The organism is Vibrio tubiashii (genome assembly GCF_028551255.1).
Lineage (GTDB): Bacteria > Pseudomonadota > Gammaproteobacteria > Enterobacterales > Vibrionaceae > Vibrio > Vibrio tubiashii_B.
On record NZ_CP117029.1, the window covers coordinates 865,074 to 980,416 of the forward strand.

At 46.0% G+C, this 115,343-nt stretch carries 108 protein-coding genes (2 of these 108 cut by a window edge); 76 read left to right on the forward strand and 32 right to left on the reverse strand.

All coding sequences use genetic code 11. The features are described from left to right. From sdhA to sucD, 6 genes are all read left to right on the forward strand, one after another. Positions 1-1,121, forward strand: the 3' portion of a protein-coding gene (gene sdhA / locus LYZ37_RS03930) for a succinate dehydrogenase flavoprotein subunit (protein ID WP_171322376.1). The gene continues 646 nt to the left of window position 1, outside the view; the window shows 1,121 of its 1,767 coding nt (coding positions 647-1,767); its start codon lies off the left edge, out of view; its stop codon occupies positions 1,119-1,121. A gap of 18 nt (positions 1,122-1,139) precedes the next feature. Then, positions 1,140-1,850, forward strand: coding sequence for a succinate dehydrogenase iron-sulfur subunit (locus LYZ37_RS03935; protein WP_004744514.1), 711 nt, complete (start codon positions 1,140-1,142; stop codon positions 1,848-1,850). Between the two features lie 92 nt (positions 1,851-1,942). Continuing rightward, a complete protein-coding gene (sucA, locus tag LYZ37_RS03940) occupies positions 1,943-4,768 on the forward strand; it encodes a 2-oxoglutarate dehydrogenase E1 component (protein WP_272786588.1) in 2,826 nt (941 codons plus the stop codon). 28 nt (positions 4,769-4,796) lie between these two features. Then, a complete protein-coding gene (gene odhB, locus LYZ37_RS03945) occupies positions 4,797-6,005 on the forward strand; it encodes a 2-oxoglutarate dehydrogenase complex dihydrolipoyllysine-residue succinyltransferase (RefSeq protein WP_004744516.1) in 1,209 nt (402 codons plus the stop codon). A gap of 207 nt (positions 6,006-6,212) precedes the next feature. Then, positions 6,213-7,379 carry an ADP-forming succinate--CoA ligase subunit beta gene (gene sucC / locus LYZ37_RS03950; protein ID WP_004744517.1) on the forward strand — a complete coding sequence of 389 codons (1,167 nt, stop codon included), beginning with the start codon at positions 6,213-6,215 and terminating at the stop codon, positions 7,377-7,379. Next, the gene (gene sucD, locus LYZ37_RS03955; RefSeq protein WP_005476019.1) at positions 7,379-8,251 is read left to right on the forward strand and encodes a succinate--CoA ligase subunit alpha; all 873 of its coding nucleotides are present in this window, start codon (positions 7,379-7,381) and stop codon (positions 8,249-8,251) included. The genes sucC and sucD overlap by 1 nt, the downstream gene beginning before the upstream one ends. Before the next feature lie 335 nt (positions 8,252-8,586). Here the strand turns inward: sucD and LYZ37_RS03960 are convergent, their stop codons facing one another. Continuing rightward, a complete protein-coding gene (locus LYZ37_RS03960) occupies positions 8,587-8,874 on the reverse strand; it encodes a hypothetical protein (RefSeq protein WP_272786592.1) in 288 nt (95 codons plus the stop codon). A 787-nt stretch (positions 8,875-9,661) separates the two neighbouring features. Between LYZ37_RS03960 and LYZ37_RS03965 the strand changes: the two genes are divergently transcribed. Continuing rightward, positions 9,662-10,180: a GNAT family N-acetyltransferase gene (locus tag LYZ37_RS03965; protein WP_004744521.1), complete on the forward strand. Its 519-nt coding sequence runs from the start codon at positions 9,662-9,664 to the stop codon at positions 10,178-10,180. On the opposite strand, the gene LYZ37_RS03970 is transcribed toward LYZ37_RS03965, so the two are convergent. Both LYZ37_RS03970 and LYZ37_RS03975 read right to left on the reverse strand, forming a co-directional pair. Beyond that, positions 10,128-10,427, reverse strand: a complete 300-nt coding sequence (locus LYZ37_RS03970; protein ID WP_069665742.1) for a DUF3301 domain-containing protein — start codon at positions 10,425-10,427, stop codon at positions 10,128-10,130. The two genes, LYZ37_RS03965 and LYZ37_RS03970, sit on opposite strands and share 53 nt — an antisense overlap. Positions 10,428-10,429: 2 nt before the next feature. Next, a complete protein-coding gene (locus LYZ37_RS03975) occupies positions 10,430-11,467 on the reverse strand; it encodes a DUF3549 family protein (RefSeq protein WP_272786594.1) in 1,038 nt (345 codons plus the stop codon). Between the two features lie 76 nt (positions 11,468-11,543). On the opposite strand from LYZ37_RS03975, the gene LYZ37_RS03980 reads away from it, so the two are divergent. Further along, positions 11,544-11,858 (forward strand): YqcC family protein, encoded by a 315-nt coding sequence (locus LYZ37_RS03980; protein ID WP_272786595.1) that lies wholly within the window; start codon positions 11,544-11,546, stop codon positions 11,856-11,858. Then, complete coding sequence (gene truC, locus LYZ37_RS03985; protein WP_272786596.1) at positions 11,858-12,583, forward strand: tRNA pseudouridine(65) synthase TruC; 726 nt, start codon at positions 11,858-11,860, stop codon at positions 12,581-12,583. The genes LYZ37_RS03980 and truC overlap by 1 nt, the downstream gene beginning before the upstream one ends. A 49-nt stretch (positions 12,584-12,632) precedes the next feature. Here truC and LYZ37_RS03990 read toward each other — a convergent pair whose 3' ends face one another. The 4 genes from LYZ37_RS03990 to xseB all read right to left on the reverse strand — a co-directional run bounded on the left by LYZ37_RS03990 (position 12,633) and on the right by xseB (position 16,196). Then, a complete protein-coding gene (locus LYZ37_RS03990) occupies positions 12,633-12,923 on the reverse strand; it encodes a Bor family protein (protein WP_004744526.1) in 291 nt (96 codons plus the stop codon). 235 nt (positions 12,924-13,158) lie between these two features. Further along, positions 13,159-15,024: a 1-deoxy-D-xylulose-5-phosphate synthase gene (dxs, locus tag LYZ37_RS03995; RefSeq protein WP_272786597.1), complete on the reverse strand. Its 1,866-nt coding sequence runs from the start codon at positions 15,022-15,024 to the stop codon at positions 13,159-13,161. 22 nt (positions 15,025-15,046) lie between these two features. Further along, positions 15,047-15,931 (reverse strand): (2E,6E)-farnesyl diphosphate synthase, encoded by an 885-nt coding sequence (gene ispA, locus LYZ37_RS04000; RefSeq protein ID WP_272786598.1) that lies wholly within the window; start codon positions 15,929-15,931, stop codon positions 15,047-15,049. A gap of 19 nt (positions 15,932-15,950) precedes the next feature. Continuing rightward, complete coding sequence (xseB, locus tag LYZ37_RS04005) at positions 15,951-16,196, reverse strand: exodeoxyribonuclease VII small subunit (protein WP_004744529.1); 246 nt, start codon at positions 16,194-16,196, stop codon at positions 15,951-15,953. A gap of 261 nt (positions 16,197-16,457) precedes the next feature. Between xseB and pomA the strand changes: the two genes are divergently transcribed. From pomA to rlmM, 7 genes are all read left to right on the forward strand, one after another. Further along, positions 16,458-17,222, forward strand: coding sequence for a flagellar motor protein PomA (gene pomA / locus LYZ37_RS04010; RefSeq protein WP_171322386.1), 765 nt, complete (start codon positions 16,458-16,460; stop codon positions 17,220-17,222). Between the two features lie 10 nt (positions 17,223-17,232). Continuing rightward, positions 17,233-18,174, forward strand: a complete 942-nt coding sequence (locus LYZ37_RS04015; protein WP_004744531.1) for a flagellar motor protein MotB — start codon at positions 17,233-17,235, stop codon at positions 18,172-18,174. 141 nt (positions 18,175-18,315) lie between these two features. Further along, positions 18,316-19,764 (forward strand): tRNA uracil 4-sulfurtransferase ThiI, encoded by a 1,449-nt coding sequence (thiI, locus tag LYZ37_RS04020; RefSeq protein WP_239826319.1) that lies wholly within the window; start codon positions 18,316-18,318, stop codon positions 19,762-19,764. Between the two features lie 376 nt (positions 19,765-20,140). Further along, the gene (locus LYZ37_RS04025) at positions 20,141-21,049 is read left to right on the forward strand and encodes a transcriptional regulator GcvA (RefSeq protein WP_004744533.1); all 909 of its coding nucleotides are present in this window, start codon (positions 20,141-20,143) and stop codon (positions 21,047-21,049) included. Then, positions 21,042-21,668, forward strand: coding sequence for an alpha/beta fold hydrolase (locus LYZ37_RS04030; RefSeq protein WP_272786600.1), 627 nt, complete (start codon positions 21,042-21,044; stop codon positions 21,666-21,668). Before LYZ37_RS04025 ends, LYZ37_RS04030 begins: the two co-directional genes overlap by 8 nt. Continuing rightward, positions 21,658-22,056: a DUF423 domain-containing protein gene (locus LYZ37_RS04035; RefSeq protein ID WP_004744535.1), complete on the forward strand. Its 399-nt coding sequence runs from the start codon at positions 21,658-21,660 to the stop codon at positions 22,054-22,056. Before LYZ37_RS04030 ends, LYZ37_RS04035 begins: the two co-directional genes overlap by 11 nt. Then, complete coding sequence (gene rlmM, locus LYZ37_RS04040; RefSeq protein ID WP_004744536.1) at positions 22,053-23,144, forward strand: 23S rRNA (cytidine(2498)-2'-O)-methyltransferase RlmM; 1,092 nt, start codon at positions 22,053-22,055, stop codon at positions 23,142-23,144. The genes LYZ37_RS04035 and rlmM overlap by 4 nt, the downstream gene beginning before the upstream one ends. A 36-nt stretch (positions 23,145-23,180) precedes the next feature. Here the strand turns inward: rlmM and LYZ37_RS04045 are convergent, their stop codons facing one another. From LYZ37_RS04045 to queF, 6 genes are all read right to left on the reverse strand, one after another. Beyond that, positions 23,181-23,930, reverse strand: coding sequence for a DNA/RNA non-specific endonuclease (locus tag LYZ37_RS04045; RefSeq protein ID WP_272786601.1), 750 nt, complete (start codon positions 23,928-23,930; stop codon positions 23,181-23,183). A 185-nt stretch (positions 23,931-24,115) separates the two neighbouring features. Then, the gene (gene xni, locus LYZ37_RS04050; protein WP_272786603.1) at positions 24,116-24,901 is read right to left on the reverse strand and encodes a flap endonuclease Xni; all 786 of its coding nucleotides are present in this window, start codon (positions 24,899-24,901) and stop codon (positions 24,116-24,118) included. 80 nt (positions 24,902-24,981) lie between these two features. After that, positions 24,982-26,346: a nucleotide 5'-monophosphate nucleosidase PpnN gene (gene ppnN / locus LYZ37_RS04055; protein WP_272786604.1), complete on the reverse strand. Its 1,365-nt coding sequence runs from the start codon at positions 26,344-26,346 to the stop codon at positions 24,982-24,984. A gap of 200 nt (positions 26,347-26,546) precedes the next feature. Further along, positions 26,547-28,112, reverse strand: coding sequence for a GGDEF domain-containing protein (locus LYZ37_RS04060; RefSeq protein WP_272786605.1), 1,566 nt, complete (start codon positions 28,110-28,112; stop codon positions 26,547-26,549). Positions 28,113-28,212: 100 nt separating this feature from the next. Further along, complete coding sequence (locus LYZ37_RS04065; protein ID WP_272786606.1) at positions 28,213-30,483, reverse strand: tetratricopeptide repeat protein; 2,271 nt, start codon at positions 30,481-30,483, stop codon at positions 28,213-28,215. Positions 30,484-30,496: 13 nt separating this feature from the next. Beyond that, entirely contained in the window at positions 30,497-31,342 is an 846-nt protein-coding gene (gene queF / locus LYZ37_RS04070) for an NADPH-dependent 7-cyano-7-deazaguanine reductase QueF (RefSeq protein ID WP_272786607.1), read from the reverse strand. A gap of 82 nt (positions 31,343-31,424) precedes the next feature. On the opposite strand from queF, the gene syd reads away from it, so the two are divergent. Both syd and LYZ37_RS04080 read left to right on the forward strand, forming a co-directional pair. After that, on the forward strand, positions 31,425-31,970 hold the full coding sequence (syd, locus tag LYZ37_RS04075) for a SecY-interacting protein (protein WP_272786608.1): 546 nt from the start codon (positions 31,425-31,427) through the stop codon (positions 31,968-31,970). Between the two features lie 2 nt (positions 31,971-31,972). Continuing rightward, positions 31,973-32,749, forward strand: a complete 777-nt coding sequence (locus LYZ37_RS04080; RefSeq protein ID WP_004744544.1) for a Zn-ribbon-containing protein — start codon at positions 31,973-31,975, stop codon at positions 32,747-32,749. A 26-nt stretch (positions 32,750-32,775) separates the two neighbouring features. On the opposite strand, the gene LYZ37_RS04085 is transcribed toward LYZ37_RS04080, so the two are convergent. The 4 genes from LYZ37_RS04085 to LYZ37_RS04100 are packed head-to-tail and all read right to left on the reverse strand — an operon-like array spanning position 32,776 to position 35,140. Further along, positions 32,776-32,952 (reverse strand): DUF2897 family protein, encoded by a 177-nt coding sequence (locus tag LYZ37_RS04085; RefSeq protein WP_004744545.1) that lies wholly within the window; start codon positions 32,950-32,952, stop codon positions 32,776-32,778. Between the two features lie 8 nt (positions 32,953-32,960). Then, positions 32,961-33,635, reverse strand: a complete 675-nt coding sequence (locus LYZ37_RS04090; RefSeq protein ID WP_272787140.1) for a M15 family metallopeptidase — start codon at positions 33,633-33,635, stop codon at positions 32,961-32,963. Between the two features lie 2 nt (positions 33,636-33,637). After that, on the reverse strand, positions 33,638-34,771 hold the full coding sequence (dapE, locus tag LYZ37_RS04095) for a succinyl-diaminopimelate desuccinylase (RefSeq protein ID WP_272786610.1): 1,134 nt from the start codon (positions 34,769-34,771) through the stop codon (positions 33,638-33,640). Between the two features lie 21 nt (positions 34,772-34,792). Then, positions 34,793-35,140, reverse strand: coding sequence for an ArsC family reductase (locus tag LYZ37_RS04100; protein ID WP_272786612.1), 348 nt, complete (start codon positions 35,138-35,140; stop codon positions 34,793-34,795). 225 nt (positions 35,141-35,365) lie between these two features. Here LYZ37_RS04100 and LYZ37_RS04105 point away from each other — a divergent pair, with 225 nt between their 5' ends. Next, the gene (locus LYZ37_RS04105) at positions 35,366-35,647 is read left to right on the forward strand and encodes a winged helix-turn-helix domain-containing protein (RefSeq protein ID WP_004744549.1); all 282 of its coding nucleotides are present in this window, start codon (positions 35,366-35,368) and stop codon (positions 35,645-35,647) included. A gap of 53 nt (positions 35,648-35,700) precedes the next feature. Here the strand turns inward: LYZ37_RS04105 and LYZ37_RS04110 are convergent, their stop codons facing one another. Together LYZ37_RS04110 and LYZ37_RS04115 are read right to left on the reverse strand one after the other, a co-directional pair. After that, positions 35,701-36,054, reverse strand: coding sequence for a DUF4156 domain-containing protein (locus LYZ37_RS04110; protein WP_272786615.1), 354 nt, complete (start codon positions 36,052-36,054; stop codon positions 35,701-35,703). Then, on the reverse strand, positions 36,038-36,382 hold the full coding sequence (locus tag LYZ37_RS04115; RefSeq protein WP_272786616.1) for a DUF2956 domain-containing protein: 345 nt from the start codon (positions 36,380-36,382) through the stop codon (positions 36,038-36,040). The genes LYZ37_RS04110 and LYZ37_RS04115 overlap by 17 nt, the downstream gene beginning before the upstream one ends. An 84-nt stretch (positions 36,383-36,466) precedes the next feature. On the opposite strand from LYZ37_RS04115, the gene LYZ37_RS04120 reads away from it, so the two are divergent. Continuing rightward, entirely contained in the window at positions 36,467-37,003 is a 537-nt protein-coding gene (locus LYZ37_RS04120) for a TPR domain-containing protein (protein ID WP_272786617.1), read from the forward strand. Positions 37,004-37,035: 32 nt separating this feature from the next. Next, entirely contained in the window at positions 37,036-37,701 is a 666-nt protein-coding gene (locus LYZ37_RS04125; protein ID WP_272786618.1) for an SDR family NAD(P)-dependent oxidoreductase, read from the forward strand. A 91-nt stretch (positions 37,702-37,792) separates the two neighbouring features. On the opposite strand, the gene nrfA is transcribed toward LYZ37_RS04125, so the two are convergent. Continuing rightward, positions 37,793-39,226 (reverse strand): ammonia-forming nitrite reductase cytochrome c552 subunit, encoded by a 1,434-nt coding sequence (gene nrfA, locus LYZ37_RS04130; RefSeq protein WP_272786619.1) that lies wholly within the window; start codon positions 39,224-39,226, stop codon positions 37,793-37,795. Between the two features lie 476 nt (positions 39,227-39,702). On the opposite strand from nrfA, the gene nrfB reads away from it, so the two are divergent. The 33 genes from nrfB to flhB all read left to right on the forward strand — a co-directional run bounded on the left by nrfB (position 39,703) and on the right by flhB (position 71,776). Beyond that, positions 39,703-40,296: a cytochrome c nitrite reductase pentaheme subunit gene (nrfB, locus tag LYZ37_RS04135; protein ID WP_272786620.1), complete on the forward strand. Its 594-nt coding sequence runs from the start codon at positions 39,703-39,705 to the stop codon at positions 40,294-40,296. 1 nt (position 40,297) lies between these two features. Next, positions 40,298-40,984, forward strand: a complete 687-nt coding sequence (gene nrfC, locus LYZ37_RS04140; protein ID WP_049846642.1) for a cytochrome c nitrite reductase Fe-S protein — start codon at positions 40,298-40,300, stop codon at positions 40,982-40,984. A gap of 2 nt (positions 40,985-40,986) precedes the next feature. Beyond that, positions 40,987-41,958, forward strand: a complete 972-nt coding sequence (gene nrfD, locus LYZ37_RS04145) for a cytochrome c nitrite reductase subunit NrfD (protein WP_272786622.1) — start codon at positions 40,987-40,989, stop codon at positions 41,956-41,958. A gap of 2 nt (positions 41,959-41,960) precedes the next feature. After that, positions 41,961-43,856 carry a heme lyase CcmF/NrfE family subunit gene (locus LYZ37_RS04150; protein ID WP_272786624.1) on the forward strand — a complete coding sequence of 632 codons (1,896 nt, stop codon included), beginning with the start codon at positions 41,961-41,963 and terminating at the stop codon, positions 43,854-43,856. Continuing rightward, positions 43,834-44,373, forward strand: coding sequence for a DsbE family thiol:disulfide interchange protein (locus LYZ37_RS04155; protein WP_272786625.1), 540 nt, complete (start codon positions 43,834-43,836; stop codon positions 44,371-44,373). The genes LYZ37_RS04150 and LYZ37_RS04155 overlap by 23 nt, the downstream gene beginning before the upstream one ends. Further along, on the forward strand, positions 44,370-44,825 hold the full coding sequence (nrfF, locus tag LYZ37_RS04160) for a heme lyase NrfEFG subunit NrfF (RefSeq protein ID WP_272786626.1): 456 nt from the start codon (positions 44,370-44,372) through the stop codon (positions 44,823-44,825). Before LYZ37_RS04155 ends, nrfF begins: the two co-directional genes overlap by 4 nt. Before the next feature lie 112 nt (positions 44,826-44,937). Beyond that, entirely contained in the window at positions 44,938-45,396 is a 459-nt protein-coding gene (locus LYZ37_RS04165; RefSeq protein ID WP_272787141.1) for a DUF2919 domain-containing protein, read from the forward strand. Between the two features lie 82 nt (positions 45,397-45,478). After that, on the forward strand, positions 45,479-46,381 hold the full coding sequence (locus LYZ37_RS04170; protein WP_272786628.1) for a Dyp-type peroxidase: 903 nt from the start codon (positions 45,479-45,481) through the stop codon (positions 46,379-46,381). Positions 46,382-46,511: 130 nt separating this feature from the next. Then, the gene (locus tag LYZ37_RS04175) at positions 46,512-47,645 is read left to right on the forward strand and encodes a flagellin (RefSeq protein ID WP_272786629.1); all 1,134 of its coding nucleotides are present in this window, start codon (positions 46,512-46,514) and stop codon (positions 47,643-47,645) included. Positions 47,646-47,892: 247 nt separating this feature from the next. Then, positions 47,893-49,026, forward strand: coding sequence for a flagellin (locus LYZ37_RS04180; protein WP_272786630.1), 1,134 nt, complete (start codon positions 47,893-47,895; stop codon positions 49,024-49,026). A 229-nt stretch (positions 49,027-49,255) separates the two neighbouring features. Continuing rightward, complete coding sequence (locus LYZ37_RS04185) at positions 49,256-50,389, forward strand: flagellin (RefSeq protein ID WP_004744450.1); 1,134 nt, start codon at positions 49,256-49,258, stop codon at positions 50,387-50,389. 71 nt (positions 50,390-50,460) lie between these two features. Continuing rightward, positions 50,461-50,886: a flagellar protein FlaG gene (gene flaG, locus LYZ37_RS04190; protein WP_272786631.1), complete on the forward strand. Its 426-nt coding sequence runs from the start codon at positions 50,461-50,463 to the stop codon at positions 50,884-50,886. A 19-nt stretch (positions 50,887-50,905) separates the two neighbouring features. After that, positions 50,906-52,927, forward strand: a complete 2,022-nt coding sequence (fliD, locus tag LYZ37_RS04195; protein ID WP_272786632.1) for a flagellar filament capping protein FliD — start codon at positions 50,906-50,908, stop codon at positions 52,925-52,927. After that, the gene (locus LYZ37_RS04200) at positions 52,914-53,237 is read left to right on the forward strand and encodes a flagellar protein FliT (protein ID WP_272786633.1); all 324 of its coding nucleotides are present in this window, start codon (positions 52,914-52,916) and stop codon (positions 53,235-53,237) included. The genes fliD and LYZ37_RS04200 overlap by 14 nt, the downstream gene beginning before the upstream one ends. Before the next feature lie 15 nt (positions 53,238-53,252). Next, on the forward strand, positions 53,253-53,663 hold the full coding sequence (gene fliS / locus LYZ37_RS04205) for a flagellar export chaperone FliS (RefSeq protein ID WP_038202550.1): 411 nt from the start codon (positions 53,253-53,255) through the stop codon (positions 53,661-53,663). A 275-nt stretch (positions 53,664-53,938) separates the two neighbouring features. Next, a complete protein-coding gene (locus LYZ37_RS04210; protein ID WP_004744455.1) occupies positions 53,939-55,405 on the forward strand; it encodes a sigma-54 dependent transcriptional regulator in 1,467 nt (488 codons plus the stop codon). A 122-nt stretch (positions 55,406-55,527) separates the two neighbouring features. Beyond that, entirely contained in the window at positions 55,528-56,589 is a 1,062-nt protein-coding gene (locus LYZ37_RS04215; RefSeq protein ID WP_004744456.1) for a sensor histidine kinase, read from the forward strand. After that, on the forward strand, positions 56,589-57,989 hold the full coding sequence (locus tag LYZ37_RS04220) for a sigma-54-dependent transcriptional regulator (protein ID WP_272786634.1): 1,401 nt from the start codon (positions 56,589-56,591) through the stop codon (positions 57,987-57,989). Before LYZ37_RS04215 ends, LYZ37_RS04220 begins: the two co-directional genes overlap by 1 nt. Positions 57,990-58,085: 96 nt before the next feature. Continuing rightward, positions 58,086-58,397, forward strand: coding sequence for a flagellar hook-basal body complex protein FliE (fliE, locus tag LYZ37_RS04225; protein ID WP_004744458.1), 312 nt, complete (start codon positions 58,086-58,088; stop codon positions 58,395-58,397). A 15-nt stretch (positions 58,398-58,412) separates the two neighbouring features. Beyond that, entirely contained in the window at positions 58,413-60,161 is a 1,749-nt protein-coding gene (fliF, locus tag LYZ37_RS04230) for a flagellar basal-body MS-ring/collar protein FliF (protein ID WP_272786635.1), read from the forward strand. Continuing rightward, a complete protein-coding gene (fliG, locus tag LYZ37_RS04235; protein ID WP_004744460.1) occupies positions 60,154-61,209 on the forward strand; it encodes a flagellar motor switch protein FliG in 1,056 nt (351 codons plus the stop codon). Before fliF ends, fliG begins: the two co-directional genes overlap by 8 nt. 20 nt (positions 61,210-61,229) lie before the next feature. Then, positions 61,230-62,030 (forward strand): flagellar assembly protein FliH, encoded by an 801-nt coding sequence (fliH, locus tag LYZ37_RS04240; protein WP_272786636.1) that lies wholly within the window; start codon positions 61,230-61,232, stop codon positions 62,028-62,030. After that, positions 62,030-63,352 carry a flagellar protein export ATPase FliI gene (gene fliI / locus LYZ37_RS04245; RefSeq protein WP_004744462.1) on the forward strand — a complete coding sequence of 441 codons (1,323 nt, stop codon included), beginning with the start codon at positions 62,030-62,032 and terminating at the stop codon, positions 63,350-63,352. The genes fliH and fliI overlap by 1 nt, the downstream gene beginning before the upstream one ends. Positions 63,353-63,358: 6 nt before the next feature. Then, positions 63,359-63,799: a flagellar export protein FliJ gene (gene fliJ / locus LYZ37_RS04250; RefSeq protein ID WP_004744463.1), complete on the forward strand. Its 441-nt coding sequence runs from the start codon at positions 63,359-63,361 to the stop codon at positions 63,797-63,799. 140 nt (positions 63,800-63,939) lie between these two features. After that, complete coding sequence (locus LYZ37_RS04255; RefSeq protein WP_272786637.1) at positions 63,940-65,997, forward strand: flagellar hook-length control protein FliK; 2,058 nt, start codon at positions 63,940-63,942, stop codon at positions 65,995-65,997. A gap of 35 nt (positions 65,998-66,032) precedes the next feature. Next, the gene (gene fliL, locus LYZ37_RS04260) at positions 66,033-66,530 is read left to right on the forward strand and encodes a flagellar basal body-associated protein FliL (protein ID WP_004744465.1); all 498 of its coding nucleotides are present in this window, start codon (positions 66,033-66,035) and stop codon (positions 66,528-66,530) included. Positions 66,531-66,537: 7 nt separating this feature from the next. Continuing rightward, positions 66,538-67,587, forward strand: a complete 1,050-nt coding sequence (fliM, locus tag LYZ37_RS04265; protein WP_272786638.1) for a flagellar motor switch protein FliM — start codon at positions 66,538-66,540, stop codon at positions 67,585-67,587. Positions 67,588-67,608: 21 nt separating this feature from the next. Continuing rightward, entirely contained in the window at positions 67,609-68,019 is a 411-nt protein-coding gene (gene fliN / locus LYZ37_RS04270) for a flagellar motor switch protein FliN (RefSeq protein WP_171322449.1), read from the forward strand. Positions 68,020-68,032: 13 nt separating this feature from the next. Continuing rightward, a complete protein-coding gene (gene fliO / locus LYZ37_RS04275; protein WP_171322451.1) occupies positions 68,033-68,440 on the forward strand; it encodes a flagellar biosynthetic protein FliO in 408 nt (135 codons plus the stop codon). Then, a complete protein-coding gene (gene fliP / locus LYZ37_RS04280; RefSeq protein ID WP_272786641.1) occupies positions 68,427-69,296 on the forward strand; it encodes a flagellar type III secretion system pore protein FliP in 870 nt (289 codons plus the stop codon). The genes fliO and fliP overlap by 14 nt, the downstream gene beginning before the upstream one ends. 13 nt (positions 69,297-69,309) lie before the next feature. Beyond that, positions 69,310-69,579 (forward strand): flagellar biosynthesis protein FliQ, encoded by a 270-nt coding sequence (gene fliQ / locus LYZ37_RS04285; RefSeq protein ID WP_004744470.1) that lies wholly within the window; start codon positions 69,310-69,312, stop codon positions 69,577-69,579. A gap of 8 nt (positions 69,580-69,587) precedes the next feature. Further along, the gene (gene fliR / locus LYZ37_RS04290; RefSeq protein ID WP_004744471.1) at positions 69,588-70,370 is read left to right on the forward strand and encodes a flagellar biosynthetic protein FliR; all 783 of its coding nucleotides are present in this window, start codon (positions 69,588-69,590) and stop codon (positions 70,368-70,370) included. A gap of 275 nt (positions 70,371-70,645) precedes the next feature. Continuing rightward, the gene (gene flhB, locus LYZ37_RS04295; protein ID WP_004744472.1) at positions 70,646-71,776 is read left to right on the forward strand and encodes a flagellar biosynthesis protein FlhB; all 1,131 of its coding nucleotides are present in this window, start codon (positions 70,646-70,648) and stop codon (positions 71,774-71,776) included. 305 nt (positions 71,777-72,081) lie between these two features. Here the strand turns inward: flhB and smrB are convergent, their stop codons facing one another. Then, entirely contained in the window at positions 72,082-72,612 is a 531-nt protein-coding gene (gene smrB / locus LYZ37_RS04300) for an endonuclease SmrB (RefSeq protein ID WP_272786642.1), read from the reverse strand. 62 nt (positions 72,613-72,674) lie between these two features. On the opposite strand from smrB, the gene prmB reads away from it, so the two are divergent. Together prmB and aroC are read left to right on the forward strand one after the other, a co-directional pair. After that, positions 72,675-73,607 carry a 50S ribosomal protein L3 N(5)-glutamine methyltransferase gene (gene prmB, locus LYZ37_RS04305; protein ID WP_054961311.1) on the forward strand — a complete coding sequence of 311 codons (933 nt, stop codon included), beginning with the start codon at positions 72,675-72,677 and terminating at the stop codon, positions 73,605-73,607. Positions 73,608-73,790: 183 nt separating this feature from the next. Then, positions 73,791-74,876 carry a chorismate synthase gene (aroC, locus tag LYZ37_RS04310; RefSeq protein ID WP_004744475.1) on the forward strand — a complete coding sequence of 362 codons (1,086 nt, stop codon included), beginning with the start codon at positions 73,791-73,793 and terminating at the stop codon, positions 74,874-74,876. A gap of 57 nt (positions 74,877-74,933) precedes the next feature. Here the strand turns inward: aroC and LYZ37_RS04315 are convergent, their stop codons facing one another. Both LYZ37_RS04315 and LYZ37_RS04320 read right to left on the reverse strand, forming a co-directional pair. Next, positions 74,934-76,934: a DUF885 domain-containing protein gene (locus LYZ37_RS04315; protein WP_272786646.1), complete on the reverse strand. Its 2,001-nt coding sequence runs from the start codon at positions 76,932-76,934 to the stop codon at positions 74,934-74,936. A gap of 258 nt (positions 76,935-77,192) precedes the next feature. Next, entirely contained in the window at positions 77,193-77,816 is a 624-nt protein-coding gene (locus LYZ37_RS04320) for a trimeric intracellular cation channel family protein (protein ID WP_272786647.1), read from the reverse strand. Between the two features lie 218 nt (positions 77,817-78,034). Between LYZ37_RS04320 and LYZ37_RS04325 the strand changes: the two genes are divergently transcribed. Beyond that, complete coding sequence (locus LYZ37_RS04325) at positions 78,035-78,565, forward strand: elongation factor P hydroxylase (protein ID WP_272786648.1); 531 nt, start codon at positions 78,035-78,037, stop codon at positions 78,563-78,565. Between the two features lie 51 nt (positions 78,566-78,616). Here LYZ37_RS04325 and LYZ37_RS04330 read toward each other — a convergent pair whose 3' ends face one another. Continuing rightward, positions 78,617-79,102, reverse strand: a complete 486-nt coding sequence (locus LYZ37_RS04330; RefSeq protein ID WP_272786649.1) for a hypothetical protein — start codon at positions 79,100-79,102, stop codon at positions 78,617-78,619. Between the two features lie 13 nt (positions 79,103-79,115). Then, complete coding sequence (locus LYZ37_RS04335) at positions 79,116-81,251, reverse strand: LruC domain-containing protein (protein WP_272786650.1); 2,136 nt, start codon at positions 81,249-81,251, stop codon at positions 79,116-79,118. A 157-nt stretch (positions 81,252-81,408) separates the two neighbouring features. On the opposite strand from LYZ37_RS04335, the gene LYZ37_RS04340 reads away from it, so the two are divergent. Beyond that, positions 81,409-81,672 carry a YfcL family protein gene (locus LYZ37_RS04340; RefSeq protein WP_004744482.1) on the forward strand — a complete coding sequence of 88 codons (264 nt, stop codon included), beginning with the start codon at positions 81,409-81,411 and terminating at the stop codon, positions 81,670-81,672. A 139-nt stretch (positions 81,673-81,811) separates the two neighbouring features. Further along, positions 81,812-82,336, forward strand: a complete 525-nt coding sequence (locus LYZ37_RS04345; protein ID WP_239826277.1) for an NADPH-dependent FMN reductase — start codon at positions 81,812-81,814, stop codon at positions 82,334-82,336. 78 nt (positions 82,337-82,414) lie between these two features. Here the strand turns inward: LYZ37_RS04345 and mnmC are convergent, their stop codons facing one another. Then, positions 82,415-84,436, reverse strand: coding sequence for a bifunctional tRNA (5-methylaminomethyl-2-thiouridine)(34)-methyltransferase MnmD/FAD-dependent 5-carboxymethylaminomethyl-2-thiouridine(34) oxidoreductase MnmC (gene mnmC, locus LYZ37_RS04350; protein ID WP_272786651.1), 2,022 nt, complete (start codon positions 84,434-84,436; stop codon positions 82,415-82,417). A gap of 128 nt (positions 84,437-84,564) precedes the next feature. Here mnmC and fabB point away from each other — a divergent pair, with 128 nt between their 5' ends. The 10 genes from fabB to purF all read left to right on the forward strand — a co-directional run bounded on the left by fabB (position 84,565) and on the right by purF (position 99,833). Further along, positions 84,565-85,776, forward strand: coding sequence for a beta-ketoacyl-ACP synthase I (gene fabB / locus LYZ37_RS04355; RefSeq protein WP_004744485.1), 1,212 nt, complete (start codon positions 84,565-84,567; stop codon positions 85,774-85,776). A gap of 255 nt (positions 85,777-86,031) precedes the next feature. After that, entirely contained in the window at positions 86,032-87,165 is a 1,134-nt protein-coding gene (locus LYZ37_RS04360) for a 4-phosphoerythronate dehydrogenase (protein ID WP_272786652.1), read from the forward strand. Next, positions 87,162-88,175 (forward strand): aspartate-semialdehyde dehydrogenase, encoded by a 1,014-nt coding sequence (locus LYZ37_RS04365; protein ID WP_272786653.1) that lies wholly within the window; start codon positions 87,162-87,164, stop codon positions 88,173-88,175. Before LYZ37_RS04360 ends, LYZ37_RS04365 begins: the two co-directional genes overlap by 4 nt. 218 nt (positions 88,176-88,393) lie before the next feature. Further along, on the forward strand, positions 88,394-93,862 hold the full coding sequence (locus tag LYZ37_RS04370) for a FimV/HubP family polar landmark protein (protein ID WP_272786654.1): 5,469 nt from the start codon (positions 88,394-88,396) through the stop codon (positions 93,860-93,862). Between the two features lie 123 nt (positions 93,863-93,985). Next, positions 93,986-94,780, forward strand: coding sequence for a tRNA pseudouridine(38-40) synthase TruA (truA, locus tag LYZ37_RS04375; RefSeq protein ID WP_171322477.1), 795 nt, complete (start codon positions 93,986-93,988; stop codon positions 94,778-94,780). A gap of 175 nt (positions 94,781-94,955) precedes the next feature. Then, positions 94,956-95,882 carry an acetyl-CoA carboxylase, carboxyltransferase subunit beta gene (gene accD, locus LYZ37_RS04380; protein WP_004747649.1) on the forward strand — a complete coding sequence of 309 codons (927 nt, stop codon included), beginning with the start codon at positions 94,956-94,958 and terminating at the stop codon, positions 95,880-95,882. Positions 95,883-95,926: 44 nt separating this feature from the next. Further along, complete coding sequence (folC, locus tag LYZ37_RS04385; RefSeq protein WP_272786655.1) at positions 95,927-97,192, forward strand: bifunctional tetrahydrofolate synthase/dihydrofolate synthase; 1,266 nt, start codon at positions 95,927-95,929, stop codon at positions 97,190-97,192. Then, a complete protein-coding gene (locus tag LYZ37_RS04390; RefSeq protein ID WP_272786656.1) occupies positions 97,193-97,729 on the forward strand; it encodes an SPOR domain-containing protein in 537 nt (178 codons plus the stop codon). A 63-nt stretch (positions 97,730-97,792) separates the two neighbouring features. Next, entirely contained in the window at positions 97,793-98,284 is a 492-nt protein-coding gene (locus tag LYZ37_RS04395; protein ID WP_004747653.1) for a CvpA family protein, read from the forward strand. Between the two features lie 34 nt (positions 98,285-98,318). Then, positions 98,319-99,833: an amidophosphoribosyltransferase gene (purF, locus tag LYZ37_RS04400; RefSeq protein WP_272786657.1), complete on the forward strand. Its 1,515-nt coding sequence runs from the start codon at positions 98,319-98,321 to the stop codon at positions 99,831-99,833. A gap of 423 nt (positions 99,834-100,256) precedes the next feature. On the opposite strand, the gene znuB is transcribed toward purF, so the two are convergent. Continuing rightward, a complete protein-coding gene (znuB, locus tag LYZ37_RS04405; RefSeq protein WP_272786658.1) occupies positions 100,257-101,042 on the reverse strand; it encodes a zinc ABC transporter permease subunit ZnuB in 786 nt (261 codons plus the stop codon). Next, positions 101,035-101,820 carry a zinc ABC transporter ATP-binding protein ZnuC gene (gene znuC / locus LYZ37_RS04410; RefSeq protein ID WP_272786659.1) on the reverse strand — a complete coding sequence of 262 codons (786 nt, stop codon included), beginning with the start codon at positions 101,818-101,820 and terminating at the stop codon, positions 101,035-101,037. Before znuC ends, znuB begins: the two co-directional genes overlap by 8 nt. An 80-nt stretch (positions 101,821-101,900) precedes the next feature. Between znuC and znuA the strand changes: the two genes are divergently transcribed. The 6 genes from znuA to LYZ37_RS04440 all read left to right on the forward strand — a co-directional run bounded on the left by znuA (position 101,901) and on the right by LYZ37_RS04440 (position 110,173). Continuing rightward, positions 101,901-102,785, forward strand: a complete 885-nt coding sequence (znuA, locus tag LYZ37_RS04415; RefSeq protein ID WP_272786660.1) for a zinc ABC transporter substrate-binding protein ZnuA — start codon at positions 101,901-101,903, stop codon at positions 102,783-102,785. 418 nt (positions 102,786-103,203) lie between these two features. Beyond that, positions 103,204-106,461: a helix-turn-helix domain-containing protein gene (locus LYZ37_RS04420; protein ID WP_272787142.1), complete on the forward strand. Its 3,258-nt coding sequence runs from the start codon at positions 103,204-103,206 to the stop codon at positions 106,459-106,461. Between the two features lie 237 nt (positions 106,462-106,698). Continuing rightward, positions 106,699-106,968, forward strand: a complete 270-nt coding sequence (locus LYZ37_RS04425; RefSeq protein ID WP_272786661.1) for a hypothetical protein — start codon at positions 106,699-106,701, stop codon at positions 106,966-106,968. A 474-nt stretch (positions 106,969-107,442) separates the two neighbouring features. Then, entirely contained in the window at positions 107,443-107,670 is a 228-nt protein-coding gene (locus LYZ37_RS04430; protein ID WP_004747666.1) for a FeoA family protein, read from the forward strand. Next, positions 107,670-109,946, forward strand: coding sequence for a Fe(2+) transporter permease subunit FeoB (gene feoB / locus LYZ37_RS04435; RefSeq protein ID WP_272786662.1), 2,277 nt, complete (start codon positions 107,670-107,672; stop codon positions 109,944-109,946). Before LYZ37_RS04430 ends, feoB begins: the two co-directional genes overlap by 1 nt. Continuing rightward, a complete protein-coding gene (locus tag LYZ37_RS04440) occupies positions 109,943-110,173 on the forward strand; it encodes a FeoC-like transcriptional regulator (RefSeq protein ID WP_272786663.1) in 231 nt (76 codons plus the stop codon). The genes feoB and LYZ37_RS04440 overlap by 4 nt, the downstream gene beginning before the upstream one ends. Before the next feature lie 67 nt (positions 110,174-110,240). Here LYZ37_RS04440 and LYZ37_RS04445 read toward each other — a convergent pair whose 3' ends face one another. From LYZ37_RS04445 to LYZ37_RS04455, 3 genes are all read right to left on the reverse strand, one after another. Further along, on the reverse strand, positions 110,241-110,669 hold the full coding sequence (locus tag LYZ37_RS04445; RefSeq protein ID WP_239826263.1) for an HIT family protein: 429 nt from the start codon (positions 110,667-110,669) through the stop codon (positions 110,241-110,243). Between the two features lie 160 nt (positions 110,670-110,829). Continuing rightward, positions 110,830-112,563, reverse strand: coding sequence for an arginine--tRNA ligase (gene argS, locus LYZ37_RS04450; protein WP_272786664.1), 1,734 nt, complete (start codon positions 112,561-112,563; stop codon positions 110,830-110,832). Positions 112,564-113,008: 445 nt separating this feature from the next. Beyond that, positions 113,009-113,647, reverse strand: a complete 639-nt coding sequence (locus tag LYZ37_RS04455; RefSeq protein WP_272786665.1) for a TIGR04219 family outer membrane beta-barrel protein — start codon at positions 113,645-113,647, stop codon at positions 113,009-113,011. 240 nt (positions 113,648-113,887) lie between these two features. On the opposite strand from LYZ37_RS04455, the gene LYZ37_RS04460 reads away from it, so the two are divergent. Further along, complete coding sequence (locus tag LYZ37_RS04460; protein WP_272786666.1) at positions 113,888-114,487, forward strand: VOC family protein; 600 nt, start codon at positions 113,888-113,890, stop codon at positions 114,485-114,487. Positions 114,488-114,508: 21 nt separating this feature from the next. Here LYZ37_RS04460 and LYZ37_RS04465 read toward each other — a convergent pair whose 3' ends face one another. Beyond that, positions 114,509-115,343 carry the 3' end of an insulinase family protein gene (locus tag LYZ37_RS04465; protein ID WP_272786667.1) on the reverse strand. It continues 1,940 nt past the right edge of the window, so the window shows 835 of its 2,775 coding nt (coding positions 1,941-2,775); the start codon falls outside the window, past its right edge; it ends in the stop codon at positions 114,509-114,511.

Genomic DNA, 115,343 nt, shown 5'->3' on the forward strand with positions numbered 1-115,343 from the left:
ACATCAACACGGGTGATGGCGTTGGTATGGCACTACGCGCTGGCGTTCCAATGCAAGATATGGAAATGTGGCAGTTCCACCCAACAGGTATCGCTGGAGCCGGTGTTCTGGTAACTGAAGGTTGTCGTGGTGAAGGTGGTTATCTACTGAATAAAGACGGTGAACGCTTCATGGAGCGTTACGCACCAAACGCGAAAGACCTTGCTGGTCGTGATGTTGTTGCTCGTTCAATGATGATCGAAATCCGTGAAGGTCGCGGCTGCGATGGCCCTTGGGGTCCTCACATTAAACTGAAACTGGATCACCTAGGTAAAGAGACACTTGAGTCGCGCCTGCCGGGTGTTTGTGAGCTATCTCGTACCTTTGCTCACGTAGATCCAGTGAAAGAGCCAATTCCGGTAATCCCGACTTGTCACTACATGATGGGTGGCATTCCAACTCAAGTCTCTGGTCAGGCTATTAAGCAAGATGAAGCGGGCGCTGATGTTGAAGTTCAAGGTCTATTTGCTTGTGGTGAGATCGCATCAGTATCTGTTCACGGTGCAAACCGCCTAGGTGGTAACTCTTTACTAGACTTAGTTGTATTTGGTCGCGCTACAGGTCTACACCTTGGTGAAACACTTGCTAAGCAAGCTGAAGCTAAGCCAGCAACGGAAGCTGACATTGAGCGTTCACTAGAGCGCTACAACCGTTGGGAAAATAGCACTGAAGGCGAAGATCCAGCGCAAATTCGCAAAGATCTGCAACAATGTATGCAGAACAACTTCTCGGTATTCCGTGAAGGCGATGCAATGGCAAAAGGTCTAGAAGAGCTAAAAGTTATTCGTGAGCGCCTGAAGAATGCTCACCTTTCTGATAAGTCGACCGAGTTCAACACCCAGCGTATTGAGTGTTTAGAGCTAGAAAACTTGATGGAAACTGCTTATGCAACGGCTGTTGCGGCTAATTACCGTACAGAAAGTCGCGGTGCACACGCTCGCTTTGATTTCCCAGACCGTGATGATGAGCAGTGGCTATGCCACTCAATCTATAATCCGGACAATGAAGCTATGACAAAGCGTGGTGTAAACATGGAGCCAATCCATCGTGAAGCATTCCCGCCGAAAGCACGTACGTACTAGGGAGAGGAGGATAATATTATGAAACTGAATTTCTCTTTGTATCGCTACAATCCGGATGTCGATCAAAAGCCATACATGAAGGACTACACGCTGGAAGTAGAAGAAGGATCAGACATGATGCTTCTAGATGCGTTGATTCTGCTAAAAGAGCAAGATCCAACGATCTCTTTCCGTCGTTCTTGTCGTGAGGGCGTATGTGGCTCAGATGGTCTAAACATGAACGGTAAGAATGGCCTGGCTTGTATTACACCACTTTCTGCATTAAGCGGTGACAAGATAGTCATCCGTCCACTGCCTGGTTTGCCTGTTGTGCGAGATCTTATCGTTGACATGACACAGTTCTACGATAACTATGCGAAAGTTAAGCCATTCTTGATTGATGACGGCGCGCTGCCACCATCACGAGAGAACCTGCAAACGCCTGATGAGCGTGCACATTTAGATGGTTTATATGAATGTATTATGTGTGCATGTTGTACGACGTCATGCCCATCATTCTGGTGGAATCCAGATAAATTTATCGGTCCTGCAGGTCTTCTTGCGGCGTATCGTTGGCTAATTGATAGCCGTGATACAGCGACAGATGAACGTTTGTCAAATCTTGATGATGCATTTAGCGTTTTCCGTTGCCATGGCATCATGAATTGTGTAAGTGTTTGTCCTAAGGGACTAAATCCAACGAAGGCAATCGGTCATATTAAGACGATGCTAGTAAACCGTTCGATTTAATTAACAAAAAATTGCCGACCCACTCTGGGTCGGCTCTTAATAGCTCGGCGTAAGACCGAAGCAAACGTGAAAACTACTGGTTAAGGGAAAATATGCACAACGGCGTGATGAAGGCGTGGCTCGAGTCTTCACACTTGGCTGGCGCCAATGCAACGTATGTAGAGGACCTCTACGAACTGTATCTAAGTGATCCCGATCTGGTAAGTGAGGAGTGGAAACGTGTTTTTGATGGCTTGCCTAAGCCTTCAGAAGAGGTGGTTGATCAACCCCATTCACGTGTCCGTGACTACTTCCGACGACTCGCTCAAGAAACAAAGCATTACAATGTCCAAGTTAGTGATCCTGATGTCGACGCTAAACAGGTAAAAGTACTTCAATTAATCAATGCTTACCGCTTTCGTGGTCATGAAGCGGCACAGCTTGACCCTCTAGGTTTATGGCAACGCCCACCAGTGGCGGAGCTAGATCCTGCATTCCACAATCTTACCGAAGACGATCTAGAAGAGACTTTCAACGTGGGTTCTTTTGCTATTGGCAAAGACACCATGCAATTGAAAGACATCCACTCGTCACTGAACAAAATTTACTGTGGCTCTATCGGTGCTGAATATATGCACATGACAGACACTGAGCAAAAACGTTGGATCCAGCAGCGTTTAGAGTCAGTGGTCGGTCAGCCGTCATTCAGCAAAGAAGAAAAACAAGAATTCCTCGAAGAGCTAACAGCAGCAGAAGGTTTAGAGCGCTATCTTGGTGCGAAATTCCCAGGTGCGAAGCGTTTCTCTCTAGAAGGTGGTGATGCCCTAATCCCTATGACGAAAGAGTTAATTCGTCATGCGGGTAAGAGCGGTATGCGCGAAGTCGTGATTGGTATGGCACACCGTGGTCGTCTGAACATGCTTGTGAACGTACTTGGTAAGAAGCCACAAGATCTATTTGATGAGTTTGCTGGTAAACATGACGACACTTGGGGTACAGGTGACGTTAAGTACCACCAAGGCTTCTCAGCAGACTTCGCGACACCAGGTGGTGATGTTCACTTAGCACTTGCGTTTAACCCGTCTCACCTTGAGATCGTTAACCCTGTAGTTATCGGTTCGGTGCGCGCGCGTCAAGATCGTTTAGGTGATACAGAAGGTAGTACCGTTCTTCCAATTACCATTCACGGTGACTCTGCGATCGCAGGTCAGGGTGTTGTTGCTGAAACATTTAACATGTCTCAGGCACGTGGTTTCCGTGTAGGTGGTACGGTTCGCATCGTTGTAAATAACCAAGTTGGCTTTACTACATCTAACCCGACCGACACACGTTCGACTATGTACTGTACCGATATCGCTAAGATGGTTCAGGCACCAATTTTCCACGTTAATGCTGATGATCCAGAAGCGGTTGCTTTTGTCACTCGTATTGCGCTGGATTACCGTAACGAATTTAAACGTGATGTTGTGATTGACTTGGTTTGTTACCGTCGTCATGGTCACAACGAAGCGGATGAGCCAAACGCGACTCAGCCGTTGATGTACCAAAAAATCAAGAAACACCCAACTCCGCGTAAGCTTTATGCTGACGTGCTGATTGAACGTGGTGATTTTGGTATTGATACTGCGACCCAGTATGTCAATGAATACCGTGATGCATTAGATCGCGGTGAAGTCGTGGTTAAAGAATGGCGCCCGATGGCGTTGCACTCAGTAGACTGGTCTCCATACCTTGGGCACGACTGGGATACGGAATGGAATAGCCAATTCGATACTAAGCGTTTACTAGAGCTTGGTCAGCGTCTGTGTACTTACCCTGAAAGTCACAAGCTGCAAAGTCGAGTGAACAAGCTTTACAACGATCGTACAGCGATGTTGAGCGGTGAAAAAGCGATTGACTGGGGTATGGCTGAAACTTTGGCTTACGCAACTCTGGTTGACGATGGCAAGCGCATTCGTATTTCTGGTCAAGACTCTGGTCGTGGTACTTTCTTCCACCGCCACTCAGTTTTGCACAACCAAAATGACGCGAGCACTTTTGTTCCGCTAGCAAATATTCACGACAAGCAAGGCCCATTTGAAGTCTTTGACTCTGTTCTATCTGAAGAAGCAGTACTGGCATTTGAGTACGGTTACGCGACAGCAGAACCAAGTGGCCTAACTATTTGGGAAGCGCAGTTTGGTGATTTTGCCAACGGTGCTCAAGTAGTGATTGACCAGTTTATTTCATCAGGTGAGCAAAAATGGGCACGTTTATGTGGTCTGACAATGCTTCTTCCTCATGGTTATGAAGGTCAAGGCCCAGAGCACTCATCAGCTCGCCTAGAACGTTACCTACAGCTTTGTGCTGAGCAAAACATGCAGGTTGTTGTGCCTTCTACTCCAGCTCAGGTATACCACATGATTCGTCGCCAGGTTGTAAGACCTATGCGTCGTCCACTTGTGGTGATGTCTCCTAAATCATTGCTGCGTCACCCGCTATGTACTTCAACAATTGAAGACCTAGCTGAGGGCACATTCCAAGCGGCAATTGGTGAAATTGACAACCTAGAAGCTGCGAAAGTGAAACGCGTGGTTTTCTGTTCAGGTAAAGTTTACTTCGATCTGCTAGAGCAGCGTCGTAACAATGAACAAGATGATGTGGCGATTGTTCGTATCGAGCAGCTTTATCCATTCCCTCTTGAGGAAGTAAAAGCCGCTATCGAGCAATACACTAACGTTGAAGATTACGTTTGGTGTCAAGAAGAGCCGCAAAACCAAGGCGCTTGGTACTCTAGCCAACACAACTTCCGTGCTGCAATCCCAGCCGGCGCTGATCTGAAATACGCTGGTCGCCCAGCTTCAGCATCACCTGCAGTAGGCTACATGTCAGTACACTTGAAACAACAAAAAGCGCTAGTTGATGATGCGCTTAACGTGAATACAAAAACTTCGGACTAAGAACTAGAAGTTAAAGGAAGAAACAGATATGACAATTGAAATTCTGGTTCCAGATTTACCTGAATCGGTTGCTGACGCAACAGTCGCAACATGGCACAAACAACCTGGTGACGCAGTAGAGCGTGACGAGGTTCTAGTAGATATCGAAACGGATAAAGTGGTTCTTGAAGTACCTGCTCCAGAAGCGGGCGTTCTAGAAGCCATCATCGAAGAAGAAGGTGCAACCGTACTTTCAAAGCAGCTAATCGCTAAGCTTAAGCCGGGTGCTGTTGCAGGTGAGCCGACTAAAGACACGACTGAAGAGTCTGAAGCGTCTCCTGATAAGCGTCATAAAGCTTCGCTAACAGAAGAAAGCAACGATGCACTAAGTCCAGCAGTTCGCCGCCTACTAGGTGAGCACGGTCTAGAAGCGAGCCAAGTGAAAGGCACTGGTGTTGGCGGTCGTATCACACGTGAAGATATCGAAGCGCACCTTGCTAAGGCGAAAGAAGCGCCGAAAGCCGATGCTCCGGCAGCAGTTGAAGCACCAGCTACAGCGCGTAGCCAAAAGCGTGTTCCAATGACTCGTCTACGTAAAACAGTTGCAAATCGTCTTCTTGAAGCGAAGAACAACACTGCAATGTTGACTACGTTTAACGAAGTGAACATGAAGCCAATCATGGACCTTCGTAAGCAGTACAAAGACCAGTTCGAAGAGCGCCACGGTATTCGTCTAGGCTTTATGTCTTTCTACGTGAAAGCGGTAACAGAAGCACTGAAACGTTACCCTGAAGTCAACGCGTCTATCGACGGTGATGACATCGTTTACCACAACTACTTTGACATCAGCATGGCTGTTTCGACGCCACGTGGTCTAGTGACACCAGTACTAAAAGACTGTGACACTTTAGGTTTCGCTGATGTTGAAAAAGGCATCAAAGAGCTAGCAATCAAAGGCCGTGACGGCAAGCTAACTGTTGATGAACTAATGGGTGGTAACTTCACTATCACTAACGGTGGCGTATTCGGTTCTCTAATGTCTACGCCTATCATCAACCCACCTCAATCGGCAATTCTTGGTATGCATAAGATCCAAGAGCGTCCAATGGCGGTGGATGGCAAGGTTGAAATCCTGCCTATGATGTACCTAGCGTTGTCTTACGATCACCGTCTAATCGATGGTCGTGAGTCTGTGGGCTTCCTAGTAACGATTAAAGAGCTACTAGAAGATCCAGCGCGTCTGCTATTAGACGTTTAATATCGCTAAAACGTCTAGCGGCCGTTGGTGGCTAGACGTTCGATAGTTTTCAAGGCTAGACTGGCTCAACTGTCTGGCCTTCACTTGAATCTTATCTACCTGCACAGCGAGATAAGATTGATTTGAGAAGACCCTACAGACGTCCGCTGACATGGCGGCGTTATGGAAATAATAATCCCTACAAGGGAAAATAAACGGAATATCAAAATGAATTTGCATGAATACCAAGCCAAACAGCTGTTTGCAGAATTCGGTTTGCCTGTACCGGAAGGTTACGCGTGTGATACACCACAAGAAGCTTTTGAAGCTGCAGGTCGTATCTCTACAGAGAAGAAAGTCGTTAAATGTCAGGTTCACGCAGGTGGACGTGGTAAAGCGGGTGGCGTTGAGCTGCACGATACTAAAGATGGCGTTAAAGAGTTTGCACAAAAGTGGCTAGGTAAAAACCTAGTGACTTACCAAACAGATGCAAATGGTCAGCCTGTGACTAAAATCCTAGTTGAAGAAGCATCAAACATTGCTAACGAACTTTACCTAGGTGCGGTTGTAGACCGTGCAACGCGTAAAGTTGTATTCATGGCATCGACTGAAGGTGGTGTTGAAATCGAGAAAGTTGCAGAAGAGACTCCAGAGTTGATTCACAAAGCAGCTATCGATCCACTTGTTGGTCCTCAAGCTTATCAAGGCCGTGAGCTAGCATTCAAGCTAGGTCTTGAAGGCGATCAAATCAAACAGTTTGTTAAGATCTTCATGGGTCTTGGCAACATGTTCTCTCAGTACGATTTAGCGCTACTAGAGATCAACCCTCTTGTTATTACTGGCGAAGGCAACCTGCTATGTCTAGACGGTAAGATCAACATCGATTCTAACGCTATGTACCGTCAGCCTAAGCTGCGTGAAATGCACGATCCTTCGCAAGAAGACGAGCGTGAAGCACATGCAGCTCAGTGGGAACTGAACTACGTAGCACTAGACGGCAACGTTGGCTGTATGGTTAACGGTGCAGGCCTAGCAATGGGTACGATGGATATCGTAAACCTACACGGTGGCAAGCCAGCTAACTTCCTAGATGTAGGTGGCGGCGCAACGAAAGAGCGTGTAGCAGAAGCATTCAAGATCATCCTATCTGATGACAATGTAAAAGCAGTACTAGTTAACATCTTCGGTGGTATCGTTCGCTGTGACATGATCGCTGAAGGTATTATCGGTGCGGTTAAAGAGGTAGGCGTAAGCGTACCAGTAGTTGTTCGTCTGGAAGGTACTAACGCAGACCTAGGTCGCGAAGTTCTTGCTAATTCTGATGTTGATATCATTGCAGCTGAGTCGCTAACTGACGCAGCTCAGAAAGTTGTTGCTGCTGCGGAGGGCAAATAATGTCTGTACTAATTAATAAAGACACGAAAGTAATCTGTCAGGGTTTCACTGGTGGTCAAGGTACTTTCCACTCTGAGCAAGCGATCGCATACGGTACGCAGATGGTTGGTGGTGTTTCTCCAGGTAAAGGTGGTCAAACTCACCTTGGTCTACCTGTGTTTAACACAGTACGTGAAGCCGTAGAAGCAACTGGCGCGACAGCAACAGTAATCTACGTTCCTGCTCCTTTCTGTAAAGACGCTATCCTAGAAGCGATTGACGCGGGCATCGAGCTGATCGTGACAATCACTGAAGGTATCCCTACAACGGATATGATCGACGTGAAAGTGAAGCTAGAAGAAACTGGCGTTCGTATGATCGGTCCTAACTGTCCAGGTCTTATAACTCCAGACGAGTGTAAGATTGGTATCATGCCTGGTCACATCCACAAGAAGGGTAAAGTTGGTATCGTTTCTCGCTCTGGTACACTAACGTACGAAGCGGTTAAGCAGACTACAGATGAAGGCTTTGGTCAGTCTACTTGTGTTGGTATCGGTGGTGACCCAATTCCAGGTTCAAACTTCATTGATATCCTAAAACTGTTCCAAGAAGATCCAGAAACAGAAGCAATCGTAATGATTGGTGAGATCGGTGGTACAGCTGAAGAAGAAGCAGCAGCATTCATCAAAGAGAACGTGACTAAGCCAGTAGTTTCTTACATCGCTGGTGTAACAGCTCCTCCTGGTAAGCGTATGGGTCACGCGGGTGCAATCATCTCTGGTGGTAAAGGTACTGCGGAAGACAAGTTTGCTGCACTAGAAGCAGCAGGCGTTAAGACGGTTAAGTCTCTTGCAGACATCGGTAAAGGTCTACGCGAGATCACAGGTTGGTAATTTAGCCAATTGTTGTAAAGAAGGCTTGGTATTCGCCAAGCCTTTTGTTTTTTTGCTCTCCAAATATTTGTCATTCCTTAGAACGACGAAGGAGAGAGTAAGAAGACTCTTCTTGTTTTCGACTCGCTTTAAGAGATCCCCAACTCGTTCGTACCTCACTCTTGAGGATGACGTTGTTCGTCATGGTGTTGTGGCGGTGAACTAGATATGTCATTCCTTAGAGCGACGAAGGAGAGAGTAAGGAATCTCTTCTTGTTTTCGACTCGCTTTAAGAGATCCCCAACTCATTCGTATCTCCCTCTTGAGAATGACGGATAGAACGGGCGTCCAGTAGATTAAAGTCCTAATTTGCTCTCCAAGGCTGCTATGCGCTGATTCAACTGCGCAACCTCTTGTTCCAACTGCTTTATACGATCCTGATCGTTTGATTCAGTTTTCGCTGCGACTTCAACTTTTGGTACACGGTTAGAACTCTTCCAGCTTTTTAAGGTAGTGATTAAAGCAGGCATCGGGACAGAGGTACTCAAGCGCGCTTTGACCAAGGCTACAGTCGGCTCCTTTCCTTCTGCGTGTAATTGTTCAAGGATATCTTTTAGCTCTTGGCTAACATCTTGAGTAAGCATAAAACCTCCATTGTGTTGTGTTCACCAATAATACTGAGCTTAGCAATAATTGACTAATGGAAAATTAAGAAATGGTGTGTGCGAGATTTCTCACAAGTGATGTAAGACAAAGTGCGTTTTAAACACGGAAATAGCCTCCAGTGTTTCTTTATCTATCTGATATATAATAGTTTTCTGTTTTGTTTCTAACTTGTTTCAATAATAGTTTGCTTTGATGGCATTGTCTTAAAGGCGAATTCGAGTAAATTAGAGGGTGTCGGAAGGATGCTGACACGGAACAGGAAATACCAAGGATTGGGAATCTTCAGGATGAAGATTGGTTGACGAGGAACGTTGATCAAGCATGGAGCGAAAGGACATTGTAAGGATACGTTCGCTAACAGGATGTTAGTGGCAAGGATGACAATGGACACCTCTAGGATGAGGCTAGGACAGTATCAGGATGATACAAAGGACACCGCTCAAGGAACAAGTGATGTGGAGCTGACGAGGATTGTTAGCTATCAGGACGATTAGGACACCGCTAGGAAGGCGAAGGCAGGATTTTACTGAAGGATTCAGTAACTATTAAGGAAGATGCATGGAGCGCCTTTTGTAGCCGGATTGCTGCGAGTAAGACTATAGCCCCGATACTAACGTATCGGGGCTTTTCTTAGATCTCACCTTTATAAAAAACTCTAACAACAACGTTCAAAAAACTACCTAGATCAATAAAGGTTTTTAAAAGTTGGTTTAACTTTTCGGCTTTGTTTTACAAGACAATTTTGGCTGCTAACAAGGATGTGTCATGACTATAGTGACTCGCCGTGCGTTATTGGTTCCCTATAACGACTCATTACAATCTGAATTTTTGATGCTCAACTGCTGTGCCATCAATCGCGCTCAGATGAACGGTGCCCATACGGTGTCGTCTGCAAAGAAACTATTTGAAAAAGTCCTGAATGACCGCAATATCTATGCTATGGCGGTGTTAGATAGCCATACTCGCGACTTTATCGGTCATGTGTTTATCTCAGACCTAGATAGCCAGCCAGAGCTCGGATACATTTTCGATAAAGACTATTGGGGCAGAGGTATTGCAAGTGAAGTGTTGCAAGCGTTTTTCCCTAAAGCAGTCAGAGATTTAAATCTAGATAGGGTACTAGCGACAGCCAATGTAGGTCACGAACCGTCGGTACGCATACTGCAAAAGCTAGGTTTCAAGCTAAATGCACACAAGAAAGATACATTTGGTCCGTATGATGAGTATCTGTTTACATCCGATGTGGTGGAAGCTCAACCTTTGCTAGTCGGAAACCTTGCATAAAGATTCGGCCTTGATAGCAGTCATCGCCAAGTGAAGAAAATTCAAATTGATAAACAGAATGCCAACGCCAGACACCGTCTGGCGTTTTTAGTTTATGACCTTTAAGTGCAACGCTCAGTAGCTGTAAGTCGAGCTCTTTGCATTTACGAGCCGCAATGGTTTTAGCGAGTTCTGCTTGGCGGCGTTGTTGCCAAAACACAAGACAGACAATTGCGAGTCCGAGTATGGCAAAAAGGTCATGAATCATAGTTACGCCTTCGCTGCTTGTTGAAGGTTGATTAACGCTTTTGCTAGCTCTTCAGAAGGGCTGGAGTGAAGCAGCGGCAGCAGAATCATTCGTAACTCGGGCAGCATGACAAGATCGGCAAAAAGCTGGTTGAAGAGTGCTTGATTCCCCGTCTGTGCCAACCTGAGTAGAAATTGCTCGGCTATTTTCGCATCTCTTAGCCAATGCCAGCTGCGCCCTGCAACACCAATTAACACCTCTTGATGGCTTAAGCGCGGTGAAGCGAGTACTTGGCTAATAATTGGCAGCGTGAGCGGCTGTGGTGCGCCAGATAACGCGCGCAGCAATGCAGACAGCAGGAATAGGTCCGGTTCGTTGCTATCAACTTGCTGTTGAGCCATTTCAGCTAGGCGCTGCGCTAATTTTTGCGGCAAATCGGTATGTTCTAGAGCGCCGAGTAGGGCGTAGAGAGGTTCGTTAGGCAGGTGCGGCAACGCTTTTCTAACATTAACACCATTTTGTTCCTGCCCTAAGCGTGCACAGATATCTGTGACTCCTTGTAAGCCAACGGTATGCCACTTATCCCACTCTAAACCGCCAGAGAAGTAGTGCTGAGCATGCTCGTAATATTGGCTGCATGGCAGGTTCAATTCAGCGCGAATTTGGCTATGGAAAACGGCCATCTTATCTTCGGCAGGTTTGAAGGTGTACGGGTTATTAGATAGCTTTTGCTGCTGCTCTTCACTCATCTCTTGATTTAAGCGCGTTCCCATTGCTTCAATCACATACTTGATGAAGTTACCCACATCGGCTTGCTTGAGTAAGCCGCGCTCGTCCAATTCAAACTTTAGAAACCATATCCACGGCTGTTGCTCTTGGTTCCAATAAGCAATCGCCAAGTGGGCCTTACGCTGCATTGGGTAAGGGTAAGGTTGCTGACCTTTTTCAACATCGACGAAGACTTTATTTTCAACCTTCTTGATTCGGCGACCAAGATCAAACACTTGATACTGACAGTCACTGTTGGTCAACAATTGGGTAAGGGTATGAATGGTTTCCATTGGAGAATTGTCCTAACTTTCTTTCCTCTATAAATGGTACCCTTAGGGCAATTTTCAAGGTCAGTAACAAAGATAAATGACAAAAGAGAAACAATTAGCCGCACTGATTGACCGTTTAGAGCTTGCCATGAAGCAACTTGAACTATGGTGCTCAGAACAACCCAGCGAACAAGCGTTGGCAAGCCAACAGCCATTCGCACTCGATACCTTAGAGCCACAAGTGTGGTTGCAATGGGTATTCATTAGCAGAATGCGAGTGATGCTAGAGCAAAAACAACCATTACCAAGTGGCTTTTCGTTGTCGCCCTATTTTGAAGAGTGTTGGAAAGAGCAATCTAGCTTGCACCCAATTATAGCGATATTACGTCAGATAGATGAGGAGTACCGTTGATGCTAGAGATAGTGTATCAAGATGAGTATTTTGTCGCGGTAAACAAACCTGCTGGCATGTTAGTTCACCGTAGTTGGTTAGATAAACACGAAACTCAATTTGTCATGCAGACCTTACGTGATCAGATAGGGCAGCATGTTTTCCCACTGCATCGACTCGATCGTCCTACATCCGGTGTGTTGATTTTTGCCCTGTCGAGCGAGGTCGCTTCTCAGGTGATGCCGATGTTTGCCAATCATGAAATGGAAAAAACGTATCACGCTATTGTCCGTGGCTGGATTGAAGAAGCGGCGCGTTTGGATTATCCGCTGAAAGTAGAGTTGGATAAAATTGCCGATAAGCACGCTAGCCAAGAGAAAGAAGCTCAGGAGGCGATCACCGATTACCAACCTGTTGCGAAAGTCGAAATTCCTCACTCTATCGGTAAGTTTCCGACGACACGTTATTGCTTGATGGAGATGAAGCCATTAACGGGGCGAAAACATCAGCTAAGACGTCATATGGCGCACTTAAGGCACCCAATTGTGGGAGATACCACTCATGGTGATGGTAAGCACAATAAGCTATTTCGAGAGATCTATGATTCACACCGATTGTTACTTCATGCCTCTAGCTTGAAGTTTGTTCATCCGTTTACCGGACAAGAACTTTTGATTAAAGCGGGTGTTGATGAAACTTGGCAGAGACTCTGTGCAGAGTTTAGTTGGGATATTCCGCAGTCGTAGAGAAAATAAACCGTCACTTTATTGCAAAGTGACGGTTGAAAAGCTGATATTACTTACAGTAAACACGCGCTTCACGAGGAGTGTAGATACCGAATGTGATTGTGCTGAATACGATATCTTTGAAAGTTTGCTGCGTTTCTACTTTAGCCACTTTATCTGCTGCGCCACATACTTGTGTTGCGTCGATTTGCTTGCTTTGACCGATACCGCTCACAAAGAAGTGATGAGTTTTTAGTTCTGTCGCTTCATTTGTTTCTTGCGCTGGTGATACAACGAACGTTTGTTGTGCACAGCCAGATGCCAATAGACTGATTGCCGCTGCGATGACAAGCTTTTTCATAACTCTTTCCTTAACTATTATAATTGGACTCAAATCGGCAAGCGTTCTGATTAACCTGCCGAGTGCAGTGTAACAAGTTTCTTATAAAATTGTATGTATTGAGTTTGTGTTTATTTGTCATGTGATTGATTTTTGTGATAACAATCGGGATCAGTCGATGTTTAGATAACGGACTGAGGCAGGTAATAAAAAACCCTCCGAAGAGGGTTTTATCAATAACAATTCAAGCTATAGTCTATTTGGCGAGGTAATCACGAATAGACTGTTCAATACCTACAGCATCAAGACCTAGCTCCTGATGAAGTTCTTCTTGGGTACCTTGGGCGATGAATTTATCTGGTAAGCCTAGGTTTAGCACTGGCTTAATGATCTTTTCTCGCATCATAAACTCGATGACACCTGCACCTGCGCCGCCTGCAATGGCATTCTCTTCTAGCGTAACCAGCACATCATGTTCATCTGCGAGTTGCTTAATAAGCGCTTCATCAAGTGGTTTAACAAAACGCATATCAGCGACGGTTGCGTTGAGTGCGTCTGCTGCTTGTTGACCACTGTCTAAGAAGGTGCCAAAGTTCAGAATAGCCACTTTTTCACCTTGGCGGACAATGCGCCCTTTACCGATTTCTAGCGCGGTGAAATCCTGTTTGATCTCTGCACCTGTCCCAGTTCCACGTGGGTAACGAACCGCAGATGGACCAGTATGTTTATGGCCCGTATATAGCATCTGACGGCACTCATTTTCGTCACTTGGTGCCATGATGACCATGTTCGGGATACAGCGCATAAAGCTAAGATCGAACGCGCCTTGGTGCGTCTGACCATCAGCACCAACAAGACCTGCTCGGTCAATCGCGAACATGACAGGTAAGTCCATGATCGCAACATCATGAATGAGCTGATCATAACCACGCTGCAAGAAGGTCGAGTAGATAGCCACTATAGGGTGGTCACCTGCGATGGCCATACCTGTCGCTAACGTCACGGCGTGTTGCTCTGCGATTGCGACGTCAAAATATTGCTCTGGATACTCTTTAGAGAATCGAACCATACCTGAGCCTTCACGCATCGCAGGCGTAATGGCCATCAGTTTTGGATCTTGCGCAGCCATATCACAGAGAAAATCACCAAAAATCTTCGAGTAACTCGGTTTTCCACCGCTGCTCTTAGGCAGTGAAGTATGGCTAGGGTCAAACTTAGGGACACCGTGGTAGCCGATCGGATCTTTTTCCGCTGGCTCATAACCTTTGCCCTTTTTGGTCATGATGTGTAAGAACTGCGGACCTTTTAGCTCGCGCATGTTCTTGAGCGTTTTAACTAGCTCGTTTACATCATGGCCGTCGACTGGGCCAATGTAGTTAAAACCAAGCTCTTCAAATAAAGTTCCTGGGACAACCATGCCTTTAAGGTGCTCTTCAGTGCGACGAACCAACTCTTTAATCGGTGGTACACCTGAAAGCACTTTTTTACCACCTTCACGAATCGAGGTGTATAAGCTACCAGAGAGCACTTGAGCAAGATGGTTGTTAAGCGCGCCTACGTTTTCTGAAATCGACATTTCGTTGTCGTTAAGAATCACCAGCATATCAGGATGCACATCACCAGCGTGGTTCATCGCTTCAAATGCCATACCCGCTGTAATTGCACCATCACCAATCACGCTAACCACTTTACGGTTTTGCTCTTCTTTACCCGCGCTGATTGCCATGCCCAGTGCCGCGCTGATTGAAGTGGATGAGTGACCGACCGATAATGTGTCGTACTCACTCTCTTCACGCCAAGGGAAAGGGTGCAATCCATCTTTTTGACGGATAGTCGACATTTGGTCACGGCGACCCGTCAGGATTTTATGCGGGTATGCTTGATGGCCAACATCCCAAACCAGTTGGTCAAATGGAGTGTTGTAGACGTAATGCAGAGCAACGGTAAGCTCAACGGTTCCTAAACCTGATGCGAGGTGACCGCTCGACTGACTTACTGAATTCAATAAGTAGGTGCGTAGTTCATCACACAGTTTAGGTAGTACTTCTTTTGGAAGACTACGTAGCTCGTCAGGTGTATCTGCTAAAGCCAGTGTTGGATATTTCGAAATATCAAGAGTCATATAAAAATGCGCGCTTATAGTGTTAGTTCTTGCGCTCGACGACGTATCGGGCGAACTCTTCGAGTAACTTTGTATTGTATGGGATTGCTTCCAAAGCTTGAAGGGCTTCGTTTAACAGAGTGTGAGCTTTGTTAATAGCTCCGTCCAATCCAAGCAGCGCTGGATAGGTGCTTTTGTTTAATTCTTGGTCAGAACCTTGAGGTTTGCCCAATGTTTCGGTATCGCTGATGATATCTAAAATATCGTCTTGAACCTGAAACGCGAGACCAATTGCATCAGCGAACGTATCAAGTTGAGGCATCACCTCTAACCCTTTTTCTCCGGCGGCAAGAGCGCCAAGACGAATCGCTGATTTCATCAATGCGCCAGTCTTATTACGGTGAATGGCTTCTAACTCTTGCAGCGAAACTTGTTTGTTCTCAGCCGCAAGGTCAAGAGCTTGACCCATACACATCCCATTGGCACCTGATGCATCGGCAAGTACTTGCACCATCTTTATACGGTTGTTTTCAGCGTTAGGGTTCACACGGCCCTCCGCCAGAATCGTAAAGGCTAAGGTTTGCAGTGCGTCGCCAGTGAGAATAGCGGTCGCTTCATCGAACTTAACATGACAGGTGGCTTGCCCACGGCGTAGCTCATCGTCATCCATTGCAGGGAGATCATCGTGGATAAGAGAGTACGCATGGATACATTCTACGGCAGACGCCGGAGTATCTAGATCATCAAGTTCGCAACCGAGCATTTGACCTGTGATATAGACAAGAAATGGTCGTGCGCGTTTGCCCCCAAGCAATAAGCCGTAACGCATGGCTTCGATAAGGGGCAGATTTTGGTGTGGCAGTGCTTGCAGCCAGTGTTCAAGCTGAGCATTGTTTCGCTGTTGAAGTGAGGTTAATGCCTCATGCATGGCAGACATCTTCTATAAATTATTGTTCAGGCTGAGCGTTAAAATCAGAGAGTGGAGATTCATCATCATTTTGTAACAAGATGCTGACACGTTGTTCTGCGTCGCTCAGTTTAGATTGTCCTGAACGAGCAAGGGCAATGCCGCGCTCGAATTTTTTCAACGCATCTTCTAGTGCTAAATCACCATTTTCGAGGTTTTCAACGATCACATCGAGCTCTTCGATGGTCGCCTCAAAGGTCATGTTTTCTGGTTTCTTGCTCGCCATAACTATTCTACCGAGATAAAGATGCACGAAAGTTACCTTAGCCGATAATGATGGTCAAATTTAACCGAGTAAATTTGTCAGAAAAATCGAGCTTGTACGGTCATATTCTGCGCAGGTACTCAATATAGGGCTAAAGTCTAGTAGGTGTCTGTTACTCAGCATCTATATTTATGTGAGTACAGTACCAATAAAATACTAAAGATCTTAAGATGTTGCCGATATAATTTGTTAGAAGCTTAAAGATAGCATGAGGAGTGCTCTGTGGATTTAGCAACGCTGGTAGGACTGATTGGCGGTTTTGCTTTCGTCATCATGGCAATGATACTGGGCGGAAGCATCATGATGTTCATCGACGTAACGTCGATTCTTATCGTGGTGGGTGGCTCTACCTTCGTAGTGTTGATGAAGTTCACTATGGGACAGTTCTTTGGTGCAGCCAAAATCGCTGGTAAAGCGTTTATGTTTAAAGCGGATGAACCAGAAGACTTGATTGCTAAAGTGGTCGAAATGGCGGATGCAGCGCGTAAAGGTGGCTTTCTTGCACTAGAAGAGATGGAAATCACCAATAGCTTCATGCAAAAGGGTATCGACTTGCTGGTGGACGGCCACGATGCTGATGTAGTTCGCGCGGCACTACAAAAAGATATCGCGCTAACAGATGAGCGACACGACTTTGGTGCGAGTGTATTTAGAGCCTTTGGTGACGTTGCGCCCGCAATGGGTATGATCGGCACACTGGTTGGTCTGGTTGCCATGCTCTCTAACATGGATGACCCGAAAGCCATCGGTCCTGCAATGGCGGTAGCACTTCTGACTACGCTTTATGGTGCGATCCTATCCAACATGGTGTTCTTCCCAATTGCCGACAAGCTTGCATTACGTCGCGAACAAGAAAAACTCAATCGTCGCCTTATTATGGATGGTGTACTTGCGATTCAAGATGGTCAAAACCCACGTGTTATTGACAGCTATCTGAAGAATTACCTCAATGAAGGTAAGCGTGCCCTTGATGTAGATAACGAGTAAGGTCACTGATATGGAAGAAGAAGAACCAAAATGTCCGCCACCTGGCCTCCCGCTATGGATGGGGACTTTTGCTGACTTAATGTCGCTGTTGATGTGTTTCTTCGTACTACTGCTCTCGTTTTCTGAAATGGATGTACTGAAGTTTAAACAGATCGCCGGCTCAATGAAGTTCGCTTTCGGTGTGCAGAACCGATTGGAAGTGAAAGACATCCCGAAAGGGACAAGTATCATTGCTCAGGAATTTAGACCGGGCCGACCAGAGCCGACGCCTATTGATGTTATCATGCAGCAAACCATTGATATTACTCAGCAGACGCTAGAGTTCCACGAAGGTGAGTCAGACAGAGCGGGTGGTACGCAGCGTGATGAAGGTAAAATGACGGGTGGTCAATCACCGGATACTTCAACGCAAAACAACCAAAACTCTGAGTCAGACAACGAACAGCAACAATCGGCTGAGATGTCTCAAGAGCTTGAAACCTTGATGGAAAGCATTAAGAAAGCGTTGGAGCGTGAGATAGAGCAAGGGGCAATTGAAGTTGAAAATCTAGGTCAGCAGATTGATATCCGCATTCGTGAGAAAGGCGCGTTCCCTGAAGGGTCGGCATTCTTACAACCTAAGTTCCGTCCTCTGGTTCGTCAAATTGCCGATCTAGTCAAAGATATACCGGGAATTATCCGAGTGTCAGGGCATACTGACAATCAACGCATTGACTCTGAGCTCTACCGTTCTAATTGGGATTTATCTGCGCAGCGAGCCGTTTCAGTCGCCCAAGAGATGGAGAAAGTTCGCGGCTTTGATCATCAGCGTCTTCGCGTCAGAGGTATGGCAGATACAGAGCCACTTGGCCCTAACGATACTGAAGCGCAGCGTTCTCGTAACCGCCGGGTTGAGATCAGTATTATGCAAGGGGAAGCGCTGTTAAGCGACGAAGTCCCAGTCATTCAATAAAAGATAAAAAGACGAGCACAAACGCTCGTCTTTTTTATGGTCTTTGCTTCATGTATAATCTTGCGCCCTTAGAGGCAGCACATCGCTGCTAGGCTCAATAGAGCGTGAAAATAGCGAAACAGTTAACTTGTGAAGTGAATTATGAAATTTATCGTAAAGCCCCATCCAGAAATTTTTGTAAAAAGTGAGTCTGTGCGCAAGCGCTTCACAAAGATTCTTGAATGCAATATTCGTAACGTAATCAAGAGTCGTACAGAGTCTGTTGCTGTTTTCAACCGCCGTGACCACATTGAAGTTACAGCGGAAACGGATGAATTCTACAAAGAGACAATCGAAGTATTGACTCATACACCGGGCATCCACCACGTACTTGAAGTGCAGCAGTCAGAGTTCAAAGACTTACACGATATCTTCGAGCAAGTATTGGAACTCAACCGTCCTAACCTTGAAGGCAAAACGTTTGTAGTTCGTGCTAAGCGTCGTGGTAAGCATGATTTCACTTCAATTGAACTAGAGCGTTACGTCGGTGGTGGTCTTAACCAAGCGATCGAAAGCGCTAGCGTAAAACTGCGTAACCCAGATGTGACGGTTAAAGTGGAAGTGGTTAACGAGAAGCTTAACCAAGTGATCAAACGTTACAAAGGTCTTGGTGGCTTCCCTCTTGGTACACAAGAAGATGTGTTGAGCCTTATCTCTGGTGGTTTCGATTCTGGTGTATCGAGCTATCTGCATATAAAACGTGGCTCAAAAGTTCACTACTGTTTCTTTAACCTCGGCGGCCCTGCGCACGAGATTGGTGTTAAACAGGTTTCTCACTACCTGTGGAACAAGTACGGTTCATCGGCAAAAGTACGTTTCATCTCGGTAGACTTTGAACCAGTCGTGGCTGAAATTCTAGAGAAAGTCGATGACGGCCAAATGGGCGTTATCCTTAAGCGTATGTTTATGCGTGCTGCGGGTATGGTGGCTGAGAAGTTTAAGATTGAAGCGCTAGTAACGGGTGAAGCATTAGGTCAGGTATCCAGCCAAACCCTAACAAACCTGCGTCATATCGACAATGTGACAGATACATTGATTCTTCGCCCGCTTATCAACTGGGATAAAGAAGACATCATCAATCTAGCTCGTGATATCGGTACTGAAGATTTCGCTAAGACGATGCCTGAATATTGTGGCGTAATTTCTAAGAAGCCAACGGTTAAAGCGGTTAAAGCGAAACTGGACGCTGAAGAAGAGAAGTTCGACTTTGATATTCTAGAACAGGTTGTTCGTGACGCACGTGTTATGGATATTCGTGATATTGCGAAAGAAACTGAACAAGCTGCACCAGAAGTTGAGCAAGTTCAAGCGGTGGAAGAGCACGCGATCGTACTTGATATCCGCAGCCCTGAAGAAGAAGATGACAATCCACTTGAGATTGATGGCGTTGAAGTGAAACACATTCCATTCTTCAAGCTAGGTACTCAGTTCGGTGATTTAGACCAATCTAAATCTTACCTGCTTTACTGTGACCGTGGCGTGATGAGTCGTCTACAAGCTCTTTATCTTCAAGAGCAAGGCTTTAACAACGTTAAGGTTTACCGCCCGTAGCGAGCACTACATATAGTACTAAAAGCGCAAATCGTTGATTCGGTTTGCGCTTTTTTGTTTGTGGCGAGTGGAATTTGGCGCATAAAAAAACACCGCCATCTAGGCGGTGCTAAATATTTGACAGACAGGTCAAAATAAATACAGGAAGTATATGTTTCGTTTCCTATGGAAACAAAACTGGTAGAAACCTACCGAACTCGAAATACGAGTTTGCAAACACAACATCGCAACAAAAGGTCAATTGATTTAAAGCATAAATCAAGCCGTTCTGACTTCTTGCTGCGGGGTGAAATATAGAATTTCTCTGGTCGTCAGGCAATGGACATTTTATAATGTTTCAGATAAAAAAAACTAATCCAATTTATAGAAGGTCACTATGTCCAGAAGATTGCCTCCTTTGAACTCATTAAAAGTGTTCGAAGCCGCGGCTCGACATCTGAGTTTTACTCGTGCAGCCGAAGAGTTGTTTGTGACTCAAGCTGCCGTCAGTCATCAGATCAAAGCGCTAGAAGAATTCCTTGGCTTAAAACTATTTAGACGCAGAAACCGCTCGTTGCTGCTTACCGAAGAAGGTCAAAGCTACTTTCTTGATATCAAAGATATTTTTACTTCGTTGGCCGAAGCGACCGATAAAGTGCTTGAACGCAGTGAAAAAGGGGCGTTGACCATCAGTTTACCGCCAAGCTTTGCGATTCAATGGTTGGTCCCTCGATTAGCGGACTTTAACCAACAAGAGCCTGATATTGATGTTCGAATTAAAGCGGTCGATATGGACGAAGGCTCGTTGACCGATGACGTCGATGTTGCGATTTATTATGGTCGCGGTAACTGGCCAGGTTTGCGAGCGGACAAACTGTATCAAGAATTTTTGATCCCACTCTGTTCACCTTCATTACTTTTAGGTAACAAACCATTAGAAACTCTAAGTGATTTGAAGCAACATACCTTACTTCATGACACCTCTCGCAAAGATTGGAAACAGTTCGCTAAGCAAAATGGTATTGAAGGTGTTAACGTGAATCACGGGCCAATATTCAGTCACTCGACTATGGTACTTCAGGCTGCCGCTCACGGTCAGGGGGTCGCGCTGGGTAACAATGTCCTCGCTCAACCAGAGCTTGAAGCAGGCCGTCTGATTGCGCCATTTGATGAGGTGTTAGTGTCTAAGAATGCTTTCTATGTGGTGTGTCATGATAAACAGGCGGATATGGGGCGAATTGCTACCTTCCGTGACTGGATGTTAGCCAAAGCGCAAAGTGAGCAAGAGGATCTATTAGATGACTGATTACCTCATTGACGGTGACAAAGGCAATCCGTTGTTTATTTTTGCTCACGGAGCAGGGGCTGGGATGGACCATGCCTTTATGGAAGCCGTGGCAAAGGGCCTTGCTCAAAAAGGCGTTCAAGTGGTGCGCTTCAACTTTCCTTACATGGTCAAGCGAGCAGAGGATGGCAAGAAAAGACCGCCAGATAGAGCGCCTAAGTTACTTGAAGCTTATCAAGCCGTGATTGACCAGTACTGCCCAACTGGGGCGGTTGTTATTGGTGGTAAGTCTATGGGTGGGCGTATGGCGAGCCTTCTAGCGAGTGAAGATAAGGTTGCTGGCGTTGCTTGTTTAGGCTTTCCGTTCCATCCACCGGGTAAGCCTGAGAACTACAAAGGTGCCCACTTAGCAGAGCTAGAAAAGCCTTGTCTTATTCTGCAAGGTGAGCGCGATACCTTTGGTAAGAAAGAAGAGTTCGAACAGTTTGAGCTCTATACTGCAATCAAAGTGGCGTTTATTCCCGATGGCGATCATAGCTTCAAACCTCGTAAGAGCTCAGGGCATACTGAAGCTGGAAACATTCAACTAGCGATTGAGCACTTAGCCAAGTTTATCTTGGAGGTGTCTGATGCGAAGTAGGTTCTGGTTAGCGTTAGGTGGCGGCGTATGTGGTCTTGGTGTTGCGTTGGGTGCATTTGCCGCTCATGGTTTGAAGAAAATGCTCTCACCTTATCTGATTGAGGTTTTCTCTACGGGGGTGCAGTACCAATTTATTCATGGCATTGCTATTTTGCTTTGTGGTGTGTTACTCGGACTAAAATTGCCACTTAAGTCACAAAAATATTTCTCCCTCGCGGCAGTTTGCTTTATCATCGGCATCCTTTGTTTTAGCGGCAGCCTCTACGCGTTGGCATTAACGGGCATTAAATGGTTTGGTCCTATCACACCATTGGGTGGACTAACGTTTATGCTTGGTTGGGGTTTGTTCGTATACGCAGCACTACAGGTTAAAGAGGTGAACCAGTGAAACAATTAATGCTCTACTGCCGCAGCGGCTTTGAAAAAGAGTGTGCCGGAGAAATTCAGGATCGTGCTACTCAGTTAGAAGTGTTTGGTTTCCCACGTCTTAAAAAGAACACTGGTTACGTGCTGTTTGAATGTTACCAAGACGGTGATGCGCAAAAGCTAGTCAAAGAGCTCGATTTTAAATCGCTCATCTTTGCTCGTCAGATCTTTGCTGTCGCAGCTGAAATTCAAGAACTGCCGCGTGAAGATCGTATCTCACCGATTTTGCATGATTTAAGTTTCGTAGAGACAATGCCGCGTTGTGGTGATATTCGCGTCGAAACGCCGGATACCAACGAAGCGAAAGAGCTACTGAAGTTCTGCCGCAAGTTCACTGTGCCAATGCGACAAGCTCTGCGTGGCAAAGAGATTCTGTTCCCGAAAGACAGCCCTAAAAAGCCTGTGCTACACATCTGCTTTGTCGCTCCTACGCATTGCTTTATCGGTTACTCTCTACCTAGCAATAACTCACAGTTCTTTATGGGGATTCCTCGCCTTAAGTTCCCTGCGGATGCACCAAGCCGTTCAACTCTGAAGCTAGAAGAAGCGTTTCACGTGTTTATTCCTCGTGAAGAGTGGGATGAACGCTTAGCTGCAGGTATGTGGGGTGTTGATTTAGGAGCGTGTCCTGGCGGTTGGACGTACCAACTGGTGAAGCGCTCGATGTTTGTTCATTCTGTCGATAACGGCATGATGGCAGATAGCCTAATGGAAACCGGGCAGGTTAAACACCACCAAGAAGATGGTTTTAAGTTTGAGCCTGCGCGTAAAAACGTAACTTGGCTAGTGTGTGACATGATCGAAAAACCATCACGCGTTGCTCAGCTGATGGGTGAGTGGATTATTAGCGGTTGGGCTAAAGAAGCCATCTTTAATCTTAAGCTGCCGATGAAAGGCCGTTACGACGAAGTGTTAGAAGATATCGAGAACTTAAAACTCTTCCTGATTGAAAATGGCGTGAAGTTTAAGCTTCAAGCGAAACACTTGTACCATGACCGAGAAGAAATCACGGTCCATGTTCAGTGTTTATCGAATATCTCACCGCGCTAAATTAAAAAACGCTCCCTAGATAGGGAGCGTTTTTGTCTAGTTGGATGTTGGCCACATTTCCCACAGCTGCGCTTCCATACTCTCTTCAGTGCTGTCAGCAATAAGAGAAAAGAAGTCTAATCCAGTTTGCTGTTCAACCGCATCGATTGTAGTGACGAAGCTTGCAAGCTCAATGCTAGAGACATCTCTATGTGGAACAATGAAGGCAATGGCTTCATTGAAAGCAGGATCTAAGATTACTTTGTAAAAAGCGCTCGGTATGATGACATTGTTGCCTATCGTGTTTTCGTTACCTTGATAGATAGGTCCAGTGACCACGTAGAGCTCATTGTACTCATTCGCAAGATCACGTACGTGCTCTTCCAAAATGCGCCAACCTACGCGGTTAAAACCCGGAAGCTGAGGAGACATATTGCTCATCAAAAAGCTCTGCTTCATAGAGTCTTGGCTAAAATCCATTGTGGCAGATGGTGCTAGGTGTCCTCGGTCATAGCCAGAGCCGCTGTAATCGGCGAGCGTGGAGCGAGCATAGTCGGGGAGCTCACTGTCTTCTTTGAAGCTATTACTACGTTTAAAGCTGGCGTTAACGCTTTCTGCGGTAATGTGGTAAGCCACCCAATCGGCATTTTTGGTTTGAAAGTTGTAGCCAACGGCATACCCATCTCGGCAAAGCACTTGATCAGGTTGCTCTGAAGGCAAGCCTACATCTAAGTGCTTTCCACAGGTTTGTGCGAAAGTTGGTAGAGAAAAGACAACAGCAAGTGTTAGTAAAACAGTATTTTTCATTATTATGCTCCTTGTTATTGGAGCTATGAAAAATAGTTGATTGGCTTTGCGTTACTGTGATGGTGGTTAAATGTTAATCAATACTTGATCCCGTATTGAGCAGATAAATATTAAGCTTGTGAGAGTAACGGATTTCACAACAGATTCAATTAACATTACTTTGCTAATCAAATAGTTAATATGTTCTATTGAGTAGCTTCATTCTCTCCATTAAAACGAATATCTTGCAGGTTAAAACCGAGTTCCATGTCGGTTTTGAGTGCCGCAATCGTCTTACATTTTCGCGCTGATTCAATATGCTCGTCTAATTTCTTACGATACTTAGCAGGGAGCTCTTCACTGGCGAATGCTTGTTCGATATCGTTAAACTGAGTGAGGATTTCTTTGGCAGCTTTTGGTCCTACCCCTGGCACACCGGGAACCTGACTAGAGCTAATGCCTGTGAGCCCCCAGTAATCGGCAAGCTGATTCGGCTTAACGCCAAATTCTGCTTCGATAAATGGTTCGTCTAACCAGCGGTGCTGAAAATAGTCTCGGATTTGCAGTGTTGGAGAAAGGAGCTGACAGTAGCCTTTATCCGTCGACACAATCGTCACTTTCTCGCCATGATTCGCCACTTTAGTTGCCAATGTGGCGACCAAGTCATCGGCTTCGTCTCCATCTGACAGTAGTGAGTCTATGCCAAGCTTCCACCACGCATCTTGAATCGACTCTAAGCCTTGTAACAAAGGCTCTGGCATAGGTTTTCGGTTTTGTTTGTACTCTGGCAAGATCTCAGCTCGCCATCCTCGCTCTTGCAGATGATGATCGAACACGGCAATGATGTGAGTTGGCTGTGACTCGGATAAAATACGATTCAAGGTTCGGGTAGTCGTATTGATGGTTCTTGCTATATCGGTGGGATCGGGTTGCGCGGAGTGAACGCGTCGGATCAGGTTAAGAGCATCGATGATAACAAGATGAATAGACATACAAATCAAAAAAATAAGGGCTTGAAGCCCTTATTGTATAGATTGAGGTTGAGATTACCAGTCAGTGCGGTAAACAGTCGCTAACCAGATGTCTTAATTTGGTAGCAAGGCTCGTAGGCAGTACCGCCAGGTAACTTCATACGGTCTTGTTCAACGAAGTCTTTTAGCAGTTTATCCATCTTCTTCATCAAGCTAGCATCACCATCTAAGATAAATGGGCCGTGACGCTCGATTTCACGAATCCCTTCCGCCTTAACATTACCAGCGACGATACCTGAGAACGCCTGACGCAGTGCCGCTGCAAGGTTCTCTGGACGTTGTTCAAGGTGTAAATCTAAGCTCGCCATATTGTCGTGAGTTGGGTCGAAAGGTAGCTGGAACTCTGGTTCAATTTTTAATGACCAGTTGAAGCTGTAGGCATCACCGGTATCTTTGCGGTACTGACGTACATCCGACATGCTCTGTTTCATGATCTGAGCCACTTTAGCAGGGTCGTCAACAACGATTTGGTAGTGTTTCTGCGCGTCTTCGCCAAGCGTGTCGCCGATAAAGCGGTCTATCGAGCGGAAGTACTCTTCGCTCTCTTTCGGCCCGGTCAGAACAATCGGTAGCGGTTGGTCAGCGTTGTCAGGGTGCATCATAATGCCCAGAATATAGAGCAGCTCTTCGGCAGTACCAGCACCACCTGGGAAAATCACAATCCCGTGCGCCATGCGCACAAAGGCCTCTAAACGCTTTTCGATATCCGGCATGATCACCAACTCGTTAACGATCGGGTTTGGTGGCTCTGCCGCAATAATCGATGGCTCGGTTAGACCTAAATAACGCTGCTCATAATAGCGCTGTTTCGCGTGACCAATCGCTGCGCCTTTCATCGGCCCTTCCATCGCGCCCGGTCCACAGCCGGTACAGATGTTTAACTCGCGCAGGCCCAGCTCATTGCCGACTTCACGAGTGTATTGATACTCGGTGGCATTGATTGAGTGTCCGCCCCAACATACCACGAGATTTGGTTCGATGCCCGGCGTCAGAGTACCTGCATTACGCAAGATGCCAAACACTAGGTTAGTGATATGGCTAGCGTTGGTGAGATTGAGACGCTGATTGTCGGCAAGATGCATATTGACGTAGACAATGTCACGCAGAACAGAGAATAGGTGCTCCTGAATCCCTTTGATGATCTCGCCATCGACAAAAGCGTGTTCCGGTGCGTTAGTGAGTTCAAGCTTAATACCACGCTCTCGACGCACGACGTTAACATCAAACGATTTGTACTTGTCGAGCAACTCTTTGGAGTTGTCGGTGTGGCTACCGGAGTTAAGAACCGCGAGGGTACAGTTGCGGTAAAGTTGGTAAAGATCACTTGCAGCGGTTTTCTTAAGGCGCTCAACTTCGAGTTGAGAGAGTAGATCCATACTACCTGCTGGACTAATGTGTGTGATCATAGAGACCTCCTTGACGAAACAGCACTCAGAGAGAGTGAGATATCATTATTGTTATTGTCCGTATACGTTGCTAATCATTGGGGAAAATCAGCAGACGTTTATTAAGCTTAGCAGCTTTTTTCAGATAATAAACCTAACTAATTGATATCTATAGATCAATCACACTAATGAAATAGATTGGAGGGTGAGCAGGGGGCAACTTAGCGCCAAACGAGTTGATTCTTGCCGAGTGTTTTCGCTTCATTGAGGCATAGGTTGAGTCGTTCTAAGATCTCTTCAGGCGTATCAGAGTCTTTGAACGCAGTACTTGCCGCAGAAAGAGTAATGGTTAGGTTACGGTCACGGAACTTAAACGGTAGCTTAGAAACTTGATTTTGAATCGCTTGGATCATATTGAAGGCATTGCTATCAGAAAGTTCAGGAAGCAATAACACAAATTCTTCACCAGAGAAGCGCGCCACAGTATCGGTATCACGGATCTCTTTCTTGATTGTTCGAGCGATAATTTTCAGTGCTTTATCGCCTGCGGCATAGCCAAAGCTATCGTTGATCGCTTTAAAGCCATCGACATCGAGTATGACGACGCGGAGAGTATGTTGCGCTCGTATCCAGCGACGATACTCTAACTCCAGGCGATCGCCAAATGCTGCGCGGTTGTATACTTTAGTTAGCGGATCAAGCAGCATACGTTGGGCTTGATCTTCTAAGCGGCGGCGATAATCTTGAGTCACTTCATATAGAGCTTCAAGTTGGTTTTTGCCGTAATCCATGCGCTCAATTAAGGCTTGTTCGCGTTGTTCGGCGTGTTTTAAGCGCTCAGTCAATGAGTTGAGCTGAGCCAGCAATGGATTCACTTGCTCTTTGAGTGATTCTAAACTCTCTGCACTGGTGACTTTGGACTGTGTATCAGTCACTAGCTCTGACAACTCGGTGTTCATCTCTTGGCGATGGGCAAAATAGCTTTGAGATTGCTGCGAGTTTTGCTGTGAGCTTTTCAGTGATGAAGAGAGGGAAGAGTTGATTTGTTCGAGGAACTGTTCTGAGGTTTTACGCTCATAATGGGTTCCCTCAATCACTAACTTAAGCGTTTGTAGTGTTAGCTCTAATAAGACGTGGCTGTTCACGCCGATAAGCAACTTAGCGCGAATGTCTGTGAGCAGTTCGCCAGATTCGCCTTCAAAATCAAGTTCAGTAATTAGATGCTGCAATTCTTCCGAAAGGCGAAGCAACAGTTCTCGATCCGAACTAGCCGCAATTTGGTTGACGCTATAATCAGGGTTGGTTGTGATGATTTTTACGGAACGTTCATAAAGATTAAGCAGTCTCAGGGCTTGTTCCGCTCTAGGATGCTTAAGGCCATCGGAGTAACTGAGTAAATCGCGTAGATCGCGCTTGATCTTCGGAGGCAGCCCAGTCAAGCGTAGTAGTGTTTCACCACTATGCTTAATTTGGGAATCCAAATGTTCAGTTTGTTGTTCCATAGCCAAGCCTTGTTGTTTTAGCAAGCGCTCCAATACCGCTAGTTTGGGTATCAGTGAGCTGACGTCTTGCTGCTGCTCGATAGCTTGTTTCAGTTCCATGAGTCCCGCTTGTAGTCGCGGGTTTTCACATTTATAAGCACTACTTAACGACGAGATGACACGCTGAAGTACCTTCTGTTCTCTATTAAATTTGAACGAGGTATCCCTTTGTGTCAATCGAACTTGTTCCAATTGAGATTTCAGGTTGTGCAGCTGTGACTGAAGATCTTGTTCGATTACGCCCATGAATAAACTTAAAAATAGAATCTACTTATATCTAGTGATCTGTCGATAATATCAAATAATTCGCGGGCGTCACGACTTACAACGTTTGATTGATGCGCTTTTATTCATCTTTTAGCAGTTTTTTGATACCGTCCTCATTCTTGAAAGAAGAGTGAACTTTTATTAGCCCCTGATTGATGGAATGCTTACATGCCTTGCGGATATTGCCTGTGGCTAAACTTGCAGCAGGTGCGTTCTCAATCGCTTTCAGGTAAACCCACTGGCTAGAGTGCTCTTTCATGCTCAGCGTTCTTGCCGTACTGGTTGACATTAGTAGCACATCAACTAGTTCCTTATCATTAACCGCAGTATACGCCCTTGGTAGGAAGGGGTAGTCCGCCATGCCAATACGAATGATGCGGTTGAGTAAACGATCGGGTTCGAACTCAAGGATCCATTGCTGGATCTTTTCAAACAACTGCTCTGGATCGGTGTTGCGTTTACTATTTGGTTCAATATAAAGCAGGTTTGCATCAGAAAAGTGATAGATCCTAGCTGGATGCTCAACGCGCTGCTTTAAATAGTCGCCAAAAGCACGTTCTAGTTTTAAGCCTTCTTGGTAACCATGTTGCAAATACATGTTACGTAAAAACGGTACGTCAATCATAACGAAGCGCAGGCGGTCATTTAAGGGTTCATGAATCAACTCTCCGACGTGCCACTTCTCAAACTTATGACTGCTCTCCTCTAAAGAGGCAGGAAGTTTCGCATTGAGCATACGTAAGTTCTTTAACCCTGAACGCGAGTGGGTATAAAGATCTTCGTTAAGCTCATCGAGCTCTTCTTTTTGCACATTAATCACATGCCCACGACGCAAGATGAAAATAAATAGCAATGCTGAAATGACAAATAAGGTAAAGGTTATTTTCTGAAACTTGCGATATTCATTATGGGTTTCTTCTAACTCTTGCTGCTGACCGCTTAAATGCAAAGATTGCTCAACAAACTCTTTCTGCTGGCGGAAAGCATCTTCACTGATCAGATCCAGCTCTTGTTGTTCAATGGTTGCAAGAGAGTTGTAGTGCTTGAGGTACTCCAAAGCCTCTTGATACTGGCCATTGAGCTCATAGCCGAGATAAAGCATCTGATAAGCTGATTTCTGCATGCTGATGTCTTGCAACTGTTGCGCGATTTCTAGCGCCTGCTTGGCACTACTTAGTACTTTCTTCGGCTCTTGCTTATGGCGTGCTAATCCCGCTTCGAGAAGTAAGGCATAGGCCTTTAATCTTGGAATATCTGCGTATTGGAGTAGCTCTTGTGCCCGTTCAAGATATTGTTCAGCTAAGGTGTAGTTAACCAAGTGTAAGTAGGTTGTCGCGAGTGAGATACGAATATCAATTACGCTTTCGATGTTGTTTTGCAGCCGTTCGTGATCCATTGCGTTGAAGTAGTGGACCAATGCGAGATTGTATTTACCTTGGTAGTAGTAAATGTCACCCATGCGCTTGAGAAGTGGTGCTAAGGCAGGTGAGTTCTCGTAATTGTCGTAAAAGTCGGCTGCTTGCGAAAAGTGGTCGTTGGCTTTGTCGAGAACACGGCGGTCATAGAATAGCTGCCCGAGAATACGGTTAACTTCAGCAAGTTGACGTGCAGAGTCGGTTTCAATCGCAGCCCAATAACTGATCAGTAATTCTGATAGAGCGCGATTGTACTTCTTGTTGGCGAGCAGCTGCTTACCCACCGTGGTGTGGTACTCAATCACGGTATGAATCGACTTCGAACTCTCTACGTACGGCTTAACTTCTGAGTACAGTTGGTCGGCGAGTTTAAGGTTACCTTCGGCAGAGGCAATCTCAGCTTTTAGCATCGTCATACGATACTTTAAGCCACGAGCCAACTGTTGTGGGTTATCGATAAGGCTGAACTCTTCCTCTATTTGAGCCAACTTATCTCTGGCAGATTCAGCGTTTCCTTGGATAAGCCAAGTTAATCTAATTTCGACTAGTTTTAGATCCAGCAGTAAATATGGCAGTTTGTAAGTTTCAGCTAATGACTTGGCTTCTTTCAACAAGCTCAAGGCTTCAAGCTCATTGCCTAAGTTAAATTCTGCTCTGGCGAGAATGCGCAATGCGTCAATCGTACCACCTGGAGTACGAGTTCGGCTGTCTGCTTCATCACGGGAGATGGCGGAAGGGCTTTTCTCGGTTTTGTCGGTCAAAGTACGCTGGGTTAGGTAGTCTGTCGCCAGCTGCTTGGCCTGCTTCGGAACAATGTTGACCAAACTGTTTGCTTCACTCAGGACTGCTGATGAGTAGAGAGTGTTTGCCCAAAGTGGCGCAGAGAACAGAACCAATAACGCGCCAAGCAAGCGCTTCCAGCGTACTTTTACCATTAGAGTCGACTTCCTATTGACGAGCCATGCGTTGATTGTGACTAGGTTGACTGTTGACGTTGGAGCGATATGGGTTGATGTCCAAACCACCGCGTCTTGTGTAACGTGCGTAAACCGTTAACGATTCAGGCTGACAAAATTCCATGATGTCAGCAAAAATACGCTCAACACATTGTTCATGAAACTCATTGTGCTCGCGGAATGAGACAAGGTAACGAAGTAGGGCTTCACGATCGATTTGCTTACCCTTGTATTGAATTTCGACACTGCCCCAATCCGGTTGGTTGGTGATGAGACAGTTTGATTTCAATAAGTGGCTGTGTAGGCTCTCTTCGACCACTTCACCGATTGCAGCGCCTTGAATCAGCGTGCGGTCAAAGTCGTAGCTAGTAATCTCAATCTCTTGCTCGTCAATGCAGTCACCGTCCATTGTTACTACAACGGAGTCCGTGTAATCCACAACAGAACGCACTGTCACTGAGACGGTTTCACCCGCGCAGGCTGAGAGATCTTTGACTAGCGTCTGTTCCACTTGATCCCAAGAAGAAAAACGAGTTTGGTTGAAACTGTTTAGATATAACTTGAATGATTTAGATTCAATTAGGTTGGCACTTGTGGCTGGAATGGAGACTTCACCAATCGCCACTTGTGGTAAGCCTTTCTCGTTAAGCCATGAGAGTTCGTATAGCGTCCAGATGTCACAGCCCTGGAAAGGTAGTGAGTCACCTAAATTTAGGTCATCACGATTGAGGCTACGAGGCACAGGTTGCAGCAAGCTCGCGTCATATTGGTTCGAATATTCGGTCTTTTGACCAAGCGTTAGCCCAGCAAGCTCTTTCGCATCAGAATATTTGCTCATACTTTTGTTCGTTTTCTATTAGAATGTCGAGAATTTTACGCAATCCCGCACTTAAAAGCGAATATTCATGTTGGAGAATCTAATGGCTGATCATGCCTTGCAAGCGTTGCTCTCATTCAGTGAAAAATACCGTCAGGCTCATCTAGATGCACACGGCCATCTTCCTAGAAGCGAAGAGTTGGTTGATCTTGTATCGCCATGTGTCGAACAAAAAACGGATGATGCAGTTGAATGGCAAGCGTATCAACGCGATCAAGCAGCCGATTTTACCAATGTTGAAAACGGCATTGAGCTGACGTTACACGAAGACATCAAAACCTTTTATGGCTCTCAATACAGTGCGGATATGGATGCCACATGGCAGGGGAATGAGCTAACGCTACTTCAAGTGTGGAGTGATGATGACTTTGTGCGTTTGCAAGAGAACATTCTCGGTCATTTGGTGACTCAGCGCCGTTTGAAGTTAAAACCAACCGTGTTTATCGGCGCTACGGATGCGGAATTGGATGTGGTTTCTATCTGCAACTTAACGGGTAACGTGATTTTAGAGCGACTAGGCACAGATAAGCGCGATGTATTGGCACAAGACATTACTGAGTTTCTGGCTAACCTAGAACCTGCGGTGTAATCATGTACGTTGTTGAACTTCAGTTTGAGTGTTTTGATAACACTACGGTGAGTGCGGTAGACAAAGCGATCAATGGTTTGATGGATGCGCTGCGCTATAACGGCCAAGTGTTGGGGCGTGAGTTTCCAATTGTGATGGGCGATGGTGAGTTCTTTGTTCGCGTGGTTTGCCCAGAGCAAGACAGCTTGCACCCAAGTTACCATTCTGATTTTGTAAAGGTTTGCTTAAACCGCTTGTCTGAGGCGAGTCTACTTGCGCCTAAAATGCGTCTTCTTGGCCGTGACCTTAATTCGGAAGAGGCAGCGGAAGAGGAGCAACCAAGTTGGCAGGTGCTGTATACCACTTACGTCCATACTTGTTCTCCACTAAGAAGCGGTGAAACTCTGTTGCCAATCCCGCTCTATCGCAATGGAGCGACATTGAATGGCGATCATAAAGCGGTGGTAAAATGGCAAACTGAGTGGCAAGCATGTGATGAAATTCAAATGGCTGGTGGCTGTCGAGCTGAGCATGCAGCGCTGCATGAAATCTGCGATACCGACAGCGTGTTATTCAAGCGTGGTTGGGATTTGCGAGGTCGGATCGAATACATCACTAAGATACCTACGTACTACTATCAATATCGCGTCGGTGGACAAAGTCTCGCAGACGAAAAAGCACGTAAATGTCCTAAGTGCGGCGGAGAGTGGTTATTGGATGAACCATTGCACGATATCTTCTATTTTAAGTGCGATGATTGTCGGATTGTTTCCAATATCTCTTGGGATCACCTCAAATAGCACATGAAAATAAAAAAGACGCTAATTTAAGCGTCTTTTTTTGAATCTTGCGACTCTGGAGTCGTCTCTTCGTCATCGGTGTGAGGTTTCTTTTCAGACTGACCAAACTTCATATTGGCGGTGTATTTTAGAGCAGCAATGTTGCCTATTACAACGCTCAGCACAATAACAATAATAACCCATGGGTTAGTCAGTAAATCCATCACTACACCTATTTTGAAATATTGCTAACAAACTGATTGTAGATCGTTTGGAGCTGTTCTAACACCGTCTGCTGACCCAAAATCGACGTTGAGGCAAGCTGTTGCTTGAGTGTCGTGACATCTAACTGCTTTAAGCACTGCTCCGATACGGCTTGATGGCTTATATGCCACGGCTCGGCCGCCACACCACCTAGGTCTTGGGCATAAGGGAAAAAGAACCCGTAGTCATGCAGATTACGGCTTAACCAGTCATAAAAGGCTTTCTGATGTCCAGTGAGATATTCCCAAGGTTCCAACTTGAGTGTTTCACCCTGAGGCAAGCTATCTCGATCAAAGACATCAAAATCAGTTCCCCAATGATGGCGGCTGCCGCCCGGTAAGGCAGACCAACGAAGAATCGCCATCACCTTTTCTGCTTCAGATAAAGATTCAGCTTTGATGACTTGGCTCTCGCTATCCAAGATGTCGGATTTACCTGACATCTTGTTATTCCAAATCGTGGCTTGGCGATCAAAGTTGCGAAAGCCACTAGCGATATTGAGATTGAATCCAGCCAAAGTCGCCGACTGTTTGAGCGCCAGTAAATCTCGACTCACAGCAGCGTGAACCAAGAACGATTTTTGTCCGACCATTGTTTCTACAAGGTGGCTGGTCACTTGCCCAGTCAGTTGCTCTGGAGTCATCATTAAGCGAGTAAGTTTTCCAATGTCTTCTGGTACATTTCAGTTAGCTTCTCTAAATCTGACACCTTAACGCACTCATTCACTTTATGAATAGTTGCGTTTACCGGACCTAGCTCAACCACTTGACCACCCATGCGGGCAATAAATCGACCGTCAGAAGTACCCCCTGTCGTCAGCAGCGCAGGTTTAGTTTGGTTAACCGTATCAACCGCATCAACCACGGCATCAAGCAAGGCACCGGTATCGGTTAAGAACGGGTCGCCGTTGAATGTCCATTTAAGGTCATAGTCTAAGTCATGTTTGTTAAGTGTTTCGGTCACGCGTGAAACAATGGCATCGTTATTTAGCTCAGTACTAAAACGCAAGTTGAACTGAACGTTAAACTCGCCAGGAATAACATTCGAAGCGCCGGTGCCTGCATGGACATTAGGAATCTGGAAACTGGTTGGCGGGAAGTAGTCGTTACCTTGGTCCCACTCAGTGGTTGCCAGTTCATGGATTGCCATGAGTGACTGATGAACCGGGTTTTTCGCCAAGTGTGGGTAAGCGACGTGGCCTTGAATGCCTTTAACCGTAAGATCGCCAGTAATAGACCCACGGCGACCATTTTTCACAACATCACCGACCACTTCAGTACTTGACGGTTCGCCGACAATACACATGTCGATGTTTTCGCCGCGCTCCATCAGTGCTTCTACCACACGAACTGTGCCGTTGATAAAAGGACCTTCTTCATCTGATGTGATTAAGAAACCAATCGAACCTTTATGATCTGGGTTTTCAGCAATGAATTGCTCAACTGCAACAATCATACTTGCCAAAGAGCCTTTCATATCGGCAGCGCCGCGACCGTGCAAGAAGCCATCCTTAATGGTTGGTTCAAAAGGAGGGGTTTCCCATAGCTCTAATTTGCCCGCTGGCACGACATCAGTATGACCTGCAAAGGCGAATAGAGGCGCTTGTGTACCACGGCGAGCCCAGAAGTTAGTAGTGTCCTCAAACACCATGACTTCAATTTCAAAGCCCAGTGCTTTGAGTCGCTCAATCATTACCTCTTGGCAACCTGCATCTTCAGGCGTTACCGATTGGCGACTAATTAAATCTTTTGCGAGAGCCAGAGTTGGGCTATCTGTCATCCTTGAAATCCTTACGAAAAATTATGAAAAAATAGAAGCGTATTGATCCGCTTTGAAGCCTAGGTGGTAGTCATTACCTGAAACCAGAATAGGGCGTTTGATCATGGCTGGCTGCTCAACTAACAGCTCAATGGCGTTCGCTTCGTTTAGCGACTCTTTTTGCTCTGACGTCAGTTGGCGGTAGGTGGTGCCACGTTTATTGAGGACGTTTTCCCAGCCAAGTTGTTGGCAGAAAGTTTCGACCAACGCTTTGTCGATACCTTGCTTACGGTAATCGTGAAAATTATATTCCACTCCCTCTGCTTCAAGCCACTTTTTGGCTTTTTTGATCGTGTCGCAATTAGGAATGCCATACATGGTGATTGTCATAGTGGAACCTTTGAAAGTGACTTTGGGCAATCTGCCCTTGTAGTTTTTTAGTTTGTTTTTGCATCCTAGCAGGAAGTGAGGAGCGAGACAAAAGTGTGATGTATATATTTCATTGGGCAAAAAAAATGTGTTTCAAGCTAAGGCGATCGTCGAGTTTTTGATCAAACGCAACACTTAGCAGTGCAAATCAGAAATAATGACTCTAGAAATTTTAAGGAGGTATCAATGGAATTGAGTCCTGTTTTTGCTAGGCGCTTGTATCTCGCATTGCTGGTTGAAAATCTAGAGCGCCCAAATGTGCCCAAATTGATTGAGCAAACAGGTTGGCCACGTCGTACTATCCAAGACGTGATTAAAGCATTACCTGGCATTGGCATTGAGTTAATGTTTGTCCAAGATGGTCGACGTCACAACGACGGCTATTATCAGTTATCTGACTGGGGACCTTTCGATAGCCAGTGGGTACTAGACAGGGAGACAGACATCGCCGCAAGTCTTGGCTTCTAAACGAATTGAAAACAACAAACCTAGCGTGAAAGCGCTAGGTTTGTTTTTATTGGTTACTTATCCTGTTTGGGGCAATCATAAGCATTGCCCATCACAGTAAATGAGGTCACAAAATCTTGCGGCTGAACTAGGTAGACGGTGTTTGCCCCCAATGCTAATGCTTGATTTTTCGCTTCATTCAATGCGCCACGAACCATCACGTCATTGGGGAAGAAAATATAGCTATACCAATGCCCCTCGCTACCTGTAATCTCACCAAGCCATTGGCAGTTGTCTGCATTAAACTGACTATCTAACCGTAAATGTATCGAGCTTGCAGCAGGATCCATTTTGGTTGTGGGAGTCGCGCAACCCGCTAATACAGCGAGCGAGGCAGCGAGTATAATGTATTTAGTTTTGGCTAACATAGGCGATAAATCCTATCCAACTGATGGCGAGTAATGCCCAAGGTAAAATTGAAGGTTTGCTGCTTATCTCTGGGTTTTCAATGTTTACTTGAGTCTGGTTTGTGCTCACCTCTACGTCAGCTTTCTTGGCTTTTTGAGCCTTTTTCTTCGCCTTATCCGCTTGTCGTGAGCGCTCTTTCTGCTGTTTTTTGTATTGTGCGATACCTTTCTCGATACCTTGCGCAATCAGCTTCGTTTGTTCTTTTGTTTGACCAGGCTTTTGAGTTGCTTTGGCAATCTTCATCGCTTCTTGTTGTGTTTCTTGAGAAGGAACCACTTTATTTTTCATATTGATAGGTCTTGCTAGATCAAAGATGTATTTATCCTAACAGGATATACTTTGTCAGTAATGAACAAAAGCTTTGGAGTGCTGATGAAACGAGTTTTACTCGCCAGCTTGGTAATTGCCGTACCTGTGTATATTTGGCTTCAAGGCCAGCCACCTGCACCCATTGCAGAGCTTGAGCCGCAGCAGACCCATCAAGAGTGGATGTTGTCTTTGCAAGATCAGCTCAAGCAAGATCCAAATCAAGCTGAGCTTTGGTTTCAACTCGGGCATGGCTATCTCAACAATCAAGATTTTTCCTCTGCTTTGACCTGTTTTGACTATGCAGTTCGATTAAGCCATCCACCGTCCGCCAACCAATTAGCGGCAAAAGCAACCGCCCTTTACTATGTTCATAAGCAGAGAATGACACCTGAAGTCTCTTCTCTACTTGAACAAGCGTTAAGTATAGAAGCCAATAATCTCACTGCCTTAACCTTGATTGCTAGCGACCATTTTATTAGTTTCCGCTACCAAGAAGCGATAGATACTTGGACGCGTATGCTCGACTCTAATCATCCTGATTTAAATCGTGAGACGGTGATTCGCTCTTTGAACCAGGCAAAAGCTCTGAATAAGGGTTAAGCTGCGATTAAGACAATGGAGAAGGAAGAATAATGATAGTAATCACTGGCGCTAGCAGTGGATTAGGTGCCGCATTAGCCAAGCAATATGATGAACAAGATACGCGAATCCACCTAACAGGGAGGAGTGAACAAAAGTTACTCCATGTCACCAGTCAATTGTCCTCTAACACCACTTACCAAGCATGCGACCTCGCCAACCACAATGATGTCGAGTCACTGTTTGAGCAACTGGATGAAGTGCCAGACAAGATTATTCATTGCGCTGGCAGTGGTTACTTTGGTTTGTTAGAAGAACAAAACCCTGAGCAGATTGAAGCGCTAATCAAGAACAACCTCAGTTCAGCCATCAATGTTGTGCGAGAGTCAGTAAAACGCTACAAAGCGCAACCCGTTACCTTAGTTATGGTTATGTCTACGGCGGCGCAGCAACCTAAAGCTCAAGAGTCAACCTATTGCGCGGTGAAGTGGGCAGTGAAAGGACTTATCGAATCCGTCCGTCTGGAGCTAAAAGGTCAGCCAATGAAGATTGTTGCTATATATCCAGGTGGAATGGCGACCGAATTTTGGGCGACCAGTGGCAAGGCGTTAAATACCGATGGTTTTATGTCTGTGCAAGACGCAGCGTCCATGATCAACGGTGCGCTCACTGGGCTGGGTAATGGCTATGTGTCGGACATTACAGTAAACCGGGTGTGAGAAGAGTCATCTCAATCTATACGTCATTCAGTGTCGCTATAAAATAACAAAGCCAGCAATTGCTGGCTTTGTCTATTAACGCTCTAGTGACTTATTGCTCGTAGCTAGCTTCGCGTTGTTCCGCGGCTTTCTTCCACTCTGGGACCACAGTTTTTAAGAAGTTCTCTTTATCAGAGTTCATCTTATCCATATCCATACCCAGTGCTTGTTGTGCAGCGGCTTTAGTCGAGATATCAGGCAGCTCTACAGGATCTGTGATGCCTTTCTTAGCCAATAGACGAACGATCTTGGTGCGAGCATCTGCCGCGCGGTCTACCGCTGTACCTAATACTTCAAGTGCGACTTCTGGAGCGTGCATATGTACACCGTGTGAGGCAATAGCATAGTCCCAGCGCCATTGAGCGTGGCGGATATCTTGAAGAATATCTTTCATCTCTTCTTCCGTGGCACCAGCTTTCCAAGCTGCGCCCGCTTCGAAGTGAGCAGCAACAATTTGCTTCTCTGCTGTCAGCTTCATGTTGAGCACTTGAGCTTTGCGAGTAGAAACAATGTCACGTAGCTGATCTTTAGATTGCGTATGACAATTTGCGCAAGTGTCTTCGAAGCGATCAAATGGGTTACCGACTTTATGATCTGTGTAGACAGTGCCATCTTCTTTGGTCACTTTCGGCATATGACAGTCGACACACGCCACTTTGTTCTTACCATGAATACCATCACGCCATGTTTCGTAACCTGGGTGTTGCGCTTTTAACATCGGTGCTTTAGAAACTTTGTGCGTCCAATCTTTAAAGCCAAGTGCGTCGTAGTACTGTTCCATATCATCGACGGTGGTGCCCATATCCCATGGGAATTTGACGGACTTGTTTGGACCTGTGAAGTAGTACTCTACGTGGCACTGACCACAGACAGAGGCTTGTTGATCAAGACGAGATTGTTGTTCAAAAGGTTTGTCTATCGCCTGAAATGCGCGCTCAACATAAGGTTTTGCCAACGCAAGTGCGGGTTCACCGTTCTTGAATGCTTCACTGCGAGTATCATGACAGTCTGCACAACCGATAGGGTTGTTAATTTGGTCACCTAAACGAGCCCATTTGCCTTTAAAGTAACCATCTTCACCACGTTCATCGATCACGCGACCTACGTCTGGGCTTTTACAGCTCCAACATGCCATTGGCATTGGCCCGGAAGTTTCATCTTGCGGAGCACCAGTACGCAATGTTTGGCGCACATCATCAACGGCGTAAAAGTGGCCACGAGCCTTGTTGTAATCTTTAGCGAAACCATAGCCAGCCCACAAAATCACCATATTTGGATCTTCTGCAAGCGCGTCTTCGATATGTTCGCTTTCTGAGGTGGCTTTCCAAGAGTGGTATTGATCAGGGTGCTGTTGCTCATACGCATCGTTGCGAGGATCAATTAAGCCTTTTTCTTCGGATGCAGCAAAGCTTGTGACACTCATCAGTGAAGTGGCCACAATTGCTAATGCTGCAGCGGATTTTGGTATCCAATGCAATTTATTCACAGTGCTATCTCCGTATTCTGTTTTTTATTAGCAGCGTTGTGAACTGGCTATATTCCAAACTAAGAACTGGAGAACTGAAATAGATTGTAATAAATAGAAATAAAATAAATAACTTAGTAATAATGCTTAATTGTTCAAGATCAATTTTACCTAGTGATCCAGCTCAAATTCACTCTTATATAACCCTAAAGGGGTACTTATTGTATGGCGGAGAGTAAAATGAAAACTATTATCATCAATGACTTACAATATTTCCCTTTGTATTTATAGGGTGATTGAGATCGAATTTTGAGCAGTTTTGCCTACCCCTTAAGTGTAGGGAGAGTAATATATTAATTGATAGCGTTGTGGCTTTTCCAAAATAAGAATTGATCTCATTTGATGTGCTTTAAGCGCATTGAAGGATTTTAATTTTTAACCGTATTTTTAATTTGTTGATTGTTTTACGAATTAGTACGGAATAAGGAAAGGATAATATGGGCAATATAAAGTTGGCCATAGTCATAATGCTTAAATCACTTCTAGCATTTTGCCTCTATGGTTATTCTCTTCATGCCGTAGCCGACACTTCAACAGTGCAGTCTGAAGACAAATCCGCACGCCATGAAGTCACGCTTATCCGTGACAAGGATTATAAGTGTATCCAATGTCATAAGGATTCGCAGCAGACCATCCATCAAACACACACCACTGAGAAATTTGAGCAGATCGGCAAAACGCTGAACTGTACCACCTGTCACGGCAACATTGGGCCTGACCATCGTGAAGGGGCGCCAGTCGTGACTAAGTACGCGCCAGCTCAATCACAGGTGGGAAGTGACAAGGTGCAAATGCCGCATCAGGGAATACTCGATGCGAATAGCCAGTGTACCAACTGTCATACTTCAGAGCGGTTACATAAAGCGAGCTGGACGCATGACGTGCATGCCAAAAATCTTACCTGTTCAAATTGCCACAATGTTCACGCTGAGAAAAAGTCGAAAATTCTTAGCCTAGAACGTAAGGACAAAATCAAGATGTGCGTGGATTGTCACTCGGATATCACCCAGCTAAAAGAAGAGGAGAAGTAGTATGAGTTGCTCAAGACGAAACTTCTTAACTGGCGCAGGCGCAGTTATCTTCACTACGGGTGTGGCGGGAACCGCTGTTATCAGTAGTCGAAAAACACTCGCAAATGTTGAACAAGATGGTAATAAGCTTTACGGAATGGTTCATGATGAAACCGCTTGTATTGGTTGTACCGCTTGTACGGATGCTTGTCGTGATGTGAATAAGGTTCCTGAAGGCGTATCACGCCTCGAAATTATACGCAGCGAACCACAGGGTGAGTTCCCGAATGTTGATTACCGTTTTACCCGCAAATCTTGTCAGCATTGTGAAAATCCTCCTTGCGTCTATGTCTGCCCAACAGGTGCGGCGTACAAAGATGAGAAAACAGGTATTGTTGATGTCCACAAAGAGAAATGCGTTGGCTGTGGCTACTGTTTAGCTGCTTGTCCGTATCAAGTGCGTTTCTTTAATCCTGAAGATCACTCGGCTGATAAATGTAACTTCTGCCGCGATACCAACCTTGCCAAGGGCAAATTACCTGCTTGTGTTGAGTCTTGCCCAACCAAGGCGCTGATATTTGGAGACCTCAACGATCCAAATAGCGAAATTAACCAAGTGTTAAACAGCGAAGTCGTTTATCGAGACAAGGCACACTTAGGCACTAAGCCTAAATTGTACAAAGTGCCTCATCAGAAAGGGGAGGTTTAATCATGACTGGTTTTGAAAGTGCATTCCACTTTGACTCCCTGGTGTGGGATTGGATTATTGCGGTTTACCTGTTTTTAGCGGGTATGTCTGCAGGAGCGGTAATGATTGCGCTTTATCTAAGGCGCAAAGTGATTGAAGGGGATCCGGCGAAAAACGGGATCTTGAAGGCGATGGCATGGCTAGCGCCATTTGGCATCATTTCGGGTCTAACGATCTTGATTTTCCACCTGACCAAACCTTTGGAGTTCTGGAAGATCATGATTTACTTCAATATGAACTCCGTGATGTCGATGGGGGTTATCCTATTCCAGGTCTACATGGTCGTCTTGTTTATCTGGATTGGTATTCTGTTCCGTCATCAAATTATCGGTTTTGCTGAAGGTAAACTGCCTAGCAAGTTGCTCGATTTTGTCGATGGATTCTTAATTAAATCAGGCAAATACAACAACGCGATTGAACTCTTTTTAGGCTTCCTTGCGGTTGTTCTTGCTGCTTATACTGGCTTCCTGCTTTCAGCATTGAAAACATACCCAATGCTGAACAATCCAGTGTTGCCAATTTTGTTCTTGTTCTCCAGCCTTTCATCTGGAGCGGCTGCTTGTTTGATGTTTGGCATCTTGGTTTTCAAAGAGTCAGCGACAAGTCCAAGTGTTTCTTGGGTGCATAGTTTCGAGCGACCTGTGGTGCTGTTTGAGCTGTTCGTGCTCGTTACCTTCTTTACCGGGCTTATTTTTAGCGGTGGTCAGAATGAAGTTGCGGCTTGGAATGCGATCGGTGGCGGCTTCTGGTCGAACTGGTTCTGGTTTGGGGTAGTGTTAATTGGCATGCTGTTACCTTTGACGCTTAATGCGGTTGCGCCAAAAGAGACACGCCACAATGGTGGGTATATCTTTATGGTGACCACTTTAAGCTTGGTCGGTGTGCTTATGCTACGAACCTTTATCCTCTATGCAGGCCAGATGACGGTAGTGTAAGTATGGTCGGAGAGCTAGGACACTTTGCATTAGTCTGGGTCGCGGTTTCAAGTTCGCTTATCTCGGCGGCTTATGCATGGAACAAATGGCAACAGCGAAGTGCCACTCTCTCTTTATCATTGTTAGCAAGGCTTAATGGCGTTGTTGCGTCGTTAAGTCTTGTCCTTCTTGGCTACCTATTTGTTAGTGATCAGTTCCAGTTTCATTATGTCGCCTCTCACTCGAACACAGCGTTGCCTGATTTTTTCAAAATTGCAGCGGTGTGGGGAGGTCACGAAGGCTCGATGCTATTTTGGGTGTTCACTCTAGCTATCTGGTCGGCCTGTATCTCTTTTGTTCAACAGACTTGCAAAAAATACCTTGATGATGTGCTGTGGGTGATGCAGTTGTTTATCGCAGCGTTTGGCTGGTTTACCCTGATCGCTTCTAATCCATTCTCTTATTCTGAAGTTTGGTTAGAGCAAGGTCGAGATCTCAATCCGATGCTGCAAGATATCGGATTGATCTTCCATCCACCGCTGCTCTATCTAGGCTATATCGGGTTTTCTACCGTGTTGGCGTTTGCCCTCGCTGCACTAATGCAAGAAACGTTCGTCGATGATTGGGTAAAGCTAGCAACTCCTTGGGCAATATCCGCATGGGCATTTTTGACCTTAGGTATCTTGGTCGGATCTTGGTGGGCTTATAATGAACTGGGCTGGGGAGGCTGGTGGTTCTGGGATCCTGTTGAAAATGCATCACTTTTGCCGTGGTTAACAGGGACTGCATTACTGCACGCTTTACTTGCGGCTAGTCGCTATCAGCAGCAGCGAAGAACTGCTCTAGCACTAGCATTGGTAACTTTTAGCCTGAGTATTCTAGGCACTTTTATCGTGCGCTCTGGCGTACTGACATCAGTACACGCTTTTGCGGTGGATCCCGGTAAAGGTCTGGCTTTGTTAGCCATTCTTGCTGTGACCTTGATTGGTTCATTTGCCTTGCTGTTTGAGCGAGGCGAGGCCATCAAGAGTCAACACGTTCAATCGCTCTTTGGCCGCAGTTATCTTGCCATCGCTTCTGTCGGCATGCTTGCGGTGGCGACGTTTACTGTTTTTCTCGGTACTTTCTACCCTATGGTGTATGAACTTGTAGGGTTAGGCTCGGTATCGGTTGGTGCTCCCTATTTTAATACCTTGTTCTTACCTTTAGTTCTGCTTGCTCTCATTGGTATGGGGTTGGTTCCATTACTTAAGTGGCATAAAGGCAGTCACTATTCCAAACAGCAGATCGTCTTGTTATTTATCACGTCTATGCTCATCGGCACGGTGATGTATTGGTTGCAAGATATGTGGTTCTCGTTAGCAGTCTCTGTGGTCTGGGGGCTAGGGGCTTGGGTGATAATCAGTCACTTGTTATTGGTGGTGAAGCAGCAAAAGCTTACCTTTATGGTGCTTGCTCACATTGGTCTGGCGATGAGCAGTATTGGCGCAGTGATGAATGCAGAGCATTCTTTCGAAGTGAACCATAAAATGGCTGCAGGTAGCACTTTGGAATTTGGTGAGTGGCAAGTCGAGTACCTTGATACTCATTGGGTTATTGGCCCTAACTATAGCGCTGAACAGGCGGAATTGAAGTTCTCCTCCGAACAGCGAAGCTTTACCCTGATACCAGAGCGTCGTCATTATCCCGTTCGAGTGATGAATATGAGTGAACCTGCAATCCGGCCATTTTGGCATGGTGACTACTATGTCACGCTAGGTAGTAAAGTTGATGCTGATTCTTATGCGGTCAAGATCCAATATAAGGCGTATATCAGTTGGATTTGGGGCGGGGCGCTAGTCGCTATGCTCGGTGCTGTGTTACCTTTTCTCTCTCGTCGACGAAAGGAAGTGGCTCATGGCTTTATCAAGCAAGCATAAAATTACCCTCTTTAGCGTGGTTTTATTGGGCTTTATTGGCTTTCTTGTCGCAGGGCTTAACACCCAGCAGTTTGGTCCTGCGTCCCAGCCCGTGGTTAGGCAGTTTCCAACACAATCAATAGCGCTGCTTATGAAGCAGGAACAAGCGCAAAGCACGCAGCTATTCCGCCATGAATATCAGCTAGTGAATGTATGGGCATCATGGTGTGGCGTATGTCGTAAAGAACATGCTTACCTTAATCAGCTTGCGAAACTCGGCATTCCTATCATTGGATTAAATTACCGTGATCAACGTTCAGGTGCGGTGAACTATCTTGGCCAGCTTGGTAATCCCTATAGTGACATTATGTTCGACCCCAAAGGCGTGCTCTCTCTAGATCTCGGAGTGGTAGGAACGCCAGAAACTTACCTCGTCGATCAAAATGGGGCGATTGTTTATAAACATCTCGGCGTACTGAATCAAAAAGTATGGGACAAGCACTTTGCTGATTTCTTTGCTAGTGGGGCGAACTCATGAGCTTAAGGTTGGCTTCTGTGCAATACCTGTTGTTATTGCTTTCGATAGTAGCGCCACTAAGTCTTGCGAGTGCAAATCAAGATATCTTTGCAGCGGCTACGACAGAGCAAAACGTTCAAGTCGAGCTGTTTCAATTCGATTCGCCACATAAACAAAAGGTTGCGATTGAACTGGCAAAATCATTACGTTGCCCACAGTGTCAGAATCAAAATTTAGTCGAGTCCAACTCGCCGATTGCGAAAGACTTACGCTTGATTGTGTTTAGTAAAATCAATCAAGGCCAAAGCGAACAGCAAGTGATTGATTTTATGACAGCTAGATATGGTGAATTTGTTCTCTATAAGCCTACCTTTAGCGCTAGCAATGCACTACTTTGGTTAGCGCCTGCTTTCCTTCTGCTACTGTTTTTTATCGTTTCCCTAAAACGAGTCCGAACCAAGCATCAGCAATAACCTCGCCGTGGCTATTCGCTATTATCTATCACTCTAATATGCAATAACTGATAGCAAAATATGCCAATTGGTATAGAGTGGAGTCTAATTGAATTCCAGCAGTGACATAGCAGTGCGTTACGCGTTAGAACAATATGATAAACATGGTTTTTTAAGAGCACCAAAACTGGTTTGGCTAGGGTGGTTGTTCTTAGCTAAAGCTTGGGTCGTGTTTGTGGTCGCCGGTGCCAGTCGTGAGAGTGGCAGTAAAATTCTTTCGATAGTTTACCCAGACCATAACATGCTTTATCTCGGGCTAGCGATGGGAATTCCGAGTATTCTATTAATGTGGATGGTGAGTCTGCGCAGTCCAGAGCGAACATGGATAAATCACATTGTGGCTTACGGTAGAGGGATTACACTTGTGACCGCAGCCGCTCAGCTATCTCAAACTCTGTATCATGTCTACCTAGTCCATGGTGCATTTAGCTGGACAAATGGCGCTGTGATGTTGCTGCTATTATGGTTGATTATTTACTTCGCTAAGAGTCGTAGTGTCAGAGATAGCTTTAAGAAAGTTCCGACACAGTAAACTTCCCCAGTGATGATCGCCATCAATATACAAACTTAAAAACGAAATACACTAAGCAAAAAAATCGAGTGAGGAATTAAAAATGTCATACCCTCAAAGTGCAATTCTTCCTGAAGCAGGTCCTTTCGCGCAATACACCTTGCTTAAGGTCAATCAAAACGAAACTAAAGTGTTGGAGCAGCTGCAAGCTCTACCGACGTTAGTTGAAGAACTCAATACGCAGCAACCTGGTGCAGAGCTAACGCTGTCTATTGCGTTTACTAAGGCCTTTTGGAGCAAGCTCGATATGGCTGTGCCAACAGAGCTTATCGACTTCCCACAACTCGGTGAAGGCGATGTCGTTGCACCTAGTTCTGATGTTGATGTATTGATTCACTGCCACTCGAACCGTCATGACCTGCATTTTTACTTATTGCGTAAATTCTTTGCGCAAGTGTCAGAAGATGTAGCTGTCATTGATGAAACATACGGCTACCGCTATTTAGATTCGCGTGATATGACGGACTTTGTCGATGGTACAGAAAACCCGAAAGACGCTCAGCGTGAAGAAGTGGCCATCATTCCACAAGGTGAATTTGCTGGTGGCAGTTATGTGATGGTGCAACGTTTCATCCATAACTTACCTTCTTGGAACCGCTTGAATGTGTCAGCGCAAGAAAAAGTGATTGGCCGTACTAAGCCAGATTCTATTGAACTTGATGACGTTCCAGCAGCCTCGCACGTAGGGCGCGTAGATATTAAAGAAGAGGGTAAGGGCCTGAAAATTGTACGCCATAGCCTGCCTTACGGTAGTGTGTCTGGTGAACATGGCCTGTTGTTCATTGCTTACTGTAATACCCTACATAACTTTAAAGCGATGCTCGAAAGTATGTATGGCGTGACGGACGGTAAGACAGACCAACTGCTTCGTTTTACTAAAGCGGTAACGGGCGCTTACTTCTTTGCCCCTTCTAGTGAAATGTTATCGGGCTTAAAGCTTAAGTAAACTGATACAACACTCGCTACTTCAAAGATTTAAAACCGAACCTTAGAGTTCGGTTTTTTGCATTTTTTCATTAAAGAAACCCTATTTTTGCCGATAAAGAGAGTAACCCGAAGAAGGATTACATCACTTTATGACCATTACTGTTAATACCAATGTATCAGCTATGACTGCGCAGCGTCACTTGACCAATGCCACAGATATGCTGAATCAATCGCTGGAGAGACTCTCTTCAGGATATCGTATTAACAGCGCCAAAGATGATGCTGCCGGGCTGCAGATTTCCAATCGTCTTGAATCCCAGATGCGTGGCTTAGATGTTGCTATGCGCAATGCTAATGACGGGATCTCCATTATGCAGACTGCAGAAGGGGCGATGAATGAAACCACCAACTTACTGCAACGGATGCGAGACCTTTCGCTTCAATCTGCCAATGGCTCAAATAGCCATGCGGAACGAATTGCATTACAAGAGGAAATGGCAGCTTTAAACGATGAATTGAATAGAATTGCTGAAACCACCTCTTTTGGTGGTCGAAAATTGCTCAATGGTTCGTTTGCCTCGTCTTCTTTTCAGATTGGTGCAAGTTCTGGTGAAGCGGTGCAAGTCTCGCTCAAAAACATGCGCTCCGACAGCTTAGATATGGGTGGTTTTAGCTATATTGCAGCAAGTAAAGCTGACAGTAACTGGCAAGTTGCGCAGGGTAATAACCAGTTGGTAATGCAATACACCAATGCTCAAGGCCAGCAAGAAACGATCAATATTGAAGCTAAAACTGGTGATGATATTGAGGAGCTCGCAACTTATATCAATGGTCAAACGGATAAAGTATCAGCCTCTGTTAATGAAGACGGCCAGTTACAAATCTTTATGGCTGGTGATAAAACCTCTGGGACGATTTCATTTTCTGGCAGCTTAGCAAATCAACTTAATATGAACCTTAGTGGTTATGAAGCGGTTGATAATATAGATATTTCTCAGGTTGGTGGCGCTCAAAGAGCCGTATCGGTTATTGATACAGCACTGAAATATGTTGATAGTCATAGGGCCGAGTTAGGTGCGATGCAGAATCGTTTTAATCACGCGATTAACAATCTCTCTAATGTTAATGAGAATTTGTCAGCATCGAATAGCCGTATTAAAGATACCGACTACGCTAAAGAAACCACACAGATGGTTAAACAGCAGATCTTGCAGCAAGTGAGCACCTCTATCTTGGCGCAGGCAAAGCAACAGCCTAATCTTGCCTTAACTTTATTGGGGTGATTCTCAAAAAAGAGAATGTTATCGACAGTCGAATCTAAAGCTTTAGCGAAAAAATAACTTTATTTGCAATTTTTTCCCTTTAGTCACGTTTTCCCTCCGAAATGAACTTTTTTCAAAAAAAACTCAAAAAAATACTCAAGGTTTTCTGATTCACGCCGTTAATAAAAGTAACTTTAAGAGAAAACGACTTTGGTTTTCCGAGACGTCGGAAGCCGGTTACATCGGAAAATCAAATGGAGAAATCACCATGGCAGTAAATGTAAACACTAACGTATCAGCAATGACAGCACAGCGTTACCTAAACAGCGCGACTAATGCTCAACAAACTTCAATGGAGCGTTTGTCATCTGGTTTCAAGATCAATAGCGCAAAAGACGACGCAGCGGGTCTTCAAATCTCGAACCGCTTAAACGTACAAAGCCGTGGTCTTGATGTTGCAGTACGTAACGCGAACGATGGTATTTCTATCGCGCAAACTGCTGAAGGTGCGATGAACGAAACCACTAACATTCTGCAACGTATCCGTGACCTATCGCTACAATCTGCGAACGGCTCAAACTCTAAATCTGAGCGTGTTGCGATTCAAGAAGAAGTAACAGCATTAAACGATGAGCTAAACCGTATCGCTGAAACCACGTCATTTGGTGGTAACAAGCTATTAAACGGCACGTTCACAACTAAATCTATGCAGATTGGTGCTGATAACGGTGAAGCAGTAATGCTAACGCTAAACGACATGCGCTCTGACAATGTTGGAATGGGCGGTACAGCCTACCAAGCAGCGAATGGTAAAGACAAAGATTGGTCTGTTCAGGCTGGTGCTAACGACCTCGCCATCACTCTTACTGATAACGCAGGTCAGCAGCAAACAATCAACATCAATGCTAAAGAAGGCGATGATATTGAAGAGCTAGCAACTTACATCAATGGTCAAACTGACCAGGTGACAGCTTCTGTTGATGAAGAGGGTCGTCTACAAGTGTTCGCTGGAACTGACAAAGTTCAAGGTGCTGTATCGTTTGGTGGTGGTCTAGCAGGTGAGCTAAGCATGGGTCCTGGCACAGCAGTAACGGTTGATACTATTGACGTAACGACTGTAGGTGGTGCTCAAGAGTCAGTAGCAATTGTTGATGCTGCATTGAAATATGTTGATAGCCACCGTGCAGAGCTAGGTGCTTTCCAGAACCGCTTCTCACACGCTATCAGCAACTTAGATAACATCAACGAAAACGTTAATGCATCTAACAGCCGAATCAAAGACACTGACTTTGCGAAAGAAACGACGGCACTAACTAAGTCGCAAATTCTTTCTCAAGCATCAAGTTCAGTACTTGCTCAAGCGAAACAAGCGCCAAACTCAGCATTGAGTCTGCTGGGATAAACCCAATCTTGATCACAAAAATCCAGCCTCGGCTGGATTTTTTTGTTTGTGTTAACTTTTTGATCTATAAAGCAATTCTTACGGAATACGGAAAAATCTAAAAAAGTTCGCTAATTTTTTCCTAAAGGTATTTTTTAGTTCGCCGTTAAAGGATTGAGAGAAATGAGATGTGTTGAAGCGAGGTGAGAGACGCTGATACACATCGCCCTAATGCCTAAGGAGATCAAATATGGCAATTAACGTAAACACGAACGTGTCTGCGATGACTGCTCAGCGCTACCTTAATGGTGCGACTGATGGCATGCAGAAATCGATGGAGCGTCTATCTTCGGGTTACAAAATCAATAGTGCCCGTGATGATGCTGCTGGCCTACAAATCTCAAACCGCTTGAATGCGCAAAGCCGTGGCTTAGACATGGCAGTAAAAAATGCGAATGATGGTATTTCGATCGCTCAAACCGCTGAAGGTGCGATGAACGAAACCACCAACATTTTGCAGCGTATGCGCGATCTATCATTGCAATCCTCTAACGGCTCGAACTCGCGTTCGGAGCGTATTGCGATTCAAGAAGAAGTTACCGCACTGAATGACGAGCTTAACCGTATTGCAGAAACCACTTCATTTGGTGGTAACAAATTGCTTAACGGCACGTTCGGCACTCAATCATTCCAAATTGGAGCGAGCTCAGGGGAGGCTGTTCAGCTTTCTATGGGTAGCATGCGTTCTGATACTGTAGGAATGGGTGGTAAAGCGTATATTGCTCAAGCAGGAAAAGCGTCAGATTGGACTGTTTCCGCAGGTACAACTGACCTAACACTAGACTATACTGATGTACATGGAGAGGCAAAAACGCTCACCATAAATGCAAAAGCTGGCGACGATATCGAGCAGCTTGCAACGTACATTAATGGTCAAAGTGAAGATGTGAAGGCTTCTGTGGGTGAGGAAGGTAAGCTTCAACTTTTCGCAGCTTCCAATAAAGTCGCGACAGATGTCACGATTGGCGGAGGACTAGGTGGTGAAATTGGCTTTGGTGCAGGACAAGATCGTACTGTAGCCGACGTCGATGTTTCGACAGTCGCCGGTTCTCAGTTAGCGGTATCTGTCATCGATGGTGCATTGAAAACGGTAGACAGTCAGCGTGCTGAACTGGGTGCTTTCCAAAACCGTTTTGGCCATGCTATCAGTAACCTAGATAACATTAACGAGAACGTTAATGCGTCTAGAAGCCGGATCGTTGATACTGACTATGCGAAAGAAACTACGCAAATGACTAAGTCGCAGATTCTTCAGCAAGCAAGTACATCTGTTCTAGCGCAAGCCAAGCAGTCTCCGTCGGCAGCTCTTAGCTTATTAGGTTAATCGATAGGTTCGATAGGAGCTTATTGGTGCAACAGTATGTTGTAACCTGCTAAGGTGGAAGGGAGATCGTTATGGAAATACCATCCTACACATCGAACATCCAGCCTTATGGCTCAGATAGTGGCACTAAACTTGCTTCAAAATACGATGTACAGCAAGTTTCCTCGGAAAAGGAACAGGTCTCTACCAAGGAGATGAGCGAAAAAGCGACTCAGTCTGTTGAGAAAGCGATCGAAGCCTCGAAAGAGCGTGAAAAGCTAAACAGGGCAGAGCGTGAAAGGATTGTTCAACAGATGAATGATTTCATCTCGTCGATCAATAAAGGCTTATCATTTCGTGTAGACGAAGAATCTGGTCGAGATGTTGTAACAATATACGAAGCGGATACTGGCGATATTATTCGTCAGATACCCGATGAGGAAATGCTAGTTATCTTACGTCGCCTAAGGGAGCAAACCGCCCGATATTCATCGGGAATTGTGAACCAGACGGTGTAATCGTACTTGAGGTGAGTAAATGAGTTTTGGCCCTATAGGCATGAATTCTGGCATGGATATCAATTCCATGGTCAGCAAAATTGTAGATTCGGAGCGCGTACCTAAGCAGCAACGAATCGACAATGAGCGGGCCCAAATTGATTCTAGTATCAGTGCCTATGGTCGACTCAGAGAGTCGCTGGATACGATGAAAAACTTGATGGCGAGCTTTCGTCAAGAGAAAGCTTTCGCCGCAAGAACAGTCGAATCAACGGATGAAGCTGTAGTATCCGCAACAGCAACCACTGAAGCTATCGCTGGTCGATATGCTATCGATGTGTTGCAGCTTGCCCAAAGCCACAAAATTGCGTCGGATGTATTGCCGGAGGACGCAAAATTTGGTCCGGGTAAGCTGCAGATTTCAATGGGAGGTAAAAAGTTCTCTATAGATGTTCAAGAGAACTCAAGGCTGGGTGATATCGTGCGCGGTATCAACGGCAGTAAGTCGAATCCCGGAGTTCGTGCTGCGGTGATCAATGACACGGAAGGCCCACGTTTAATTGTTGCGTCCAATGTATCTGGGCAAGACAATGACATTTCAATGCGCGCTGAAGCGAAAGCTGGCGATCCGCTTAAACTACTCGAATACAAAACTCTTGAGCAACGAGTCAAAGACTTAGAACGCGCCCGCGCTGCCGCTCAAGAATTGCTAGCCCCTCTGACACCAGAGGAGCAAAAAATTGCCGATAAAATTGCTCAAAATAACATCGATGCGGCAAAAGCTGTCGACGATGAAATCGCTGCAACTTCAAAGCAAGCGGCAATTCAGGCTGATCCTAACGCTGCGAAGGATGCGACTGCAGACAATGAGATGTCAAAAAGCGCTACTGCGGCCGCTGCACAGGCGGGGATAGAAGCAAACAAATACATCAAACCCGAAGATCGTATTCCAGGATGGACAGAAACGGCGTCGGGTACTTTACTCAGCTCATACTGGGAACCAGAACCTCAGCTTGACGATAAAGCAAAAGAAAAAGCTCCTGATGTTCCTGGTTGGTCTAATACTGCATCGGGCACTTTGACCGATTCATACGTTACACCAAAAGAAGCACAGGCTAAGCTCGATGCTGAGCAAGCACGAATTGAGCAGAAAGTAGCGGATGAAAAAGCGCTACTTGCTCAACGTGTCGCGACAGGAGAGCTGACACCTGAACAAGCCAAAGAGATGGAGCGGGCTAAACTTCCGAAAGAAGAGCGTGAGTACCTAGAGCGAATTGACCAAGCTCAAGCTGATTTAGTTGCGGCGCAACAGTCATTTGACACTTACCGAGGCATGACAGAGGTACAGGCTGCACAAGATGCCAAAGTGCTACTCGATGGCGTTGCCCAGCTTTCAAGCAATAACAATATTATTGAAGATGCCATTGACGGCGTTGATTTAACCCTAAAAGGTCGCACCCCAGTAGGCAAGCCCGCTTCAGAAATTGATATTGAGTATGACCGTCAAGGCGTGCGTAATGATATTGAGCAATTTGTTGCGGCTTACAACCAGTTCTATCAAACTTCTCAAGAACTTGGTGGTGTAGACCCAAGAACTGGAGCCGCAGGTCCACTGGCTGGTGACAGTATTGTGCGTAGTGCGGACTCCCGTCTTAAGTCGGTATTCTCCTCTCGGGTAGAGCCAGCGCCGGAGGATCTAAAAACATTGACGGAATTTGGTATTACCACTACCCGTCAAGGCACCTTAGAGATCAACTATGACATGCTAGATCGCCAGTTGAACAATAACTTCAACAAGCTTGAGGATTTTTTTGGCGGGAACCAAGGTTTTGCAAAAAAAGTGGAAGACGCGATTCAAGGTCTGACTGGCGTAACTGGCTCGATACGTAATCGAGAGAAAAGTATGACTGAGCGGACGTATCGCTTACAAGATGATCAAGCGGCATTAGATCGCCGTATGGATAATCTAGAAAAGCGCACACACGCCAAATTTACGGCAATGCAGGATGCCACGAGCAAAATGCACTCTCAGCTAGCAGGTATGATGAATGCGCTTGGATAGTGAATTTCTCGGCCAACTTGCCAATTTGTGTGAATTAGATCAAAAAATTTCTGAAACTCTTGCATCGGAAGAAATAAATGCTGAAGAAATTGTTCAGCTAGTCGATATAAGGGAACAGTTATTGCAAAGTTTGTTAGATGTAATAGAAACACATCCAGAGCTTGCACAACTACAGCAGTGGTATGATGCGGTCAAAAGAACCCAAACTGTTGTAGAATTAATGCAGAATAAAACTTCTGAACTGGGACAGGCGTTACAAAAGTATCGTCATGGCAAACGCTCAGTTCAGCAGTATCAAAAGTTTTTATAGAAAAAGAGGGTTGTTATGCGTGGTTCACTACAGGCTTACAAGAAGGTATCGGTTGATAGCCAGCTCAGTGCGGCCTCCCCGCATAAAATTGTTCAAATGCTGATGGCTGGCGCTATTGAACGTTTGATTCAAGGTAAAGCGGCGATGCAGGCAGGAAACATTCCAGCCAAGGGTGAGCGTTTGGGTAAGGCTCTAGATATCATTATCAGCTTGCGCAGCTGTCTTTCAATGGATGATGGTGGCGACATCGCTCAGAACCTTGATCAGCTGTACGAATTTATGATTACTCAGATTACAGAAGCAAATCATCAAAATAACCCACAGCCCATTGATGATGTAATTGAGATTATCCGTGAAATTAAGTCTGCATGGGATCAGATTCCTACTGAGTATCACAACCTAACAGCAGCGGATGTTGGTTTATAAACTGAACTAAGTTTTTAGGAAATTTCATACATAAATAAGTATGCATTGAAATATTATGCCTATTAAGCTTTTGGGCTAACATCACATCAAGTAATTGCTTGGTTGCCTTATTTTTTTTATCAAATAGAATAGAAGCCACTAACTAGCCTAGTGGCTTTTTTTTGTTGCTGAAATTTCTAAATTGTCTAACGCGTTTTCTGAACTATAGTTACAAGTGACGTTTAGATTTTTAACCCAGCCACAACGTTTCAAAATAAAGGCAAACATTCTCACCTATGCAAGGTTTAGCAAAACTACTTGTGATTGAAGATGATGCGCAAGCACGAATCAATCTCAGTAATATTTTAGAATTTGTTGGAGAACAGTGTGAGGCGATCACTTCTGATCAGCTTGATGACCTAGATTGGTCTCGAGTGTGGGCCGGTTGTATTCTTGGTTCTCTGAATAATAATAAATTACCTTCCAAGCTGAGCGATAAATTATCCCAGGCTAATCATATTCCTTTACTTATTGCCGGAAAGCATTCTTATCCAGTTGAAGAGCTAACAAACTATGTTGGTGAGCTGGAGTACCCATTAAATTACCCGCAATTAAGTGAAGCGCTGCGCCACTGTAAAGACTTCTTAGGCCGTAAAGGTGTAAATGTTCTTTCCTCTTCTCGTAAAAACACATTGTTCCGTAGCCTTGTTGGCCAAAGCCACGGCATTAAAGAAGTCCGCCATCTTATCGAGCAGGTTTCTGGAACAGAAGCAAATGTGTTAATCCTAGGCGAGTCTGGTACAGGTAAAGAAGTCGTCGCTCGTAATATTCACTATCATTCAGCTCGTCGTAATGGCCCATTTGTGCCAATTAACTGTGGTGCGATACCACCTGACCTCCTTGAAAGTGAGTTGTTTGGTCATGAAAAAGGGGCGTTTACTGGAGCGATTACCTCGCGTAAAGGCCGCTTTGAACTTGCTGAAGGCGGTACACTGTTCCTAGATGAAATTGGCGATATGCCGATGCCGATGCAGGTTAAACTGCTTCGAGTACTGCAAGAACGTTGCTTTGAACGTGTCGGTGGCAACACCACCATCCGAGTCAATGTTCGTGTTATTGCAGCAACGCACCGCAATCTGGAAACCATGATAAATGACGAGTCTTTCCGCGAAGATCTTTATTATCGTCTCAATGTGTTCCCGATTGAGATGCCTGCACTGCGCGATCGCAAAGATGATATCCCATTGTTGCTACAAGAGTTAATGACGCGCATGGAGTCAGAAGGGGCTCAGCCTATCTGTTTTACACCGCGCTCAATTAACTCACTGATGGAGCATGAATGGCCTGGTAACGTCCGCGAACTTGCTAACCTTGTGGAGCGAATGATCATCCTGTACCCGAACAGCTTAGTAGATGTGAATCATCTACCGACCAAGTATCGTTACAGCGATATTCCGGAGTTTCAGCCCGAGTACAACAATCTTGAATCTGTTGAAGAACAAGAGCGTGATGCGCTGCAAGATATCTTCTCTGAAGACTTCAGCCTAGAGTCGAGTGACATATTCCAAGAGCATGAAAATGCGCCGCAAAGTCTTCCTCCAGAAGGGGTTAACCTCAAAGAGATGCTGGCGGACCTTGAAGTCAATATGATCAATCAAGCACTTGAGGCACAAGGTGGTATTGTTGCGCGAGCAGCCGACATGTTAGGCATGCGTCGAACGACTCTAGTTGAGAAGATGCGTAAGTACAATCTACAGCGATAATTTGATGTAAAACTTGACTGTCAATTTACTGACCTTATAGTAAGTGATTGAAAAATAAAACAAATAGCTTGGCGTGCCTTTTGCATGTCAGGCTATTGTAGTTTTTAAGGCAGAAATACGTCATGCAGTTAACCCCGTCGGTCGATAATCCGATGCCATTAGGCACACTAGAACAACAAGTAGAACGCTATCAGCAGGTACTCGATGTCATGCCCGCTGGTGTTATATTGCTCGATACTCAGGGTGTGGTGCAGGAAGCTAACCCAGAAGCTTTACGTTTGTTGGAAGTCCCGCTCGTGGGTGAAAAATGGTTTGAAGTGATTCAACAAGCATTTGCACCGCGAGAAGATGACGGTCATGAGATCTCGCTTCGTAATGGCCGTAAAGTCCGTTTAGCGATTTCAGCCTCTAAAACAGGACAGTTGATTCTTATCACTGATTTGACCGAGACACGTCTTTTGCAGTCTAGAATCAGTGACTTACAACGCCTGTCTTCTCTCGGTCGCATGGTGGCTTCACTGGCTCACCAAGTTCGGACGCCACTTTCGAGCGCCATGCTTTACGCCTCCAACTTAGGCGCGCCCAATTTGCCGCCTGCAACGAAAGATAGATTTCAAACCAAGCTGATGGATCGCCTCCATGACTTAGAAAAGCAAGTCAATGACATGTTGCTGTTTGCGAAAGGTGGCGACAATAAGGTTGTTAAGCCATTCACCGTGGCAGATTTGGTTGCCGAGTTCTCACCTATGGTTGAAACCGCTCTGAAAAACAATCAAATCGATTACTGCTTAGAAGTCGAGCAAGAACAAACTCAGCTATTGGGTAATGCCAATGCCATTGCTTCGGCACTAAGTAATTTGGTGATGAATGCGATTCAAATTGCCGGTAAACAGTCCCAAGTCGATGTGTTTTTTAGACCGGTTAATGGCGAACTGAAAATCTCAGTACAAGATAGCGGTCCGGGCGTTCCCGCTGAATTACAAAACAAAATTATGGAACCTTTCTTCACCACTCGCTCGCAAGGGACTGGACTCGGTCTTGCGGTAGTGCAGATGGTGTGTCGTGCGCACGATGGAAGGTTGGAACTCATTTCAGAGCAAGGTGACGGCGCATGCTTTACGGTGTGCATTCCGCTAGAGCGTCACCCTCACCCTGATCAACAAGCTATGACTGGAGAAGAATAATGGCTCAAAGCAAAGTACTGATCGTAGAAGATGATGAAGGTCTACGCGAAGCCTTAGTCGACACTTTGGCTCTGGCTGGCTATGAATGGCTTGAGGCGGATAGTGCCGAAGATGCCTTAGTGAAGCTTAAGTCAAACAGCGTAGATATTGTTGTATCAGACGTGCAAATGGCCGGAATGGGCGGCTTGGCGTTACTGAGAAACATCAAGCAGCATTGGCCAAACCTGCCAGTACTGCTAATGACCGCTTATGCCAACATTGAGGATGCGGTTTCAGCGATGAAAGATGGCGCCATTGACTATATGGCAAAGCCTTTTGCACCGGAAGTACTGCTCAATATGGTCAGCCGTTATGCGCCAGTAAAATCGGATGATAATGGCGATGCGGTTGTTGCTGACGAGAAAAGCATTAAATTACTGGCTCTCGCCGATAAAGTGGCGAAAACCGATGCAAGTGTCATGGTTTTAGGTCCTAGCGGCTCGGGTAAAGAAGTCATGTCGCGTTATATCCATAACGCCTCAAATCGTAAAGATGGCCCATTTGTCGCGATCAACTGTGCGGCGATCCCTGACAACATGCTAGAAGCCACCTTGTTCGGTTATGAAAAAGGGGCGTTTACTGGAGCGGTACAAGCGTGTCCAGGTAAGTTCGAACAGGCGCAAGGCGGGACTATCTTATTGGATGAGATCAGTGAGATGGATCTGAGCCTGCAAGCTAAGCTATTGCGTGTGCTCCAAGAGCGCGAAGTCGAACGCTTGGGCAGCCGTAAGAGCATCAAGCTCGATGTTCGTGTTTTGGCGACCAGTAACCGTGACTTGAAGCTGTATGTTCAAGAGGGTAACTTCCGTGAAGACTTGTACTACCGCTTAAATGTTTTCCCAATTGCATGGCCTGCTCTTTGTGAGCGCAAAGGTGATATCGAACCACTGGCCCAGCACTTAGTTGAACGCCACTGTCAAAAACTGGGTATGCCAGTGCCTAATGTGACGGCAAATGCTATCAACAAACTTCTCTCTTACACATGGCCGGGTAATGTTCGTGAATTGGATAACGTTGTCCAACGTGCGCTTATCTTGAGTGAAAGCGGTCAGATTGATTCGGAGCATATCCTGCTTGAAGGGCTAGATTGGCAAGACGCATCTAGCTTACAAGTGGCGGTAGAGACAGGTGACTGCATTGTTCCTAACATTAAGCCTGTGGCTGAGCAAGGTAGCAACCTTTCTGCGGGTAGTGGACTAGGTGGCGAACTTCGCGATCAAGAGTACGCCATTATTCTCGACACTCTGGAAGAGTGTAACGGTCGACGCAAAGAAATGGCTGAGAAGTTAGGCATTAGCCCGCGTACTTTGCGCTATAAACTAGCAAAAATGCGTGACGCTGGGATTGAAATTCCAAACTAAGGTGTTATTTTCCTTCTGGTACTGACGTGGCACGATGATTGCAGCGTCAGTACTCCAACACTAATTTAAGTCAAAGAGTTGACTACTGAGGTTTTGATGAGAGTTGACGGTTTTCAAAGCGAAATGCAAGCAATGATGTTTGAAGCAACGGGTACTAAACCTGCTGCGACAGGGCATACAGTCGGTGCTGATTTTGGCCAATTGCTTAATAATGCGATCAACAACGTTAATAGCCTCTCAAAGACGTCTAGCGACCTTCAAATGCGATTTGATCGCGGTGACGCTGACGTTTCACTCTCTGACGTAATGATCGCTAGAAACAAATCTAGTGTCGCTTTCGAAGCCACAATTCAGGTACGCAACAAGCTTGTTGAGTCGTACAAAGAATTGATGAACATGCCAGTTTAAAGTTAGGTAACGACTGTGTCAGAGCAAAATTCATCAACCGATCTAACCGTAACTGAAGGTGCTCGCGAAAGCGCTATGGTAGCTACGTCGGATCTTGATTCACACGTACAAAACCCAGATTTGGACGAAAAATCCAGTTCCAAGTTTGATATGGCGGTGGGTGACCTCGATCTGCTTCGCCAAGTCGTTCTGGTACTTTCAATCTCCATCTGTGTTGCTCTGATTGTTATGCTGTTCTTCTGGGTTAAAGAGCCAGAGATGCGTCCATTAGGGGCTTACGAAACAGAAGAGTTGATCCCCGTCTTAGATTACCTTGATCAGCAGAAACTCGATTACAAGCTTGAAGGCAATACCATCTTAGTGCCAGCAAGTGAGTTCAACTCATTAAAGCTTGATATGGTTCGTGCTGGCCTTAACCAAGAGAAACACGCTGGTGATGACATCTTGCTACAAGATATGGGCTTCGGTGTTTCACAGCGTTTAGAACAAGAGCGTCTCAAGCTAAGCCGTGAGCGCCAACTGTCAAAAGCCATCGAAGAGATGAAGCAAGTACGTAAAGCGCGTGTCTTGCTTGCTTTGCCTAAGCAAAGTGTATTTGTTCGACATAACCAAGAAGCGTCAGCATCTGTATTTTTAACACTCAAAACAGGCGCGAACCTTAAGCAGGAAGAAGTCGATTCTGTGGTTGATATGGTGGCAAGTGCGGTTCCGGGTATGAAGCCTAACCGTATTACCGTCACAGACCAACATGGTCGTCTATTAAGCTCTGGCTCACAAGATCCTGCCTCGGCAGCGCGTCGCAAAGAACATGAATTAGAGCGTAAGCAAGAACAAGCACTGCGTGACAAAATCGATTCTGTACTTATCCCTATCTTAGGTTTTGGTAACTATACTGCTCAAGTGGATATTGAACTCGACTTTAGTGCAGTAGAACAGACCAGTAAGCGCTTTGACCCGAACACACCTTCAACACGAAGCGAATACACCTTAGAAGACTACAACAATGGTAACGTCGTCGCAGGTGTGCCAGGTGCATTGAGTAACCAGCCTCCGGCGGATGCTTCTATTCCACAAGATGTGGCGCAAATGAAAGATGGCACAACCTTAGGTCAAGGTTCTGTGCATAAAGAAGCTACACGTAACTTTGAACTCGATACCACCATCAGCCATGAACGTCGTCAAACGGGTGTAGTAAACCGTCAAACAGTTGCAGTCGCAGTGAAGAACCGTGCAGTCGTCAACCCAGACACGGGTGAGACCAGCTACCAACCAATTTCTGAGGCTGAACTAAACTCTATTAAGCAACTACTGATTGGTACGGTAGGATTTAGCGAAGCACGTGGCGATCTGCTTAATGTGCTAAGCATGCAGTTTGCAGAACCTGAAATTGAAGTCATGGCGGATGTGCCAATTTGGGAACACCCTAACTTCAATGACTGGATACGTTGGTTCGCAAGTGCGTTGGTTATCATTGTTGTGGTCTTGGTTCTTGTCCGCCCAGCACTGAAAAAACTCCTCAACCCTGCGTCTGATGAAGATGAAGATCAGCTTTACGGACCAGATGGCTTACCAATTGGTGCTGATGGTGAAACCAGCTTGATTGGTGGCGACCTAGACGGTGGCGAGTTGTTTGAGTTTGGCTCAAGTATTGACTTGCCTAACCTACACAAAGATGAAGATGTGCTGAAAGCAGTGCGTGCACTGGTTGCTAATGAACCTGAGCTAGCAGCACAAGTAGTGAAGAATTGGATGCAGGATGCCTAACGAAATAGTTCCACAGGAAGAGGGCGGTGAGGTAGTAGAAAACACCGTGGATATATCAACCATCCCGGGCGAAGAGCGCGCGGCGATTCTTTTACTCAGTCTCAATGAGGAAGACGCTGCGGGTATCATCCGTCATTTAGAACCTAAACAAGTTCAACGAGTGGGTAGCGCGATGGCGCGTGCTGCTGACTTAAGTCAAGAAAAGGTCGGTGCTGTTCACCGCGCCTTCTTAGAAGACATTCAGAAATACACCAACATTGGTATGGGTAGCGAAGACTTTATGCGTAATGCACTTGTCGCTGCTCTGGGTGAAGATAAAGCCAACAACCTAGTAGACCAAATTCTATTGGGTACAGGTTCGAAAGGTCTAGACTCTCTGAAATGGATGGACCCACGTCAGGTGGCGAGCATCATCATCAACGAACACCCACAGATTCAAACCATTGTACTCTCTTATCTAGAACCTGATCAGTCCGCAGAGATCCTTAACCAGTTCGCTGAGCGAGATCGCTTAGATTTGATGATGCGTATTGCTAACCTTGAAGAAGTTCAACCTTCGGCACTGGCTGAGTTGAATGAGATCATGGAGAAGCAGTTCGCAGGTCAGGCAGGTGCGCAAGCTGCCAAGATTGGCGGCCTGAAGGCAGCAGCAGAGATCATGAACTACATGGACAACAATGTCGAAGGTATCTTGATGGAGCAAATTCGCGATCAAGACGAAGACATGGCGACGCAGATTCAAGATCTTATGTTCGTGTTCGAGAACCTTATCGAAGTTGACGACCAAGGTATTCAGAAATTGCTGCGTGACGTACCGCAAGATGCACTACAGCGTGCATTGAAAGGTGCCGATGATTCACTGCGTGAGAAGATCTTCAAGAACATGTCTAAACGTGCTGCTGAGATGATGCGCGATGACCTAGAGGCTATGCCTCCAATCAAGGTGTCTGACGTAGAAGCAGCACAGAAAGAAGTACTGGCAATTGCACGACGCATGGCTGACTCTGGCGAAATTATGCTGGGCGGTGGTGCAGACGAGTTCCTATAAATTAATTAAGCAAGGTATCTATGTCTTTGGAGAGGAAACGCGGTTTTTTACGCCTAGATAACGATGAGCAGGTCGAAAAACCTGAGCGATGGGGTATGCCTGATTACACCTCGCAAACTCATAAGCAGGCTAAAGAAACGGCGATGAACTACGATCCGAGTTGGATGCCTATCGCTGAACCTGTTGCAGAAGAAGCGCCGAAAGAGCTCACCGAAGAAGAGATCGAACTGATTAAGCAGCAGGCTTATCAGGAAGGACTTCATCAAGGGCAAGAGGCAGGCTTTAAGCAAGGGTACGAAAAAGGTAAAGAGCAAGGGACGCAAGAAGGCCATCAAGAAGGTCTTGAATCGGGTAAAATTGAAGGCGTTGCGGCAGGGCAAGAGTTTATTCAGCAACAAGTTCAAACGTTTGTGAACCTTGCGAACCAGTTTGCTCAACCACTTGAGTTAATGAATGCTCAAGTGGAGAAACAGCTTGTCGACATGGTCCTGACTTTAGCGAAAGAAGTGGTCCATGTTGAGGTACAAACCAATCCTCAAGTAATTCTTGATACCATCAAACAATCAGTAGAATCGCTACCAATCTCAGGTCATGCGATTACCCTCAAACTTCATCCTGACGATGTTGAAATCATTCGCTCTTCATATGGTTCTGAAGAACTTGAATTCCGCAATTGGACACTGATGGCAGAGCCTGCGTTAAATCGTGGTGATGTTCAGATCGAGGCGGGTGAGTCGAGTGTTAACTATCGCATGGAAGATCGCATCCGTAGCGTTATTCAAAGCTTTTGTGGAGTGAATCGCCACCAAGGTGGTGAATAGTGCTAGCCCTCGCTGATCGCCTTTCGCAATACAAAACTCAAGGACTCACATGTAGACCAGTCGCAGCGGGCAAGTTAGTACGAGTGGTCGGGCTAACTCTCGAAGCCACAGGATGCCGAGCGCCAATCGGCAGTTTATGTAAAGTCGAAACCATGCATGGTGAAATGGAAGCAGAAGTTGTCGGCTTTTCTGGCGAAAGCTTATACCTAATGCCCAGTGAGCAAATTACTGGCGTGCTTCCCGGCGCAAAAGTCACTCCATTAACCAGTGAGTCCGGTTTACCTGTTGGAATGGAACTGCTTGGACGAGTCATTGATGGTGTGGGAAACCCACTGGATGGCTTGGGGCCAATCTATACCGAAAAACGTGCCTCTTTTAACGCAGAACCTATAAACCCGCTTGCCCGTAAACCTATCTCTGAACCACTTGATGTCGGAATTAAGGCTATTAATGGTCTGTTAACCGTGGGCAAAGGTCAGCGTATCGGCCTATTTGCCGGTTCTGGTGTGGGTAAATCGGTCACCTTGGGCATGATGACCCGAGGAACGACAGCGCAGGTTGTTGTCGTAGGTTTGATCGGTGAACGTGGCCGTGAGGTGAAAGAATTTATCGAAGAGATTTTGGGTGTTGATGGCCGCCAGCGCTCTGTCGTTGTTGCCGCGCCCGCTGACTCTTCGCCACTAATGCGATTAAAAGGATGCCAAACCGCACTGACCATCGCTGAATATTTCCGCGATCAAGGGCTGGATGTCTTACTCTTGATGGATTCTCTGACTCGTTTTGCTCAAGCTCAGCGTGAGATTGCCCTTTCTGTGGGTGAACCTCCGGCGACTAAAGGTTATCCACCTTCAGTATTTGCTAAATTACCAGCCTTGGTTGAGCGTGCTGGTAACGGGAGCCCGGAGCAAGGCTCTATCACTGCTTTCTTTACCGTACTGACCGAAGGTGATGACTTACAAGATCCAATTGCCGATGCGTCACGCGCTATTCTTGATGGTCACGTGGTTCTGTCTCGTGAAATGGCAGATGCAGGTCATTATCCAGCGATTGATGTTGAGAAGTCTGTCAGTCGTGTTATGCCTCAGATTACCTCTGAAGAGCATGTCTTGATGTCAAAAGCGGTACGACAGGTTCTCTCTGTGTGCCGTAAAAACCAAGATCTTGTCTCTATCGGTGCCTATAAGCCAGGAACTGATCCTGCAATAGATGGCGCGTTTACACTTAAACCTAAGTTGGACGGATATTTGCAGCAGACTATGAAAGAGACGGTGCCTTACGACATGTGTCTCAATATGCTGCGTGGGCTGTTACAAGGCGAGTAATAAACGATGGATAACGCACTAGAGTTTCTTTTAGAACAGGCTAAAGAGCGAGAAAACCAAGCGGTTTTGGCGTTGGGTCAAGCTCGTACTGAACTCGAAGGCTATTATCAGCAGCTTGAGCAAATTGAAAAATACCGTCTTGATTACTGCCAGCAGCTTGTCGACCGTGGTCAACAAGGTCTGACTGCTAGCCAATATTCCCACCTTAATCGCTTTTTAACCACGCTCGATGAAACTTTGGCTAAGCAGAAACAAGCCGAATCGCACTTTAAAGGTCAGGTAGAAGGGTGCGAGCAGAATTGGTTAGAGAGTCGTAAACAAAGACGCTCCTATGAGTGGATGATAGAGAAGAAACAAGCGGAAAAAGAACGTCAGCAAAACATTCGAGAACAGAAACAGATGGATGAGTTTGCGACCCTTCAGTTTTCTCGTCGAAGTTTGAATTAGCTTCACAAGCTTCAACTGAACGTCAATGTCTTGCACTTAGTGGCGTGCTTCTTGCAGTAAACCTAGAAATGTATGCAATCCTATTGGCACCTTGCCGCCTAGAGTCTGACTGGCGCTGAGCAACTGAGAGTGAACCTGGTATGAATATCAATTTATCGTCGGTATCGGAAAGTCCTAAAGTGACCAAAGCCACTACAGAAGGTGGTGACGCGACCTCTGAAGCTTCAGAATCAGGAGGCTTCTTCTCCAAACTTGCTGCGCTGATTAAAGGGGAAGGTGAGTCTGAAGGCAAAGTCGATATAAGCCAAACTAAGGCGAGTGCTGAAGGCGAAGAAGTGAGTGTTGAAGCAGACTCTGAGACTAAAAGTGTCAAAGTTGCTGCGACGGAAAGCCAAAGTACCGACGAGTTGCTAGAATCGGAAGAGAGCTCGTCCGCCAAATCAGAAAAGGTAGTCGTTCAAGGTGAGGGCAGTGAATCAGCCAAACCTACGGTGTCCGAAAAGGAAGTTGCTCAAGCAAGCTCTCAGTCTGCTGAAAAAATAGTCTCAGATAACGACGAAGTATTGCAGCGACTCGACCACTCCAATAAGGCGCTTCAACCAAAAGACGGCAAAGCGTTGCCACAAGATATTTCTGAGCAGCAGGTTGTTGCTGATAAATCTGCTCAAGGTGATGAAGAAGTCGCGGCAGTGGGAGCAGCTAAATTAACCAGTGAGATGGACGACACCGACATTCAACAAGCCAACTCAAAGCAAAATTCTGTAAACACTGAATCTGAAGCGACTCAAGCGGTGAAATCACAGCAACAAGAGACCGTTGTCGTCAAGTCTGCTGAGGGTGAAGAGGTTGTAGTTCCCGCATCAGCGGAGCGTTTTGTACAGCAATCTTCAGAACAGAAAAACGATGAGTCAACTGAACAACAGTCAAATTCTAATGTACCTGCTTCGGTTGCAAGTGCAGCAGCACTTACTCAAGATGATGTAGTTGAATCAGCGAATAAACAAGCAGCACCTCAAGTAGAGAGTGAACACTTACAAGCTACAAATTTGGCTAGTGCTGAAAACAATGCCCAAGTTGCTTCCGATACAGAGCGAACAGAAGGTTCGGACTCCGCAGTGGTTGCAGGAGCGACCGTAGCAGCAGGAGCCACGGTGTTGGGTGGAGCTGCAGTCGCTGGCTTTGGTGCTGAAAAAGTCACTGATGGTGCTACTACAGCAGCGGTTCAAGTTCCGAGTGGCGCTCAATCACTCGCAGCGGCAAGCGATAATCAAGCTGAATCAGAGATTGACCCAAGTATTGCGGCCGCGACGGTAGCTGCTGGCGCGATTCCTTGGGCTGCATCGGCAGAAGGCCAAGCAAAAGATGACGTAGCCATTAAAGCGGACACTATGTCTAAGGCTCAGCAGGCGCCAGTCGCTCAGTCCGTACATCAAGCCATCGTTAGCCAACAATCTCAAGCTCAGCTCGCGCAAGCGCAGCAGCAGAGCGCTGTACCAACCATGCCTAGTGATTTAGCTGCGGCTCAAATGCAGCAAATGGCAGCATCGCCAAATGCGGCTATGGTTCAAGACCAAGCCATGCTTAAGGCGGTTATGGGGGCAAAAGCGGCGGGTACGCTTGGGCAGATGGCTGCCAATAAAGATGGAGCTCAGCAAGGCGGAGAGTCTAATACCGGTTTTGCTCAGCAACTGGCGCAAGCTTCCGGACAGCAAGGTCCGGGCGCATTAGGTCAAGTAAGAGCTGAGCAAGCGGCCCAAGCACCGTTGCAATTGAATCGAGAACTTGCGGGAGAGCAAGTGGCTGAGCGCGTGCAGATGATGATGTCGAAGAACCTGAAAAACATCGACATTCGTCTCGATCCACCAGAACTTGGTCGAATGCAAATTCGCATGCACATGAATGGCGATGCGGCGACAGTACACTTTACCGTTGCCAACCAGCAAGCCCGTGATGTGATTGAACAATCAATGCCAAGATTGCGCGAAATGCTTGCTCAACAGGGTGTACAATTGGGTGATAGTTCCGTTCAGCAACAAGCGTCAGGACAGCAGCAAAGACGCTATGCCGACAACGGACAAGGAAATAATGGTCAAGGTAACAGCAATCAGGGCTTCTCTGGTGAAGAAAACCTTGAACCAGACATCAATCTTGATTTGAATGTCGCAGCAAAGCGTGATGGAATTAGCTATTACGCTTAAACTGTTAAAAACAAAAGAATAGAGAACGTTAAGTTATGGCAGACGAAGAACTCGAAACGGAAGCACCCAAAGGAAAAAGTAAGCTACTCATCATCATTATTGCTGTCGTAGTGTTACTTGCTGGTGGCGGCGGAGCTGCTTTCTTCTTGATGGGCTCAGATGAGCCAGCAGAGGGACAAGAAGCCATGCAACAAGAAATGGCTGCGCCAACAGACCCAGTGGCTTACGTTAATATTCCCCAACCATTTTTATTTAATGTCACAGGCGATAAGAAAGATCGCCTAGTTCAGATTAAAGTCCAGCTCATGGTGCGTGGAAGCGAGAACGAAAATCTTGCCCGCTACCACTCTCCACTGATTGAAAGTTCGCTGTTAAGCACGTTTGCTTCAGCTACCGTAGACCAATTACGTACGGTGAATGGTCGAGTTGAGCTACGCGATAAAGCGACTGATGACATTAAAGCCAGTTTGAATCGAGCAGTTGGGCAGCCTGTGATTGAGCGCGTGCTGTTTACTGACTTTGTAATGCAATAGGTGACGAGTGACTGATCTATTAAGCCAAGATGAGATTGATGCTCTCTTACACGGTGTAGATGACGTTGATGAGGCCGAAGAGGAAGAAGTTGCCTCGGATGCCAGTGCGGTAGACTTCGACTTCTCATCGCAAGACCGCATTGTTCGTGGTCGAATGCCAACGCTAGAGTTGATCAATGAGCGCTTTGCTCGCCATATGCGCATCAGCTTGTTTAACATGCTGCGCAAAACCGCTGAAGTCTCTATCAATGGCGTACAGATGATGAAGTTTGGTGAGTACCAAAATACCCTGTACGTACCCACTAGCTTGAACATGGTACGCTTTAGACCACTAAAAGGTACCGCGCTAATTACCATGGAAGCACGTTTGGTATTTATCTTGGTAGAGAACTTTTTTGGTGGCGATGGTCGTTTCCATGCTCGTATCGAAGGTCGTGAATTTACCCCAACCGAGCGTCGTATCGTTCAGCTTCTGCTTAAGATCGTGTTTGAAGATTATAAAGAAGCTTGGTCGCCTGTAATGGGGGTGGAGTTTGAATATCTAGACTCTGAAGTGAACCCGAGCATGGCGAACATCGTCAGCCCGACAGAAGTGATTGTTGTGAGCTCATTCCATATTGAAGTGGATGGCGGTGGTGGTGACTTCCACGTGGTGATGCCGTATTCCATGGTTGAGCCGATTCGCGAGCTGTTGGATGCAGGTGTCCAGTCTGACAAGATGGAGACTGACGTTCGTTGGAGTACAGCGCTGCGTGAAGAGATTATGGATGTTCCAGTTAACTTCCGCGTCGATTTGCTAGAGCAAGACATCTCGCTGCGAGACTTAATGGAGCTCCAACCAGGCGACATTATTCCTATTGAGATGCCAGAACATGCGGTGATGTTTGTTGAAGAGTTGCCAACCTATCGAGTGAAGATGGGACGTTCAGGGGACAAGCTCGCAGTTCAGGTATCAGAAGAAATTAAACGACCAGATGTGGTTAAAACGGATATCGCCTTCTTAGGTAAAGACGTCATCTCTGAACTAGAAGAAGACGAAGGCGAAATCGAAGATTAAGAGATTATATAGGTAACAAGTATGGAACCGAGTGACGACCAAAAACTGGCGGACGAATGGGCTGCCGCATTAGGTGAAGATCCTGATGCACCTGAGGTAGACGTCGATGAAGTGATGAATGCCCAGCTAGATGAGCTTCAAGACACCTCGTCACCAATCACCGACGATGAGCGTCGTAAGCTAGATACCATCTTAGATATTCCAGTGACTATTTCGATGGAAGTGGGTCGCTCGCAGATTAGCATCCGTAACCTACTGCAGCTTAACCAAGGTTCAGTTGTGGAATTGGAGCGCTTGGCGGGTGAGTCATTGGACGTACTGGTTAACGGCACTCTGATTGCTCATGGCGAAGTTGTTGTGGTCAACGATAAGTTTGGTATTCGTCTTACCGATGTAATCAGTCAAACTGAGAGAATTAAGAAACTACGATAGTGCAAGGATAGCTATGTCTTTCAAGGTTAAGGAGTACTTACTTTACTCACTTATACTGCTTTCTCCTTCTGCAATGGCTACCGTTTCTCAACCCGGTAGCCAGCTTGATTGGGCGACCACTTTTGGGTCGCTCTTATTCGTTATAGTCTTTATTTTATTTTTGGCATGGCTACTCAAACGAATGCGAGTTCCAGCCTTAGTCAATCAGAAAGGCCTAAGCGTAGTGCGCCAAATTGCGGTAGGCCACAAAGAACGTATTGTGATTGTACAAGCAGGAGAAGAGCAATTCTTAGTTGGCGTGACTGCGCAATCAATCCAACTGATCTCAAAACTGGAGAAACCTTTGTCTCAGGAGGAGATGGCTGCGAGTCCTTTTTCCAATCAACTGACTCAGCTATTAAAGAAGAATGAAAAAAGCTAATAACCTAACATTGATTGTCTTAGCGTTTGTTCTGACACTGTTTTCAGCGTTCTCTCAAGCACAGCAAGAGATAGAAACCCCTGTACCGAGCAATGTGGCTCCGTCCGAATCTGTGACGGTCACTGCGATGGAAAAGGAGCAAGGGGCGTCACGCACGATAGCCGCAGGTACAACGACCGGTGGTGGTATTCCTGCCTTTACCATGACTACCAATGCTGACGGTGGCGAAGACTACTCTATCAACCTACAGATTCTCGCATTGATGACCATGCTTGGTTTCTTACCAGCTATGGTTATCTTGATGACATCATTCACGCGAATTGTCGTTGTTATGTCCATCCTTAGGCAAGCGATGGGTCTCCAGCAAACACCGTCAAATCAGGTGATAATTGGTATTGCTATCTTCCTCACCTTCTTCATCATGTCGCCGGTGCTAAACAAAATTAATGATGAGGCGATTCAGCCATACATCAATGAGCAGATAACCGCTCGCGAGGCGTTTGATTTAGCTCAGGTGCCAATGAAAGACTTCATGCTTAAGCAAACACGCGTCAAAGACTTAGAAACCTTCGTTAATATATCGGGCTCGACGGCGACAGCCCCTGAAGATGTTTCGATGGCAGTGCTTATCCCAGCCTTTATCACTTCGGAGCTAAAAACGGCTTTCCAAATTGGCTTTATGCTGTTTTTGCCATTTTTGATTATCGACTTAGTGGTGGCATCGGTATTGATGGCGATGGGTATGATGATGCTTTCGCCGATGATCGTCTCCTTGCCATTTAAATTGATGCTGTTTGTTTTGGTCGATGGCTGGAACCTAATTTTGTCGACCTTGGCCGGCAGTTTCGCCTTGTGACGGGAGAAAGACTATGACTCCTGAAATGTTCGTTGAGTTGTTTCGTGAAGCACTTTGGATGGTTCTCATCATGGTGTGCGCAATCATTATTCCCAGTCTGTTGATTGGTTTAGTGGTTGCTATTTTCCAAGCGGCGACCTCGATCAATGAACAAACCCTAAGTTTCTTACCTCGTTTAATTGTCACGCTACTCGCGCTGATGTTGTTTGCTCACTGGATGACACAAATGCTAATGGAGTTTTTCTTTAGCATGATAGAGCGACTGCCTCAGGTACTGTATTAGGTAGCGTTATGGAATACCCAACGAGCATCGTTTTAGACTGGATTGCCAACTATTTTTGGCCTTATACCCGAATCGCAGCCATGCTGATGGTGATGTCGGTAACGGGCGCTCGTTTTGTCTCTACTCGTGTTCGTCTTTATTTGGGGTTAGCGATTACTTTCGCAGTCATGCCAGCGATTCCAGCGGTGCCGGATAATATTGAATTGCTCTCTTTTGCTGGCTTTATGACGCTACTGGAGCAGATCATCATCGGTGTTGCGATGGGCACTGTTACCCAGTTTATGATCCAGATTTTCGTTATCTTGGGTCAGATCTTAGGTATGCAGTCGAGCTTGGGTTTTGCCTCCATGGTTGACCCCGCCAATGGACAGAACACCCCCTTGCTTGGTCAACTATTTATGTTCCTCGCGACCATGTTCTTCTTAGCAACTGACGGTCACTTAAAGATGATCATGTTGGTTGTGATGAGCTTTAAATCTTTGCCGATTGGGACGGGTTCATTAACCACGGTCGATTTTAGAGAATTGGCCCTGTGGCTAGGTATTATGTTTAAAGCCGCATTGAGTATGTCGTTGTCAGGCATTATTGCTTTACTGACGATTAACCTGTCGTTTGGTGTTATGACGCGTGCCGCGCCGCAGCTGAACATTTTCTCTTTGGGCTTTGCGTTTGCGCTTATGGTCGGTTTGCTGTTGTGTTGGTACATTATTGCCGGACTCTATAATCACTATGAGCTAATCTGGTTACAAGGTGAACAGCAGGTTTGCTCGTTTATCAGGTTGAATTGTTAGGGTCTGTTGACCTTTTGAGCTGATTTTTGCAGCAGTTTGTGGGTGCTTTATGCAAGGCAGAGGCTTTGAATTGTAGTTGCCCTACCTGATAAGCCGATAACGCAGCAGAAGGGAGCCACAAACGCTGCCCGAAGGGTTCGGCTAAAAGCGTTTTACTCTTTGTTGAGAGGTATTTTGCTTAGAATGACTAGGCGGCAAACCTCTCGCCGCGATTAAAACGCTTTTATCTCGAACAAAATTTAACCGCAAAAGGTCAACAGACCCTAGGAGGCTGAATGGCAGAGTCAGACGGTCAAGAACGCACAGAAGATGCCACGCCCAGACGCTTGCAACAGGCCCGTGAAAAAGGGCAGGTTGCAAGGTCAAAAGAGCTAGCATCGGTATCTGTATTGGTCGTAGGAGCCATCTCTCTAATGTGGTTTGGCGAGAGTCTTGCGCGCGCTTTATTCAGTTCAATGGGCAGATTGTTTACTCTCTCACGCGAAGAAATATTCGACCAAGTTAAGCTATTTGATATTGCCTTGGGCTCGCTAGGTAGTTTGCTACTACCATTATTGCTTATTCTAGTGACACTGTTTCTGGCGGCGTTAATCGGTGCCGCTGGGGTTGGTGGAGTGAGCTTTTCAGCGGAAGCCGCCATGCCCAAATGGTCGAAGATGAACCCGCTAAGCGGCCTAAAGCGTATGGTCGGCTTGCAAAGTTGGGTCGAGCTGATTAAGTCCATTCTGAAAGTGGCTTTGGTTTCCGGCATGGCGTTTTATTTGATTAGCGCTGCCAAAGAAGATCTATTTCAATTGAGCCTAGATGTTTATCCGCAGAACATCTTTCACTCGCTCGATATACTGCTCGACTTCATTTTACTGATTAGTTGTACTTTGTTGATAGTTGCGGCTATCGATATTCCGTTTCAGATTTGGCAACACGCCAATCAACTGAAAATGACGAAGCAAGAAGTGAAAGACGAATACAAAGAGACTGAAGGTAAGCCTGAAGTTAAAGGTCGTATTCGTATGTTGCAACGCGAAGCCGCCCAGCGACGCATGATGTCTGAAGTTCCGCAAGCCGACGTTATCGTAACCAACCCAGAGCACTTCTCCGTTGCGCTGCGCTACAAGCAAGACACAGATCGAGCGCCAATCGTGGTCGCCAAAGGTACTGACCATATGGCGCTTAAAATCCGCGAGATTGCCCGCGAGCACGATATCTATGTTGTTCCGGCTCCACCATTAGCTCGCGCGCTGTATCATTCAACAGAATTAGAGCAAGAGATCCCTGACGGTCTGTTTACCGCCGTGGCACAGATCCTTGCCTACGTATTCCAGTTAAAACAATACCGCAAACGCGGTGGTCAAAGACCAAACCTCAAAGCGTCAGAGTTGCCGATTCCACCGGAGTACAGGAAATAGGAACGGACTGCGCCCTGCTGGAAAACTAGACATAATTCAATCAACGCGAATTACCTAGTTCTCTGTCATTCCATAGAGTGACGAAGGAGCGAGTAGGGAATCTCATAGCTTGGTGCGCTCATTTGAAGAGATCCCCAACTCGTTCGTAACTCACTCTTGAGGATGACAAGTTAACTTATTGAAATAATATGGGTTGTCACCAATCGCCAACCCCTCAATACTTTTCCAGTTTTCCAGTTTTCCAGTTTTCCAGTTTTCCAGTTTTCCAGTTTTCCAGTTTTCCAGTTTTCCAGCTCTCCGGCCTTTTACTTCTCTGGAATTGAAAGCAACACCAACAGCGCGCCATCGCCGCCAAATTCTAACGGTGCTTGGTGGAAAGCCATCACGTCAGGGTGCTGAGCAAGCCATAGTGGGGCTTTTTGCTTAAGGATATGTTTACCAATGCCATGCTGCACACAAGCACAAGAGACTTCATTCTTAATGCAATAGGCGATCATTGCGCCAAGTTCGCGTTTTGCTTCTTGCTGCGTCATGCCGTGCATATCTAAAAACACATCGGGTACATACACACCACGACGCAGGCGTTTTACCTCGTACTGGGAAACATCATCACGGGCATAACGTGTTGGGCCATCTTCATTGAGAAGCGGAACAAACTCATCTGAGAAGTAGAACTCTGTATCGCTTGCTTCACGGGCAGTTCGAGTAATTTCTTTTTGCTTAGTATTTTTTTTTGGCTGCTGGACTATGGTATCCTGTGACAACTTTTTTACGCCTTGTACTGCATCCCTAAAAAGGGCGAAGTCGTCATCCATATCGGTGTCTTTTTTGCTCATGGGACTAATTAGTAAATATATAAATGCAATTAGCAGTATTGTAGCGCTTTTCGGAGGCAATTTTGGATAAGATTTTTGTAGAAGAAGCGGTTTCAGAACTTCACACGCTTCAAGATATGATTCGTTGGACTGTCAGTCGTTTCAACGCCGCGAACCTTTTTTACGGTCACGGCACTGATAACGCATGGGATGAAGCGGTACAGCTGATTCTTCCAACACTGTACTTGCCAATTGATGTTCCTCCGCATGTACTGAACTCTCGTCTGACAACCAGCGAGCGCATGCGCATCGTTGAACGTGTAGTGAAGCGCATTAACGAGCGCACTCCAACGGCTTACCTAACCAACCGTGCTTGGTTCTGTGGCCTAGAGTTCTTTGTTGATGAGCGTGTGTTAGTGCCACGTTCTCCAATTGGTGAGATGATTCAAGCGGAGTTCCAGCCGTGGTTAGTTGAAGAACCAACACGCATTATGGATCTTTGTACTGGTAGTGGTTGTATTGCTATCGCTTGTGCGCACGCCTTCCCTGAAGCGGAAGTGGATGCGATTGATATCTCAACCGATGCTTTACAAGTTGCTGAGCAGAACGTTCAAGATCATGGTATGGAGCAACAAGTTTTCCCAATCCGTTCTGACCTATTCCGTGATCTACCAAAAGAGAAGTATAACCTAATCGTGTCTAATCCACCGTACGTGGACGAAGAAGACATGAACAGCCTACCAGACGAGTTCACTCACGAGCCGGAGCTCGGTTTGGCTGCGGGTACAGATGGTCTGAAGCTTGTACGTCGCATTTTAGCTAACGCGCCAGATTACCTCACCGACAACGGTATTCTTATCTGTGAGGTAGGCAACTCTATGGTACATATGATGGAGCAATACCCGCACATTCCATTCACGTGGATTGAGTTCGAGAACGGCGGCCATGGTGTGTTTATGCTCACTCGTGAACAGATGTTAGAACATGCAGCAGAGTTTTCTATCTACAAAGATTAGTGCTTTGAATGGATGATTTAAGTGAAACGCCAAGCAGACATTGCTTGGCGTTTTTTATTGCGGGTTAAAAAGCGAAATAGATCCTTTTTAGGGGTTTACATCAAACCGTAATAAAGCGACTATGAATTTACGAAGAATTGAAGTGTAAAGCCCAGTTTACGGGCGCATAGGATTGAGGAAGTAATGGCAGGAAACAGTATCGGACAACATTTCCGAGTAACCACATTCGGGGAAAGTCACGGTATCGCACTAGGATGTATCGTCGACGGATGCCCTCCGGGTTTAGAAATCACTGAAGCGGATATTCAAGTTGATTTGGATCGCCGTCGCCCAGGCACTTCTCGTTATACCACTCAACGTCGCGAACCGGATGAAGTAAAGATTCTTTCTGGCGTATTCGAAGGTAAAACAACGGGTACTTCAATTGGACTGTTGATTGAAAACACCGATCAGCGCTCAAAAGACTATTCAGAAATTAAAGATAAGTTCCGTCCGGGCCACGCGGATTACACTTACCATCAAAAATATGGCGTGCGTGATTACCGAGGCGGTGGTCGCTCTTCTGCGCGTGAAACCGCAATGCGTGTTGCCGCGGGTTCTGTTGCTAAGAAATATCTTAAGCAAGAATTTGGTGTTGAAATCCGTGCTTACCTTTCTCAAATGGGTGATGTTTCAATTGAAAAAGTCGATTGGGATGAGATTGAGAACAATGCCTTCTTCTGTCCAGATGCTGACAAGGTAGATGCATTCGACCAACTTATTCGTGATCTGAAAAAGCAAGGTGACTCTATTGGCGCTAAGCTTCAGGTGGTTGCGACCAATGTCCCTGTTGGCCTTGGTGAGCCAGTATTTGACCGTTTGGATGCAGACATCGCTCATGCACTAATGAGCATCAACGCAGTGAAAGGTGTCGAGATTGGTGATGGCTTCGATGTGGTAAACCAAAAGGGCAGTGAGCACAGAGATGAGCTGACTCCAGACGGTTTTGCCAGCAACCACGCGGGTGGCATCTTAGGCGGTATTTCTACTGGTCAGGACATTGTGGCGAATATCGCGCTGAAGCCGACGTCAAGTATTACCGTGCCAGGTGAAACTATCACTAAACAGGGTGAACCAACGCAGCTGATTACCAAAGGTCGCCATGACCCATGTGTAGGTATTCGTGCCGTGCCGATTGCTGAAGCCATGCTTGCGATTGTGGTGCTGGATCATCTGCTACGTCATCGTGGTCAAAACCATGGTGTAACGACTGAGACACCGCAGATTTAAGCGAGTCATTAATTTGAAAACGGCCTCCAATTTGGAGGCCGTTTTGTTTGCATGGCGTTATTTCTTCGATGCTATCCAATTATTGATGTTTTCGCGTACCACTTCCATCGGTTGCTGCCCATAGCGCAGTAGCTGATCATGAAATTCGGCATAGTCGAATTGATCACCTAACTCAGCTTGAGCTTTAGCAAGCATCTCTTTAATCACTAAGTAACCTGATTTATAGGAAACGGCTTGACCCACGTAAGCGGCATAGCGGAAACTTTCTGATTCGATATCCCCTTCACCAAGCGCAGAGTTAGCTTTCATATAGTCACGCGCTTGCTGAATACTCCAACCTTGGCTGTGAATGCCTGTATCAATAGCTAAACGCATATTTCGCAGCTGTGCTTCATTGAGGCTGCCAAAGTATTGAAGGGCGTTACACTCTTGCTCATCTTTATAGATGCCTCCCTGCAACTGGCTGTAATCAGCGTTAGCGGTACACATCCCAGTGCCGTTGCTAAAGCTCGGTTTACCATGGCTATCTAACTCACCATAAATACCCATTTCCAGCCCTAGCCATTCGGTATAGAGTGCCCAACCTTCACCGTAGGCGGTGTACCAAATATCCTCCATATAGGCGGGTTTATTTGCTGGTGGGTATTCTAGCGCGTAGGCATTTTGGAAATGGTGCCCGGGTGCTGCTTCATGAAGCAGTAACGTAGAGACATTCCATTTCTGTAAGCTGTAGTCTGGATTAGTGTTGAGGGTGAAGACATTGTCATCATAGGAGGCGACACCAGCGTATAACTCGTCTTCTGCCGCGGTTGGCTCAATCGAGTAGTCGGTTTTAATCGGTTTGAAATAACCTTGAACGACATCATTGGCATTGACTTTGAACAGGTAGTAATCCGTCAGTGCCCCTTCACATGCCGTGGGAACAGAGGAGTGGCTACATACTTCACTGTACTGGTGATCATCGGTGGAGTAGCCATCTCGTCCATAGAAAAACTGCTCGCTATTGAGGTATCTGAAAAACTCATCCAGATTAATTTTTCCTGAATCGTTAGCCAGCTCAAAGGTGTGTCTTGCAACCTTGCCAGTGACTGGGTCTCGATAATCCGCTTCTACGATTGCGCCGCGTTTTTTAACCACAAGCTCAGCTACGCGAATCATTTCAGCTTTAGCATCCGCAACCAGTTGTTCTCCTAAGCGATGTAATTCTGCAGCGGATTTTCCAGTGGTGCTGTTTCTATCTAAATGCCACTGATACCAGTTTTGTCCGTTAGGCAGATCTCCCCAACCGATATTGTTGTCGGTAAGCTGTCCATCGCCACGCGCAGCTTGGGTGTACTGACCATGAAGGTAAGCGAGGAGCTTTTGAGTGGCGAGCTGTGCTTTGCCCACTTCTTTTTCATATTGATGGACAAATTCAGGGCTGTACTCAGGCTGAGTTTTTAGATCCTTCAAGCCGACCTTGAGGATAGAGAAATCATCATAGCTAATCGCATCGACGCTGCTTTGGTAAAGCCTTTCAGCAAGAACTGCGGGTAACTGTATGCCTTCTAGTTGGCCTTGCTTGTATTGGCTGCGTAGGTTGTTGATCCAAGACGTATACTCTTGAAGCGTTTCGAGTTGATCTTGATAGGTTTTCGAATTATCACCATTGGTCTCGATCGCAGCACCTGCTTCTTCCGCGTTCCATTGAATGTAGTTGTAGAAGTGGGTAACTGGCACATCAAGGTTGCCAAAGCGAGCATTAGCAAAGCTAGCGCCACGGATTGCTATGGTGCGATCAAATTGAAACGTATCGTAGTAAACCTTCTCTTCATCCGATAAAGCGCTGCGGTCAATTTCGAGTAACTTACTTAGGTAGAGTCGATCGAGCGTTTGTTTCGCCGCCGCCATTTGATCATTAATGATGCCAAATTGCGAGCTGTCCAAAGACTTAGATTGCGAGCCATATTCATCAAGCAGAGCAGATAGTTGCTGAGAGGCATCCGGAGTGGATAAAGTGCTACACCCAGAGAGGCTAAGCGCAAGTACGGAGAGAGTAAGACCTAGTCTATTTTTCATTGTTAGACCTTTTTGCTTATAAATTTAAGTAGGGGTAAATAGGAAAGGTCTGGGGTGGATGGGCTAATGCCTGAACTTTCCTTATTGGCGATAAGGGTAAGATAAATGGCTCGCTAGGATTGTGCAAAAGGTCACAGGATTAACTTACTGATTACTAACCACTTGTGTACACAAAATTGAAAGTGAGTGGTTATGTAAATGGCGGGTAAATAGATGAGTGGATATAAAAACGCCCTGTAAAACAGGGCGAATGTGAGATTAGTGCAGTGAACCTTCGGTTTCGAGGTGGAATGACGGCAAACGCCACTTGAAGCGAACTGCGGCCATACGCAGTAGGTAACCGACGATCAGGGTAGAAATGGTTGCTGTCACATCGTTAACACCGAACTCTAACTGAAGTAAGTACATGCCTGATGCGATAAGCGCTACAGAAGCGTACAGCTCTTCATGAAGCACTAGCGGCGTTTGGCGACAAATTAAATCTCGCAATAGACCACCAAAGACTCCAGTCACTAATGCTGACACCATACAAATCAGTGCATGGTGACCCATGCCCATCGCCACTTTAGTCCCGATGATGCTAAACACAATCAGGCCCAATGCATCCAATCGAATGAACAAGCCTTTTAGCTTGATAACCCATTTTGCTAAGCCTGTTGTTAGAACACCCGCCACACAGGTAATGGCAAGAAACTCAGGGTTTTTGACCCACCCAAGCGGGTAGTGACCCAGTAGAATGTCACGAACCGTACCGCCACCAATGGCTGTTGCACTGGCTACAAGCATAACGCCAAACCAATCCATTTTGCGTCTGCCAGCACTCAAAGCACCTGTCATCGCTTCCGCTGTAATACCGATAATATATAAAACACTTAGCAGCATGGTGAAATCTCAATAAATGGCCAAAAAGTTAGGCTAATCACATAAAATTAAGGCGAGAGTGTAGTGGGAAATGTGATCTGTGACGAATGAGATTTTGTTGGTATGAAACTCGCTTTCAGATAACTATTTCTAATATCACTACATAAGATGTGGATTTGCAATTACGATTAAAAATGCGAAAATGCTGACCGCTGTATTAAAACGCTATCAACTGAGCTATGAACCACGATTATCAAGACCTAATCCGTATTTTCAATGACACATTTTTGGCTGGTTATAACACCAAACTAGAGCTAGGTGGAGACGAGCCAATTTATCTGCCTGCAGATGAAAAAACACCGCATCATCGGATTATTTTTGCTCGTGGGTTCTATGCGTCAGGAATGCACGAAATTGCTCACTGGTGTGTTGCAGGGCCTAAGCGTCGATTATTGGAAGATTTTGGTTATTGGTATGAGCCAGATGGCCGTACTGAGCAAGTACAGGCAGAATTTGAAAAAGTAGAGATTCGCCCGCAAGCCTATGAGTGGATTCTTTCTAAAAGCGCTGGATTCCCATTTACAGTCAGCTGCGATAACCTCAATGGTGATTTTGAACCAGACCGTTTAGCCTTTATGGCGAAAGTGCACAGTGAAGTCGGGAAGATCTTCGAACAAGGAATCCCACTCCGGGTCAAGATGCTGTCAGATGCGTTAAGAGCCTATTATCAAGTTCCAGAGCTAAACTACTCAATGTTTGCCGTGAAATGAAAAACAAGCCGCTTGATGCGGCTTGCTTAGGTCAACAGGCTCTAGTTTTGACTATTGGATAAGCCACTGAGTTTGAGGCTGGTTGTTGTGGTTGAGAGTGTACACAAGCGGCGCTGTATTGGGTTCCATTACCGATACAACCGCAATCAGGGATTCACAGTGATTAGGAACTTGTAGTTGATAGCTCCCTGTACCTGATTGTAGTGCTGCCTTCACCATGCACTTGTCGTAATCGACTGACTGTAGGTTACCTCCTGCGTTGTCACAGATGGAGATATAAACCTGTGACGAGGCCAAGTGGGGCAAGCTTACATCTACATCCACTTCGTACACTGAGGTCAGACTATTGGCCGGGTCAATCTGCAGCGTGCTGAGAGAGATAGGTGTACCGCTGCTTGCTGGTGCGGGTGTAGAAGAACCTGTTGAGCCAGAGCCCGTTGAACCTGAAGATCCTCCTTCACCACCTCCGCCGCCACAACCGTAGAGAGGAAGGATAAGAGCGAGTCCAAGTAGCATTGTTGTTTTTGAATTCCACATAATATTCTCTCCCTTAGTCGATATAAATTTTGCTGTTGTTCGGAATGGTGTACCAAGTCGGCTCTGTCAGTCCGGTTGCATCTTGAGCAAACTCAGCAAACTTCGAGTAGGCGTCTAAGATGTTCTGCTGCTCCAGCGGATGTTGCCACGTGGTTGGAATCTCAATGGCCCAAGGTAGACCATTGGCATTGTGGTAATGAGTCTCACCATTCGATGCGTCTACGCCATTCGCCTTGTATCGCGAGTCAAACTTACTGGTAGGCGCTTGGTTTTTGAGATGGATTTCCAGAGCGCGCCCAGGGTAACCACCACTTAGCTGATATCCGACGTTACCGTAATAGTGACCGGGAGAGGCGAAGATGAATGGGTCGTAAGGGAAGCTTGGCATTGTGTCAGTATTGACCGCATTTTCTAGCGAGAAAGTTAAGCTCCATGTCGGGCGATAAGCGGTACCACAGTTCTCTTGGGTTCTGAACATGGTACAGCCTTCCCCTTCACCCGATTCGGTGATATCCCACAAGTCTTGATGGATGATAAACACGGCATCGGTGGTATCGCTTTCCAAGCTGCTAGATTGAAGTGTATTGTTCACATAAAGCTGAACTGAGTCAGACTTGATGTCCTCGCGAGCGATACCCGGCAAACGAATGGCAAAACCAGAGTGATAGTCGCCACCCAACGCAGCCACTTTGCCTTCAATTTTCATTCGTATAACTTGATTGTTGAGCTGGTATTCGGTGAACTTAACGTTCATTAAAACATCATTCATGTCGTAGTCACCAACGAGTGGGTATTGATCTTCGTAGGCAAAGGTAGTGAACCCGCCACCGCTTGGATAAACCTCAGTAACCACACCACTTTCCGTAATATCTACGAGGTAATCTTCTACTTCACCCGCAGGTACGCCGCCGCTAGGACCTATTCCCGAGGTATTCGAAACTCGGAAGCGTGCCCAAGTTTCTCCTGCAACCGCCCAAGTTGGTACTGAGAAGAAGATGTCACTTGTGTTGGCATCCACGGACTGATCACTGATGATAATTTCGTTAGATTCAAATTCTCCATCGCGATCAAAGTCTATCCAAGCGTTGAGAACCGAGTTATCCGTCGCACCAGAGACTGATGCAATAATTTTACTGATTTGACCGACTTGAATCGGGACAGGGAACTGAACGCCGTCATCGTCATTATTGCCATCGGAAGTGTCATCACTGAGCGGGTATGGACTAGCATCGGTTTCACCATCAACTAAAGCACCGAGCTTAAGGTCAGACATACCGTGTCTAGCCCCTGATGAAGCAAAGGTGGTTTTGTAAGAATCTGGGGCGTCACCAAAGTCTGTGTACTCACTTGGCTCGACAGGCGCTAAAGCACAGCGAGCGCCGTCATTCGAATTACTTGATGGACCATAAGCAAAGAATTCTGCCGTTGAGCTGGTTCCATTGATTGAGACTTTAAACACATAGCCATTACTGTTGTTACTGGCATAGAAGTTACCATCAACGTCAAAGTAGACCGCACCGAAAGTTAGACGATAGCCAAGTACGTTTTTGTCGAGTAATTGGTTTAGTCGGGTTGAGGTTCCTGCGCTGACATCAATCTGCCATAGATAGCCATTGGCATCGATAGAGTAAGCAAGGCTGTTGTCAGGGTGGAAAGCCAAATCGTAGATGGAAGGGTTGCCAAATTGACTTGGTGGAGAAGAGAGCTCCATAACCAAGCTATCTAAATCTATTCGATATAAGCCGTAGTTTGGGCGATAGCCATACCAAGCGTTTTCATCAAGTGACACATCACCGACGTAAATAGAGGTTGGCGCACCAGTCGGCTTGGTAATATTGAGTAGAGTCTTAGTAAAGGTCGAGTCAATGCGAGAAAGTGAGGCGACACCGTAATCCCAACCATAGATAAAGTCATCATGCTTACTGTAACCCACGCCGTTAAGCTTATCTAAGCCTAAATTAGAATCTAAAGTGATGTAGCTACCGACATCGATGTTCACGCCGTAAGCCACAGGCGTACCGGTAGGGTTCTGAATTAAGAAAGCTTGTGTCGGACATTCTGAAAAAGGTGTTTCAGCCATAACCATTGATGAGCCAGTTAAAGCGACAGTGACCATAGCTATTTGAAGAGCGGTAGGTTTTATTTTCATTGGTTCTTCCTCGCTGAACTTAGGTGAATATTTGAGGAAGTGCACAGGGCGTGCCATACGCGCAAGCCTTGCTATGACTAGGGTTTGCGTTGGAATTCTCAATGTGAGAAGCTTGGCGTTCTTTTTGAGAAGCAAACTGATTAGGCGTTAACGCAAAATGATTATTGAATTTGAAGAACAGCTGCTAGAGCTAATTGATGCACGTATTTCATCGGCATCCGATGATGAGTTATTTGCTGGTGGCTATCTACGTGGTCATATTTCTTTGTCGGCAGCAGCATGTGAAGAAGAAGGCATTAACGATGTAGAAACGTTAAAAGAGCGAATCCAAGCTAGTTTAGATGACGCACGCTCGGAGCTGACGCCTGCTGACCGCACAATCGTCAATGACCTATGGATTGAGCTAGTCAACAACGCATAATCAGAAACGCACTAAATTATCTTAAATAAGGGGTTGTTCGAATTTTTCGAACAACCCCTTAAATTATTTATGGTTGTTGCTTTTCTGTTCAGTGATATTCTTCTAAGCACATATCGAGGAACGAATAGGAAATCAGATTATGAAAATTGTAGCCTTTGGAGCATCAACCAGTTCAACATCCATCAACAAGACTTTAGCGACTTATGCTGCGAATCTCATTGAGGGTGCAGAAGTAACGATTCTCGATTTAAATGACTACCAAGTTCCTATGTTTAGTGAAGATACGGAAAAAGAAATTGGTCAGGCAGAGGGAGCGAAAGCATTCTTAGCTGATTTAGCTAAAGCTGATGCGATAGTCGTTTCTTTTGCTGAGCATAACGGCTCTTACCCAGCTGCGTACAAGAACCTTTTCGATTGGTCGACGCGTATTGAGCGTAATGTGTTCCAAGAAAAACCAGTTGTGTATCTTGCAACCTCTCCGGGCCCAGGTGGCGCGCAAACGGTGCTTGCTGCTGCAACTGGCTCGGCACCTTATTTCGGCGCAGAGGTGAAGGCTTCTGTTTCCGTACCAAGCTTTTATGACAACTTCGATTTAGAAGCAGGTCAGTTCCGCAATCAAGAGATTGCACAACAAGTAAAGCAAGCCGTAGAAAGCTTAGCTTAAGTCTCTGAGAAATATAAAAATGCCGTTACCAGCGGAAAGTTGGTAACGGCATTTTGTTATCTAACTTATACAAGAAAATTAAAGCTCAGTAATCGCTTTACCTTTACGTAGTTTTCGAACCCACATTCTACTAGGGTGCAGTGCCTCTAACACGTCAACTGGCAAAGGTAACGGATCGCCACAAATCTGTGAGGCGAGTGTCTCTGCCAATAATGGCGCTGAACTTAAGCCTCTAGACCCTAACCCAAGCATGCAAAATAGATTCGGATAACTTGGAACGTCTACCGCGTTTTTGGCTGGCTTCTTTTTGTGTAGTTCGGCATAGACTTGCTTAATCTGCTCCAACTGACCGACATTGCCAACAAAAGGTAGATGGTCTCGGCTTACACAACGAATCCCCTGACGAGAAAGGTTTCCAGAGGTATCAACCTGGTTCGGCCAGCTTGGGTTTGGTACACACTTGCGCAGCTTGTCGCCATTATCTTGCTGCGCGGCAGAGTCAAACTCGTAATCAAGGTGAGAACGGTCATAGCTAGCACCAATACAGTGGTGACCATTATTCGGGTTAACCGGGGTCATGTAGCCGTCATAACACAGCACGGTTTTAAGCTGCTGCAAGTCCTCGGTGGTTGGAATATGGCTGACTTGCCCTTTCACCTGACCGAGGGGGATGTTTGCCGACTGTTCAAGTTGGTCAAACTGATGACCATTGGCAATCACAACACTTGAGTGAGTGAAGCTGTTATCGCCAGATTTGAGAGTCCAGGCTTGCGACTCTTCATTCCAAGTTAGCGCCTCTATCTTTGTAGCAAAAAACGTCTCAAATTGATCGCTTTTCTCTAGTTCGGCGATTAAACCTTGAGTCAGCTCAGCGGGGCACAGCCAACCCCCTAGTGGATAGTGGACACTTTCCATATCAATAGGTAGGCCAATGATTGAACTGGTCTGCTCTTGGTTCAAGCGATGAATAAGTTGGCTGTCGAAGTTGCCTTTTAACATCTTCTCTAGCTTAGTTTGTGACTTTTCATCCCACATCAGTTGAGTGACGCCGCACCAGTCGTGGTCGAATTTGATCTGCTCTGCTGCTTGCTCGACAAATTGTCTGGCAAACAGGAAAGCCGGAGCGAAAACGCGAGATACCCCAGAGTGGTCACCATTAAGCAGCGGATAAACAGCACCCTGACGATTGCCAGAAGCCCCTTGAGCTGGTTGAGCATCTTGGCAGTACAACGTGACTTTCTTTCCGCGTCGCAGCAGGGTTTTCGCTAATGTTGCACTAGCAATACCACCACCAATGATGGCGATTGACTCTGATTGACTAGAAGGTGTGCGAGCAAACCAAGGTTTAAAATTGGTCTCCGCTTGGCGCTGTGTCAGGCTGCCGGCAATCATATCTCGCTTGGTGCCGAAACCTTTGACCTTCTTCATTTCAAAGCCTGCTTCAATTAGACCTCTACGCACAAAACCTGCTGCAGTGAAAGTCGCACAGGTACAATCTTGCTTGGCGAGTTTGGCCATACCATTGAAGAGGTCCTGATTCCACATTTCAGGGTTTTTGCTTGGTGCAAAACCGTCTAAGAACCAAGCATCAACAAGACCTCGCTCAGCCACCGGTACTTTAGGCATGCAGTCTTTAATATCGCCAAACCACAGATCCAACGTTATCGCACCATCTTCAAGCACAATGCGGTGACATTCAGGAACAGCAATAGGGTAGTGCTTTTGCAATTTTTCCGCATATTCAGCCAGCTCTGGCCAAGATTGATGCGCTTTAACCAGATCTTGCTGACTGAGTGGATACTTCTCGAAGCTCACGAAATGGAGCTCTTTTAGTGGCGCATCTGGATGTTGCTGCTTAAATTGATCGAACCATTGCCATGCAGCTAGGAAATTCAACCCAGTACCAAAGCCAGTTTCAGCAATAACGAAACGGCGTTGGTCATACGTTTGCCATCTTTGCGGGAGATGATTTTGGTGTAGAAACACATAACGGGTTTCTTCAAGGCCATTGACGTTAGAAAAGTAGACATCATCAAACTGATCTGAAACAGGCGTACCCGCATCGTTCCAGCCTAGTTGGGCATTAGTAATCGAGGTCATAGTGTCGGAAATATGTGAATAAAAACGATAATATGATTGCAATTGTACGGTTTTAAGGGAAAGCTGACCACTTTTCCCCGCTATCTTAGTTATCATCTAGCGGATTTTTGAATTATAGGAATGTCATAATGAAACGAGTCGTAATCACCGGTATGGGTATTGTTTCAAGTATCGGTAACAACGTCGAAGAAGTTTTAGCGTCTCTAAAAGCAGGTAAATCTGGTATTACTGCCTCTGAGCAGTTTAAAGAACAAGGTCTTCGTTCACAGGTATGGGGTGATCTAAAAATCAACCCAGCAGAGCACATTGACCGTAAACAGATGCGCTTTATGGGTGATGCGGCTGCGTATGCATACCTATCAATGCAGCAAGCAATTGAAGACGCGGGTCTAACAGACGAGCAAGTTTCTAACGATCGCACAGGTATTGTTGCAGGTTCTGGTGGTGCATCTGCACTGAACCAAACTGTTGCGACTGACACAATGCGTGCGAAAGGCGTAAAACGTGTTGGTCCTTACATGGTTCCACGTACTATGTCTTCAACGGTTTCTGCATGTCTTGCAACGCCATTTAAGATTCGCGGCGTGAACTACTCAATGAGTTCTGCATGTGCAACTTCTGCACACTGTATTGGCCACGCAATGGAACTTATCCAGCTGGGCAAACAAGACATCGTATTTGCAGGTGGTGGTGAAGAGCTAGATTGGTCTCAAACTATGATGTTTGACGCAATGGGCGCACTATCAACTAAGTACAACGAAACACCAGACAAAGCGTCTCGTACTTACGATGCAAACCGTGACGGTTTCGTTATCTCTGGCGGTGGCGGCATGATGGTTATCGAAGAACTTGAGCACGCTCTAGCACGTGGCGCGAAAATCTACGGTGAGATCGTTGGCTACGGCGCAACTTCTGACGGCTACGACATGGTAGCGCCATCAGGTGAAGGCGCGATTCGTTGTATGAAGATGGCGATGCAAGATGTAGACAGCATCGACTACGTAAACACGCACGGTACTTCTACACCTGTCGGTGACGTGAAAGAGCTAGGCGCTATCCAAGAGCTATTTGGTGACAACAGCCCAGCAATTTCAGCAACTAAAGCGATGACAGGTCATGCTCTAGGTGCAGCAGGCGTTCACGAAGCAATTTACTCAACGCTAATGCTAGAAAACAGCTTTATCGCACCAAGCGTAAACGTTGAGACTCTAGATGACGCAGCGCAAGGTCTAGATATCGTGACTGAGAAGCGTGACGCAGAGTTGACGACAGTTATGTCAAACAGTTTTGGTTTTGGTGGCACGAACGCTACGCTAGTTATCAAGAAATACCAAGGCTAACTGAATTTGCTCATTAGTGAGCAATCCAGTTTCCAGAGCTGACTAACCTTTAGTAATAAAGGTTAGTCTAACAGACGCAGACTTTAACCCATGGAGAGCGGGTTAAGATCCTTTTGTTCTGGACTATTGCCCGGCCAAGTGCCGGGCATTTTTCTATCTAATACCAATCGGAATAATAGGTGATCAGATAATTACTCGACACCGACTCACCTTTTTTGCACAATCAATGCCATTCAAAGCCAAATCGATAAACCCATGAAAATTCTTGTAGATGAAAATATGCCTTATGCTGAGCAGCTTTTTAGTCAGCTAGGTGAGGTTGTTTTAAAATCCGGTCGTACCTTGACCGCCGATGACTTAATCGATGTTGATGCGCTAATGATTCGCTCAGTGACTAAGGTGAATGCAGAGCTAATCGCTAAAGCGAACAAGCTAAAATTTGTCGGCACAGCCACTGCGGGGATGGATCACGTCGATCAAGCGCTACTTAAAGAGAAAGGCATTTACTTTACCGCCGCGCCGGGTTGTAACAAAGTAGGCGTCGCCGAATATGCTTTTAGCGTAATGATGGTGCTTGCTCAGCAGCATGGCTTCTCTGTGTTTGATAAAACCGTGGGCATTATTGGTGCGGGCCAAGTGGGAAGCTATCTACAGAAATGCTTAGAAGGCGTCGGCATTAATGTGTTGATCAACGATCCACCTAAACAAGCTGAAGGGGACACTCGTCAATTTACCCCTTTGTCTGAACTGTTAGAGCAAGCTGACATTATCACTCTGCATACCCCTATCACGCGTGACGGAGAGCACCCAACACATCACTTAATTGATCAATCAGTGTTGGAAACGTTACGTGGTGACCAAATTTTAATCAATGCGGCACGTGGCCCAATTGTCGATAACGCTGCACTAAAAGCGCGCTTACAGAAGAATGATGGGTTCGTTGCGGCATTAGACGTGTTTGAATTTGAGCCAGAGGTTGATATGGAGCTTCTGCCTCTGCTAGCATTCGCAACCCCTCATGTGGCAGGTTATGGCTTAGAGGGGAAAGCTCGCGGTACGACAATGATCTTCAATAGCTATTGTGAGTTTCTAAACAATGAATTACGTGCGCATGCCAGTGACTTGCTGCCCATTGCGCCAGTCCCATTACTCAATTTAGATCGCGAGTGGGATGAAGCAACGCTGCACAACATCACGCAGCTAGTCTATGATGTGCGTAAAGATGACGCCTTATTCCGACGTGAAATCAGCAAGCCTGGTTCGTTTGACCTGATGCGTAAAAACTATTGGGATCGTCGAGAGTACAGTGCAGTCACGTTAGTCGGTGGAGAGTCATGCAATCTATCCCCACTAGCAAAACTAGGTTTTCAGGTTGAGGTAAGTCAATGAGCCAACAATATAATGTTGCAGTTTTAGGCGCGACTGGTGCAGTCGGCGAAACAATTATCGAAGTGCTGCAAGAGCGCAAATTCCCAGTGGGTGAGATTTACCTTTTGGCCAGTGAGCGCAGTGAAGGTAAGACTTATCGCTTTAACGGTAAAACAGTTCGCGTTCAAAACGTAGAAGAGTTTGACTGGTCTCAAGCGCATATCGCTCTATTCTCCGCGGGTGGTGATTTGTCTGCTAAATGGGCGCCAATCGCGGCAGATGAAGGTGTTATCGTGATTGATAATACCTCACAGTTCCGCTACGAGTACGATATTCCGCTCGTGGTGCCTGAAGTGAACCCTGAAGCGATTGCCGAGTTCCGTAACCGCAATATCATCGCTAACCCAAACTGTTCAACAATTCAGATGTTGGTTGCGTTAAAACCAATTCACGATGCAGTTGGTATTGAGCGTATCAACGTATCTACTTACCAGTCAGTGTCGGGCGCAGGTAAAGCGGGTATTGATGAATTAGCAGGCCAAACGGCTAAGCTACTTAACGGCATGCCAGCAGAGAACGAAGAGTTCTCTCAACAAATCGCGTTTAACTGTATTCCGCAAATCGATCAGTTTATGGAAAACGGTTATACCCGTGAAGAAATGAAGATGGTTTGGGAAACACAGAAAATCTTCAACGATCCAGGGATTACTGTGAACCCTACTTGTGTACGTGTGCCAGTTTTCTATGGCCATGCGGAAGCAATCCACCTAGAAACATGCGCTCCAATTGATGCGCAAGAAGTGATTAATCTTCTAGAGCAAACTGAAGGTATCGAAGTGTTCCACGGTGAAGATTTCCCAACACAAGTTCGCGATGCTGGCGGTAAAGATCACGTGATGGTAGGTCGTATCCGCAATGATATCAGTCACCATAGTGGTGTGAACCTGTGGGTAGTGGCAGACAACGTTCGTAAGGGAGCAGCAACTAACGCTGTGCAAATCGCTGAAGTACTGATTCGCGACTACTACTAGGTCATCAAACACTAAGCTATTGCTGACAAATACCTAACTAAAGCCTCGCCATTGTGTGAGGCTTTTTTAATCGAATTTTGAAAAATTGTGTGAGATTAATGCGAATATGGCGCCGGACACACATTTTTTGCCTATCCACCTATAGTTTTGAGTGGTTTATCCGATATATTTAACAGATCATTGTCATTAATTTAATTGAGCACATAGCTGAGCCTTATATGCGTCGACTTTTACAGCGTCTACTCTTGCCTCTGGCAATGGTTGCCGTGACTCAAACTACTATCGTAAACGCGGAGAGCATTCGCCTTAAAGGGCCAAATGGTGAGATCCAGTCATCTCCCCAGTTTTCAGAGCCTCTTGCTCGTGATGCGCGTACGGCAGAACCTTCAAGATTTTATGGCCCTACAACGGAACAAGAGACGTTGTGGAGTATCGCCTCTCAATTACGTCCTTCTAACGCAGTTACTGTTCAACAAACGCTCTACGCCATTTTTCAACTCAACCCTCAAGCGTTTGACAACCAAAATATCCACGAGCTGATCCCTCAGAGTACCATCCGTATTCCTTCTCTCAGCCAAGTTCGCAGTGTGTCCACGCAAGAAGCGGTCAACGTGATGGCAGCGCACCAAGCGCGCTTGGGTAAAGCACCTAGCGTTGCAACGCCTCAACCACAGGCTCCAGCCGTCAATGTCGTTCCAGTCCAGCAGCCTGATGAAATGGCTAAGCCGATGGAAAAAGTTGTCGATAATGCTCAAGAGAAGATGGTCGACAAAAATAGCGACCTCAAGGGTATTGCTGACGCCGAGAAACAAAAACAGGTTAAGTCCCTCGAAAACCAGCTTGAAACCTCTGAAACCGAGCTGATGGCACTGGAAGAGAAGAACCATAAGCTGCGCTTAATGTTGGCGGATGTTCAATCTGAAGTCGATGTACTAAAAGACGAACTTGGAAATGAAGACCGGATTCGCACAGAAGTTGAAAAACTTCTTGAAGCTGAGCGTATGCGTCTCGCCGAAGAGCAAAAAATGGCGCCTTCGGCGATGGATCAGCTGTTCTCGAATACTTGGTTAGTTGCAGCACTAGCGATCATTCCGGGGCTATTGATTGGTCTCATCATCATGATGCTGCTTGGTCGTCGTTCTAAAGAAGAGCCACAAGCCGCACCTACAGAGCAGCAACCTCAACCTGTTGCGCCAGTCGTGCCTGAAACGCTCAATGAAGATATTGACGATGATCTGTTGCTCGACGATGACCTATTTGGCGAATCTGACAAAGATGAGGAACTGTTTGGTGACGACTCTGTTGACCCAGACGCTGATTCCGATGAAGTGGACGTATTCGCTGACCTAGACGATGGTGACCTTGACTTCAACCTTGAAGGTGAAGATAGCGATGATCCATTCGCAGGCATTGGTGATGACGGTGATTTAGATGAATCACTGGCTGATGTTGACGTTGATATGAGTTCAAACGGCATTAGTGTTAATGGTGACGATAAAGCACTTGGTCTTGAAGAGATGGAGCGCGCCCTAGATGAAGTTGTCATCGAGGATTCAGATGACGAAGGGTTCGACCTGTCTGATGATGGTGAGTTCTCGCAAGATGAGTTGGACTCACTGCTAGCAGAAGATGGTGAAAGCGAAGAGCTTGGCACCGATGAGCTGGATCAGTCACTACTGGATGACCTATTTAACGAAGCTCAAGATGACAGCAGTGATGACCTCGATTTTGATAGCTTGCTTGATGAAGGCGAAGACAGCTTCGATCTAAGTGATGACTCTACAGAGCCTAGCCTAGCTAATGATAGCGAGATCGATGATATCTTTGCTCAAATGGAAGCGCAGGCGGATCTAGAAGCGCTTGAAGCGAATGCGCTTGATGAAACGGCACTGCTAGACGAAGTCGTTGATGAAGAAGGTGTCGAAGTCAGTGCAGATAGCACAGAGCTGCTAGATGAGCTTCTTGAAGAGTCAGCTGCACCGCAAGAGTCGAGCGATGAAGTTGATGCCTTTGACGAGTTAATCTCGGTTGACGAACCTGCTGAAGAAAGTACCGATCTACTTGATGAGTTTATTGCTGAATCAGAAGGCGCAGACGAATTTGATTTAGACTCTGAACTCGATGAACTTATTGGTGATGATACGCCCGCTCAAGAGATCGATTTAGCCGATAGTACAGACTTGCTCGCCGATGTGGTCGATGCTGACCCTCAAGCTGAAAACAACGAAGATCTTGGTGATGATGCGACCGACCTGTTTGAAGAGCTGCTTGAAATCGATCAACAAGATGAGTTACCAGAGCCAGCATCAGAACCAGATCTAGAAGCTGATTCTACTGATGAGCCGTCGATTGAAGAAGAAGCGCCAGCAACTGACAACAAAAACTTCGCTAGTGAAGATTTTATCGATGACCTGTTGAGTGTGGCTCCAGAAGGGGACCCACTTCTTGATGAACTCGATCTCGACGATGTCCCGGCTGCTGATGTCACTGGTGACCTTGCTTTGGACACTGAGATTGACCAAGCTCAGCTTGCAGAGCCAGAGCCAGAGCCAGAGCCAGAGCCAGAGCCAGAGCCAGAGCCAGAGCCAGAGCCAGAGCCAGAGCCAGAGCCAGAAGAAGATGATGAAGACGACTGGCTAACGTCGGCGATTGAAGAAGTTGAAAACCCTCAGTTTGACAGTGAAGAAGCAGACCAACTGAGTGATGAAGCTGAACAAGTGGCCGATGAAGTTCAGCCATCTAGTGAAGCTGAATCTGAAGATGTTGCGAGCACCGAGGCACAAGAGGATGATTGGCTAACCTCAGCAATCGATGAGGTTGAGAGACCTGAAAGTACTCCTGAGCCGACACAAGTTGTAGAAAGTCCAGCGGTTGGATTAGATGAGCCAACGTCTGCTTCAGGTGCTGAGCAACAAGAAATTGTTGAAGATGATGTGCTTGCACAGCAAGAGCAAAGCGACACACTGAAAGAAGAGACTCCAGAGACTCCAGAGACTCCAGAGACTCCAGAGACTCCAGAGACTCCAGAGACTCCAGAGACTCCAGAGACTCCAGAGACTCCAGAGACTCCAGAGACTCCAGAGACTCCAGAGACTCCAGAGACTCCAGAGACTCCAGAGACTCCAGAGACTCCAGAGACTCCAGAGACTCCAGAGACTCCAGAAATCGCCGAAGCTGTCGAGGATACTCAACAAGCTCCTGAACCGACTCAAGAACCAGTTGAAGCCAAACCTGCAGCACCGATGCCAGAGGCGATCCCAAATGAATTTGGTGTCCCTCAAGATGACGATTGGCTGATTGACGACGAGCCGCAAACCGAGCAGCCTCATGCAGAAGATAGTTTAGCGTCGCAAACAGAGTCTGAAGTAGAAGGCCCAGTTGAACTGGATTTACCTGATATTGCAGATGAAGATTTCTCTGAAGTCGCTGATGAGCCTCAACCAGAAGTTGAAGCACCAACTGCTGAGCAAGAAGACGAAACGTTAGAGCTTGATGACCTAGAGCTACCAGAGTTTGGTGAAGAAGAAGCATTAGCTGATGTTACCGAAGAGCCTCAAGCAGAAGTTGAAGCACCAACTGCTGAGCAAGAAGACGAAACGTTAGAGCTTGATGACCTAGAGCTACCAGAGCTTGGTGAAGAAGAAGCATTAGCAGAAGTCGCTGAAGAGCCTCAACCAGAAGTTGAAGCAGCAAGCGCTGAACTAGCAGACGAGTCGTTTGAGATTGATGATCTAGAGCTACCAGAGTTTGGTGAAGAAGAAGCATTAGCTGATGTTACCGAAGAGACTCAAGCAGAAGTTGAAGCACCAACTGAGGAGCTAGCAGACGAGTCGTTCGAGCTAGACGACCTAGAGCTACCAGAGTTTGGTGAAGAAGAAGCACTAGCGGATGTTGCGCAGGAGCCTCAACCAGAAACTGAAGCACCAACAGCAGAAATAGCAGATGAGTCGTTTGAGCTTGATGACCTAGAGCTACCAGAATTTGGTGAAGAAGAAGCGCTAGCTGAAGTCGCTGGAGAGCCTCAGCCAGAAGTTGAAGCACCAAGTGCGGAACAAGCAGACGAGTCGTTCGAGCTAGATGATTTAGATCTACCAGAGTTTGGTGAAGATGAAGTATTGGCTGAAGTCGCTGAAGAGCCTCAGCCAGAAGTTGAAGCACAAACTGCTGAACTCGAAGACGAAGCATTCGAGCTTGATGACCTAGAGCTACCAGAGTTTGGTGAAGAAGAGGCATTAGCTGATGTTGCTGAAGAGCCTCAAGCAGAAGTTGAAGTACCCACTGCGGAACTAGCAGACGAATCGTTTGAGCTAGATGATCTAGAGCTACCAGAGTTTGGTGAAGAAGAAGCTTTAGCTGATGTTGCGCAGGAGCCTCAACCAGAAGTTGAAGCACCAACGGCAGAGCTCGAAGACGATGAGTTCGAGCTAGATGATCTAGAGCTGCCAGAGTTTGGTGAAGAAGAAGCTTTAGCTGAAGTCGCTGAAGAACCTCAAGCAGAAGTTGAAGCACCAACAGCGGAACTAGCAGACGAGGCATTCGAGCTTGATGACTTAGAGTTGCCAGAGTTTGGTGAAGAAGAAGCATTAGCAGAAGTCGCTGAAGAGCCTCAGCCAGAAGTTGAAGCACCCACTGCAGAACTTGAAGATGAGTCGTTCGATCTAGATGACTTAGATCTACCAGAGTTTGGTGAAGAAGAAGCATTAGCAGAAGTCGCTGAAGAGCCTCAGCCAGAAGTTGAAGCACCAAATGCAGAACTAGCAGACGAGTCGTTCGAGCTTGATGACTTAGAGTTGCCAGAATTTGGTGAAGATGAAGCATTAGCGGAAGTCGCTGATGAACTTCTATTAGACAGTGAAGCTCCTGTAGCGGAACAGGACAATGAGTCGATTGAGATTGCTGATGCTGATCTTCCTCAATACAACGAAGAAGACGCGCTGGATGATCTTGAACCAACCAGTGACGAGCTGACGCAAGATGATTTTGAGTTAGAGCCTGTTGAGCTTCCTGAGCTGAGCGAGATTCCTTCGGAAAATGTTGCTCCATCTGCACAAGAGATTGACCTAGCCCATCAAGACTACGATGAGAAAGCGTTTGATGAGTTGCTATCGGAAGAACAGCCTGAAACAGCGAACTTCTCGTTTGATACCCCGATAGATGCCACTACTTCTGACAGTGCGGGCATGGATATCGATGCCATGCTTGAAATGGGAGAGGATTGGAATGGATTTAATCTGTCTCCTGAGCAGCAGGCAAGTATTCCTGATGAGATTCCAGAAGATGAGGCGGATGTTTGGGCGCAAGATAATCAACCTGAACAAGCGCAGATACTGGATGAAAACTGGGAAGATCAGCCTGACCTAGAAGAGTTTAATCCGAATGACAATAGCTACCGAACCATTGACGAGTTAATGGCGGAAGTTGAGTCGGAAGAAGAACAAGCGATTGATGATGAGCTTAAGCTTGATGTCGGTTTGAATGACTTCCCTGATGTGATTGGCGATATTGGTGATGCGGCTGACGTTGATGCCAATGCAGAAGCAGCCGGTAAGCTAGACCTAGCAAAAATCTACGTTGAGATGAATGATGCTCAAGGGGCGATTAAGCTGCTAGAAGAAGCCATTGTTGACGGGAGTGATGAGATTCGCCGAGAAGCGAAGAACCTGATTGATACCATCAATAAGGGTTAGGTAATTCTAGATATAGAGTGAAAAGGGGGCTGCTGTTTAGCCCCCTTGTTTTTTGGTATATACTGCCGCCCCCAAGATTTGGTCACCAGACCTTAGTAGCAACAATTCAACGAGAACATCCTGATGAGAATTGCTTTAGGCATCGAATACAATGGCACTCAATATTTTGGTTGGCAACGCCAGCGAGAAGTAAAAAGCGTACAAGAGAAACTAGAACGCGCATTGAGCATCGTTGCAAACCACCCTATTGAAGTCCAATGTGCGGGTCGTACTGACGCAGGTGTACACGGTACAGGGCAGGTGGTTCATTTCGATACCACAGCAACGCGTAAAATGGTCGCTTGGACGATGGGAGCCAACGCGAATCTGCCAGACGATATCGCTGTGCGCTGGGCAAAAGAAGTGCCTGAAGAGTTTCACGCGCGTTTCTCTGCGACCGCTCGTCGTTATCGCTACATCATTTTTAATAGCGCGTTGAGGCCGGGTATTCTTTCATCGGGTGTTAGCCACTATCACGGTGAGCTGGATGAAAACAAGATGCATCAAGCCGCGCAGTACCTACTGGGTGAAAACGACTTCACATCCTTTAGAGCGACGCATTGCCAATCACGCAGTCCTTGGCGCAATATGATGCACATTAATGTGACGCGCCATAACCAGTATGTCGTGATCGATATTAAAGCCAATGCATTTGTTCACCATATGGTTCGTAACATCACAGGTAGCTTGATTTGTGTTGGTCGAGGCGAGAAGAAACCAGAGTGGATAAAAGAGCTACTGGAGATCAAAGATCGTAAGCAAGCAGGGGCAACGGCGAAAGCGGAAGGCTTGTACTTGGTGGATGTTGATTACCCAGAAGAATTCCAATTGCCAAGAGTGCCGATTGGACCACTATTTTTGCCAGACAATTTGAACTAAACCGTGGTAAATTGTCGAACTAATCAGGTCTTTAGTGTGTGAGGAATTGATTCAAGAAATAGGTACAACCAGTTTTTTGTCTACACTTGGCATTTAATATGCTTTAATCCTCACGCGTAAATTCAGAATTTGTATCCCTCGCTTTAGGCGCGGGAGTAGAGAGAAAAGGTCTTCCATGAGTTGGCTTGAAAAGATTTTAGAAAAAAGCAACATCGTTAGTTCACGTAAAGCGTCTATCCCTGAAGGGGTTTGGACTAAATGTACTTCATGTGAACAGGTGCTTTACCACGCTGAACTAGAGCGTAACCTAGAAGTATGTCCGAAATGTGACCATCACATGCGTATGAGAGCGCGTCGTCGCCTTGAAACATTCCTAGACGAAGATAATCGTGTAGAGATTGCCGACGAGCTTGAGCCGCAAGATAAACTGAAGTTCAGAGATTCGAAGAAATACAAAGATCGTATTTCTGCGGCTCAGAAAAGCAGTGGTGAAAAAGATGCATTAGTTGTAATGAAAGGTGAGCTTCTTGGTCAGCCTATCGTTGCGTGTGCATTCGACTTCTCTTTCATGGGCGGTTCAATGGGCTCTGTTGTTGGTGCGCGTTTTGTTCGTGCAGCAGAAGCAGCGATGGAAGCAAACTGTGGTCTAGTGTGTTTCTCAGCAAGTGGTGGTGCACGTATGCAAGAGGCGCTTATGTCTCTAATGCAAATGGCAAAAACCAGTGCGGCGCTAGAACGTATGTCTGCAAAAGGCCTACCATTTATCTCAGTGATGACTGACCCTACTATGGGTGGTGTATCTGCGAGTTTAGCGATGCTGGGTGATATCAACATCGGTGAGCCAAAAGCACTGATCGGTTTTGCAGGTCGTCGTGTTATTGAACAAACAGTACGTGAAGATCTACCGGAAGGTTTCCAGCGTAGTGAATTCCTACTAGAGCACGGTGCAATCGATATGATCGTTGACCGCCGTGAAATGCGTCAGCGTATTGGTAGCCTGATGGCGAAGATGAACAACAATCCATCACCTTTGGTGGTTTCTGTTAACGATTCGCCAAATGAAGCTGCTTATTCTGTACCAGAAGCAGACGAAAAAGGGTAAAGTAACTCACTAACAAGCAACCACAATCAATTGGTTATAGTTAGATGAGTCAAAGCCAAATTCCTCAAGCCACATCACCACTGTCGATGTGGCTTGATTATTTAACCAACATCCACACTTCTGCGATAGACCTAGGTCTAGACCGCGTTCAAGCTGTTGCTCAATCAGCAAACCTTACTAAACCTGCTCCTACTGTTATTACCGTTGCTGGTACTAATGGCAAAGGCTCTACTTGTGCCTTAATGGAAGCAATCTTACTTGATGCTGGCTACTCTGTTGGTGTCTACAGTTCTCCGCACCTTATTCGTTACAACGAACGTGTTCGTATCAATGGCGAAGATCTTAGTGATGAAAAGCATGCGCAAGCGTTTGATTTTATCGAGAAACAGCGCGGCGAAATCAGCCTAAGCTTATTCGAATATGGCACCTTAGCTGCCTTGCGCCTTTTCCAAACAGAGAAAGTAGATGTCGTTCTGCTTGAAGTGGGTTTAGGTGGCCGATTAGATGCGACCAATGTGGTGGATCATGATGTTTCAGTGATCACTAGCCTAGCTATCGACCATGTTGATTGGCTCGGTGATGACATCAATGTGATCGGCTTTGAGAAAGCGGGTATTTTCCGTAGTGGGAAACCTGCTATTTGTGGTCAGCCTAAAGCGCCTGCGACGGTTGCAGCGCACGCTGATGATATTGGTGCAGAGTTCTACCCTGTTGATATTCAGTACAGCTACAAACTGCAAAGCGAGTCGGTTTGGCAGTGGACACACGGAAGTTACACCCTCGACGATCTCCCTGTCCCAGGCTTACCATTACAAAACGCAGCAACCGCACTTATGGCACTGGCGACAGCGAACTTAGACCTAAGCGATGTGAACATCGTCAATGGCCTTAAAAACGCCCAATTACCCGGTCGTATGCAAGTGATCAGCACAGAGCCAACAATCTTGTTAGATGTTGCGCACAACCCGCACTCTGCAGAGTACTTAGTTGAACGTGTTGGGCAAAAGTACCAAGGTAAGAATATTCATACCGTGGTGGCAATGCTGCACGATAAAGACGTTGAAGCAACGCTCAGTGCGCTAAGCCCAATTGCTGCTAATTGGTACCCGGCGTCTCTTTCTGGTCCACGTGCGGCGAGTTCTGAAGAACTATGTCAGTATCTTCCGTCAGGGACAACCCAATATCCAAACCCAGTAGAAGCATTTGAAGCTGCATTGACAAACGCAACGCCACAAGATGTCATCCTCGTCGTTGGTTCTTTCCACACTGTGGGTGAAGTGCTAGAGCATTGGCAAAACAAAGGTGAATAAATGGCAAGCAAATTTCAGAGCCGTCTCGTTGGAACCATTATCCTTGTCGCTATAGGGATTATTGTTTTACCCGACGTTTTAGACGGTAAGAAAACCCATTACAAAGAAGAAATCGCGAGCATCCCCCTTAAGCCGGAACTCGACAGCGAGCTAGAAAGCTTTGAGATACTCGATCCGGTTGATGATAGCCAAAACTTACCAGAGACGCCGGTTGAAGTCGTGGTCACTCAGGAGCCTGTTGCTGATGATAAACCACTGCCAGTGGCGATAAAAGAAGTCCCAGAGCGTAATGAGTACCAAGATAGCGCGTGGATCGTCCAGCTTATGGCATTGAAGAATGCTGACAACGCTAAAAATCTGGTAAAGGATCTACAAAAACGCGGCTATCAGGCACACACCAAACCCGAAAATGGTTTTACCCGAGTCATTATTGGTCCTGATGTTTCTAAGAGTAAGCTTGAGCGCCAGATCATCGAACTGGAAAAAATTACCGGTTCAAAAGGTCAATTGCTCAAATTTAAACCACTAAATCCATAAGAAAACGTTTGCGTCAGCGTTTTTTCTGTTAAAATGCGCGCCAACTTAAGATGTAAGTACAGAATGAATCCGTTAGATATTGTCATTTTAGGTGTGATCGGCCTGTCGGCTTTGATCAGTTTAGTTCGTGGTTTCGCTAAAGAAGCGTTGTCATTAGTGATTTGGTTTGGAGCGTTTTTTATCGCGAGTCAGTACTACGCGAAATTAGCGGTCTACTTTACCAATATCCAAGATGACATGTTCCGCAACGGTGCCGCGATTGCAGCCTTGTTTATTGCCACTTTAATCGTTGGTGCTCTCGTCAACTACGTGATCGCCCAACTGGTGCAAAAAACAGGTTTGTCGGGGACAGATAGAGTATTGGGCGTCGTCTTTGGCGGTTTGCGTGGTGTTCTTATTGTGTCTGCCGGGCTATTTTTTATGGATGCGTTTACATCGTTTCCAGACTCACAGTGGTGGAAAGGTTCGCAACTGGTGCCGGAGTTTAGCCGCGTCATTGCCCCTTTCTTTGAACACTTACAAGCAACATCTAGTTTCTTATCTGGCGCGCTATAACGCGCCAGTCATTGTCAAAATCGAGGGTTAGGACATGTGTGGTATTGTTGGAATCGTGGGCACTTCGCCTGTAAACCAGTCTATCTATGATGCATTGACGGTATTGCAGCATCGTGGCCAAGATGCCGCGGGTATTTGTACCATAGAAAGCAATCGTTTTCGTCTGAGAAAAGCGAACGGTTTGGTGAAGGATGTGTTTGAAGCAAAACACATGCAAAGACTCCAAGGCAACGTAGGTATCGGCCATGTTCGTTACCCAACGGCAGGCAGTTCAAGCGCGTCAGAAGCTCAACCTTTCTATGTAAACTCTCCATTTGGTATCACGCTAGCGCACAACGGTAACCTTACCAATGCGTCTGAAGTCCGTGAAAAACTGTTTGAGAAAGACCGTCGTCATGTAAACACAACTTCAGATTCTGAAGTGTTACTTAACGTACTTGCTCATGAAATTGATACCGTAAAAGGTAACGTAACGGCTGACGATGTATTCCGCGCAGTCACCAACGTTCACCGTACTATCCGAGGTGCATACGCAGTAACAGCGATGATCATCGGTCACGGTATGGTAGCGTTTCGCGACCCTAACGGCATTCGCCCTCTATGCCTAGGTAAACGCGAAGTGGCAGGCAGAACTGAATACATGGTTGCCTCAGAGTCAGTAGCGCTAGATGCGGTTGGTTTTGACTTCCTACGTGACGTTGCACCAGGTGAAGCGATTTACGCGACATTTGATGGTCAACTGCACACTAAGCAGTGTGCTGACAACCCTGTACTTAACCCATGTATCTTCGAGTTTGTTTACTTCGCACGTCCAGACTCATTTATCGACAAAATCTCGGTATACAGCGCACGCGTTGAAATGGGTAAAAAGCTAGGTGACCGCATTCGTGACGAGTACGACCACCTAGATATCGATGTAGTAATTCCAATTCCAGAAACATCATGTGATATCGCACTACAGATTGCTCAGGCGATTGATAAGCCATACCGCCAAGGTTTCGTGAAAAACCGCTACGTTGGCCGTACTTTCATCATGCCGGGTCAACAGCAACGTAAGAAGTCGGTACGTCGTAAACTGAACGCAATTCGTTCGGAGTTTAAAGATAAGAACGTACTGCTAGTTGATGACTCTATTGTACGTGGCACCACGTCTGAGCAAATCATCGAGATGGCTCGCGACTCAGGAGCTAAGAAGGTATTTATGGTATCGGCTGCACCAGAAATTCGCTTCCCGAACGTGTACGGCATCGACATGCCAAGCGCAACTGAGCTAATCGCTCACGGCCGTGACAATGACGCAATCTGTAAGCAAATCGGCGCTGATGAGCTTATTTTCCAAACTATCGATGACCTTGTTGATGCTGTTGGCATGGGTAACCGCGATGTTGAGAAGTTTGAAACGTCAGTATTCAGTGGCGAATACGTTACAGGCGATATCGACCAAGCTTACCTAGACTTCCTAGAGTCTCTTCGTAGCGATGACGCGAAAGTACAACGCGAGATCCAGCAAGACCTAGCAAACCTAGAGTTGCATAACGAAGGCGCTTAAGAGCGGAGGCGGGAACGGGCTTCGCCCTATGGATCGCTCCGCTGCTGGAAAGCTAGTTAGCGAGAGATAGACAAAAACCGATGCTGTGCATCGGTTTTTTTGCTTTTGGGAACGGACTTCGTCCTACGGAACGTTTCGCTCGGGAATCGAGATGTGATTGCGGTGTTCTTAGCGATCTAGATACTATTCCAGAAAAAAAACGCTACGGTCATTCCATAGAACGACGAAGGAGTGAGTAGGGAATCTCGGTATGTTATCTACTGGTTAGAAGAGATCCCCAACTCGCTCGTGCCTCACTCTTGAGGATGACAGTATCATAAGGGTTGACGTGACAATCAGCTCTGCAAACTATTTCCAGTTTTCCAGTTTTCCAGTTTTCCAGTTTTCCACAGGACGAAGTCCGTTCCCGCATCCCGCTTCTCTCTAGCCCTTCACTCGATATAACTGACTCAGCATAAACATTGCCGTTGCGCTGATAACGACAGATGGGCCTGCAGGGGTGTCATAGTGCCAAGACATACTCAAACCAAGTAGAACTGCAATTGCACCAATGATTGAGGCTAGTAGGGCCATTTGTTCAGGCGCTTTGGCAAAGCGGCGCGCTGTAGCGGCAGGGATGATTAGTAGTGACGTCATAATCAATGCACCAACGAACTTCATGCCAATCGCGATCACTAGACCAACCATGAGCATCAAGATCAAGCGCATTAAATCGACGTTGTGACCTTCTACTGCTGCTAGATCTTCATTGACTGTCGTGGACAGCAGAGAACGCCAAAACAGGGCGAGTACCGAAGAAACGATAGCCACACCGATATAGATATAAACCAGATCTTCGGGCGTGACTGCTAGCAAGTCACCGAATAGATAACTCATTAAATCAATACGCACGTTATCAAGGAAGCTGACCGCGACTAAACCAAGCGATAGGGCGCTGTGGGCAAGAATGCCGAGTAGGGTATCAGTGGCAACAAGCTGCTGTTTTTGCAAGGTGACTAAGATAACCGCTAGCGCCAGACAGCAAACCGTCAGTGCTAGGTATAGGTTAATATCTAACAAAAAACCGAGCGCCAGACCCATCAGAGATGCGTGAGCCAGCGTATCGCCAAAGTAAGCCATACGACGCCAAACGACAAATGAGCCTAAAGGTCCGGCGATAAATGCGATACCTAAGCCCGCCAAAATGGAAGGAAGTAAAAACTCAATCATGATGATGACCGTGAGAATGGTTTGAACAATTGTCTGCATCACCGTCGACGGGATCGCCAGCGAGATCATGATGGTGATGGTTGTGCTTATGGTGATAGAAGGCAAATGGCTGCTGGTGGGTATGACCAAACAGCGCGATATAACTTGGGTGCTGCGCAATATCAGCAGGCGCACCGGAGCAGCAGACATGGTGGTTGATACATACCACATCATCAGTCTTTGCCATCACTAAGTGTAAATCGTGAGAAACCATAAACACGGCGCAGTTGAAGCGATGACGAATCGTATCGATCAGTTCATACAGATCAATCTGACCTTGAACGTCGACACCTTGTGCAGGCTCATCCAGTACCAATAGATCTGGACGTTGCAGCAGTGCTCGTGCAAGGAGAACACGTTGGTTCTCACCACCTGATAAAGAGTGCATATTGCTTTTCAACAGATGCTCAGCGCCGACTAGCTTTAAGGCATCGTTCAATTCTTGTTTACTGTATTTGCCCGCTAAGCGAAGAAAGCGTTCAACATTCAGAGGCAATGAGTCATTGAGCCTAAGCTTTTGCGGTACATAACCGATCTTCAACCCTTTCGGCTTGGTGACTTTTCCTCTGAAGGTTTTCTGTAGGCCAAGAAGCACTTTGACCAGAGTGGACTTTCCGGCGCCGTTTGGGCCTATCAGCGTGGTTATCTCGCCTCTGTTAAGGCGAAGAGAAATGTTATCAAGTACTTTACGTTCTCCAAATTGAACGCAAATATCATTGAGTTCGACTAGAGTCGACATGAATGGAACTCATTTGCAATTGACTAATGTTATAATGTAACATTTATTCACTCTTATAACTAGTCGGTAATCATCATAATATGAAACGTTTTCTAACGGCTTGCGCAATTGTACTCGCAAGCACGTCTATTGCCCAAGCATCAACAGTATTAACTAGCATTAAACCGATTCAACTGATTACGGTTGAGTTGACTAAGAATGTAGCCACTCCCGACGTTTTATTGGGTTCTAACACCTCACCTCATGACTATGCGCTGCGCCCTTCCGATGTAAAGCGTTTGCGAAATGCTGATCTGGTTATTTGGTACGGCAATGACTTGGAACCTTTTCTGACCAAGATTTTAAAAGACCAAGACAATGTGCTTACGATTAGCGATATTGAAGGTCTAGAGCTAAGAGAGTTTTCTGGTGAGCATGATCACCACGATCATCATGGTCATGATCACGGCACTCATGACCCACACTTTTGGCTTGGTTATAAACCAACGCTACAAGCAGCTGAAGCGATCGCGCTTAAGCTTGCTCAGTTAGATGAGGAAAACAAGCAGCAATATCTTGACAACTTGGCTGCGTTTAAACAGCAGTTAGCGGAACAGAAAGAGGCGATCTCAGCGCAACTTAAACCGGTATCTGACTCTGGCTACTATGTTTTCCATGACGCTTATGCTTACTTTGAGAATGACTTCTCACTCAACCATCTTGGTCATTTCACGGTGAGCCCTGAGCGTAAGCCAGGTGCGAAAACGCTGATCTCTATCCGTAAAACACTGGCAGCAGAGAAAGCATTCTGTGTGTTCTCTGAACCTCAATTCACACCAGCAGTGGTTGAATCAGTCACTCGCGGTAGTAACGCGAAAACTGGTGTCTTAGATCCTTTGGGTATTGATGTCGCAGCGGTTGAAGGTGGCTACTTTAAGTTTAAGCAGAACCTTGCTGATAGTTTTAGCAATTGCTTGACGCGCTAAATATGACATTCAGCCAAAGGCTTGTGCCTTTGGCTGAGGTAAGATACCAATCAAAATAAATATTTGGTCATTCTTGCTGGTTAAAATCGCTGATAGCAGCGTTATAGATTTTGAAGGTAGAAAAACTAGCTAGCTGCAATCTATGCCTTGCTCTAAGCGATTTTCCCTGCGCAATTATCTGAACACCTATTTATCCCGATTGGTATTATCTGTGAACTCATCGAAAAACTTGTCAACTATTTCCTTTCCTTACTTGTTAATCCCCCGATTTCCTAGATAATTATTATCACAAAATAACAATAGAGCTATTAGGCTCAGCACGCCAACGACTTGGTCTTTTTTATCTGCTGCTAGGAAATGGATTATCTTGAGTAAGATTGCAACTTTGCTGCTTTTTCTCTTCTATACAGGAGTGACGATGGCGGCAAATACGTCACCTAAGCTGTTTTATCCTTTGCCAACTTTAGCGCAGGGGAAGGTGTTCGCTGCCAAGCAATTATTCCTTGCTGATGAGGGAGGAATTTGGCTGCAAGACGTACGCGATCAAGTGTTGTTCTTCGATGGGCAACATATCCTTCCTGAAAAGGGCTCGGCGCTTGATCATGAAGCGTCGCAAATCGCTTTTCTAGACAACGCATTTTGGTCATTTTTCCAAAACGAAATCTACCGTACTGTTCCTAATCAAGAGAAGGAGTTGGTGTTTAGTTTAACACCCGGTACAGAGATCCTAAAAATCGGTTCGTCCAAGCGTTATATCTGGGTGTCTGATGAACGTAATTTTTATACCTATCAAATTGATAGTGGTGAGTTTCAAACCTTCTCATTGATGGAGTTGTATCAGTACAACCAGTCATCTCAAATCGCAATTAATGACGCTAAGTTTATTTTCTCTAAGTGGGTGGTGGCGACCAATGCCGGTGTTTATCTCTCTGAAGGGAGTCATTTTGAGCATGTTTCAAGCTCTGGCAAAAACTATGTCGAAAAGCTCTACTTTTCTGAAAAGCGACGTGAACTGATCATTGGTTCACTCAATGGCGCGCTGATTTTCAATATCAACAAGCCGAACGAGCCAATTCGCACCATCGCAGGTAGCCATGTACTGAGTATTACCGAAACGGATCAAGAGTACTGGATTGGTACCGAAAAAGGTCTTTTTGTTTACACCTTCTTGACTGGAGAAACCCAAAAGTTTGAGCAGGGGATTGGCGCAGGCAATAGCTTAGCGGGCGAAAAGATCTATTCGCTTCTCAACGACAATACTGGTGGGATCTGGGTCGCCACCGATCGCGGTGTTCGCTATTTTTCTCTCTATTCGCATAAATTTACTCGCTATTCCAATGAAGCCATGTCTGTCGTAAGCCGCGGAGAAAAGCTCGTCGAGCTGTATCGTAGTAAAGGGCGGGACGGTTATTGGCTACTGACCAACAAAGGCGTGTTTAAGTTAAATCTAGTTAAACCGTCTTCACGAAAACTAGTATTTCGCGGCAGAGTGCACGATGTAGAAGAGCATAATGGTGTTCTGTGGCTGGCTACCGATAAAGGTATTGTCTGTGTTAATGCAGATACGGGCGAGGTTATCGATGATGACTTACCCAACTTCCTCAAAACCAACACGGTAAGATTTTTAGAGTTTAACCACGGCAAAATGATCTGGGGAGCAAGTGATACCCAACTGTGGAGTTTCGATCTGGTCAGTCGCAAGCTAACACAGTATGGCTCTGAATGGATGATCGACAAATATCTCCCCGCTCAGTTAACCAATATGTACGTGACTTCTCAAGACTATGTGACGTTAGGAACCGAACATGGGATGTATATTGTTCGCGATGGCCAGATTAGTTTTGTGGGGGAAAGTATCCCATTTGGTGAAGTGATTGATGCGGTTCAGCCATCAGAACGTGAGTTATGGGTAGCCAGTCGTTATGGGCTGTATCGCTTAGATTTGTTCAGCAATAATGTTGAGCCCATTGATATGGTTGATGGCCACGTAACACCAAAATGCTTGATCCAAAATCAAGACGGCATTTGGCTGACCTCATCTACTGGGCTTTCCCGTTACACGCCTCGAGGCACACTGACTCAGCATTATGGCGAACCATTTGGTGTCATCAGTAATGAGTTTTTGCCGGGTGTATGTACTTTTGGCAGTGACAGCGAAAGAACCATTTTCTTAGGGGCTGATAGCAGCCTAGTGAAGGTTAATACCCAGCAATTAGTGGTGAGTCGTTTACCCGATACGCGTGTGATATTTAGCCAAATCAAGCGCAATCAAAAGCTTTTTTCCTTAGCCAACACGGTGCAAGAAACACCACAAATCGGCTACGGAGAGTCAATCTTTTTTCAGTTCGGCTTTCTGCCAAGTGCTAGCAATATCAATCTTGAATATCGCTTGAACCAAAGTAGTGACTGGCAGGCACTGGACGGCAGTACCTTGACCATTGAACACCTCATGCCTGGGGAGTATAGCCTAGAGGTTCGTGCCGTCAGGAATGGGCGAGTAAAAGGCAATAGCAACAGCTATCAGTTTTTGGTCACCGAACCTTGGTTTCTTAGCCACGTTGCGATAGTAACCTATGTACTTGCAGTCCTGATTGTTATCGCGGTTATCGTTTACTGGCGTTCACGTTTAATGGCGAAGTCAAACCGCTTGCTTAAAGCCCAAGTCGCGCTCAAAACCAATCAGCTCCGTCATCAAAGCCGTGTTTTACTCGGCAACAACAATCAACTACGTAAACAGCTTGAAGTGCGTTGGTTGATTTATAGTCAGTCTGTCAATGAGTTAAAAGAGCGGCTTAACACAACGGCTTCTAACTCATTAACCCATGAGCAGCTTATTGGTTATATGCAGCAAGAGCTAGAAACGTTAATCAATGTCCGTTCGACAAATGGGCAAGCTCTTCCTGTATTTAATCTCACCATGATCGTGAATTCGGTGATCAGCAGTTGGAAAGATGAGCTAGCCAAGGTGGGCGTCAATGTTGAGCTTGAATCTGACCAAGAGCTGTTTATAGGCTTGAATGACTTTAACCTTGATGAGCTATTTAACCTATTGTTCGATGGCATTTTAAGGCGCTGCTATCGCAATCAAACGGTAGTGATTCAGTTAGTGCAAAAAGAGGGGATGGTAGTTTTCTCTATGCTGGATCAAGGTGATGCCTTTGATTCCATTTCTGGCAGTGTTACGTCCTCAGACAACTTGCATAAGCTCGTCATGCAAAGCGGTGGTGAGATGAACTTGTTTAGCTCAGAGGATCGCAACCTATTGGAAATCAGTTGGCAAGAGAGTGTCTCTTTCGAGAACAACCCGATTGTGATGCCAGCAGACGAAGAGTGCGCTGAACTTGTTCACGATGACCCTTGGCTATCAAAGGTGATTCAATTAGTTGATGACCACTATACCGACCCTGAATTTAGTACCTCTTCTGCGGCTAAGATGCTCTATGTATCAGAACGAAGCTTACAACGCAGACTCAAATCCTCAGTAGAGAAAACCTTTACTGAGTATTTGACTGAAGTGCGTTTAGACAACGCTTGCCGCCGATTACTTGCAGGGGAAAAGGTCTCGGATGTTGCCTTTGAGTGCGGTTTTAATGACCCTTCTTACTTTAGCCAAAGGTTTAAGCATCGCTTTGGTATGTCACCAACCCAGTTTGTTGAGCAGCAAAGCCGCTACTAACTAGAAAGAGCAATCAGCTAATACCACTGTGCTCTAGTACCGCGTGAGCAATACGCGGTGAGGCAATTAGTTCATACGCTTATTATCCCATGCCAGCAGCGAGCTCGCTGCAATCTATCCCTTGCACTAAGTGATTTTGCCCGTCTAATTATTTAAATGCCTATGTACCGCGATTGGGGTTAGAACTGTTTTGAAATTACGATGTAAATCTTCATTAAGCGTATTGGACAAGAGCTAATGGTTATAATCGCTTTGCGTGAATTGCGTGAATTGCGTGAATTGCGTGAATTGCGTGAATTGCGTGAATTGCGTGAATTGCGTGAATTGCGTGAATTGCGTGAATTGCGTGAATTGCGTGAATTGGGGAGAGAAAGAAAAAAAATATCGTGGTATAGCCGGGGGGACTATACCACGGGTGCCAACGACACCTTCGCTTGCTGCCGGAGTGACGCTGATGCGCCACCTCTGGAATTCAATGTTGTCTTAAGGGATGCCCTCTCGACGTGATTAACTATAACGAGCGGGACTTTTTTTACTTATAAAATTAACGCCAAGATAGCATAAGAAAAGCGACATTTGATTAAGTTATTGTAAATGAAAGAAAAATTGATTTTTGTCTTTATTTGCTTCGGCAATCAATCTGGCCAAATCGTAAGAGAAAGCTATCTTTTGACGTAATTGACGAGTGCGCTTTTAACGTTTTTGCCTGCTGTGAGCCAAGCTAAATGGCTCCTATGAAGGATTAAAGAGTGGCTTATCAGAGGTGGTGCAGCATGCGGAACCCTCTCTGTAGACACAATAGATAAGTCGTGACCACAAGGTCCCTCTATAACCTCTTAATCGATAAATTGAGTCAGATATTCTCAATGCTTCTATCGAAACTTGGAAACATTGATTTCAGGCAAGATCTGCTAAAACAGTTGAAGATAAAATTGTAAGCATAAATAACAATCCTTCTCATTATAAATAACTGGTCTCGCAATGAAACTCTCACAACTACAACAAGGGCAAGTCGCTACCATAACTGGTTTCTCAGAGCTCTCTAATGACGTGCGAAAAAAACTCATGGTGATGGGGCTTTTGCCACAAACGCCGGTCACACTGATTCGAAAAGCCCCAATGGGTGACCCGCTACAAGTCGAAGTTCGCGGAGTTTCGCTTGCTGTCCGCGTCAACATCGCCGATGCAATTACAGTGGAGGCGAACTAATGGAATATAAAATTCTAACGGTTGGTAACCCTAATAGCGGTAAAACCACACTCTTTAATGGCTTAACAGGCGCCAAGCAGCAAGTAGGTAACTGGGCAGGGGTCACTGTCGAGAAGAAAACAGGTAAGTACTCTCATTCTAGCGACGACTTTTTGCTTACCGACCTTCCGGGTATCTATGCTTTAGACAGCGGCAATGATGGCAATAGTATTGATGAATCTATTGCGTCAAGAGCAGTGTTAACCCATCCCGCAGACCTAATTATTAATGTTGTCGACGCCACTTGTCTCGAACGCAGCTTATATATGACGTTGCAGTTGCGTGAGCTTGGCCGCCCTATGGTTGTTGTGCTTAACAAGATGGATGCGCTAAAGCGTGAACGTCAGACCATCGACATTAAAGCGCTTGAAAAAGTGCTAGGTTGTCCAGTGATGGCAATCTCTGCAAATAACAAATCTCAAGTTCAATCCTTTAAGGACCGCTTACATAAAGCATTGGTACAAGGTGTGGCACTGAATGAAATTCGCCTAGACTATGGGGCGGAATTTGAGCAGGCAATTGAAACTATCGCGCCAATTTTCAAATCGCAATCTGAAGTATCGGCGCGAGCATTGGCTATTCGTGCACTTGAAAACGACCTTCTGGTTGTCAACTCTCTAGCGGAATCTGACCGAGTTATCGTTAAAGCGGAGCAGCAAAAAGTCGAGCTTGATATTGATCTATTGGTCGCTGATGTGAAATACACTTTTCTTCACCAGCAGTGCCAGAAAGTGCGTCGCAGTGAAGGTAAACTAAGCCACAGCTTTACAGAGAAAGTGGATGCCATCATTCTCAACAAATGGGTCGGTGTGCCTTTCTTCTTTGTTGTTATGTATCTGATGTTTATGTTCTCTATCAATATCGGTAGCGCCTTTATCGACTTCTTCGATATTGGTGTCGGCGCTTTGCTGGTTGATGGTGGACATTACCTACTTGATGACCATCTGCCAGTTTGGCTAGTGACCTTACTGGCTGACGGTGTTGGCGGCGGTATCCAAACCGTGGCAACCTTCATTCCTGTGATTGCTTGTCTGTATCTCTTCCTCGCGGTATTGGAAAGCTCTGGCTACATGTCGCGCGCGGCATTTGTGCTCGATAAAGTAATGCAGAAAATTGGTCTTCCGGGTAAAGCCTTTGTTCCATTAGTTCTAGGCTTTGGTTGTAACGTACCATCGATTATGGCGACACGTACGCTCGATCAAGAGCGTGAAAGAAAGCTTGCTGCCTCTATGGCGCCATTTATGTCATGTGGTGCGCGACTTCCTGTTTATGCGCTATTTGCCGCGGCCTTCTTCCCACAAAGCGGTCAGAACATTGTTTTTGCACTGTATCTATTAGGTATTGTTGCTGCGGTATTTACTGGCTTAGTGCTTAAGAAGACATTGTACCCAGGCTCAAGTGATAGCCTAGTGATGGAGATGCCGGACTATGAACTGCCGACGATGCGCAATGTGGTGATCAAAACATGGCAAAAGCTAAAGCGTTTTGTATTGGGTGCGGGTAAAACCATCGTTATGGTTGTGACGATTCTGAGCTTCCTAAACTCGGTTGGTACAGATGGTTCATTTGGTAACCAAGATAGCGAAAACTCAGTGCTGTCAAAAGCATCGCAAATTGTTACGCCTGTGTTTGCCCCAATTGGTATTCAAGAGGATAACTGGCCTGCAACGGTAGGTATCATCACGGGTATCTTTGCCAAAGAAGCGGTAGTCGGTACTCTGAATAGCCTCTATGCGCCAAGCGAAGAGGAAGGTGGTGAATACGACCTAATGGCGAGCTTAGAAGAAGCCGTAATGTCTATTCCAGATAATCTAGCAGGGCTAAGCTACTCAGATCCACTAGGTATCGAAGTGGGCGACTTGACTGACAGCCAAGCGGTTGCAGAAGAGCAAGAAGTAGACGCGTCTATCTTCGGTAACTTGAAAGGCTACTTTGCTTCAAGCAATGCGGCATTTGCTTATCTGATCTTTATTTTGCTTTACACGCCATGTGTTGCAGCGATGGGTGCCTACGTACGTGAGTTTGGTCAGAAATATGCGCGTTTTATTGCGGTATGGACGATGGGCTTAGCTTACGGAAGTGCAGCGCTTTATTACCAAGTTACTCACTTTGCTGATCACCCTGCTACAAGTTCAGCGTGGATAGCAGGTATCTTGTTAGTGAGTTTTGCGACTTACCGAATTCTTAAGTCCGTGGGTAGCAAACAGAGCCAAGTTTTAGAGGTACAAACCGCATGATTCTTGCTGAGCTAAAGCAGTGTATTGAGCAGAATGGAAGCATTTCTCGTCGTGAACTAGCGAAGAAATTTGCGATGAGTGAAGATGGTGTTGATGCGATGCTCTCAGTGTGGATTAAGAAGGGAAAGATCTCGCGATTTATCGATACCAATGCATCACACAATGTCACTCGTATCAGATACGCGAAAGTGAAAGCCGATGCCTTAGCTCTGAATGTCACCATGTAGGTGGTCTGTGATAGCAAAAGCCGTTCTAGATAGAACGGCTTTTTAATAGGCTTTTGGAAACAAGCAGTTACGCTGGAGAGAAAATCGAGCTCAACGAAAGAACATTTTTAATTCGGCCCAAGAGCTGCGCTTGCTCCTCATCACTGCGAAATTGTCCGTCCGTATTACCCCAAACAGGACCAGGCCATGCGATGTCATCTTTAAAGCGAGCGATATGGTGAATGTGCAGCTGAGGAACCATATTGCCAAGCGCGCCAAGATTGAGCTTGTCAGGTTGGAATGTGGCTTCTAACGCTTGGCTTACCGCTTGTGACTCTAACAAGAACTGTTGCTGCTCTTTCATTGGTAAGTGATGTAACTCTTTTAAGTTGCTTCGCTTAGGTACAAGGATAACCCAAGGTACAGCCTTGTCTTTATGCAGTAGAGCAAGGCATAAAGGGAATTGACCAATCACAGTGGTATCTTTAGCGAGTTGAGGATGCAGTTCAAAACTCATAGTCAGTATCCGTTTGTCTCTATTTTCGATTAGTATACGCCAAATAAAACAAAAGGTTGACGCTCTCACGCCAACCTTCCAATTTCTCTCGATTCTCGATTCTCGATTCTCGATTCTCGATTCTCGATTCTCGATTCTCGATTCTCGATTCTCGATTCTCTTACATACGCTCTAGCGTATCGATACCTAGTAGAGATAGACCTTGCTTGATAGTTTTCGCAGTTAAAGCAGCTAGCTTCAAGCGGCTTTGCTTCACAGACTCATCTTCGCTGCTTAGGATCGGGCATGCCTCGTAGAAGCTAGAGAATTGACCCGCTAGCTCGAATAGGTAGCTACACATGATGTGTGGTTGGCCTTCACGAGCAACAGATTGAACTGCCTCTTCGAATTGAAGAAGTTTAGCAATCAGCGCTTTCTCTTTCTCTTCTGTTACTTTGATCTCGCCAGATAGCTCATCCATAGAGATACCTGCTTTAGCGAAGATAGAAGAAACACGAGTAAAGGCGTATTGCATGTACGGTGCGGTGTTACCTTCGAACGCAAGCATGTTGTCCCAGTCAAACACGTAGTCAGTAGTACGGTGCTTAGATAGGTCAGCATATTTAACCGCAGCCATAGCGACTGTTTTCGCGATGTTTGCTTTCTCTTCAGAGTCTAGGTCAGAGTTCTTCGATTCGATCAGCTTGATTGCGCGCTCTTCTGCTTCATCAAGAAGATCAGCAAGACGAACTGTACCACCTGCACGAGTCTTAAATGGACGACCATCTTTGCCTAGCATCATACCGAAAGCGTGGTGCTCTAAAGATACTTCTTCTGGCACATAACCCGCTTTACGAACAATAGTCCAAGCTTGCATTAGGTGTTGGTGCTGACGAGAGTCAATAAAGTAAAGTACGCGATCTGCGCCTAGTGTTTCGTATCGGTACTTAGCACAAGCGATATCAGTGGTGGTGTATAGGAAACCGCCATCACGCTTCTGGATGATAACACCCATCGCTTCGCCGTCTTTGTTTTTGTATTCATCTAGGAACACTACTTGAGCGCCGTCATCTTCTTGCGCTAGACCTTGCTCTTTAAGGTCAGCAACGATGCCAGGTAGCATGTCGTTGTACATGCTTTCGCCCATTACGTCATCGCGAGTTAGAGAGACGTTTAGACGGTCGTAGTTACGTTGGTTTTGAACCATAGTAACGTCAACAAGCTTTTTCCACATTTCAGCGCAGTATTCATCACCGCTCTGAAGTTTTACAACGTAGTTACGTGCTCTTACTGCGAACTCTTCGTCTTCGTCGTATAGCTTCTTAGACTCACGGTAGAAGGCTTCAAGGTCTGAAAGCTCCATTGAAACTTCACCAGACTCTTTTTGTACGCGCTCTAGGTTTGCGATAAGCATACCGAACTGAGTACCCCAGTCACCGATGTGGTTAGCACGAACAACTTTGTGGCCAAGGAATTCTAGTGTACGAACAACAGCATCACCGATGATAGTTGAACGTAGGTGACCTACGTGCATCTCTTTAGCAACGTTTGGTGCAGAGTAGTCAGCAACAATCGTTTTCTGCTCTTCTGCTGCAACGCCTAAACGAGCGTCTGCAAGGGCTACATCAGCTTGTTTCGCTAGGAACTCTTCGCTTAGGAAAATGTTGATAAAACCAGGGCCTGCGATTTCTGTTTTGCTCGCGATACCTTCTAGGTCTAGAACATCCAATACTTTTTGCGCGAATTCGCGTGGGTTAGTCCCTAGTTTTTTTGCAACGCCCATCACACCATTTGCTTGGTAGTCACCAAACTGAGGTTTTGCAGATTGGCGAACGGCTGCAGGGCTGCCTGCAGGTGCGCCAGCGGCTTCTAAAGCCTGAGAAACTTTGTCATTAATAAGTGCTTGGATATTCACACGCGCTTCCTTCAATTCTTGGGAATTGGTTAGCTATGCATTCGTTACTATTCGGGTGATTCTTCGAGTGGAACCATGAATAATATCCACCAAGTGGAGTGAATGCATATCTCGATCTAGTTCATAAATTTGGCGCACATAATAGCAACTTTATTGCTTCTCTTATAGGGAGTGAACTGGGAAATTTACTACTTTTCCTGATGATCTTGTTACTATTAGGAAAAAAATAACGTTTTGACTAAAACATTCAAGACGAATGGCTGTTGAAAGCATAAAGAACTGGGTTACGAGTCAAACGTGAATGGTTTGATTTTATGCATAAAATTCATGGTTTAAGCGAGTTTCTGCATATTAATTGCCCAGGTTTTAACACCTTGGAACACATGAACGAAAAAGACGGCTACAAAGGAGCCGTCTTGAGATTGTTTTAAGCTGAGCTAAGCGATTAGAACTTGAGCTCTGCACCCATGAAGTAACCATCCATACGGATGTTGGTTTCCTTAGTTGCCTTATGCTTAAACTCGTTATCCATAACGCGGTAACCCGCTTTTAAGCCAAGATCAAGTGGACCCATTTCGATGGTCCATTTTGCGCCAGCTTCACCATCAAAAGTTTTGGTTCCGTCAAAACGACCCGCAGAAACTGTTGAGTACAAGGTAACGGGTGTCGCCGGGATAGTAAATTCTACATCACCGTACGCAGCTGGTTGCCAATCATGGTCTTTTACGCCAGAGAAGTGCTGCATGTTTAGACCGAAGTCAACACCTAGCATATTGGTATCGATCAAACGGTAGTAAGCAATGTAGTCAACTTGACGATACGACATATTAAACTTGTCAGATTTTACGTTTGTTGAACGGATTTTCGCGTTAGGGATTAGCGGTACAAAGTGTTCAAAACCGACGTAGTATGAATACTGCGACTGGCGTTCACCCGCTTTAGTGTCATCTACTTTTGCTTCCGCTGACCAATAATCGAAGCCACCTTTAATTTCAAAGGTATCCCCAGGTGCTGATAGGGCCGCAAATGGAGTAAGAGCAGAAAGGGTAAGGCCAGCGCCCAAAAGAGTTTTCTTAAAAGACATGATTGCAATCTCGTAGCAAAAGTTGATGAATAAAAACGGCCCGCAATATAGCAGCATTAGAGATTGGTAAAGTCCGGATAATGTCATTGTTTTACATTAAACTATATAGTTCAGCTATTAACCATTATCTTCGAAATATGAGTGGCTTAGCGGTGACAAACTTTTATGGTTGCTGTCACTGCTGGTACTGCGCATCATTGATCGGTAACATTCACGCGTTAGCACTGAAAGGAAAGTTCGATGACCAGTCAATTACAGCAAGCTGCGCTTTTGCCATCGCAAATGCAGCAAGACCTGCCTGAGTTCATTTCTCAAATCATGACGCTTGCTGGCAAGCTTGGATTAGAGTTATCTCATTACCAAGCCGATCATATTGCCATGCGCATTAACGAGCCAGATTTGGCTAAGCAAGCGCATCATGAGTGGCAAGCATATGGTCAAGTTATCTCACAAGCACAAATTAATGGTCGACCAATTGTTGTCATCGCGTTTGATACGCCGCTTGTAAGTCACGGTTGGAGTTTTGAGTGTTTGGAGCTGCCTTATCCAGCACAAGGGAAGATCTACCCAAAACAGGGTTGGGAACACGTTGAGTTTGTTGTGCCTTCAACGGCGCAAACCGCAGAGGATTACCTAGCCGATCTAAAACAACAATTCCCTGATTTTGCGACTCAGTGGAAAAGGCTGTCAGTACTTGGCATCAAAACCAAGCTATCAAGTCCTAAAGGGGAAGGTGAGCGTTTGAACAACCCGACGGTGGCATTCAAATGGCAAGGGGTGTGCATTAAACTCCACCCCCATTCATTGAAAAAGATTGTTGAGTCTGAGCAGGCTGTTTAAGCCTGCAAAATCACATAGTGATTAGCCAAGTTCAATATCTTTAGGTCTCAATTGAAACTCTTCAATTGAGCCTATCTCCAAACCAAGGTTGAGCTTCTCTGATTCATGATGCGCGTTACCTTGAGTGTGCATAATGAGACGGTTAGCTGTTCTTGGCTTAAGTTCGTTAACCACAAAACGAATCATGTCGGTGCGGGTTAATGCTTTTAACTCTTCTAACACCACTTCCCGTTGATTGAACTCGGTATCCTTATTACCAATCGCCACCCATAATCGTTGGGCGCGCCCACGTAAAGTGGTATCTGGGGTCGAAATTTGATTCCACAGACCTCGTTTACTGCTGTGCCATTGGTATTCATTAAGCTCTAGCAACACCATGTAAAAGGCGTTGAGGAACTCGTCAATGGAACTGATAAGATCAATTGGCGCTGCATTTGGCGACTGAACATAAAGTGCAATCCCCGGGTGCCTATTTAATGGCAGATTCCCCGTACCAACCATATAACCAAGCTGCTGCTTGGTTCGGATCTCATGGAAGAAGGTCGCCGACATCAAGTGGTTAGCTAACGAATACAAAGCGATGCTTTTGGGGCTAGTATCGTCGCACTGGTAGTACAGCACAGTGGCTGAATCTTCCTGATCACAGAAGACTTCTCGTTGGAATGAACCGTTTTTGCCGAGCATAACAAGTGGGCGCAGGGCTTCTTCATATTGCTGGTCTTGTACCCTTAATGCATCTTTGAGTGTGTTGCCGAGTGACAGTGCATCAGCTCTTGTCCAATCGCCGTAAACAAACATTTCAACGTGTAATTCCGCCAAGATCGCGTCCACAAAGCTCGCTAACTCATCTACCTCT

Coding starts and splice junctions, on each gene's coding strand:
- LYZ37_RS03965 (WP_004744521.1), top strand. CDS start 9,662: ATGACTATAGTGACTCGCCGTGCGTTATTGGTTCCCTATAACGACTCA.
- fliR (WP_004744471.1), top strand. CDS start 69,588: ATGGAATACCCAACGAGCATCGTTTTAGACTGGATTGCCAACTATTTT.
- LYZ37_RS04150 (WP_272786624.1), top strand. CDS start 41,961: ATGGTCGGAGAGCTAGGACACTTTGCATTAGTCTGGGTCGCGGTTTCA.
- flhB (WP_004744472.1), top strand. CDS start 70,646: ATGGCAGAGTCAGACGGTCAAGAACGCACAGAAGATGCCACGCCCAGA.
- znuC (WP_272786659.1), bottom strand. CDS start 101,820: ATGTCGACTCTAGTCGAACTCAATGATATTTGCGTTCAATTTGGAGAA.
- LYZ37_RS04320 (WP_272786647.1), bottom strand. CDS start 77,816: ATGCTGCTAAGTGTTTTATATATTATCGGTATTACAGCGGAAGCGATG.
- LYZ37_RS04215 (WP_004744456.1), top strand. CDS start 55,528: ATGCAGTTAACCCCGTCGGTCGATAATCCGATGCCATTAGGCACACTA.
- ppnN (WP_272786604.1), bottom strand. CDS start 26,346: ATGATCACACACATTAGTCCAGCAGGTAGTATGGATCTACTCTCTCAA.
- sucC (WP_004744517.1), top strand. CDS start 6,213: ATGAATTTGCATGAATACCAAGCCAAACAGCTGTTTGCAGAATTCGGT.
- LYZ37_RS04025 (WP_004744533.1), top strand. CDS start 20,141: ATGTCCAGAAGATTGCCTCCTTTGAACTCATTAAAAGTGTTCGAAGCC.
- xseB (WP_004744529.1), bottom strand. CDS start 16,196: ATGGCGAGCAAGAAACCAGAAAACATGACCTTTGAGGCGACCATCGAA.
- LYZ37_RS03960 (WP_272786592.1), bottom strand. CDS start 8,874: ATGCTTACTCAAGATGTTAGCCAAGAGCTAAAAGATATCCTTGAACAA.
- LYZ37_RS04120 (WP_272786617.1), top strand. CDS start 36,467: ATGAAACGAGTTTTACTCGCCAGCTTGGTAATTGCCGTACCTGTGTAT.
- LYZ37_RS04460 (WP_272786666.1), top strand. CDS start 113,888: ATGACCAGTCAATTACAGCAAGCTGCGCTTTTGCCATCGCAAATGCAG.
- fliP (WP_272786641.1), top strand. CDS start 68,427: ATGAAAAAAGCTAATAACCTAACATTGATTGTCTTAGCGTTTGTTCTG.
- LYZ37_RS04060 (WP_272786605.1), bottom strand. CDS start 28,112: ATGGGCGTAATCGAACAAGATCTTCAGTCACAGCTGCACAACCTGAAA.
- LYZ37_RS04360 (WP_272786652.1), top strand. CDS start 86,032: ATGAAAATTCTTGTAGATGAAAATATGCCTTATGCTGAGCAGCTTTTT.
- odhB (WP_004744516.1), top strand. CDS start 4,797: ATGACAATTGAAATTCTGGTTCCAGATTTACCTGAATCGGTTGCTGAC.
- dxs (WP_272786597.1), bottom strand. CDS start 15,024: ATGACTCTTGATATTTCGAAATATCCAACACTGGCTTTAGCAGATACA.
- LYZ37_RS04440 (WP_272786663.1), top strand. CDS start 109,943: ATGATTCTTGCTGAGCTAAAGCAGTGTATTGAGCAGAATGGAAGCATT.
- LYZ37_RS04045 (WP_272786601.1), bottom strand. CDS start 23,930: ATGAAAAATACTGTTTTACTAACACTTGCTGTTGTCTTTTCTCTACCA.
- LYZ37_RS03970 (WP_069665742.1), bottom strand. CDS start 10,427: ATGATTCATGACCTTTTTGCCATACTCGGACTCGCAATTGTCTGTCTT.
- LYZ37_RS04090 (WP_272787140.1), bottom strand. CDS start 33,635: ATGACTCCAGAGCAACTGACTGGGCAAGTGACCAGCCACCTTGTAGAA.
- LYZ37_RS04370 (WP_272786654.1), top strand. CDS start 88,394: ATGCGTCGACTTTTACAGCGTCTACTCTTGCCTCTGGCAATGGTTGCC.
- LYZ37_RS04455 (WP_272786665.1), bottom strand. CDS start 113,647: ATGTCTTTTAAGAAAACTCTTTTGGGCGCTGGCCTTACCCTTTCTGCT.
- LYZ37_RS03980 (WP_272786595.1), top strand. CDS start 11,544: ATGACAAAAGAGAAACAATTAGCCGCACTGATTGACCGTTTAGAGCTT.
- LYZ37_RS04115 (WP_272786616.1), bottom strand. CDS start 36,382: ATGAAAAATAAAGTGGTTCCTTCTCAAGAAACACAACAAGAAGCGATG.
- LYZ37_RS04170 (WP_272786628.1), top strand. CDS start 45,479: ATGTCATACCCTCAAAGTGCAATTCTTCCTGAAGCAGGTCCTTTCGCG.
- sucA (WP_272786588.1), top strand. CDS start 1,943: ATGCACAACGGCGTGATGAAGGCGTGGCTCGAGTCTTCACACTTGGCT.
- xni (WP_272786603.1), bottom strand. CDS start 24,901: ATGTCTATTCATCTTGTTATCATCGATGCTCTTAACCTGATCCGACGC.
- fliS (WP_038202550.1), top strand. CDS start 53,253: ATGCGTGGTTCACTACAGGCTTACAAGAAGGTATCGGTTGATAGCCAG.
- nrfD (WP_272786622.1), top strand. CDS start 40,987: ATGACTGGTTTTGAAAGTGCATTCCACTTTGACTCCCTGGTGTGGGAT.
- fabB (WP_004744485.1), top strand. CDS start 84,565: ATGAAACGAGTCGTAATCACCGGTATGGGTATTGTTTCAAGTATCGGT.
- LYZ37_RS04255 (WP_272786637.1), top strand. CDS start 63,940: ATGAATATCAATTTATCGTCGGTATCGGAAAGTCCTAAAGTGACCAAA.
- LYZ37_RS04035 (WP_004744535.1), top strand. CDS start 21,658: ATGCGAAGTAGGTTCTGGTTAGCGTTAGGTGGCGGCGTATGTGGTCTT.
- fliH (WP_272786636.1), top strand. CDS start 61,230: ATGTCTTTGGAGAGGAAACGCGGTTTTTTACGCCTAGATAACGATGAG.
- LYZ37_RS04015 (WP_004744531.1), top strand. CDS start 17,233: ATGGAAGAAGAAGAACCAAAATGTCCGCCACCTGGCCTCCCGCTATGG.
- LYZ37_RS04220 (WP_272786634.1), top strand. CDS start 56,589: ATGGCTCAAAGCAAAGTACTGATCGTAGAAGATGATGAAGGTCTACGC.
- LYZ37_RS04210 (WP_004744455.1), top strand. CDS start 53,939: ATGCAAGGTTTAGCAAAACTACTTGTGATTGAAGATGATGCGCAAGCA.
- LYZ37_RS04395 (WP_004747653.1), top strand. CDS start 97,793: ATGAATCCGTTAGATATTGTCATTTTAGGTGTGATCGGCCTGTCGGCT.
- LYZ37_RS04175 (WP_272786629.1), top strand. CDS start 46,512: ATGACCATTACTGTTAATACCAATGTATCAGCTATGACTGCGCAGCGT.
- LYZ37_RS04315 (WP_272786646.1), bottom strand. CDS start 76,934: ATGAAAAATAGACTAGGTCTTACTCTCTCCGTACTTGCGCTTAGCCTC.
- nrfF (WP_272786626.1), top strand. CDS start 44,370: ATGAGCTTAAGGTTGGCTTCTGTGCAATACCTGTTGTTATTGCTTTCG.
- fliG (WP_004744460.1), top strand. CDS start 60,154: ATGCCTAACGAAATAGTTCCACAGGAAGAGGGCGGTGAGGTAGTAGAA.
- znuB (WP_272786658.1), bottom strand. CDS start 101,042: ATGATTGAGTTTTTACTTCCTTCCATTTTGGCGGGCTTAGGTATCGCA.
- LYZ37_RS04180 (WP_272786630.1), top strand. CDS start 47,893: ATGGCAGTAAATGTAAACACTAACGTATCAGCAATGACAGCACAGCGT.
- accD (WP_004747649.1), top strand. CDS start 94,956: ATGAGTTGGCTTGAAAAGATTTTAGAAAAAAGCAACATCGTTAGTTCA.
- LYZ37_RS04030 (WP_272786600.1), top strand. CDS start 21,042: ATGACTGATTACCTCATTGACGGTGACAAAGGCAATCCGTTGTTTATT.
- fliE (WP_004744458.1), top strand. CDS start 58,086: ATGAGAGTTGACGGTTTTCAAAGCGAAATGCAAGCAATGATGTTTGAA.
- nrfB (WP_272786620.1), top strand. CDS start 39,703: ATGGGCAATATAAAGTTGGCCATAGTCATAATGCTTAAATCACTTCTA.
- LYZ37_RS04430 (WP_004747666.1), top strand. CDS start 107,443: ATGAAACTCTCACAACTACAACAAGGGCAAGTCGCTACCATAACTGGT.
- LYZ37_RS03975 (WP_272786594.1), bottom strand. CDS start 11,467: ATGGAAACCATTCATACCCTTACCCAATTGTTGACCAACAGTGACTGT.
- LYZ37_RS04335 (WP_272786650.1), bottom strand. CDS start 81,251: ATGAAAATAAAACCTACCGCTCTTCAAATAGCTATGGTCACTGTCGCT.
- queF (WP_272786607.1), bottom strand. CDS start 31,342: ATGAGCAAATATTCTGATGCGAAAGAGCTTGCTGGGCTAACGCTTGGT.
- LYZ37_RS04340 (WP_004744482.1), top strand. CDS start 81,409: ATGATTATTGAATTTGAAGAACAGCTGCTAGAGCTAATTGATGCACGT.
- fliL (WP_004744465.1), top strand. CDS start 66,033: ATGGCAGACGAAGAACTCGAAACGGAAGCACCCAAAGGAAAAAGTAAG.
- LYZ37_RS04200 (WP_272786633.1), top strand. CDS start 52,914: ATGCGCTTGGATAGTGAATTTCTCGGCCAACTTGCCAATTTGTGTGAA.
- LYZ37_RS04085 (WP_004744545.1), bottom strand. CDS start 32,952: ATGGATTTACTGACTAACCCATGGGTTATTATTGTTATTGTGCTGAGC.
- dapE (WP_272786610.1), bottom strand. CDS start 34,771: ATGACAGATAGCCCAACTCTGGCTCTCGCAAAAGATTTAATTAGTCGC.
- LYZ37_RS04345 (WP_239826277.1), top strand. CDS start 81,812: ATGAAAATTGTAGCCTTTGGAGCATCAACCAGTTCAACATCCATCAAC.
- LYZ37_RS04155 (WP_272786625.1), top strand. CDS start 43,834: ATGGCTTTATCAAGCAAGCATAAAATTACCCTCTTTAGCGTGGTTTTA.
- thiI (WP_239826319.1), top strand. CDS start 18,316: ATGAAATTTATCGTAAAGCCCCATCCAGAAATTTTTGTAAAAAGTGAG.
- sucD (WP_005476019.1), top strand. CDS start 7,379: ATGTCTGTACTAATTAATAAAGACACGAAAGTAATCTGTCAGGGTTTC.
- LYZ37_RS04105 (WP_004744549.1), top strand. CDS start 35,366: ATGGAATTGAGTCCTGTTTTTGCTAGGCGCTTGTATCTCGCATTGCTG.
- LYZ37_RS04080 (WP_004744544.1), top strand. CDS start 31,973: ATGTACGTTGTTGAACTTCAGTTTGAGTGTTTTGATAACACTACGGTG.
- LYZ37_RS04390 (WP_272786656.1), top strand. CDS start 97,193: ATGGCAAGCAAATTTCAGAGCCGTCTCGTTGGAACCATTATCCTTGTC.
- LYZ37_RS04185 (WP_004744450.1), top strand. CDS start 49,256: ATGGCAATTAACGTAAACACGAACGTGTCTGCGATGACTGCTCAGCGC.
- feoB (WP_272786662.1), top strand. CDS start 107,670: ATGGAATATAAAATTCTAACGGTTGGTAACCCTAATAGCGGTAAAACC.
- LYZ37_RS04325 (WP_272786648.1), top strand. CDS start 78,035: ATGAACCACGATTATCAAGACCTAATCCGTATTTTCAATGACACATTT.
- fliQ (WP_004744470.1), top strand. CDS start 69,310: ATGACTCCTGAAATGTTCGTTGAGTTGTTTCGTGAAGCACTTTGGATG.
- syd (WP_272786608.1), top strand. CDS start 31,425: ATGGCTGATCATGCCTTGCAAGCGTTGCTCTCATTCAGTGAAAAATAC.
- LYZ37_RS04100 (WP_272786612.1), bottom strand. CDS start 35,140: ATGACAATCACCATGTATGGCATTCCTAATTGCGACACGATCAAAAAA.
- LYZ37_RS04110 (WP_272786615.1), bottom strand. CDS start 36,054: ATGTTAGCCAAAACTAAATACATTATACTCGCTGCCTCGCTCGCTGTA.
- ispA (WP_272786598.1), bottom strand. CDS start 15,931: ATGCATGAGGCATTAACCTCACTTCAACAGCGAAACAATGCTCAGCTT.
- LYZ37_RS04330 (WP_272786649.1), bottom strand. CDS start 79,102: ATGTGGAATTCAAAAACAACAATGCTACTTGGACTCGCTCTTATCCTT.
- LYZ37_RS04125 (WP_272786618.1), top strand. CDS start 37,036: ATGATAGTAATCACTGGCGCTAGCAGTGGATTAGGTGCCGCATTAGCC.
- truA (WP_171322477.1), top strand. CDS start 93,986: ATGAGAATTGCTTTAGGCATCGAATACAATGGCACTCAATATTTTGGT.
- znuA (WP_272786660.1), top strand. CDS start 101,901: ATGAAACGTTTTCTAACGGCTTGCGCAATTGTACTCGCAAGCACGTCT.
- fliN (WP_171322449.1), top strand. CDS start 67,609: ATGGAACCGAGTGACGACCAAAAACTGGCGGACGAATGGGCTGCCGCA.
- fliJ (WP_004744463.1), top strand. CDS start 63,359: ATGGATAACGCACTAGAGTTTCTTTTAGAACAGGCTAAAGAGCGAGAA.
- truC (WP_272786596.1), top strand. CDS start 11,858: ATGCTAGAGATAGTGTATCAAGATGAGTATTTTGTCGCGGTAAACAAA.
- folC (WP_272786655.1), top strand. CDS start 95,927: ATGAGTCAAAGCCAAATTCCTCAAGCCACATCACCACTGTCGATGTGG.
- smrB (WP_272786642.1), bottom strand. CDS start 72,612: ATGAGCAAAAAAGACACCGATATGGATGACGACTTCGCCCTTTTTAGG.
- LYZ37_RS04425 (WP_272786661.1), top strand. CDS start 106,699: ATGGTTATAATCGCTTTGCGTGAATTGCGTGAATTGCGTGAATTGCGT.
- LYZ37_RS04065 (WP_272786606.1), bottom strand. CDS start 30,483: ATGGTAAAAGTACGCTGGAAGCGCTTGCTTGGCGCGTTATTGGTTCTG.
- nrfC (WP_049846642.1), top strand. CDS start 40,298: ATGAGTTGCTCAAGACGAAACTTCTTAACTGGCGCAGGCGCAGTTATC.
- fliO (WP_171322451.1), top strand. CDS start 68,033: ATGTCTTTCAAGGTTAAGGAGTACTTACTTTACTCACTTATACTGCTT.
- mnmC (WP_272786651.1), bottom strand. CDS start 84,436: ATGACCTCGATTACTAATGCCCAACTAGGCTGGAACGATGCGGGTACG.
- purF (WP_272786657.1), top strand. CDS start 98,319: ATGTGTGGTATTGTTGGAATCGTGGGCACTTCGCCTGTAAACCAGTCT.
- fliD (WP_272786632.1), top strand. CDS start 50,906: ATGAGTTTTGGCCCTATAGGCATGAATTCTGGCATGGATATCAATTCC.
- flaG (WP_272786631.1), top strand. CDS start 50,461: ATGGAAATACCATCCTACACATCGAACATCCAGCCTTATGGCTCAGAT.
- LYZ37_RS04365 (WP_272786653.1), top strand. CDS start 87,162: ATGAGCCAACAATATAATGTTGCAGTTTTAGGCGCGACTGGTGCAGTC.
- aroC (WP_004744475.1), top strand. CDS start 73,791: ATGGCAGGAAACAGTATCGGACAACATTTCCGAGTAACCACATTCGGG.
- LYZ37_RS03990 (WP_004744526.1), bottom strand. CDS start 12,923: ATGAAAAAGCTTGTCATCGCAGCGGCAATCAGTCTATTGGCATCTGGC.
- LYZ37_RS04420 (WP_272787142.1), top strand. CDS start 103,204: ATGGCGGCAAATACGTCACCTAAGCTGTTTTATCCTTTGCCAACTTTA.
- LYZ37_RS03935 (WP_004744514.1), top strand. CDS start 1,140: ATGAAACTGAATTTCTCTTTGTATCGCTACAATCCGGATGTCGATCAA.
- LYZ37_RS04445 (WP_239826263.1), bottom strand. CDS start 110,669: ATGAGTTTTGAACTGCATCCTCAACTCGCTAAAGATACCACTGTGATT.